This window comes from Microbacterium sp. NPDC057944, assembly GCF_042887445.1.
Lineage (GTDB): Bacteria > Actinomycetota > Actinomycetes > Actinomycetales > Microbacteriaceae > Microbacterium > Microbacterium natoriense.
On record NZ_JBHVPJ010000001.1, the window covers coordinates 1,948,287 to 2,048,137 of the forward strand.

The window sequence follows — 99,851 nt, forward strand, 5'->3', positions numbered from 1 at the left end:
CACGCTCTTCACCGTGCGATTCTGTTGGGGCATACGCTTGATCGTAGGGGAGTTCCCTGAATACCGCCTTTGACGCGATACGGCACGGATGCCGTCAGAACGAGGAGTGCCATGACCACGTGGGAGTACCTGACCACGCCGCTGCTGATCCACAACACGGCGGCGATCCTGAACAACTGGGGCAAGCAGGGCTGGGAGCTCGTGCAGGTCGTGCAGGGCCCAGAGGGAGGGCTCGTCGCCTACCTCAAGCGTCCTGTGACGGCGGACGCCTCGGCGAACGCCGGTCTGGCCGCCGCGGCCGAGGCCGCCCGCCAGTTCGAGGGAGGCACGGCATGACCGTCTCCGCCCGTCTCGCCGAGCTCGGCATCGAGCTCCCCGCCGTCGCGGCGCCCGTCGCGTCGTACGTCCCCGCCGTGGTGCACGCGGGCCTCGTCTACACCTCGGGTCAGCTGCCCTTCTCGGGCGGGGCGCTGCCGACGACCGGAAAGGTCGGCGCGGAGGTCACCGCCGAAGACGCGAACCTCTATGCGCGCACGTGCGCGCTGAACGCGCTCGCGGCCGCCGCGGATGCCGCGGGCGGCGTCGACCGCATCGCCGGCGTGCTGAAGCTCGGCGGCTTCGTCGCCTCCACTCCGGAGTTCACCGGCCAGCCCGGCGTCATCAACGGCGCGAGCGAGGTGCTGGGCGAGATCTTCGGCGAGGCCGGCCGCCACGCGCGTGCAGCGGTGGGCGTCCCGGTGCTGCCCCTGGACAGCCCCGTCGAGGTCGAGGTCGTCTTCATCCTCGCCTGACGGCATCCGGCATCCTGACAGAAAGAGAACGCCCCTCCTGAGCTTTCAGGAGGGGCGTTCTCTTTCCGTTCGGTTACTTCACCTGCGCGGAGATGATGCTCATGACGGCGGTGTCGGCCAGCGTCGTGGTGTCTCCGACCTCGCGACCCTCCGCGACGTCGCGCAGCAGGCGGCGCATGATCTTTCCGGAGCGGGTCTTGGGCAGCTCGCCGACGATGTAGACGTCGCGCGGACGGGCGATCGCGCCGATCTGCTCACCCACCCACAGCCGCAGCTGCTGCGCGAGCCCCGCCGCATCGTGCGCGGCGAGGTAGCTCTCCTTGATGATCACGAAGGCGACGACAGCCTGACCAGTGGTCTCGTCGGACGCTCCGACCACCGCAGCCTCGGCCGTGGCCTCATGGGCCACCAGCGACGACTCGATCTCGGCGGTGGAGAGGCGGTGACCCGACACGTTCATCACGTCGTCCACCCGGCCGAGCAGCCACAGGTCTCCGTCGTCGTCGAGGCGGGCGCCGTCGCCGGCGAAGTAGTACCCCTCGTCCTCGAACTTCTCCCAGTACGTCTCGCGGTAGCGCTCGGGGTCGCCCCAGATGCCGCGCAGCATGCTGGGCCACGGTTCGGTGATGACCAGCAGGCCGCCGTTGCCGTTGCCGACTTCGACGCCCGACTCGTCGACCACGTCGATCGTGATGCCGGGCAGGGGAACCTGGGCGGAACCGGGCTTGGTCGCGGTCACCCCGGGCAGGGCGGACACCATGATCGCGCCGGTCTCGGTCTGCCACCAGGTGTCGACGATGGGGGTCGTTCCGGCGCCGATCACCTCGCGGTACCACATCCACGCCTCGGGGTTGATGGGCTCGCCCACCGAGCCGAGCAGACGCAGCGACGACAGGTCGAACTTCGCGGGGATCGCGCGGCCGATCTTCATGAAGGAGCGGATGGCGGTCGGCGCCGTGTAGAAGATCGAGACCTTGTGCTTCTCGATGATCTCCCACCAGCGACCCGGGTGCGGAGCATCCGGCGTGCCCTCGTACAGCACCTGGGTTGCGCCGTTGGCGAGGGGACCGTAGGCCACGTAGCTGTGCCCGGTGATCCAGCCGATGTCGGCGGTGCACCAGAAGACGTCTGTCTCGGGGTGCAGGTCGAACACGTACTTGTGCGAGTAGGCGACCTGGGTCAGGTAGCCGCCCGAGGTGTGCAGGATGCCCTTCGGCTTGCCGGTGGTCCCCGACGTGTAGAGGATGAACAGCGGGTTCTCCGCGGGGAAGGCCTGGGCCTCGTGCTCTGCGGATGCCGCAGGCACGACGTCGTGCCACCAGATGTCGCGGTCGTCGTTCCAGTCGACGTCGTTGCCGCCGCGCTTGACGACGAGCACGTGCTCGACCGTCTGCTGCTCCCCGTCGCCGCGGTCGGCGAGCGCCTGGTCGACGGCGGGCTTCAGCGCGGAGACCTTGCCCTTGCGGTAGCCGCCGTCCGCGGTGATGACGAGCTTGGCTCCGGCGTCGTCGATGCGGGAGCGGAGGCTGTCGGCGCTGAAGCCGCCGAAGACGACGGAGTGGATCGCGCCGAGTCGGGCGACCGCGAGCATCGCCGCGATCGCCTCGGGGATCATCGGGAGGTAGATGGCGACGCGGTCGCCGTGGACGATGCCGAGCCCTTCCAGGACGTTCGCCACGCGCTTGACCTCGTCGGTCAGCTCCGCGTACGTGATCGACCGGGAGTCGCCGGGCTCGCCCTCCCAGTGCAGGGCGACGCGGTCTCCGTTGCCCGCCTCCACGTGGCGGTCGAGGCAGTTGTAAGCGACGTTGAGCTCGCCGTCGTCGAACCACTTCGCGAACGGCGGCGTCGACCAGTCCAGGACCTGCGTGAACGGCGTGTGCCAGTGCAGCAGCTCGCGCGACTGTCCTGCCCAGAACGCCTCGCGATCGGCCGCTGCGCTCTCGTACAGAGCGGGGGAGGAGATGGACTGCGCCACGAACTCCTCGGACGGCGGGAACTGGCGGGTCTCATCGAGAAGATGGTCGATCTGGCTGCTCATCGGCAGGCGCTCCTTTGCGGCAAAGCTGTCGTGCACGGCACGGCGGTGGGCGGCACGTTCAGGTCAACGAGAATCTAGTCTCGCGCATCTGCACCGCATACTGCCGAAAGTCGGTACTCGCCCTGGTTTTGTCAGGACGGTCGCCTTGCGTACACTCGACCACAGCCGAATTCTCATTCCGGCCTTGGCGTGCCAGATTCCCCCGATCGAGTGCCGCCGTGGGCGGCATCTCGTTCCCCCCGCGAGGTGCCGCCCTTCTTCGTTTGGGAGCGCTCCCTCGTCAAGGTGGTCTTCTCTGCACCGATGCGTGTTCGGAGCAGTTGTGCACAGCTGCCGGGGATGCGACCTCTCGGGCGATCTGCGGGTGCGACCACAGCCCTAGCGTCGGGGCATGAGCGATCCCTTCATCATCCGTCCACGCGGCGTCGAGCGGCACGGTGCGGTCGCAGCGTCCACGCCTGCCGGTCCGCTGGTCGTCGATCCGCGGTTCGGTCCGCTCGTCGAGTACTGCGTCGACGAGGAGGTCACCGACATCTTCGTCAACGGCGCATCCGGCCTCTTCGTCGATCGCGGACGGGGAGCGGAGGCCGCACCAGGATGGGCGGCATCCGAACGCGAGGTCCGCGATCTCGCCGTCGGGCTCGTGGGGCTCGGAGGCAGGCACCTCGACGACCAAGCGCCCTGCGTCGACGTGCGCCTCGACTCCGGCATCCGCGTCCATGCGGTGCTCGCCCCCGTCTCGACGTCGGGCACGGCGCTGTCGATCCGCATCCCTCGTGTGCGTGCGGCCGATCTCGACGCCCTCGCGGCGCTCGGCGCCTTCGACGCCCGGCTGCAGGCGTGGCTGCTGCGGCTCGTCCACGAACGAGCCAACATCCTCATCACCGGAGGCACCGGCACCGGAAAGACCACGCTGCTGTCCGCGCTGCTCGCCGCCGTACCGGAGACGGAGCGGATCGTCACGATCGAAGACGTCGCGGAGCTCCGCCCTCGGCATCCTCACCACGTCGCCCTCGAGGCGCGACAGGCCAATCTCGAGGGGGCGGGCGGTATCAGCCTCGCCAGGCTCGTGCGGGAGTCGCTGCGGATGCGCCCCGACCGACTCGTGGTCGGCGAGTGCCGCGGCGAAGAGGTGCGCGAGCTCCTCACCGCCCTGAACACCGGGCACGACGGCGGGGCGGGAACCCTGCACGCCAGCGGGTTGAGCGATGTGCCCGCGCGGCTGGAGGCGCTGGGCGCTCTCGCCGGGATGGACGCCACCGCCCTGGCGAGGCAGACGGTCAGCGCGTTCACGGTCGTCCTGCATCTGGCGAGGGCGCCGGGCGGTGCCAGGCGCATCGCGCAGACGGGGAGATTCCTCATGAAAGATGATCGTCTCGACATCGAAGAGGTCATCCCGTGGTGAGGCTGCGGCGCAGGCGCCCCGTCGACACAGGGGCGGATGCCGCGACCTCCGTGCAGACCCTCGCGGTGCTGCTCCAGGCCGGAGCGGTTCCGCTCGTCGCCTGGAGGCACCTTGCGGAGACGGGCGACGCGCATGCGGCCGCCGTGGTGGCGAGGACGGACGAGGGCACTCCGCTCGTCGCGGCGATCGAGGCGGAGGGAGGGGCGTGGCTCGATCTCGCCGCCGCCTGGGAGATCGCGACCACCGTAGGGGCGCCGCTGGCCGAGGTGCTGCGGATGATCGCGGAGACGCTGCGCGATGCGGCATCGGCCGCCGACGATGTGCGGATCGCGCTCGCCGAGCCCGCCGGCACCGCGAGGCTCCTGCTCCTCATGCCGCTGGCCGGACTCCTGCTCGGATTCGCCCTCGGCTTCGACACCGTGGGCGTGATCGTCGGCACTCCGATCGGCGCGGCGTGCGTCGCGGCGGGTCTGCTGCTGATGCTCGCCGCGCGCACGTGGACGAAACGGCTCCTCGAGCGGGCGAAGCCGGCACCCGGGACGCCGGGCATGGAGGCTGAGCTCGTCGCAGTGGCGCTGGCAGGCGGGGCCTCGGTAGAGCGCGCACTGAAGCTGGTGTCCGAGAGTCCCGCCTCGCGCCACGGCGGTCGCGACCGCATCGACACGGTGCTCGCGCTGTCGCGCGCCGCCGGTGTCCCGGCCGGCGAGCTGCTGCGGGCGTCGGCCGCCCAGGATCGTCACCAGGCGCGGATCGCCGGTCGGCTGCGCGCTGCGGCTCTGTCCACCAGGCTGCTGATCCCGCTGGGCGTGTGCTCTCTGCCCGCCTTCATGCTCCTCGGCGTGGCGCCGCTGCTGCTGAGCGTGCTCACGACGACGTCGCTCTCCCTGTGAACGACAGGGACCACACAGAAAGAAAGGAACACCATGACCACCATCCCTCCTCTCACCCGTCGCCGCGCTGCGCAGCTGTTCGGCGACGACACCGGAGCCGCGACCGCCGAGTACGTCATCACGACGATGGCCGCCGTCGCATTCGCGGGCGCACTCATCTTCGTCCTGCGCTCCGACGAGGTGCGCGGCATCCTCACCGACATGGTGCGCCGGTCGTTGACGGTGTCGTGATGTCTCGTCGCCTCGGCGCCGGCTGCGATCGCGGATCCGTCGCCGCCGAACTCGCCCTCGCTCTGCCCGCGGTCGTCCTCACGATCCTGCTCGGTGCGGGAGCCCTGAGCGCCGCTGCGCGCCAGGTGTCGCTGCAGGATGCCGCAGCCGACGCCGCACGAATCCTCGGCCGCGGAGAGGGGGCCGGAGCCGCGGCCGGAGCGGTGACCGCTGCTGTTCCCGGTGCGGGGGTCGCCAGCCGCGACGACGGCGGACTGGTCTGCGTCACCGCGAGCGTCGACGTCGCGATCGGCGGCGTCCTCACACTGCCGATGCGCGCGTCGAGCTGTGCCCTGAGTGGCGGCCTCTGATGGCGGGTTCGGCGCTGGCCGCCGGCGTCCTCGTCGTCACGGCCGGGCTGTCTCTCGGACTCGCCGCCGTCGGCGGGGCGGCCGTGACGGCGCAGCGCGCGGCCGGTGCAGCCGACGCGGCGGCGCTCGCGGCGGCGGATGCAGCCTCCGGCGCCGTCGCGGCGTCGGAGGAGCCCTGCGCCCTCGCCGCGCGCGTCGCGGCGGCCTCCGATGCTGTGCTCACCGCGTGCGTCCTGGAGGGGCTCGTGGCGACCGTCCAGGTCGAGGCGGCGTACGCTGGACTCGCTGCCGTCTCCCGAGCCCGAGCAGGGCCACCCGAGGGGAGTTGACGGCGGAACGTACACGAACCACTGCGACGAACCCATCGCGGTGGTGTGTATGGTGTGCTTCGAAGAAAGGACGCACCCTTGGCTGAAGGCAAGAAGCTCGTCATCGTCGAGTCCCCGACGAAGATGCGGTCGATTCAGGGATACCTCGGCGACGGCTACGAGGTGCTCAGCTCCGTCGGCCACATCCGCGATCTCGCGGACAAGAAGGACATCCCTGCCGCTGACAAGCAGGCGTACGGGAAGTACTCGATCGACGTCGACAACGACTTCGACCCCTATTACGTGGTGTCCGACCGCAAGACCAAGACGGTCGCCGAACTCAAGCGAGCTCTGAAGACGGCGGACGAGCTCCTGCTCGCCACCGATGAAGACCGCGAAGGCGAGGCGATCGCCTGGCACCTGCTCGAGACGCTGAAGCCGAAGGTGCCCGTCAAGCGCATGGTGTTCCATGAGATCACCAAGGACGCGATCCAGGCGGCCGTCGGCAACACCCGTGAGCTCGACATCGACCTCGTCGACGCGCAGGAGACCCGCCGCATCCTCGACCGCCTCTACGGGTGGGACGTCTCGCCCGTGCTCTGGTACAAGGTGAAGACCGGCCTCTCCGCCGGACGCGTGCAGTCCGCCGCGACCCGCATGATCGTCGACCGGGAGCGCGAGCGCATGGCGTTCGTGTCGGCGGACTACTGGGACGTCGAGGCTCTCGCGTCCTCGGCATCCGCCTTCAAGGTGCGGCTGGTGCGCGTCGACGGCGGCCAGCTCGCCCGCGGCACCGACTTCGACGACCTCGGAAAGCTGAAGAAGGCCGTCGTCGTCCTCGACGAGAAGAAGGCTGCGGCTCTCGCGCTCGCCGTGGACGCCGCCGGCGCCGGCACGGTGACCAAGGTCGAGGCGAAGCCCGGAACGCGCAGCCCGTACGCCCCGTTCACCACCTCCACGATGCAGCAGGAAGCCGGACGCAAGCTCTCCATGAGCGCGAAGCAGGCGATGAGCGTCGCCCAGCGCCTCTACGAGAAGGGCTTCATCACCTATATGCGCACCGACTCCACGGCGCTGAGCACCCAGGCGGTGCAGGCGGCGCGGAACCAGGCGGTCTCGCTCTACGGCGACGCGGCCGTGCCGCTCAAGCCGCGCGTCTACAAGTCCAAGAGCAAGAACGCCCAGGAGGCGCACGAGGCGATCCGCCCCTCGGGCGAGACCTTCCGCACTCCGGCCTCGGTCTCCTCGCAGCTCGACCGTGAAGAGCAGCGCCTCTACGACCTCATCTGGAAGCGCACCGTCGCCAGCCAGATGTCCGACGCGAAGTACGAGACCACGACCGTCACGATCGCCGTCGACGCCGCAGGGCAGAAGGCCGAGTTCACGGCATCCGGCACTGTCTACACCTTCAAGGGCTTCCTGGAGGCGTACGAGGAGGGACGCGACGAGAAGCGCAGCGACAGCGACGCGGCCGACGACCAGTCCCTGCCGGCGGTCGCCGTCGGCGATGAGCTGCGGATGACGGACGCCGAGGCCAAGGGTCACCGCACCACCCCGAAGCCGCGCTACACCGAGGCGTCGCTGGTCAAGGCGCTGGAGGAGCACGGCATCGGCCGTCCGTCCACGTTCGCTAGCATCATCGGCACCGTGATCGATCGCGGCTACGCGACCAAGCGCGGACAGGCCCTCGTGCCGACGTGGCTCGCGTTCAGCGTCGTGCGTCTGCTCGAGGAGCACTTCGCCGACCTCATCGACTACGACTTCACCGCGGCTCTGGAAGACGACCTCGACGCGATCGCCAGGGGCGAGCAGAAGCGCGTCGAGTGGCTGAAGTCCTTCTACTTCGGTACGGAGTCGCAGGTGGGTCTGCGTCAGGTCGTCGACAACCTCGGCGAGATCGATGCGCGCGCGCTCAACTCCACGCGCATCACGGACACGGCGACGCTGCGCTTCGGGAAGTACGGCCCCTACCTCGAGGTCGCGAACCCGGAGGCGCCCGACGAGAAGCCGCGAATCGTGAACGTCCCGGAGGATCTGGCGCCGGACGAGCTCACCGCGGCCAAGGCCCAGGAGCTCATCGAGGCCCCCGTCGCCGGCGACCGCGTGCTCGGCGAGAACCCGGAGAACGGCAAGATCATCGTCGTCAAGGACGGACGATTCGGCCCCTACGTGCAGGAGAACGACCCGGTGTCCGACGATGCCGGTGTCGACGCGTCGACCGGGGAGGTCGTCGAGGCGCCGAAGCCCAAGCGGGGCGCCAAGAAGGAGACGGCTCCCAAGCCGCGCACCGGTTCGCTGTTCCGCTCGATGTCCGTGGACACGATCGACCTCGACACCGCACTCCAGCTGCTGAGCCTGCCGCGCGTCGTCGGCGTGGACCCCGAGTCCGGCGACGAGATCACGGCGCAGAACGGCCGGTACGGTCCCTACCTCAAGAAGGGCGCCGATTCGCGGTCCCTCGAGAGCGAATCGCAGATCTTCGACGTCACACTGGACCAGGCGCTCGCGATCTACGCGCAGCCGAAGTACGGCGCCGGCGCGCGTCGTGCATCGAGCGCGCTCGCAGAGTTCGACGCCGACCCCGTCAGCGGCAAGCCGATCCGCATCCGTGACGGACGCTTCGGCGCCTACGTCACCGACGGGGAGACGAACGTCACGATCCCGCGTGGGCAGAAGACCGAGGACATCACGTTCGAGATCGCCGTCCAGATGCTCGCCGACAAGCGCGCGAAGGGTCCGGCCCCGAAGCGCGGCGCTGCGGCGAAGAAGGCCCCTGCCAAGAAGGCCCCCGCCAAGAAGGCGCCAGCGAAGAAGGCGGCGGCCAAGAAGGCGCCGACGGATGCCGAGAAGGCGGCCGCTCGCTCGGCTGCGGCGAAGAAGGCCGCGGCGACGCGCGCCGCCAACGCCGCGAAGAAGGCGGGCTCGTGACCGCAGGTCGCGGGGTCTGGATCACTCTCGAAGGCGGAGACGGCTCGGGCAAGACCACGCAGGCGAACCTGCTCGCGGGCTGGCTGACGGATGCCGGGCATGCGGTGCTGCGCACCAGGGAGCCCGGCGGCTCCGAGGTGGGCGAGCTGATCCGCAACATCGTGCTGCACCACCGCGGAGACATCGCCCCTCGGGCCGAAGCGCTGCTGTACGCCGCGGATCGGGCACATCATGTCGCGACGGTCGTGCGCCCGGCGCTCGACCGCGGAGAGGTCGTCCTGCAGGACCGCTACCTCGACTCGTCCGTCGCGTATCAAGGTGCAGGGCGCGTGCTGGACGGCGACGAGATCCGCGAGCTGTCCCTGTGGGCCACCGAGGGGGCGCTTCCCGATCTGACCGTGCTGCTCGACCTCGATCCGGAGGCCGCGCGAGAGCGGCTCGACTCGGACGACAAGCCGTTCGACCGGCTCGAGGCGGAGAAGACCGAGTTCCACTCCCGAGTGCGCGACGCGTACCTCCGCCTGGCCGACGCCGAGCCCGAGCGGTTCCTGGTGCTCGACGCCGCGGCATCCGCTGATGAGATCGCCGCGGCGATCCGCGTCCGCGTGGAGTCGCTCCTCGGCTGAGCCCTGCCTCCAGGGAGTCGGTGTCGGCGCCGCAGGTTACGCTGAGTACATGCCCCAGACCGTCGCCGCCGAGTTCCCGTGGGGCGATGTGTGGGGGCAGGATGCCGCCGTCGAGACGCTCCGTGGCGCCGCATCCGACCCTGCTGCGCTGTCGCACGCGTGGCTGATCACGGGCCCCCCGGGGTCGGGGAGGTCTACCCTCGCCCACGCGTTCGCCGCGGCGCTCGTGGCCGACACCCCCGAAGACGAGTCGTCCATGCGGCAGGTGCTGGCGGGCACCCATCCCGACGTGACCGCCCTGCGCACCGACAAGGTCATCATCACCATCGCCGAAGCGCGCGCACTCGTCGAGCGCTCCTACTTTGCGCCCTCGGCCGGGCGGTACCGCGTCATCGTCGTCGAGGATGCCGATCGCATGGTCGAGCGCACCTCGAACGTGCTGCTGAAGGCCCTCGAGGAGCCGCCGGAGCAGACCGTGTGGATCCTGTGCGCTCCGAGCGAGGCCGATCTGCTGCCGACGATCCGATCGCGGGTCCGCTCGCTGCGGCTGCGCGAACCCGACGTCGCCGACGTCGCGCGGCTGATCAGCCTGCGCACGGGCGCCGACGCGGCCGTCGCCGAGCAGTCCGCCCGTCACGCGCAGCGTCACATCGGCATGGCTCAGCGCCTCGCCACGGACGACGCCGCTCGACGTCGTCGCGACGAGACGCTGCGTTCTGTGCTCGGCGTCCGAGGGGTCGGCGACGCCGTGGAGGTCGCCGGGCGCATCATCCAGGCGGCCACGGAAGACGCGAAGACCCTCACGGCCGAGCGCGACGCCGCGGAGCGCGCCTCATTGCTGCGTACCGTGGGCATCGCCGAGGGGCAGGCCGTGCCGCCGGCGCTGCGCTCGCAGCTGTCCGCGCTCGAAGACGATCAGAAGAAGAGGGCGACGCGCAGCCTGCGCGACGGCATCGACCGCGTGCTCACCGATCTGCAGTCGATGTTCCGCGATGTCGTGATGCTGCAGTTCGGTCGCGGCGACGACCTCATCAACCGCGAACTGCGCGCCGAGCTGAGCGCGCTCGCGGATGCCTGGCCGGAGACACGTACTCTGGTCGTACTTGACCACCTTGCCGAGACACGCCAGTCGCTGGAGCGCAACGTCGCACCGCTGCTCGCCCTGGAGAGCTTGCTCGTGACCGTCACGAGCGGGAGGACACCGTGAACAACAGACCGACTTCCCGTTTCCGACGCGCCGCGATGGTGGTCGCTGGGCTCGCCGCGGCATCTGTCATGCTGTCCGGCTGCCTGTACTCGATGATCCCCGAGCAGTCGTCGTCGAAGCCGTCGGCGACCAACGCTCCCGACACCGAGGGCGTGGCCGAGAACCTGCTGCGCTTCTACGGGCAGACCCTCACCTGGACCGAATGCGGCACGGGCTTCGACTGCACCGACGTCACGGCGCCGCTCGACTGGGAGAACCCCGGCGACGGGGAGATCACCCTGTCGGTGATCCGCCACCAGGCGTCCGGCACGGCGAAGGGCTCGCTGCTCACGAACCCCGGCGGTCCCGGCGCGAGCGGTGTCGACCTCATCCAGAACAGCCTCGACTACGCCGTCGGCGCCGACCTGATCGCGAACTACGACGTGATCGGCTTCGATCCGCGCGGCGTCGGCCGGTCGACCGCAGTGACCTGCTTCGACGCGGCGGGCATGGACGACTACCTGTACTCCATCCCCGCGGCTCCCCGCGGAACCGCCGAGTGGGAGACCGAGCTCCTCGCCGCCCACAAGAAGTTCGCCGAGGCGTGCGAGGCGAACAGCAACGGCATCCTGCCGTTCATCACGACCATCAATGCGGCGCGCGACATGGACCTGATCCGCGGCGTCCTCGGCGACAAGAAGCTGAACTACCTCGGCTACTCCTACGGGACGTTCCTCGGCGCGACCTACGCAGAGCTGTACCCGGAGCGCGCCGGCCGACTCGTCCTCGACGGGGCGATCGACCCCGCCGTCTCCGGACTCGAGGTGAGCGCGACGCAGGCCATCGGCTTCGAGTCCGCGCTGCGTGCGTACATGAAGAGCTGCCTCGACTCGGGGAAATGCCCCTTCAACGGCTCGGTCGATGAGGCCATGACCGATCTCGGAGCGCTGCTCGCGAGCGTCGACGCCTCTCCGCTGAAGAACGGCGACGGTCGGCGGATGGGTGCGGATGCACTGATGACAGGGATCATCGCTGCGCTGTACTCGGAGGACAGCTGGAGCTACCTCACCGATGCGCTGAGCGGAGCGCTGCAGGGCGACCCGTCGATCGCGTTCCAGCTCGCGGACTTCTACAACGGCCGTGAGAACGGCACATACGCCGACAACTCCAGCGAGGCGTTCCGCGCGTACAACTGCATGGACTATCCGGTGGAGGATGACCCCGCGGCCGAGGCCGCGTCGACGGCGAAGATCGCCGAGGGCGCGCCGACCATCGCCAAGTACTGGGACGGCCCGGACTCCTGTTCGGTCTGGCCGTACCCGCCGACCGGCACGCGCGGGGAGATCCACGCCAAGGGTGCGGGGCCGATCCTCGTCGTCGGCACCACCAACGACCCGGCGACGCCGTACGAGTGGTCGGAGTCGCTCGCCAAGCAGCTCGACGAGGGCGTGCTGATCACCCGGGTCGGGGAGGGCCACACCGGCTACAACAAGGGCAACACGTGCGTGGACAAGGCCGTCGAGGCCTTCTTCCTGGACGACACGGTGCCCGAGAACGGCCTGCGCTGCGAGTGATGCCGGCTCGATTCGCGAGCGCGCTCCGAAACAGGTAATATCGGAGACCGCGCCGCTTTAGCTCAGTCGGCAGAGCATTTCACTCGTAATGAAAAGGTCGTCAGTTCGATTCTGACAAGCGGCTCCAGCAGGCCCCGTGATGAAGATCACGGGGCCTTTTGGTTTCCCGAGCGCGTACCCTCGGAATCATGAGCAGAGCGCTTCTCATCGTCGATGTGCAGAACGACTTCACCGAGGGCGGTGCGCTGGCCGTGGAGGGCGGGGATGCCGTGGCATCCGCGATCTCCACGTTCCTGACCGAGCACGCCGCCGACTACCGTGTCATCATCGCGTCGCGCGACTGGCACGACGCCGACGGCGACAACGGCGGGCACTTCTCCGAACAGCCCGACTTCGTCGACACGTGGCCCGTGCACTGCGTCGCCGACACCGACGGTGCGGCCTACGACCCGCTGCTGGCGACGGATGCCGTCACGCATCACGTCCGGAAGGGGCAGGGGCGGCCCGCGTACTCGATGTTCGAGGGGACGACGGATGCCGGAGAGACCGTGTCCGCGGTGCTGACGGAGTTCGGCGTGCTGAGTGCGGACGTCGTGGGCATCGCCACGGACCACTGCGTGCGCGCGTCGGCCCTGGACGCGATCGCACACGGCGTCCAGGTGCGGATACTCACCGACCTCGTCGCAGGGGTCGCTCCGGAGCCCAGCGCCGCGGCTCTCGCCGAGCTCGCGCACGCCGGCGCCGTGCTCATCGAGAGCGCGGAGGCGTGACCGCGGAGCGCTGCGCACTGCTCCTGCGCGCGGTGAACGTCAGCGGACGCAACAGGGTGCCCATGGCCGAGCTGCGTGAGCTGCTGGGCGCGCGAACGGCTCTGACGACCGTCTCCACGTACATCGCGAGCGGCAACATCCTGTGCGACGCGCCCGCCGACCTCGGTGCGGCGTGTGCGGAGGTGCGGGCGCTGATCGCGGAGGCGTTCGGGGTCGACACTCCGGTGATCGCCCGGAGTCACGCCGAGCTCGAGGTCGCGCTCGCAGAGAACCCGTTTCCGGATGCGGCGCAGGACAAGATGCTGCACGCGATGTTCCTGGAGTCGGAGCCGGCCGAGGATGCCGTCGACGCTCTGACGGAGCGGCTCGTCGCGGGGGAGCGGATCGCGCTGATCGGCCGGGACCTCTGGATCGACTACGACGAGGGCGGCGTGCAGAACACCAAGCTCACCAAGGCCGTCCTCGATCGCGCGCTCGGGGTGGCCGGCACGGCGCGGAACCTCCGCACCGTGCGCACGCTCGCCGAGCTCACGGCCTGAGAGCGCGGCTCAGCGCGACCGGCGGCGTCTGCGGATGCGCCTGCACGTCGACTCGACGGACGCCGCACCCGTCGCAGCGGACGTAGAGCACGAGGCCCTCGCTGGTCGGATGCCGCGAGTCGACGAGCCAGGCGTGCTCGTGAACGGGGGCGGTCTGGCGGGGGATCGGAAGTGTGTGCAGGGAGGCCATGCATCCAGCGTGATGTAATGGCCTTATGCATCTCAACCCTTACGGTGAGTACGCGGTCCTGTTGGCGGCATCCCTCGCCAACGACTGGCCGGCCGACCGCGCCGGAATCGAGGCGCGCACGCGGGAGTTCGGGATGACGATGGACTTCCCCGACGAACCCGACGACCACGATCTGACCCGCGGGGTGATCGACGAGTGGCTGCGCGTCGTGGACGCCGAGCCCGGCCGGCCACGAGCCGAGCTGCTGAACGCGCAGATGGCGACGGCGGCCGCCTATCCGCGGCTCACTGATCATCACGACGAGGGCTGGCACCTGCACTACCGAGACGACGGCCAGCGGCTCGCGTTCGTCCTGAGGGCGGTGATCTCCGTGGGCACGGCCCTGCACCTGTCCACCCGGGGAATGACGCGTCTGCTCCGCTGCGAGGCCGAGCCCTGCACGAACGTCGTGGTCGACGTGACCCGCAACGGGCGCCAGCGATTCTGCTCGGTGCGATGCGCGAACCGCGCCGCCGTGCGCCGCCATCGCGCCCGCGGAGGAGACTAGTCGCCCGTCGCTGCGCGCTCAGGTTCACGGTGGGCCCCGTGGGGCTCGAACCCACGACCCGCGGATTAAAAGTCCGATGCTCTGCCAACTGAGCTAGAGGCCCGTGTCCTCTCAGTCTAGTGTGCGCGAAAAGGGCCGCCGGCGACTCCCCGCACCGGCGGCCCTTCTTTCCTCTCGTCGTCCTCCCCCGAGGGACGAGAGGCGCCGAGAACCCCCGCTCGGCGTCCCGCGCCTTACTGGGCCGGGGGCATCAGCACGGAGTCGATCAGGTACACCGTGGCGTTCGCGGTCTGCACGCCGCCGCAGATGACCTTCGCGTCGTTGACCATGAGGTCGTCTCCGCTGCCGGTCACGGTGAGGTCGGCGCCCTGGACGGTCTTGTGCGTGCCGTCGATGTCGGACGGCTCGATCTGACCGGGGACCACGTGGTAGGTGAGGATCGACGACAGCGTCGCGCTGTCGGTCTTGAGTCCGTCGATCGTCGCCGCGTCGATCTTCGCGAACGCGTCATCCACCGGGGCGAAGACGGTGAACTCGCTGCCGTTGAGGGTGTCGACGAGGTTCACGTCCGGGTTGAGCTGACCGCTCACCGCCGCGACGAGCGTCTTCAGCATCGGGTTGTTCGATGCGGCGACCGCCACCGGGTCCTGAGACATCCCCTGGATGGATCCGGCTCCTGACGGAACCGCGTCGGCGTATGCCGCGCATCCGGGGCCGACGAGGTTCGCCGCCGGGTCCATCGTCTCGGGCGCCGACGACTCAGACGACTCCGGCGCCGACGGCTTCGTCGTCTCCTCGGCCGGGGTGCTGCCCATGGTGCAGGCGGAGAGCAGGAATGCGCTCGCCAGCGTGAGGGTGACTGCTGCGGTGACCTTCTTCTTGGTGCTGAACATCTCGAGCTCCTTCAGAACTGGGCCACGGTCCGTCCGTGGCGTCGACATCTGTTCGGAGCCCCTCGCCGATCGGATGGGAGAAAGTTCCGTCCAATCCGAAACGGGGGTCGAGAGCGAACAGAGGGCGACAGAAGCGAGGACCTCATGGACCTGATCATCATCGGCCTGCTCGGCGGGCTCATCACCGGAATCTCACCGTGCATCCTGCCCGTGCTCCCGGTCATCTTCCTCACGGGGGGAGCGCAGTCGGCGAAGTTCGACGGTGAGGTCGTGCCGGCGAAGCGCAGCCGGCCGTACCTGGTGATCGCGGGCCTGGTGCTGAGCTTCACGCTCGTCACCCTCGGCGGATCGCTCCTGCTCGGGCTGCTGAATCTCCCGCAGGACATCATCCGCTGGGTCGGCATCGCCGTGCTGGTCATCATCGGCGTCGGCCTCCTCGTGCCGAGGTTCGAGCGGATCCTCGAGCGCCCCTTCCAGCGCTTCGGCCAGCGGGAGGTCAAGAACCGGGGCAGCGGGTTCGGCGTCGGCCTCGCCCTCGGCGCCGTGTTCGTGCCGTGCGCGGGCCCCGTGCTCGCCGCCATCATCGTGGCCGGCTCCACGGGCCGCATCGGAATCGGGACGATCCTGCTCACCGTGTCCTTCGCGATCGGCGTCGCGGTGCCGCTCCTGGTGTTCGCCCTGGCCGGAAGGGGCGTCATCGAGCGCATCCGCGCCTTCCGCACCCGCGAGCGCGGCCTGCGCATCGCCGCGGGGATCGCGATGATCGCGCTCGCCGTGGGGCTGGTCTTCAACGTCCCGCAGGCGCTGCAGCGCCTTCTGCCCGACTACACGTCATCTCTGCAGCAGGGGCTGGCCGATTCCGATCAGGTGTCGGATGCTCTCGATCTCGGCGGCCTCGTGAACGACGAGAACAAGGATCTCGACAAGTGCACGAACGGCGCCGCCGAACTCGAATCCTGCGGCACGGCGCCCTCGATCAAGGGGATCCAGCAGTGGCTCAACACCCCTGGGGGTGAGGCCGTGGATCTGAAGAGCCTCCGCGGCAAGGTCGTGCTGATCGACTTCTGGGCGTACTCCTGCATCAACTGCCAGCGCTCGCTCCCGCATGTCGTCGCCTGGGATGCCGCGTACCGCGACCTGGGGCTCGAGGTCATCGGCATCCACTCCCCGGAGTACGCGTTCGAGAAGGATCCGGGCAACGTCGCCGCGGGAGTCGCCGACTTCGGCATCGACTACCCGGTCGCCCTGGACAACAACCTCGCGACGTGGACGAACTACCGCAACCGGTACTGGCCGGCGCACTACCTCATCGATGCGCAGGGGACCGTCCGCCACATCTCCTTCGGCGAGGGCAACTACGCCGCGACCGAGAAGCTCATCCGAGAGCTGCTGAAGGACGCCGACCCCGATGTCCAGCTGCCCGCGGCGACGGATGTGGTCGATGAGACACCGGACGTCGGCTCGACGACGCGGGAGACGTTCCTCGGCTCCTCGAAGGACGTGAACTACGGCGGCGGCACGGAGTACCGCTCCGGCACCCGCGACTTCGCGCTCCCCGACAAGCAGCCGGACGACAGCTTCGCTCTCGGCGGAGGCTGGACGGTCGAGACGCAGTACGCGACGCCGTCCGGCGGTTCCGGCAGCATCCGCCTGAACTATCACGCCGCCGAGGTGCGCATGGTCGTCGCCGGCTCTGGCGAGGTCGTCGTGCGCGATGACAAGGGCAACGAGCAGCGCATCCGCGTCGACGGCACTCCGCGCTCGTACGCCCTGGAGAAGGCGGATGCCGTCGCCCAGGGGTCGTTCACCCTCGAGGTGCCCACCGGAGTGCAGGTCTATTCCTTCACCTTCGGGTGAGGTCTGCACGGGATCGAGAGGAGATGCGGCATGCTGGTGGAGATGGTCATCGACGGGGTGGACGTACCCGAGGACGGAACGGCGCGGGATGCCGTCGCCGATCTCCTCGGGCGCATCGCCGACGGCGACCAGGCGGCCTTCGCCGCACTCTACGACACGCTGTCGCCCCGCGTGTTCGGTCTCATCCTCCGTGTGCTCGTCAACCGCTCGCAGAGCGAGGAGGTGCTCCAGGAGGTGTTCCTGGAGATCTGGCAATCCGCCGACCGCTTCGCTCCGAACAAGGGTCAGGGACGGACCTGGGTGATGACGATCGCCCATCGTCGAGCGGTGGACAGGGTGCGTGCATCCCAGTCCAGTGCCGATCGCGATGTGCGGGCGGGACTCAGGGACATCGGGGTGGCGCACGACAGCGTCGCCGAGCAGGTCGAAATGGGCATCGAGGGAGAGAAGGTCGTCGATGCGCTTTCGGGGCTACCCGAGGCGCAGCGGGAGGCTCTCGTCCTCGCCTACTACGGCGGATACAGTCAGAACGAGATCGCGGTGCTCGTGGGAGCACCGCTGGGGACGATCAAGACACGGATGCGAGACGGGCTCATGCGTCTCCGCAGCGCGATGGGGGTGACGGCATGAACGAGCAGGAGTTCGCAGAGCTCTCCGCGGCGGCGGCGCTGCACGCGCTGTCTCCCGATGACGAGCGACGGTTCCGCACCGCCCTGGCCGTGCACCCTGAATGGCGGCGGATCGCCCGAGCGGATGCCGAGGCCGCTGCCGCGCTCGCGCTGCCCGTCCTTCCGATGACGCCTCCGATGGACATCCGCTCGGCTCTCCTCTCCGCCATCGCGGACGCGCCGCAGGGCGACCGGGAGACGGCGTCGGCTCCTCCTGCTCCGACCCCGGCCGCCGAGACCCGTGACAGGACCGATGACGGCGGCCGCGATGCCGCGAGCCGCCCGCACTCTTCTGCGGCTCTCCCGCAGGACACGCCCGCGGGGGACCCCCAGCCGGCTCCCCGTGAACGTCGTCGCGGACTGCGGATCCTCTTCGCGCTCGCCGCATGCCTCGTGCTGCTGGTCGGCATCGGCATGGGCGCGACCGCCCTGAGCTCCTATCTGAACCGGCCGGCGGCCGTCGTCGCCCTGGAGCAGATCGAGGCATCAGGCGATGCGCAGCAGGCGGAGGTGCCCGTGGCGGCAGGCGGCAGCGCCACGGCGCACTGGTCGGCATCCCTGGGCAGGGCCGTGCTCGTCACGGAGGGCATCGCCGCTCCGGCCGACGGGCAGACGTACGAGCTGTGGTTCGTGCGCGGGGACACGGCGGTGTCGGCGGGCACCTTCTCCGTGGACGACGGGAAGGCCACCGCGGAGCTGCGCGGCGAGATGAAAGCGGGCGACGCGATCGCCGTGACGGTCGAGCAGTCCGGAGGATCACCCACCGGCGTCCCGACCTCAGACCCGGTCATCGTCATCCCCACCGCCTGAACGCTGCTCGACGCGCGTACCCTGGAGGGATGCCCGAGCAGCACCATCGCCCTGTGCGCCGCCCCACCAGCGCCTTCGACAACATCGTCGGTTCCCACGACCCCGCCGAGGAGACGCGGGTCGCGCACGCGACGGCATCCGCCCTGCTCACCAGGGTGCGTGCCGACGAGAGCGGCGTCAGCGCCGAGCGTCTCGTCGCGTTCACTGCCGAGCACGGCATCGACGAGATCGCGGAGCTGTGGTCGAAAGCCCCCTCCCGCACGCTCCCGGGTGCGCTGTGGCGGCTCTACGTGCTGCAGCTGGCGATCCACGGCGACCCGCAGACGGCGGCGCTGCTCTACGAGCGCGGACGCGTCGAGCTCGCGTCGGCCGACGCGGTCATCGCCGGAGCGCCGGTCCCGGCGAACCCCGACGAGCTCGTCGCCTTGATCGACACCATCCTGCGCGGCGCCTTCCGGGGCGACTTCGCGGTCGCGCTCGACAGGGCGGCTGCGTTCTGCCGCGTGCAGGCGTCGGGCGCGACGCACCTGGCCGACGACTACGAGGCGACGGAACCGGCGAGGGCGAGTGAGCTCACCACGAGGGCGCTGAGATTGAGCGCCTACGGACAGGACCTGTCCGCGGCCGCGGTGCTGTGGCGGATGGACGCGCTGGCCTGACCGGAGGCGGCTGGCGACGAGGCCGCGGACGACGGTGAGGCGGGCGGTGTGAGCCGGTCGGCGCGAGCCCGGAATCGGCTCGGGCGAGCCCGTGTCGGGCTCCTGTGGTCCCGTGCCGGGTTTCGATGGGCCCGGATATGAGAAGACCGGGCCGCAAGAACGCCTCTCGGCGGAAGGCCGCTCGCAGCGGCAAAAATTGGAGCCCGGGGTTATGCGGCCCGGCCGATCAAGTGTAACGCGATCTCGCCTCTGCTATTCCCGACCTCTAGGCTCGGATCATGACCCGGCGCTTCGCACTCATGATCGATCCCGTCGCCGCATCCGAGGAGCGCGCCGACTTCGCAGACACCTTCACGATGGTGGACGCCGCGGCCCCCGCGCTCAGCGTGGGCGAGCTCAGCACCCAGCGCGGAGACGGCGTGTTCGAATCGATCGGCGTGGTCGACGGGCACGCGCAGGAGGTCGTGCCGCACCTGGAGCGCCTCGCGCACTCCGCGCGGCTGTGCGACCTCCCGGCGCCTCATCAGGAGCAGTGGCGGCAGGCGGTCGCGGTCGCCGCGGCGGAGTGCGGCGAGGGCGAGGCCGTGATCAAGCTCATCCTCAGTCGCGGCGTCGAGCACGGCCCCACGCCGACGGCCTGGGTGACGGCGGCGCCCGCGGCGGACTTCTCGGCCGCGCGCGTGCACGGCATCCGCGTCGTGACGCTCGACCGCGGGTACGACCTGCACGTCGCCGAGCGTGCGCCGTGGCTGCTGCTGGGCGCCAAGACCCTCTCGTACGCGGTCAACATGGCGGCGCTGCGCGAGGCGCACCGTCGGGGAGCGGATGACGCGGTCTTCCTCTCCAGCGACGGATTCATCCTGGAAGCGCCGACCGCCTCGCTCATCCTCCGCTTCGGGGACCGCTTCGTCACGCCGGCGCCGAACGGTGGCATCCTGCACGGGACGACGCAGCTCAGCGTCTACGACCACCTCACCGCCCGCGGCTTCGAGGCCGGGTACGCCGAGATCCCGGCATCCGACCTCGCCACGGCGGATGCCGCCTGGCTCGTCTCGAGCGTTCGTCTCGCCGCTCCGATCACCGCTGTCGACGGGGTGGAGCTGCCCGTCGACTCCGCCCTCACGGCCGAGCTGAACGCATACCTCCTGTCTCCCCGCGACTGACCCGGGGGGAGCCGCGCGGGCGGTCTCCCGGGCACAGTTTCGGAGTAGCCCCTGGGCACAGTTTCGGAATAGCCCCCGGGCACAGTTTCGGAGCGGCGGTGCGACATGCCGTCGCAAGGATGTCTCCAGCGGCGTGTCGTCTTGTCTCGTCCGAAGTTGTGCTCGGGCGCCTCTAGTCTGGTCCGAAGCCGTGCCCGCGGCGCTTCGGGAAGACGGGATCGGATCAGGGGCGGAGCGTCATGGTGGACACGATCGACTGCTCGACGAGGTCCCAGTCGTGCAGCACCATCGCGTAGTCGAAGCGCAAGGAGACGTGCCCCCAGAGAGCAGAGGAGGCGTCGCGCATGAGATCCTGGTGCCGATGCGACGTCGAGTCATGGTTGGCTCTTCCGTCCGTCTCGATGATCAGCCATCCGTCGATCAGAAGATCCACGCGGCCCGTTCCGACGACGTAGGCCTGCGTGCGGACGCTCCACCCGTACTTGCGGATACGCAGCCTGACGAGCGATTCGAGCCCGCTGTCGGCGTCCGCTCGGGAGAAGTCGATGAGATCCTTGCCCGCGCGATCGATCACTCGTCGCAGCCAGCGCAATCCCTCGTTCGTCATCAGACCGAGTCGCCGTGCCGATTCGAGCGACACGAAGAAGGCCTCCGCACCCCTGCAGCGGTAGATCTGAAGAAGTACGCGGGGAATAGCGGGTAGGGCGAAGGTCTCGGGGGACGGACCGCGATCCCAGTGGCGGATGCAGGTGCACCTCCGCGAGGAGATGCCGTGGTGGTGTCTGTCAGGACGCATCCATACATGTATGTCCACGTCATCGAGCACCCAGATTCCCAGGTGTCGCGCCGCGGTCTCGCATCCGAGCGATCCGCCATGCTCTGCGGCTTCCGCTGCCGGGGCACATGCCGTGGGCGCCGCATACACTCCGCGTCGGAGTCGACGGAGCTCCCCAACGCGCACGCGTCGCTCGATCTCTCGGCGGGACTGCGACCTTCGGAGTTCGCTCCAGGTCCAGATGTCAATCGATGTCGTACTGCACACCCGTAAAGGATGGGATCGGCGGGTGGTTGGTCCGAACCGCCAACCCACGATCGGTGGACGAAATCCGAGACTCTCGATCCTGTGGAGGAGATGTGGATCCCTGGCCAAGACGCACGCTTCGGAGTCCACGAACGAGCACAGCTTCGGAACTCACGAACGAGCACAGCTTCGGAGCTCAGGCGCGAGCACAGCTTCGGAGCGGAGGTGCGAGCACAGCTTCGGAGCGGAACGAAGAAACGCCGTGCAGATCTCACGATCGCACGGCGTTTCTCATCCGAACTCCGAAGCTGTGCCCCCCGAGACGGAGAACGCAGCCAGAGCAGCCGGGGCTTATCCGAAGCGGCCGGAGACGTAGTCCTCCGTGGCCTGGACGGACGGGGTCGTGAAGATGCTCGTGGTGTTGTCGTACTCGATGAGCTTGCCGGGCTTGCCGGTGCCGGCGATGTTGAAGAAGGCCGTCTTGTCGGAGACGCGGGATGCCTGCTGCATGTTGTGCGTCACGATGACGATCGTGTACTCGGTCTTGAGTTCGCCGATCAGCTCCTCGATCGCGTAGGTCGAGATCGGGTCGAGGGCCGAGCAGGGCTCGTCCATCAGCAGCACGTCGGGGGAGACCGCGATGGCCCGCGCGATGCACAGACGCTGCTGCTGGCCGCCCGAGAGGCCGGAGCCCGGCTTGTCGAGACGGTCCTTGACCTCGTTCCACAGGTTCGCGCCCTGCAGCGACTTCTCCACCAGCGCGTCGGCGTCGGACTTCGAGATGCGCTTGTTGTTGAGCTTGACGCCGGCCAGCACGTTCTCGCGGATCGACATGGTGGGGAACGGGTTCGGGCGCTGGAAGACCATGCCCACCTGGCGGCGGACGGTCACCGGGTCGACGGTCGCGCCGTACAGGTCGTCTCCGTCGAGGAGCACCTGGCCCTCGACGCGGGCGCCGGGGATGACCTCGTGCATGCGGTTCAGCGTGCGGAGGAAGGTCGACTTGCCGCAGCCCGACGGGCCGATGAACGCGGTGACGCTGCGCGGCTCGATGTCGAGAGAGACGCCCTCGACGGCGAGGAAGTCGCCGTAGTAGACGTTGAGGTCGTTGACTTCGATGCTCTTGGACACGTGAGGTTCCTTCGGGTTGTGGCTCAGCGGCCGGTCTTCGGGGCGAACACCTTCGCGACGATGCGCGCGACCAGGTTCAGCACCATGACGATGACGATCAGTGTGAGGGCGGCGGCCCAGGCGCGGTCCACGTAGGCCTCGGCGGGGATGCCCTGGTACGCGTACTGCGAGTAGATGAACACCGGCAGCGTCTGCATTCGTCCGCCGAAGAGGTTGTAGTTCATCGCGTCGGTGAAGCCGGCGGTGAGCAGCAGCGGAGCGGTCTCGCCGATGACACGCGAGATGGCAAGCATGACGCCCGTCGTGATGCCGGCGATCGAGGTGGGCAGCACGACCTTGACGATCGTGAGCCACTTCGGTACGCCCAGCGCGTACGACGCCTCGCGCAGGTCGTTCGGCACCAGACGCAGCATCTCCTCGGTGGAGCGCACGACGACCGGGATCATCAGCACCGACAGCGCCACGGAGCCCATGATGCCCATGCGCACACCGGGGCCGAAGATCAGCGCGAACACGGCGTAGGCGAACAGACCGGCGACGATCGACGGGATTCCGGTCATCACGTCGACGAGGAAGGTGATGATCTTCGACATCCGCGTGCCCCGGCCGTACTCGACCAGGTAGACGGCCGTCATGAGCCCGATCGGCACGGAGATGATCGTGGCGGCGAGCGTGACGAGCAGCGTGCCCATGATGGCGTGCAGCGCTCCGCCGCCCTCGCCGAGCACTCCGCGCATCGAGGAGTTGAAGAACAGCGGATCGATGCGCGCGATGCCGTTGGAGATCACGGTCCAGCCGACCGAGACCAGCGGCACCATCGCGATGAGGAACGCGGAGGTGACAACGCCCGTGACGAAGCGGTCCAGCGCCTTGCGCGGCCCCTCGACGATGCGCGAGGTCACGTAGACGATGATCAGGTAGAGGATGGCGCCGACGACGAGGCTTCCGGCGATGTTGAAGGCGGATCCGGATGCCGCGGCCATCACGCCGAACGGTGCGGCGGCGACGACGAGCGCGATGCCGAGGAGGGCCCAGGGGGTCCAGCGGGGCAGGTGGCCGGAGGAGAGCGATGCGCGCGAGGTCTGGATCGCGCGAGGCGTCTGGGGGGCGATCACGGTCATGTCAGTTCGCTCCCGAGAATTCCTTGCGGCGGTTCACGAACCAGCGCGCGACCGCGTTCACCGCGAAGGTCACGATGAACAGGATCAGACCGGTCGCGATGAGGACGTTGATGTTCGTCTTGTAGGCCTCGGCGAAGGTGAGCGCGATGTTCGCGGCGATCGTCGAGGGGTTCGTCGAGGTGAGCATCTCGATCGTGACGGCCTTGCTCACGGAGAGGACCATGGCCACGGCCATCGTCTCGCCGAGGGCGCGCCCAAGGCCGAGCATCGAGCCCGACACGATGCCGGAGCGGCCGAAGGGCAGCACGGCCATGCGGATCATCTCCCAGCGCGTGGCGCCGAGGGCGAGCGCCGCCTCCTCGTGGAGGCGGGGAGTCTGCAGGAAGATCTCGCGGCAGATGGCCGTGATGATCGGCACCACCATGACCGCGAGCACGATCGCCGCGGTGAGGATGGTGCGACCTGTCGGCGAGACGACTCCGCCGAAGAAGGGGATCCAGCCGAGGTTGGTGTTGAGCCAGGCGTAGACCGGCTGCACCGCGGGGGCGAGCACGAAGATGCCCCACAGGCCGAAGACGACGGAGGGCACTGCGGCCAGCAGGTCGACCACGTAGCCGATGGTCTGCGCGAGGCGGCGCGGCGCGTAGTGGGTGATGAAGAGCGCCACGCCGAGCGACAGCGGCACGGCGATGAGCAGCGCGAGGAAGGCGGCCCAGAGGGTTCCGAACAGCAGCGGGCCGACGTAGTCCCAGAAGCCGGTCGTCAGCAGTGATGCGGTCTCGTGGTCGGCGGTGAAGGCGGGAATGGACTGCACGATGAGGAAGATCGCGACCGCGGCGAGCGTGATCATGATCATGGAGCCGGCGGCGACCGCCGTGCCGGAGAACCAGATGTCGCCGGCGCGCTTCTTCGCGACGATGCGGGCTGGAGCCTCCGCTGTCGTGGCTGTCATGGGAGCTGCTTCCTGCTCGGTGATGTTCGGGTATCGGGTGCGGACAGACGGTGTCCGGGATGCCGTGGCACCCCGGACACCGTCTACTGGGTCACTTGATGAGGTCGATCGCGGCCTGCGCCTTGGTGCGCAGGTCGTCGGAGATCGGGGCGCTGCCGGCGTTCTTCGCGGCGGCGTCCTGGCCCTCGGCGCTGATGGCGGTCGTGAAGAACGCCTTGGTCAGGGCGGCAACGTTCTCGTCCTCGTACTCGGCGCAGGCGATCAGGTAGCTGACGAGGAGCACCGGGTAGGCGCCCTTCTCGGTCGTGGTGCGGTCGATCGCGAACGCGAGGTCGCCCTCGGTGCGGCCGTCCTCGACCTTGGAGGCGTCGAGGGTGATCGCGGCGCCCTCGGCGGAGTGCGCGACGAACTCGTCGCCGACCTTGACGCTGACCGACGCGAAGTCGGCGGCCTGCGAGGAGTCGATGTAGCCGATGAGGCCCTGGCCGCCCTTGACGGCGTTGGCGACGCCCGAGGTCTTCTCCGCGGACTCGCCGCCGAGCTCGGTCGGCCACTCCTCGACGCTGCCGAAGGTCCAGGCGTCGGGAGCGGTCTGGGCGAGGTAGTCGGTGAAGTTGCCCGTGGTGCCCGACTTGTCGGAGCGGTGCACCGGCGAGATCGCCAGGTCGGGGAGGTCGACGTCCTTGTTGGTCGCGGCGATCGCCGGGTCGTTCCACTTGGTGATCTTTCCGGCGAAGATGCCGGCGATGGTCTCGGGGTCGAGGTCGAGCGAGTCGATGCCGTCGAGCGTGAAGACGATGGCGATGGGGGAGACGTACGCGGGGACCTCGATGAGGTCGGAGCCGTCGACGCAGGCGCCGAAGCCGCCGGCCTTGACCTCGTCGGTCTTGAACGCCCGGTCGGAGCCGGCGAAGTTCACTGCGCCCTGCTGGAAGGACTCGCGGCCTGCGCCGGAGCCGGCCGGGTCGTACTCGACCACGGCGTCGGGGTTGGTCTTCTGGAACTCAGCGGTCCACGACTGGATGGCGACCTGCTGGGCCGAGGAGCCCGAGCCGACCAGCGAGCCCGAGAGAGCGGGGGCGTCGGACGTGGGAGCGTCGGTGGAGCCGCCGGTGCCGCCTTCGTTCGCGGCACAGCCGGCGAGAGCGAGGGCAGCGACGGCGCCGATGGCGCCGATTCGGGCGATGCGGGAGATCTTCACTGTGGATCCGTTCGATCGGGAATGGGAATGGGCCCGGTGCAGGGCACACAGTGACGCTAAGCGCGGCGGTTAACGAGATTCTCCCGCCCAGGTGAACGGAAGGTGAACGGCGGGCGACTCTCTGGATTCCCCTCCAGACGGGTCGCGGCATCCGAACGGGGTTCAGACCTTGGGGATGTGCGTCTCGATCGCGATGATCCCGGAGCCGGGATTGGATGCCGAGAGGTGCACGACCGAGAACGCGGCCGGTTCGAGAGCGGCGGCGCTGCTCACGTAGGAGCCGCGGATGGTGCCGGTCGCCAGGGCGATCTCGGTCAGGAGTCCTGGCAGGACGGGACCGTGGCTGCACAGGACGGCGGGCTTGCCCGAGCGCACGCGCTTGCCGATCACGCTGCGGAGATCGTCGGAGCCGTCCTCCCAGGCGTCCTGGCTGATCTTCGCGGTGAGGATGGGCTTGCGTCCGAGCGCCTTCGCGAGAGGGGCGACGGTGGCGACGCAGCGGACCGCGTCGCTCGTGACGATGCGTCGGACGCCGAAGGCCCGCAGGGGGCCGACGATCGACGCGGCCTGCCGGCGCCCGCGCTCGGTGAGCGGCCGAGCGGCATCCGCCTCGTCCCACTCGGAACGCGAGAGGGCCTTCGCGTGCCGCAGCGCGATCACGGGGAAGGTGCGCAGCACGCCGTCGTCGACGAGTGTGGAGAAGAAGTCGAGGATCTCGTGATCCACCGGGTAGCTCAGACGCGCCCGCGCCTTCTTCACGCTCACCCACTCGATCGCGGCGATCTCGCGGTTCGGAACGAACGTCGAGGCGCGGATCGCGTCCTCCGTCGCCTCGGCCGCCCAGTAGTGCACGACCTTCTGCTTGTTCGAGGGGAGGTGATAGCGGCTGACCCCGACGGGCACCCCGAGCGAGACGCGGATGCCGGTCTCCTCGTGCACTTCGCGCACGGCCGTCTCCGCGAGCATCTCGCCGGGATCGACCTTGCCCTTGGGGAGCGTCACGTCACGGTACTTGCCGCGGTGGATCAGCAGGATGCGGAGCTTGCCGTCGACGATGCGCCAGACCACGGCCCCGGCCGCGTACACGGCCTTGTCCGTCCACTTCGCCCGCGTGGGCGACGACTTCGTCTGCGGAGACGTCATCGAACCGCCCGTGCGCGGCGGCGCCGCTGGATCAACCCCATGGTCATATCCTGCAGGTCGACGAGCGGGTTGCCGTCGGCGTCTTCGGCGTGGCGCTGCCACACTCCCTCGGCCCCGAGGTGCCACGAGCTCGTGCCGGGGTCCATGGCGAGGTCGAAGAACGCCAGCAGCTCCTGCAGATGCTGCGGATCGGTGACGCGCACCAGGGCCTCGACGCGACGATCGAGGTTGCGGTGCATCATGTCGGCGCTGCCGATGTACACCTGGGGGTCGCCGTCGTTCTCGAAGGCGAAGATCCGGGAGTGCTCGAGATAGCGGCCCAGGATGCTGCGCACCGTGATGTTGTCGCTGATGCCCTCCAGATCGGTGCGGAGGCTGCAGATGCCGCGCACCCAGACCTCGACCTTCACGCCGGCCGCGCTCGCACGGTACAGGGCGTCGATGACCTCTTCGTCGACCATCGAGTTGACCTTGATGCGGATGCGCGCCGGCTTCCCCGCCTCGGCGTTCTTGCGCTCGCCGTCGATCTGGCGGAGCAGCCCCTTGCGCAGGTGGAGAGGAGCGACCAGCAGACGCTTGAACTTCTTCTCGATCGCGTAGCCGCTCAGCTCGTTGAACAGGCGCGTGAGGTCCTTGCCGACCTGCGGATCCGTCGTGAACAGTCCGAAGTCCTCGTAGATGCGGCTGGTCTTCGGGTTGTAGTTGCCCGTGCCGATGTGCGAGTAGTGACGCAGGACGCCGTCCTCTTCGCGGATGACGAGAGCGAGCTTGCAGTGCGTCTTCAGCCCGACGAGGCCGTAGACGACGTGCACGCCGGCCTTCTCCAGCTTGCGCGCCCACACGATGTTGTTCGCCTCGTCGAAGCGGGCCTTCACCTCGACGAGGGCGAGCACCTGCTTGCCGGCCTCGGCCGCGTCGATCAGGGCCTGCACGATCGGGCTGTCGCCGGAGGTCCGGTACAGCGTCTGCTTGATGGCGAGCACATGCGGGTCGCGGGCCGCCTGCTCCAGGAAGGCGACGACGCTGGTCGTGAACGACTCGTACGGGTGGTGCACGAGCACGTCGGACTTGCGGATCGCCTTGAAGATGTCGGCGCGCGTGTTGCTTCCGGTGGGCTGGAACGGGACGGCCGTGGTCGGCAGGTGGGGCGCGTAGCGCAGATCCGGTCGGTCGACGCGCGAGAGGCCGAACAGGCCGCGCAGGTCCAGCGAACCGGGAAGGCGGTACACCTCCTGGTCGGTGATGTCGAGCTCGCGGACCAGCAGCTCGAGCGTGACGTCATCCATGTCATCCGTGATCTCGAGCCTGATCGGCGGACCGAACCGGCGCCGCATGAGCTCGGCCTCGAGGGCCTGGATGAGGTTCTCGCTCTCATCCTCCTCGATCACCATGTCCTCGTTGCGGGTGAGGCGGAACGCGTGGTGGTCGAGGACCTCCATGCCGGGGAACAGGTCGCCCAGGTGGTTCGCGATGAGCTCTTCGAGGCGGATGAACCGTGTGATCTCGCTCGTCCCCGGCACCTCGACGAAGCGGGGGAGCATCGGCGGCACCTTGAGGCGCGCGAACTCCTGACGGCCGGTCCGGGCGTTGCGGATGCGGATCGCGAGGTTGAGCGACAACCCGGAGATGTAAGGGAAGGGGTGCGCGGGGTCGACGGCCAGCGGCATGAGCACGGGGAAGACCTGCGCCTGGAAGTACTCCGACAGGGCGGCGCGCTCGTCGGCGGTGAGCTCGTCCCAGTCGGCGATCTCGATGCCGGCATCGGCGAGAGCAGGACGGACCAGGCTCGTCCAGGCCTCGGCGTGCCGCAGCTGCAGGGCGTGCGCCTCGCGCGAGATGTCCGCGAGCGCGTCGACGGGCGAGCGGCCGATGTTGGTGGGCACGGCGAGACCCGTCATGATGCGGCGCTTGAGTCCGGCGATGCGCACCATGAAGAACTCGTCGAGGTTGCTCGCGAAGATCGCCAGGAAGTTCGCCCGCTCGAGCTCCGGAAGGCTCGGGTCCTCTGCCAGCTCCAGCACCCGCTGGTTGAACGCGAGCCAGCTCAGCTCGCGGTCGAGGTAGCGGTGGTCAGGGAGGAGCGAGTCGGGGGACTCGATGGCATCGAAGTCGTCGTCTTCGGAGTCACCGAGACCTGCGTCGGCGAGTGCGGGATCGATCATGGGGTACATCTAAGCACCGAGAGGTGACGCGCGTGTGAACGGAACGGTTCCGTTACCGCGCGGCCACCACGCTGTCGTCGTCGTACACGTTGAACCGGTAGCCGACGTTGCGCACGGTGCCGATGATCTGCTCCTGGTCGCCGAGCTTGGCCCGCAGTCGCCTGACGTGCACGTCGACCGTCCTGGTGCCGCCGAAGTAGTCGTAGCCCCACACCTCGCTGAGCAGCTGCTCGCGGGTGAACACGCGGGAGGGGTGCGTGGCGAGGAAGTGCAGGAGCTGGAATTCCTTGTAGGTGAGGTCGAGTGGCTTGCCGCGCAGCTTGGCGGAGTACGACTGCTCGTCGATCGTGACGCCGGACGCCTGCACGCGCGAGGGCTCGGCGACCTCGTCGTGGCGAGCGAGCGCTAGCCGCACCCTGGCGTCGGTCTCGGCCGGGCCCGCTGTCGACAGCAGCACGTCGTCGACGCCCCACTCCCCGGACACCGCGCTCATGCCGCCCTCCGTGACGACCAGGAGCAGCGGGGAGTCCTGACCCGCGGCGCGCAGCAGGCGGCACAGGGACTTCGCTCCGACCAGGTCGGCGCGGGCGTCGACGATGACGATGTCGTACTCGGGCGCGTTCACGAGATGGGCCGGCTCGGCGGGGATCTGGCGAACGCGGTGGCTCAGCAGCTCCAGTGCGGGCAGGACGTGTTCCGAGTCGGGGGCGCTGGTCAGCACCAGGATCTGGGCCACGCGCTCTCCTCTCGGACGACGGACTTCGCCGTGCCGCCATGATACCGGGCGTCGAAGGTGACGACGTCTTCGAGACGGATGGGTGACAATAGAGCTATGGACGGATGGGTGACAATAGAGCCATGACGGAACCCGCACTCGCGCCGCGCAACGCCTTCGTCGGCGTGTTCGTCGTCTGGGGGGCTGCGCTTCTCGCGTCGGTCGCCGTCGGCGTGTTCGTCCCGGAGGAGTGGCGGGTCTCCTGGCTCCTCGTCGCGTTCGGCGGACTCATCCTGCTCTCCTTCGCCGTGCAGCTCTGGTACGGCAGCACGCAGGGGTTCATCTTCCGCGTCGCGTGCAGCATCACCGGGGCGCTCCTGCTCACGGGGCTGATCTCGGTCGGATTCGGTCTGGCCGCCCTCGTCCCCGCCTGACCGGGGTGCGGTGGGGGTAGGCTGGACGCATGGATCTCGTCGCGCTCGAATTCTTCTTCATCGGCCTCCTGGGTCTCGCGAGCCTCGCCATCGCCTTCGTCTCGGTCGTGGTGCTGCGCAACCTCTTCCGCGGCCAGCGCTGAGCGCATGCTCGAGCTGCCCACCGACCTTCCCGCAGACCTCGCGCCCCTCGCCTGGCTGATCGGCGTCTGGGAGGGCACCGGCGTCATCGACTATCCGGTCGGAGACGAGCGCCTTCAGGGCGAGTTCGCGCACCGCGTGAGCTTCAGCCATGACGGCGGCCCCTTCCTCAACTACGCGGCGACGGCGACCTTCACCGGTCTCGACGAGGTCGCATCGATCCCGCTGACCGCCGAGAGCGGCTTCTGGCGGCTGTCGCGACCGGCGACGGATGCGGATGCCGGACCCGCGCTGCTCCCGCCGACGGCGGAGCCCGTCGCCCGCGGCGTCGACGACGTCGAGTTGCTGCGATCGGCATCCGGAGGCTTCCCTCTCGAAGTGTCTCTCGCGCACTCCGACGGAACGCTCGAGCTGTACCTGGGCGAGATCAACGGCCCGCGCGTCGACATCGCCTCCGATGCGATCGTCCGCGGCGCCGGAGCCAAGGAGTACGGAGCGGCGTCGCGCATGTACGGACTGGTTGACGGCCACCTGCTGTGGGCATGGGATGTCGCCGCGCTCGGCACCCCGCTGCGCTCGCACGCCTCCGCGCGCCTGGCGAGGGTCTGAGATGACCGGCTTCGCGGCGATCGCCGGAGCGGTATCGGGAGAGCACGGGATCGAGCACTTCGGGGACGCGTTCCGCGAGCAGCGGCGCCTCGCCTCGGGAGACGCGCTCGCCCCCCTGGGCGACCGCACCGTCATCGAGGTCTCCGGCCCCGAGCGGCTCGGCTGGCTCGACTCGATCACCTCGCAGGCCGTCGGTCGGCTCGCACCCGGCGACAGCACCGAGCTCCTGGTGCTCGATCCGCAGGGCCGAGTGGAGCACGCGGCCGGTGTGTTCGACGACGGATCGTCGACCTGGCTCATCGCCGACACGGCCGATGCCCAGCCCCTGGCGACCTGGCTCATCCGCATGAAGTTCCGCACCCAGGCAGAGGTGACCGTCCGCGACGATCTCGAGCTGGTCGGCTTCGTCGACGGCGGTTCGGCGGTGCAGACCGCGGTAGCGGCGGCGGCAGCTCCGAACGACCTGCCCCTCGTCTGGGCCGACCCCTGGCAGCGCGTCAGCGCCGGAGGGCACCAGTACTCCGAGGTCGCGGAGCACCCGGGAGCGGAGCTCGCCTGGCGCGTCGCGATCGTGACGGCAGAGGGCGCAGCGGCGCTCGCCGCGTCCGTCGGACCGGATGCCGTCGCCGGCCTGCTCGCGACCGAGGCGCTCCGCGTCGCCGCCTGGCGTCCGCGCTGGGCCGCCGAGGTCGACGAGCGCTCGCTGCCGCACGAGTCCGACTGGATCCGCACGGCCGTGCATCTGAACAAGGGGTGCTACCGCGGGCAGGAGACGGTCGCGAAGGTGCACAACCTGGGCCACCCGCCGCGGCGCCTGGCCGCGCTGCACCTCGACGGCAGCGATGCCGTGCTCCCGGCCGTCGGAGACCCCGTGTTCGCGGGCGACGACGAGGTCGGGCGGATCACCTCGGTCGCTCGGCACCACGAGGACGGTCCCATCGCTCTGGCCATCCTGTCGCGCAGAGCTCCGGTCGGCGATCTCGTCGTGCGGACGGACGGCGCCGATATCGCGGCATCCCAGCAGGTGATCGTCCCCGCGGACGCCGGCGCCACCGCCGACATCCCGCGGCTCACACGACTGTCGCGCCGCCCCAGCGCACCGGATCCGCGCGACGCCTGAGCCGCGTCGTTGCGGGCGCTCGACGTGGCACCGTTCGGGGCCGTATCGCCCCGGGTCGTTGAGCGAGCGGAGCGAGACGAGACGCGTCGGATGAGGGCTTTCGTCTCGGTCGCTGCGCTCCCTCGCTCAATGACCGAGGGGCGCTCGACGGCAGCGGCCGCTCAACGGGCGAGGAGCGGGGCCACGGCCTCCCAGGGCAGCGTGAGTTCGCCGAGACGCCAGCGGGTCTTACCGCCGAGAACGGGCCAACCCTGATCCTTCAGTGCCGACACCGCGGCGAGGAAGCGCTGCGTCGCGCCGAACGTCGACAGGGGAGCCGCACGGTCCCATTCGCGGTCCAGGTCGACGAGAAGAGCGTGCACGCGCTCGCCGGGGACGTTCCGGTGGATGAGAGCCTTCGGCAGCCGCTCGGCGACGATGCTCGGGCGTTCCAGCTCCGCCAGCCGCAGTGAGATCGTAAAGCGCACAGGCGCCCCGTCCTGCGTCACGTCGACCCAGCTCGCGATGCGGCCGATCTCATCGCATGTGCCCTCCACGAGCAGGCCGCCGGGGGAGAGCCGCGACGCCATCGTGCGCCAGGCGTCCGGCACGTCGGACTCGTCGTACTGGCGCAGCACGTTCATCGCCCTGATCACGGCGGCGCGGCGTCCTGACGGCAGCGGCACCTCGAAGCCTCCGCGCCCGAACGACACGGCGAGGTCGTGGGGGAATGATGTGCGCCCCGCACGCACGTCATCGAGCTGCTCGGTCGCGAGGGTCACACGGGCAGGATCGATCTCGAGCCCTCTGACCTCGGCATCCGCCCTCACCCGCTGGAGACGAGCGGCGAGCTCGAAGGCGGTGACGCCGCTCGCGCCGTAGCCGAGATCGACGACGAGGGGGTCGCCAGCGCGGCGGAAGGCGTCGCTCGCGGCGATCCAGCGGTCGTTGCGCCGGAGTCGATTGGTCCCCGTGGTGCCGCGCGTTGGCCGGCCGAGAGGAGATGACGCCATGAGTCAATCCTTCCAGCCCCGCCGATAAACTGGCTGCATGACTGCGACGCGCACCCTGATCCTGCTCCGCCACGGCCGGAGCGAGTGGAACGAACTGAACCTCTTCACCGGCTGGGTGGACGTCCGCCTGAACGAGCAGGGCAAGGCCGAGGCCCAGCGCGGCGGCGAGCTGCTCGCCGAGGCCGGCATCCTCCCCGACGTGCTCCACACCTCGCTGCTGAGCCGCGCGATCCAGACCGCGAACATCGCGCTCGACGCGGCCGACCGCCTGTGGATCCCCGTGACCCGCTCGTGGCGTCTCAACGAGCGCCACTACGGCGCCCTGCAGGGCAAGGACAAGGCGCAGACGCTCGAGGAGTTCGGCCCCGAGCAGTTCCAGCTGTGGCGTCGCTCCTTCGACGTGCCGCCGCCCGTGCTCGACGACGACAGCGAGTTCAGCCAGGTGAACGACCCGCGCTACGCGGGCATCGACGGCGAGGTCCCGCGCACCGAGTCGCTCAAGCTCGTGATCGACCGTCTGCTGCCGTACTGGGAGAGCGCGATCGTCCCCGACCTCGAGGCGGGCAAGACCGTGCTCGTCACCGCGCACGGCAACTCGCTGCGCGGCCTCGTGAAGCACCTCGAGGGCATCAGCGACGAGGACATCGCCGAGCTCAACATCCCCACCGGCATCCCGCTGGTCTACGAGCTCGACGAGAACAACGTGCCGACGGGCCCCGGCCGCTACCTCGACCCCGAGGCCGCAGCCGCGGGCGCGGCCGCGGTCGCCGCCCAGGGCAAGAAGTAGCAGCAGCGGAGCTCGACGCCCCACCTGAACGACGACGCCCCACCTGAGTTGATCACTCAGGTGGGGCGTCGTGAACGGGGTCAGGCGTGGCCGAGGTCGGCCTGCTCCGCCTCCTGCTGCTCGACGGCGAGGGCGATGTCCTCTTCGTCGATCTGCCAGTCGCCGGTCGCGAGGTAGACGACCTTCTTCGCGACGGCCACCGCGTGGTCGGCGAAGCGCTCGTGGTAGCGGCTGGCCAGGGTGGCGTCCACGGTCGCGGTCGCCTCGCCCTTCCAGTTGTCGCTGAGCACCTTGTCGAAGACGTTCACGTGAAGCTCGTCGACATCGTCATCGGAGTTGCGGATGGCGTCCGCGAGGCGCAGATCCTGGGTGCGCAGCAGCTCGCTGAGCGTGCGCGCGATCTCGACGTCCAGCTCGCCCATGCGCTTGAAGGTGCCCTTGAGGCCCTTCGGGATGGCGCGCTCGGGGAAGCGCAGACGTGCGAGCTGGGCGATGTGCTCGGACATGTCGCCCATGCGCTCGAGCGATGCGCTCACGCGCAGGGCGCTGACGACGATGCGCAGGTCGCGGGCGACGGGCTGCTGACGGGCGAGGATCTCGATGGCCTGCTCGTCCAGCTCGACGGCAAGCTCGTCGATCTTCGCGTCGTCGGCGATGACCTCCTCGGCCAGCGCGACGTCGCTCGTGGCGAACGCGCGGGTCGCCTTGTCGATCGAGACCGTGACGAGGTCCGCGATCTCCACGAGGCGGTTCTGCAGGTCCTCGAGGGACTGGTGGAAGACTTCGCGCATGTTGGGCGCAACCTTTCATTCGGATCTCGACGGCGAGAGCCGCGCGAGAGGGGAGGGCCGCACTCCCGCACAGGCCCGAAGCGATTGTGTGCCCCGAAGGTTAACGAACGGTGCCCAGCACGTGAATAGTACTTCTCCGGATGCCGTGGGCGCCCGGAAACCCGCCGAGCGGCCGGTGAACGCACTCTACGCTGGACTCATGACCCTGCCGCAGATCGCGCTGTTCTCGCTCGCCATCGGGCTGGCGATCGGCGTCGCGCTCTCGCTGCTCGTGGTCTGGGCCTACCGCGCTCGCGCCCGCGTCGTCGAGGAGACGTCGACCATCGTGCCCGACGGCGTCACCGATGTGCTGGGCAGCATGGACGACGCCGCGTGCGTGGTCGACACGTCGGGGCTCGTGCTCGCGGCATCCCACGCGGCGGCGCGCTTCGGCATCGAGGTCGGCGCCACCCTCGACAACGCCGAGCTGCGACAGCTCGTGCGCGGCGTGCGCAGCACCGGGGGCACGGCCACCGAGTCGCTCCGCATCACCCGGGGAGGGCTCAGCCTCGACCCCCGCCTCGTCTCCGCGCGGGCCAGCGTGATCAGCCCGCGGATGTCGCTGCTCATCATCCGCGACGTCACGGAGCAGGAGCGGCTCGATCAGATGCGTCGCGACTTCGTGGCCAACACCAGCCACGAGCTGAAGACGCCGGTCGGCGCGGTGACCCTCCTGGCCGAGGCGATCGAGTCGGCGGCGGACGACCCCGCTCAGGTGCGCATCTTCGCCGCTCGCATCTCCGCAGAGGCGTACCGGCTCGGACAGCTGACGGGGCGCATCATGAGCCTGTCGAGGCTGCAGGCCGACGACGGCCTCGGCGACGTCCGCCCCGTCTCGATCGACGAGGTGATCGCGGCATCCATCGAGGCGCATGCGGTCCAGGCGGACTCCGCCGGCGTCGACCTCGCCCGCGGCGGCGACCGCGGGGTGTGGGTGCGCGGCGACGCGCAGATCCTCATCGAGGCGGTCGGCAACCTCATCGCGAACGCCATCGTCTACTCGCCCAAGGGGTCGCGCGTCGGCGTCGGCGTGCGAGCCGACGGAGGCGTCGTGGAGATCGCGGTCTCCGATCAGGGCATCGGCATCGCCGAGGCCGACAGGGAGCGCATCTTCGAGCGCTTCTACCGCGCCGACGAGGCGCGCTCCCGGCGCACCGGCGGCACCGGCCTCGGGCTCTCGATCGTCAAGCACGCGACGCAGCGTCACGGCGGCGAGGTGCTGCTGTGGTCGCGCCCCGGCCGCGGATCAACTTTCACCGTCCGACTTCCCCGTATCGATTCGCCAGCTGCGGATGCGGGGAAGAAGGAGAAGAAGCGCAAGAAGAAGCGCGAGCGCAAGGCGGCCAAGGCCGCCGACGCGGTCCGCGTTCGAAACGGAGAGACAGTATGACCCGCATCCTCCTCGTCGAAGACGAGCCCGACCTCGCCGACCCCCTGGCCTATCTGCTGCGCCGGGAGGGGTACGAGGTCGAGATCGCCGAAGACGGACCCGGTGCGCTCACGGCGTTCCGCGAGCGCGGAGCGGACATCGTGCTGCTCGACCTCATGCTGCCGGGCATGCCGGGCACCGAGGTGTGCCGACAGATCCGCTCGACGTCCGCCGTGCCGATCATCATGCTCACCGCGAAGGACTCCGAGGTGGACATCGTGGTGGGGCTGGAGCTCGGCGCCGACGACTACATCACCAAGCCCTACTCCTCGCGCGAGCTCCTCGCACGCATGCGGGCGGTGCTGCGACGGGTCGTGCAGGCCGACAGCGAGCTCGACGAGCGCGTCCTCGACGGCGGCCGGGTGTCTCTCGACATCGACCGGCACACGGTCTCCGTCGACGGAGAGCAGATCAACATGCCGCTGAAGGAGTTCGAGCTCCTCGAGGTGCTCATGCGCAACTCCGGTCGCGTGCTCACCCGGGGCCAGCTCATCGACCGGGTCTGGGGCAGCGACTACTTCGGCGACACGAAGACCCTGGACGTGCACATCAAGCGGATCCGCTCCCGCATCGAGCAGAACCCCGGCGAGCCGGTGATGCTCGTGACCGTGCGCGGACTCGGCTATCGGTTCGAGGGCTGAGCTCCGCGGACACGGGAGAGGCCGGCACCCGATGGGTGCCGGCCTCTTCTGCGTGCGCGGTGCTGCGTCAGTTCGACGGCGCGGGAGCCGCGGTGTCGGTGGGGACGGGCGTCGGCGACGACTGGGGCTTGTCGGCGGAGGGCACCAGGTCGGAATAGTAGGGGAGCGAGCCGTCGAGGACGGGGATCTGCGCCTTGGTGCCGGTGCTGTCGCCGGACTGGAAGTGCACCTCGACCGTGCTGCCGGGCATGGCGCCGAGGTCGGAGATGCGCAGCGCGTCGTCGGCCTTCGTGCCGAGGCTCACGGTGCTGCCGCCGGGGACCGTCACGGCGAACGGATCGTTGCCGTCGAGCGTGATCGTCATGGTGGCCTTCTCCGTGGTCGGGTTGACGATCGCGGCGACCAGGTTGCCGAGCGAGCCGTCTTCGTTCGCGACGATGAAGGCGTTGCGGACGACCAGCGGGCCGGAGGCGTCGGAGACGTTCACGCCGTCGGACGCCGCATACTCGATCTTGGTCGACTGCGGGGTGATGAACGTGCACCCGGTCGCGCCGAGCAGAACGAGGGCGCTGATGGCGGCAGACGCGACGATGCGCGATTTCACGGGTCCTCCTGAGGTCCGGCGGGATATCCGCCTCCCATTCTATGGGTAAGTCGAGAGCGCCCGTGGATGAGGGGGCGCGAACCTTAGCGCATAATCCCTGTGGTATCCTTGAGGTTGCCGAAAGGACACGTTTTTATGCTTTTTGAGGTTGGCGAGACCGTCGTCTATCCGCACCATGGCGCTGCGACCATCATCGAGGTCAAGGAGCGCATCATCAAGGGTGAGGCGAAGAAGTATCTGAAGCTCAACGTCACCCAGGGTGATCTGATCATCGAGGTTCCTGCAGAGAACGTCGACCTGGTCGGCGTCCGCGACGTGATCGGCAAGGAGGGCCTCGACCACGTGTTCGAGGTGCTGCGTGCTCCGTTCACCGAGGAGCCCACCAACTGGTCTCGCCGTTACAAGGCGAACCTGGAGAAGCTCGCATCGGGTGACGTGATCAAGGTCAGCGAGGTCGTTCGCGACCTGTGGCGCCGTGACCAGGACCGCGGTCTCTCCGCTGGTGAGAAGCGGATGCTGGCGAAGGCTCGCCAGATCCTCATCTCGGAGCTGGCTCTGGCCGAGAAGATCGACGAGGACAAGGCGGGCGCGCTGCTCGACGAGGTCCTCGCCTCCTGAGACTCTTCGTGAAGGGCGGATGCTTCGGCATCCGCCCTTTTCTCATGCCCGGTAGCGTGTGAGCATGCTTCCCGTTCCGCACACCGCGATCATCGTCGTCGCCGCAGGCTCCGGCACCCGCCTGGCAGGGGGAGCGCCGAAGGCCTTCGTCGGCATCGACGCCCACTCGATCCTGCGCCACGCCCTCGACGGCGTGTTCGCGGCGGCTCCTGCGCAGGTCGTCGTGGTCGCGCCCGCCGGATTCGAAGGGGATGCCGAGAGCGAACTGCTCGCCGCCGCCGGCGAGCGGGCCGACCTCGGCCGTATCGTCACGGGCGGCGCGACGAGACAGGAGTCGGTGGCCGCCGGCCTCGCGGCCCTGTGGGGCGATGTGGAGACCGTGCTCGTGCACGACGCTGCCCGAGCGCTCACACCCGCTGCGGTGATCGACGCGGTCGCCGCGGCCGTCGACGACGCCTCGGGCGTGATCCCGGTCCTGCCGGTGGTCGACACCCTGAAGCGGGTCGACGAGCACGGGGTCACCGGAGCCGTCGACCGCTCCGAGCTCGCGGCCGCGCAGACGCCGCAGGGCTTCCCCCGTGCACTCCTGGAGTCGGCTTACGCCGAGGCGCGGACGGCGGGGGTCGAGTACACCGACGACGCCGCCCTCTTCGCGGCCGCCGGGCACGCGGTGCGCCACATCCCCGGGGCGGAGCGCGGCTTCAAGATCACCACACCGGCAGACCTCGAGCGGGCGCGGCATCTGCTCTCGGCACCGATCCGGTCCGCAGGCGCGGTCCGCGTCGGCATCGGCACCGATGTGCACGCCTTCGGAGGGGAGGGCGATCTGTGGCTGGCCGGGCTTGTCTGGCCGGGGGAGCAGCCGCTCTCCGGACACTCGGACGGGGACGCCGTCGCCCACGCGATCGTGGACGCCCTGCTCGGGGCCGCCGGCCTCGGTGACATCGGCGAGCACTTCGGCACGGCGCATCCGGAGTACGCCGGAGCGCATGCGCCGGTGTTCCTCGCCCGCACCAGGGAGATCCTCGAGGCGGCGGGCTTCGCGATCGGCAACGTGTCCGTCCAGTTCCAGGGCAACAGGCCGCGCTTCAGCGGACGCAGATCAGAAGCGGAGGCCGTGCTCTCTGCCGCCCTCGGGGGCGCCCCGGTGTCGGTGACGGCGACGACGACCGACGGCCTGGGCTTCCCCGGACGCGGGGAGGGCATCGCGGTCACGGCGATCGCGATGGTCCACGCCTCCTGATCCACGGGCGCCGCGCCGTGCGGGAATGCCGGACGGCGTCCCCTCGTTGCCCGTTAGCGTGACCACGGCAGAAGGAGTCGAGTTGAAGATCCTCATCATCGGAGCATCAGGGCATGTCGGGCGTGCGGCGCAGGCCGCACTGGAGGGGCACGAGATCATCGCCGCCTCCCGGAGCGGGAACCCCGCCGTCGACGTGACCGACCCGGCATCCATCGCGCGCCTGTTCGACGAGGTCGGCACCGTCGACGCCGTCATCGCGGCGGTCGGGAGCGTGCCGTTCGCTCCGCTGTCCGAGCTCGGACGCGACGCGTACGAATCGGCCTTCCGGGGCAAGGTGCTCTCGCAGCTCGACATCGTGCGGATCGGGACGCCCTTCGTGCGCGACGGCGGGTCCTTCACCCTCACCTCCGGCATCCTCGCCAGGGAGCCGATCGCGACCGGGGCTGCGGCATCCCTCGCCAACGGGGCGCTCGAGTCGTTCGTCCTCGGGGCGGCGCCCGAGCTTCCGCGCGGCATCCGCATCAACGCCGTCAGCCCGTCCGTGCTGGAGGACGCGCCGTCGTACCACTCGTCCTTCCCCGGATTCATCCCGGTGTCATCGTTCCGGGTGGGTCAGGCGTACGCGAAGAGCGTCCTGGGCGTGCAGACCGGGCAGGTCCTGCCGGTCGACTGAGGCCGCTCCACGCCGCGTGACGCATTGCGGCGCGCCCAGGCTTCGCGACGGCGCGCCCGGTAGGCTTGTGCGGTGACTCTCCGCCTCTACGACACCCGCGCACAGCTGCTGCGCGACTTCGTGCCTCTCGATCCCGAGAACGTCACGATGTACGTGTGCGGACCCACGGTGCAGTCGGGCCCCCACATCGGGCACGTCCGCGCAGCGCTCAGCTTCGATCTGCTGCGTCGCTGGCTGTCGTACGACGGCACACGTGTCACGTTCGTGAGGAACGTGACCGACATCGACGACAAGGTCCTCGCGAACGCGACGGATGCCGAGCCCTGGTGGGCGCTCGCGTACCGGATGGAGCAGGAGTTCACGAGCGCGTACTCCGCGATCGGCATCCTCCCGCCCACGTACGAGCCGCGGGCGACGGCATCCGTCCCGCAGATGCAGGAGCTGATCTCGACGCTCATCGAGCGCGGACACGCGTATCCGGCGCCCGACGGCTCCGGCGACGTGTACTTCGACGTGCGCTCGTGGGCGGAGTACGGCTCCCTCACGAACCAGTCCGTCGATGCGATGGAGGCGGCGGCCGACGCCGACCCGCGCGGCAAGCGCAACCCGCAGGACTTCGCGCTCTGGAAGGGCGCCAAGCCGGGCGAGCCGGCGGACGCCACCTGGGCTTCGCCGTGGGGACCCGGTCGCCCCGGCTGGCACATCGAGTGCTCGGCCATGTCGCGCCGTTACCTCGGCGACGCGTTCGACATCCACGGCGGCGGACTCGATCTGCGCTTCCCCCACCACGAGAACGAGCTGGCGCAGTCGACGGCCGCGGGCCTCGGGTTCGCGCAGTACTGGGTGCACAACGGTCTCGTGACCGTCGGCGGGCAGAAGATGTCGAAGTCCCTCGGCAACTTCACCCTGGCGTCCGACGTGCTGAAGACGCACGAGCCGCTCGTGGTCCGTTACGCGCTCGCCGCCGCGCACTACCGGTCGAGCCTCGATCTCACCGACGCGTCATGGGCCGAGGCCGAGGCGGCGCTCGGACGGATCCGAACCTTTCTCGAGCGCGCCGCGCGCGTTGTGGACCCAAGCGTGAGGCCCACACTGCCGCCACCCTTCGTCGCGGCAATGGATGACGATCTGAACGTGCCAAAGGCGCTTGCCGTCCTTCACGCGACCGTGACCGCCGGAAACACGGCTTACGGCTTCGCGGGAGATCCGGGTGTTGAGATCGAGAGCACATTCCAAGACGTTGTGGGCATGACCGATGTACTCGGTATCAACCCGCTTTCGTCCGAGTGGGGCTCGAAAGGCGAGGGTGCCACGGCATCCGCTCTCGACGCGCTCGTGCAGACGATGATCACCCAGCGAGCCCAGGCGCGTGCTGACAAGGACTGGGCGGCGGCGGATCGCATCCGTGACGCGATCGCCGCCGCAGGAATCACGCTGGAGGACTCTCCGGCCGGAACTCATTGGAGTATCGATGGCTAAGCCAGGCAACCCCTCAGCGGGCAAGGGCAAGAAGAAGGGCCCGAGCAAGGGCACGGGCGGACTCGGACGGAAGGCCCTCGAAGGCCGCGGACCGACCCCGAAGGCGGAGGACCGCGCCTGGCACCCGGCGGGCAAGCGCAAGGCCGCCGCCGAGCGCTACGCCGCGTCCGGAGGCAAGGGACGGCCCGGCCAGCGCCAGGCCGCTGGTGGGAACCCGAACCGCTCGGCGAGGGCGAAGGACAACACCACCGAGACCGAGTTCGTCACCGGCCGCAACTCGGTGCTCGAGGCGCTGCGCGCGAAGATCCCCGCGACGTCGTTCTACATCGCCCAGCGCGTGGAGATGGACGACCGCGTCAAGGAGATGCTGTCGATCGCCACGCACCGCGGCATTCCGGTCCTCGAGGTGACGCGTCAGGAGCTCGACCGCATGGCCGGGTTCGACGGCGTGCACCAGGGCGTGGCCATCAAGGTTCCGCCGTACGAGTACGCGCACCCGCAGGATCTGCTGGAGAAGGTCATCAGCCGGGGGCAGGTTCCGCTGTTCGTCGCTCTCGACGGCATCACCGACCCGCGCAACCTCGGCGCGATCATCCGCTCGACGGCGGCCTTCGGCGGACACGGCGTGATCCTTCCGCAGCGTCGCTCGGCCGGGGTCAACTCGGCGGCGTGGAAGACGAGCGCAGGAGCAGCGGCGCGCATCCCGGTCGCTCTCGCCACGAACCTCACGACCATGCTCAAGGAGTTCAAGAAGCAGGGCGTGTTCGTGCTGGGGCTCGACGGAGACGGCGACGTGATGCTGCCCGACCTGCAGCTGGCAGACCGCCCCGTCGTGATCGTCACCGGGTCGGAGGGCAAGGGGATCTCCCGCCTGGTCGCAGAGACCTGCGACCAGATCGTGTCGATCCCGATCTCGACCGCCGCCGAGTCGCTGAACGCCGGCATCGCGACCTCCGTCGCGCTGTACCAGGTCTCCACCACCCGCAACGCGAAGAAGTAGGAAGGCACCCCATGGCTCGCATCGTCGTCCTCGGAGGCACCGGCTACGCCGGTCGTCACATCGTTTCGGAGGCGGTGAGCCGCGGGCACGATGTGGTCGCCGTCTCGCGCTCCGTCCCGTCCGACCGGGTGGAGGGGGCCGACTACGTGCAGGGCTCCGCTCTCGACCTCGCGTCGATCGCCGACGCCTTCGCCGGTGCCGACGCGGTCGTCTCGGCGCTGTCGCCCCGCGGCGACATGGCCGACAGGGCGCTGGAGGCTCTCGCCAACGTCGTCGCGCAGGTCAGCGGAACGTCCACCCGTCTCGGCGTCGTGGGCGGCGCCGGCGGCAGCCTGGTGGCTCCGGGAGGCCCGCGTCTGTTCGACCTCGACTTCCCCGAGGAGTACAAGCACGAGGCGCAGGTCGGCATCGACTCCCTCGCGCTGCTGGAGGCGACGGATGCCGGAGTCGACTGGTTCTTCATCCACCCGGCCGAGGTCTTCGGCCCCTGGGCGGAGGGCGAGCGCACCGGCGGCTACCGCGATGGCGGCGACGTGATCGTGCGCGACGCGGAGGGCAAGTCGTACATCTCCGGTGCCGACTTCGCGGTCGCCGTGGTCGACGAGATCGAGCAGGGCAACCATCACCGCGAGCGGTTCACCGTCGGTTACTGACGCGTCGCCGCCGGGTCAGCGGGCGGCGCCCATTACGTGATCTGCGTCCTTTGACCCCCAGAGGGGGTCAGGAATCCTTCGTCCGTTGCTGTACCCTGTGCGCCGCTCCCAGACTGATCGCGAGGACTCAGTCAACGGGGGAGTCCTCTATTCAGGGGAGAGTGCGCACTCGTGCGCCCACGTGACAAGGATGCTGACCTATCGTGAAGACGACCGCTTCGACTCGTAAGACGAGAGCGGGGAGGGGCGCTGCGGCGCTTCTGCTCGCACTCACCGCTCTCATACCCGCCGCGTTCGCCGCACCGGCGGTCGCGGCGACCGACATCGCGCCGGGAGACCCGGTCTGGGTGGGGACGGCTTCGCAGGGCTACTCGGGCACTGCCATCCGCCCCGTGTACGTTCCCGTGCCGACCGACACGGCCAACCCGGGGACGGCCGACTACTGGGCGTACTGCATCGAGCACGATGTCAGCCGACGCACCGGCACCAGCGCGGTCGTCGGCGACTTCTCGTCCTACCTGGGGGCGAATCTCTTCACCACCCCCGCTGTTCAGGCGAAGGTCCACTGGGTCCTGACGCACTCCTATCCGGCGATCGACCTGGTCGCTCTGCAGACCGCCGCCGGAGTCACGAACCTCAGCGTCAGCGACGCCGTCGAGGCGACGCAGTATGCGATCTGGCGATACACCGACCTGGGTTGGGATGCTGCCTGGGCCTGGGAGACCCCCAACTCCGAGGCGGTGTACTGGTACCTGGTGAACGGGGCCAACGCCGACCAGAATCAGACGCCCCCGACCACGGCGGACATCGACGTCTCCGTCGCCGGCCCTGCGGGCTCCGGAGCGGCGGGATCGCTCTTCGGACCGTTCACGGTCTCGACGAACCAGGCCACCGCGGCCGTGACCTCGAGCCCCGCGCACGCGTTCACCGACGCGGCGGGGAGCCCGATCAATGCGAACGCCGTCGTCGACGGTCAGCAGGTCTTCCTCGATCTGCGCGGCTCGACGGTCGCCGGTTCCGCCACGGTCACCGCGACGGTGGCAGGGGCCGACGGCACCGGTCTCGTCGTCTCGACCCCCGTCGTCGGCAGCACCACGCCCACGGCGGCGGCGCACCGTCAGTCGCAGATCCTCGTCGCGGCCTCGACCGCGACGACCTCGGCGTCGGCGCAGGGCGCCTGGGCCGCGGCCGCTGTTCCGGCCATCGGCACGACGCTGACGGATGCTGCGGACGAAGACCACGTCCTCGCCTGGAACGGCGGCAGCCTGATCGACACGATCGCCTACACCGGACTGACCGTGGGCCAGCAGTACACCGTCTCCGGTGAGCTCATGGTGAAGGCGGACGCCTCCGCGACGGGCATCACGGGGGCGACGACCTTCACGCCGACCGCCGCAGACGGCACGGTCGAGGTCTCCTTCACGGTTCCGAGCGGTTACGCAGGGGAGTCCCTGGTCGCCTTCGAGGCGCTGTACGAGGGGGCGACGGCGACGGGCACTCCGGTCGCGGTCCACGAGGACATCGAGGACGTGGACCAGACGGTCGCGGTGCTGCCGGAGCCGTCGATCGGCACGCTGGCGACGACCGACAACCCGGCCGACGACAAGGTGCTGCTCCTCACCGGGGGCACTGTCACCGACACCGTCAGCTACCGGGATCTCGAGCCGAACACCCTCGTCGACGGCGAGTTCATCAACGACTACGTGGTCGGCGGCGAGCTCATGCTCGTCGAAGGCGGCGTGGCGACGCCCACCGGGATCACCGCGGAATCCGACTACTTCACCGTGGATGCGGGGGCGACGAGCGGCGATGTCGACGTCGTGTTCACGCTGACCGCCGCGCAGGCGGAGCAGTACGCGGGCAAGACGCTCGTCGTCTACGAGACGCTCTACCGGTGGCGCTACGACCTCGGAGTCCCCGTTCGCGACGTCTACGCCGTGCACCATGACGCCGAGGATGCCGGCCAGACCTTCGTCGTCGAGTCCCTGGTGCCCGCGATCGGAACGACCCTGGTCGACGCCGCGGACGAGGACCACGCCCTCGCGTGGAACGGCGGGTCGCTGATCGACACGATCGCGTACACGGGGCTGACCGTCGGGCAGGAGTACACGGTCGCCGGCGAGCTGATGCTCAAGGCGGACGGCTCCGCCACCGGCATCACCGGTGAGACGACCTTCACGCCGACGTCGACGGACGGCACGGTGGACGTGACCTTCGTCGTTCCCGTGGGATACGCGGGGCAGTCTCTGGTCGCGTTCGAGACGCTGTACTCGGGCGGAGAGGCCACGGGCACCCCGGTGGCCGAGCACAGGGACATCGACGACGTGGATCAGACCGTGGCGGTGGAGGCGCAGCCTCTCGTCCCCGCGATCGGCACGACGCTCCTCGACGGCGCCGACCAGGACCACACCCTGGCCTGGGGCGGAGGAACGGTGATCGACACGATCGCGTACACCGGACTGACCCCGGGCGTGGAGTACACGGTCGCCGGTGAGCTGATGCGCAAGTCCGACGGCTCAGCGACGGGCATCACGGCGACGGCGACGTTCACGCCGACCGCATCGACGGGAAGCATCGCCGTGAGCTTCACGGTGCCCACCGGCTACGCGGGATCGACGCTCGTGGCGTTCGAGACCCTCTACGTCGGGGCGACGGCATCGGGAACCCCGGTCGCCGCGCACACCGACATCGAGGATGCCGCGCAGACCGTGGTCGTCGAGAAGCAGCCGGCGGCTCCTGCCGGTCCCTCGACCGGCTCGAACGGATCGACGGGAGGGCTCGCCGCGACCGGCGGAGCGCTGCCCGTGGTGCTGACGGCGGCGGGAGTCGTCGCGATCCTGCTCGGGACGATCGCTCTGATCCGCCAGCGCCGGACGCGCGACCAGGTCTGAGCACCTCCTGAGACGAGAAGGGCCGGTCGGTGACGAGACGTCACCGACCGGCCCTTCCGGTCTGCGCGGTCAGACGAGGTCGCGCCAGTCGACGTCGTCGTCCTCGTCGTCGGCGATGGGCGTGACCCCGGTGATCACGGGGAGGCTCATGGTCTCGGTCGGCGGCCCCATGATGGTCGCCTCGTCGCGCCGGTGCCTCAGGACCTCGTTGATGTAGCTCGTGAGCACCTCGGCGAGCGGGACCGACCGGCCCTGCGCCTGCGAAAGATACCACCGGTGCTCCAGAACCTGGTGGAAGACCTCCGCCGGCTCGAGCTTGGCACGCAGCTCGTAGGGGATGGCCCGCACGACGGGCTCGAAGACGCGCGTCAGCCACTCGTGCGCGTACATCTCCTCATCCGCCCACTGCTTGGTCGAGCGGGCGCGGAACTCGTCGAGGTCGTTGAGGAGGCGACGTGCCTGGTTCTCCTCGACGTCGAGCCCGGTGAGGCGGATGAGCCGACGCTGGTGGTGACCGGCATCCACGACCTTGGGCTGGATCTCCACGACGGTGCCGTCGGAGGTGGTCGACATCGACATCTCGTCGATGTCGAATCCGAGGGCGTTCAGCCTCTCCACGCGCTCGGTGATGCGCCAGGTCTCGGCGGAGGAGAACGACTCCTGGGCGGTGAGCTCCGCCCACAGCGAGCGGTAGGAGGACACGATGCCGTCGGCGATCGCGATCGCGTCGACGCCCCGCTCCAGGCGCCCTCCGGCGGCGAGGTCCATGATCTCCCCGGCGATGTTCGTGCGGGCGAGGTCGAGGTCGTAGGCGCGCTGCCCGTCGGTGAGGCCCTCCTCGTGCAGTTCGCCGGTCTCGGCATCCACGAGGTAGGCGGCGAAGGCTCCGGCGTCGCGGCGGAAGAGGGTGTTGGAGAGCGACACGTCGCCCCAGTAGAAGCCGACGTTGTGCAGGCGCACGAGCAGCAGGGCGAGGGCGTCGACGAGTCGCGTGGCGGTGTCGGGGCGCAGCACGCGCGTGAACAGCGCGCGGTACGGCATGGAGAAGCGCAGGTGCGACGTCACCAGCGCCGCGGGGAGCGGCTCGCCGTCGGCATCCGTCCGACCGGCGATGACCGCGACCCGGTCGACGCAGGGGACGGCGAGGCGGGCGAGGTTGCCGAGCATGTCGTACTCGCGCCGCGCCATCTCGTCGGTCGTCTCCTTGACCGCGACCACGCGCCCGGACAGATCCGCGAAGCGCACCAGATGGCGGGAGAGGCCCTTCGGGAGGGACACGATGTGCTCGGACGGCCACTTGGCCAGCGTGGTCGACCAGGGCAGCCCGAGCAGTCCTGGGTCGACGGTGCTGGCGGTGATGCGTAGAGCGTCCTGCATGGTTCTCCTGAGGGGGATGGATGCCGGGGGAAACGACGCGGCGCGGGGCGACCAGAAGGTCGACCCGCGCCGCGATGCTGCAGAACTCAGGAAGCCGAGACGACCGGCTTGTCGTTCAGACGCTCACCCGACTCGCTGTCGAACGCGTGCACGTGGCCCGCGTTCGCGGCCAGCGTGACGGTCTCGCCGGCGTTGGGGTGGCTGCGGCCGTCGACGCGAGCGACCAGGTCGGTGCGCTTGCCGTTGATCTCGGTGTGACCGTAGAGGTAGCCGTCTGCGCCGAGCTCCTCGACCAGGTCGACGACGACCGAGAGGCCCTTGCCGTCGGCCGGGCCCACGGTGATGTCCTCGGGACGCACGCCGACGGTGACCTGCGAGCCGTTCGCGCGGCCCACGGTGTCGCGGTCGAGCGGGACGACCTCGGTGCCGAAGCGCACGCCGCCCTCGGCCAGGTCGGCCGTGAAGAGGTTCATGGCCGGGGAGCCGATGAAGCCGGCGACGAACACGTTGTTCGGCTTCTCGTAGAGGTCACGCGGCGAGCCGACCTGCTGGAGCAGACCGTCCTTGAGGACCGCGATGCGGTCGCCCATGGTCAGAGCCTCGGTCTGGTCGTGCGTGACGTAGACGGTGGTGACGCCGAGGCGGCGCTGCAGCGACGCGATCTGCGTGCGGGTCTGGACGCGGAGCTTGGCGTCGAGGTTCGACAGCGGCTCGTCCATGAGGAACACCTGGGGCTGACGCACGATCGCGCGCCCCATGGCGACACGCTGACGCTGGCCGCCCGAGAGCGCCTTCGGCTTGCGGGTCAGGTACTGCTCGAGGTCGAGGAGCTTCGCGGCCTCGAGGACGCGGGAGGCGCGCTCCTCCTTGCCGATGCCGGCGATCTTGAGCGCGAAGCCCATGTTCTCGGCGACGGTCATGTGCGGGTACAGCGCGTAGTTCTGGAAGACCATGGCGATGTCGCGGTCCTTCGGCGGGACGTCGGTGACGTCGCGCTCGCCGATGAGGATGCGGCCGGCGTTGACCTCTTCGAGGCCTGCGAGCATGCGGAGCGACGTGGACTTACCGCAACCGGAAGGGCCGACGAGGACGAGGAACTCGCCGTCTCCGACCTCGAGGTTCAGCTTGTCGACGGCGGGACGCGTGCCGCCGGGGTACAGGCGGGTGGCCTCATCGAAAGTGACAGATGCCATTGCATTTCTCCTTCACCGGCAGGTACGTGCCGGACGATCCGTAGTGATAGAGCGGCGGAGCGACCCGCCGTGACCCGTCGTTGGGTCGGGATCAGTATGACAGACAAACCCGCACCTGGGTATTTCCCAGACTGGCTGGTTAGCATCGAATCCGGCCGCGTCAGCGGCGATCGTCGCGTGAGGCGGCGTTCGGGGCCACCCTGCCCCCGTGAGACTGTCAAGAGGAACGATGTCGAGCGACGAGACGCCGAACGTCCCCACCCCTCGCAATTCGCGTGAGGCCGTGCGGGAGAAGGCACAGCAGGTGCACGCCCAGCAGTCGAGGGCGCGCCTGATGCGACGGATCATCATCGGAGCGGTGGCCATCGTCGCCGTCGGCGCGATCGGCACCGCCGTGACGCTCGCCGTGTCCGCGCAGGTGACCAAGCCGCAGCTGACGCCGAGCGGGCTCGAGGGCGACGGCATCCTCGTCTCCGACGTGACCGCGGCGACCGTGTCCAGCGACACCCTCGCGACGCCGAGCGCCGAACCGTCCGAGGCGGGCACCGAGGCCGCTCCGACTCCGGAGCCGACCACCGCGAACACGGTCGACATCCACATCTACGTCGACTACCTGTCTCCCGACGCCGGGGTCTTCGAGCGCGCGAACGCCCGACAGCTCACCAACTGGATCACCCAGGGCGCGGCGACCGTCACCTACCACCCGGTCGCGCTGCTCACCGCCAGCTCGAACGGCACCAAGTACTCGCTGCGCGCGGCCGGCGCCGCAGCCTGCGTCGCGACGCACTCGCCCGCCCAGTTCTACTCGTTCAACCACGACCTCCTCGAGAACCAGCCCGAGGTCAACAGCGACGGGATCAGCGACTCCAAGCTCGCGGACGCCGCCGCCGCGGTCGGCGTGAGCAGCGCCAAGGCCGTGCGCTCCTGCATCGAGAACCAGGACTACGTGACCTGGGCGAAGGAAGCGACCTCGCGCGCGCTGGAAGGTCCGCTCGTCGGCTCCGACGACCTCGTCCTCACCGCCGCTCCGATGATCGTCGTGAACGGTGAGGCCTACGTCGGCGCTCTCGACGACCCGGCCGAGTTCTCGCAGTTCGTGCTGACCGTCGCCAGCGACGCCTACTACGAGTCGACCGCGACGCCGACGCCCACCCCGACCGCCACCCCCGCGCAGTAGTTCGGCGCCCGTCGCCGCCATCGCTAAGCTGGTGGCATCCGCCGACTTGGCGCAATTGGTAGCGCACCGTACTTGTAATACGGGGGTTACGGGTTCGAGTCCCGTAGTCGGCTCAGTTCACGGGGATCGCAACACGGCGTCACAGCGGAAATAACCGCCGCCCATCGCCGGTTGTGCCGAGCATGACCCGCATCGGAAACAGTGACCTCGACGTCTTCCCCCTCTCGCTCGGTGGCAACGTGTTCGGCTGGACCGCCGACCGCGACGCCTCCTTCGCCGTCCTCGACGCCTTCGCGGAGGGCGGCGGCGACTTCATCGACACCGCTGACGCGTACAGCGCCTGGGTGCCGGGCAACAGCGGCGGCGAGAGCGAGACGATCATCGGCGAGTGGCTCGCCTCCCGCAAGCCGGAGGGTGTCGTCGTCGCCACGAAGGTGAGTCAGCACCCCGACTTCCGCGGGCTCTCGGCCGCGAACGTCCGCAACGCGGCCGAAGCCTCGCTGGGCCGCCTGGGCGTCGACGCGATCGACCTGTACTACGCGCACTTCGACGACGAGACCGTTCCGCTCGAGGAGACGGTGGGCGCTTTCGGGCAGCTCGTCGCCGACGGGCTCGTGCGTCACATCGCCGTGTCGAACTACTCGGCCGAGCGCATCCGCGAGTGGGTGGAGATCGCGCAGCGCACCGGCGTGGCCCTTCCCGTCGCGGTGCAGCCGCACTACAACCTCGTGCACCGCAACGACGTCGAGGAGAGCATCATCCCGGTGGCGGAGGAGTTCGGTCTCGGACTCGTCCCGTACTACTCCCTGGCGAGCGGATTCCTCACGGGCAAGTACCGCTCGACGGATGCCGACGGCCAGGGGTCGCCGCGTGCCTCGGGCGCCGCGAAGTACGCGACCGAGGCCGGTCTGCGCATCATCGACGCGCTGGAGGAGATCGGGAACGCGCACGGCGCCTCGATCGCGGCGACGTCCCTCGCGTGGCTGCGGGCGCAGCCCACGGTCGCGGCCCCGATCGCGAGCGCGAGCAGGGTGGAGCAGGTCGCCGATCTGCTCGCCGGCGCGCGGCTCGAGCTCGCCGCCGACGAGGTGGCGCTCCTGAACCGCGTCTCGGAGTGGACGCCCGCGCGCGCCTAGCTGCTCGGCGCCTCGGCATCGCCTCCGATGCCGAGGCGGTGGGCGAGGATCACCGCGTGGATCCGATCGCGTGCCCCGAGCTTCGACAGCACGCGGCTGACATGCGTCTTCACGGTGGACTCGCTCACGAAGAGCGCATCGGCGATCTCGGCGTTGCTGAGCCCCCGGGCGATCGCGAGGAAGACGTCGTTCTCACGATCGGTGAGGGAGCGGAGCAGCTCGGCATCCTCCGCATGCGGTTCCCCGCTCTTGGACGCGCCCAGTTGCGGGGAGACGTGGTCGAGCAGCATCCGCGTGATCCGGGGCGACAGCGCCGCGTCTCCGCGGTGCACCGCGCGGACGGCGGCGATCATCTCGTGGCGCTGGGCGTCCTTCAGCAGGAAACCGCTGGCCCCGGCGCGGATCGCCCCGAAGGCGTACTCGTCGAGGTCGAACGTGGTGAGCACGAGCACGCGGGTGCCGGGATGATCGCGCACGATGGCCTCGGTCGCCGCGATGCCGTCGAGGCCCGGCATCCGGATGTCCATGAGGACGACGTCGGGCCGCAGCGCGGCGGTCTGGGCGATCGCCGTGCGGCCGTCGCCGGCCTCTCCGATCACGACGAGGTCGCTCTCCGCCTCGATCACCATGCGGAATCCGAGCCGGATCAGCTCCTGGTCATCGACGAGGAGCACGCTGATCTGCTCTGTCATCACTTCCTCTTCTCCGAATCGTCCGCTGTCCTGGTGTCGAGGGGGATCGTCGCGCGCAGCCGCCACCGGGAACCCTCCGCGCGACCGTAGTCGATGCGGCCGTGCACGTGCGCGACCCGCTCGGCCAGCCCCCTGAGCCCGAACCCCGACGGCGCGGTGGAGGGCACGGCTCCGTCGTTGACGATCTCGATCGTCACGTCGTCGGCGGAGTTCTCGACCCGCACGGCGATCGTCTTGGCCGTAGGCGCGTGCCTCATCGCGTTCGTCACGCCCTCCTGCACGATGCGGGAGACCGCGTGCTCGATCGCGGGGCTCAGCTCCGCGCTCCCGGAGGTGGAGAGGGTGACGGGGAAGCCCGCCCGTTGCGCGTTCACCACCGTGTCGTGCGGAGCAGGCGCCGTGATGGGCGCCAGCGGCAGGGGAGCGTCATCGTCTCGCAGCACGCCGAGCATCGAGCGCATCTCGCCCAGGGCGGAGCGGGCGGTGTCGGCGGCGGCGGTCGCCGCGGCCCGGGCGCGGGCGGCATCCGGCGTGGCCGCGGCTCCCTCCGAGAGGGCGACGATCACGGTGAGCGAGTGCGAGACGATGTCGTGCATCTCCCGGGCGATCCGTGCCCGCTCGGCGGCCGCAGCAAGCTGGGCCTGCTGGTCTCGTTCGACGAGCAGCTGCCGTGAGCGGTCGATGATCGCAGCGACGTAGCGTTTGCGGCCGCCCACGTTGATGCCGATGAGCGTGCCGATGAGGGCGACCACCAAGTTGCCGATCAGCGCGTTCAGGGCGGTCTGGAGCGAGATCGCTCCGACCCCCGCCAGCCCTCCGGCGACGACGGCCAGACCGGCCAGCCCGTACCCGAGTCCCGCCCAGGCGGCGCGAGTCGACACGTACACGGCGAGGGAGTACGCCGCCACCGTGACCATGGGCGTCCCCCCGGGAACACCGAGGAAGAGGAAGAGCACCTCGGCGGCGAACGCCGCGGCGAACGCGACGATCGGATGCCGGCGCCGGAAGAGCAGCGTGACGCAGGCGACGAGGACCGAGAGCGGGATCAGCACCGCGATGACGATCCCGAACGGCTCGGGGAGATCGGGGGAGGAGTCTCGGCTGGGAACGATCGAGACGAGCAGACAGAACAGGGCGATCAGCACATCCGCGAAGAGCGGGTGCCGTGCCCAGAAGCGGCGGAACAGCCCGGGAGGACGCGGCAGCCGCAGCCCGTCGTCCTCGCGGACGTCGGCGCTGCGGCTGCGCGTCTTCTTCACGGAGCGACTCTACGCGTCGCGAGTGCGCAGCACCGCCCAGGCGCCGAGCATGCCCGCGACGACCCAGCCGGCCAGCGTCAGGTAGGGCACAGGTCCCTCGAGCGTGGCGCCGTCGGGGAGGATCGCGCTCTGCGCGGCGGCGACGGGGAGGTAGGTCGCGGCATCCAGCACCCACTTCCACGTCTCGCCGGCGAAGGCGAAGAAGTTCGCCACGATCGGCAGCACGAACAGCAGACCGACCGTCGCCGCGATGGCGCCGGCGCCGGAGCGCAGGATGAAGCCGAACGCCACGCCGATCAGGGCGAACACGGCCATGGCGAGCGACGAGACCAGGATCGGCAGGAGCGAGGCGGACGCGTCGGACCAGTCGATGCTCTGCTCTCGACCGGAGACCACGACCGACACCGCGAGCGCAGCGGCGCCGAAGATGATGAGCGACGACACGAACAGGAACGCGGCGAGCACGGTGGCCTTCGCGGCGAGGACGGAGCCGCGCACGGGGTTGGCGGTGAGCGTCGAGCGGATCATGCCGGTGGAGTACTCGCCGGTGACCGAGATCGCGCCGAGGATGCCCGCGAGGAGCATCGTGAACTGGATCGGCATGACCACGGCGTTGATGGGGTCGAAGCCCGGAACGTCGATGGCCTGGGCGATGAGCATCGCGATGCCGATCGTGAGGACGGCGGTGATCGCGATCGACCACCAGGTCGAACGCACGGTCGCGAGCTTGATCCACTCGCCCTTCAATGCGCGGAGGAACGTCAGGCGCTGGCCGGAGCTCGTGCGGACGGGAGCCGCAGGAGCGGCCTGGACGGCGGTCATGAGATCTCCTTGGTGCGGTACTCGACGGAGTCGCCGGTGAGTGCCAGGTAGGCGTCCTCCAGCGAACCGGTGGTCGGGGTGAGCTCGTGTAGCGGGATGCCGCGATCGGCGGCGAGGTCGCCGATACGGGATGCCGGGAGCCCGACGATGTCGAGGAGACCGGGCTCGGTGGTCACGATCTCGACCGCAGGGCCGGCGACGGCCGCGGCGAGGTCGGCGGCGCGGGGGGTGCGCACGCGCACGGTGTTGGTCGTCCATGCGCGCACCAGCTCGGCGAGCGGGGCGTCGGCGAGGACCTGTCCTCGTCCCATGACGATGACGTGGTCGGCGGTCTGCGCCATCTCACTCATGAGGTGGCTCGACAGCAGCACGGTGCGCCCCTCGGACGCGGCATGGCGGACGAACTGACGCACCCAGCGCACGCCTTCGGGGTCGAGGCCGTTGACGGGCTCGTCGAGGATGAGGGTGTGCGGGTCGCCGAGCAGAGCCGAGGCGATGCCGAGCCGCTGCCCCATGCCGAGCGAGAACCCGCCCGCACGCTTGCGGGCGACGGGGCCGATGCCGGCGAGATCGATGACCTCGTCGACCCGGGAGGAGGGGATGCCGTGCGTCGCGGCCATCGCCCGCAGGTGGTTCCGCGCCGTGCGTCCGGTGTGGACGGCCTTCGCGTCGAGGAGCACGCCGACCTCGGTCAGCGGCGCCTTCAGCTTGCGGTACTCGCGCCCGGCGATCGTCGCGCGGCCCGACGTCGGCTGGTCGAGACCGACGATCATGCGCATGGTGGTGGACTTGCCCGCGCCGTTCGGCCCGAGGAAGCCGGTGACGCTTCCCGGCTTGACCGTGAACGACACGTCCTGGACGGCGGTCTTGTCTCCGAACCTCTTCGTGAGGCCTTCAGCTGTGATCATGCCTCCACGCTAGGCGGCGGCATCTCGACCCCGCGTCCTCCTCAGGTACCGTTCTCGGCGGCGGGGTCCCCCATGTGACGGACTACGGATCGACGATGTCGAAGGTCATGTCCTCGGGGCTGGGACCCCACGGGCCGAAGATCACGTCAGGATCGTAGACATCGGCGGCATGCTCCTCCGGGGGACCCCAGAAGCCGTCGGCGTCGAGTGCACGGAAGGTGAACCAGTACCAGCCGACCGCATTCACGCGCAGCCGCTTCACGGCGTGCCCTGTCGCGTCGAGTGCGAAGACCGCCGAGTACCCCTCCATCGTCGAGACGTAGATCCGTCCGTTCGCGGGACCCGTGGCCGAGATCACGATCCCGGTGGTGCTGGCCTCCTCGACCAGCATGTCCTCCATGCCCGTGAGCTCTTCGAACCCGGCCACGACGATGGGCAGCACGGTGAAGCTGCCCATCGTGGCGGCCGACTGGTTCTGGGCGTCGAAGGACCAGGCGCGGTAGTCGTGGGTCCCGGCGGCGAGCTGCAGGGTGCGGGGGTCGAACGCCCAGGCGCCGTCCGCGGCGACGTCAGGTGTGTACCGCCGACCGTCGATCTCGACGGCGACGGCGGACCCGGGCGTCGCCGTGCCGGCCAGCGTCGGCGGAAGGTAGCCCGAGTACCCGGACGGAGTGGTGACACCGGGCGTCAGTGCGGAAGTCGGCTCCTCCGATGGTCCGGGGGTTGTGCCGGGCGCGGTCTGCGGGCGATCGGGAGCCGTCGGCAGATCGGCGTCCGGATCGTTGACGAGATCGACGGAATCGATGGAGGGGTCAGCGTTGCGGCGTCCGAGGGTCGGTGCGTGGGGTCCCGTCGTCGGAGCCGACGACGGGAGTGCCTCCGTCCCCCCGGACCGCGGCCCTGTGGTCTGCGGGGCGGTGACCACCGGACGCGAAGAGGTCGCGTCGATCGCCGAGGGCGCCGCCTCCACGGGGGCGCCCACCAGGATCGTCGCGAGGAGCAGTCCGCCGATCGAGAACGCGCCCACTCCGCCGGCGAGGAGGCTGGCCACCCCGAATCCCGTCGACGCCGTGATGAGCGCTGCCGCTGCAGCCGTGCCGGGGGCCAGCGCGGAGCCCGACGGGATCGCGACGCCGAGAGCGCCGAAGCCGACGGCGGAGAGCGTGACGCCCTGCAGACGGCGGGCATCGCTGCGCAGGCTGAGCAGCAGCTCGCCGCATCGGATGCACGAGTCCACGTGGGCGGAGATCTCGGCCGTGAGGTCGGCATCGTCGGGCTCGGTGAGATGGCGGGGGAGGAGCCGGGCGACGTGATCGGGATCATCGCGCAGCAGCGCGGGGACCTGCTTCGTGAGCCACTGGAACCTCAGTCCCGATCGCGCCCTGCGATGGAGCGCAGACACGGCGTTCGGTTTGATCCCGAGCTCCTTGGCGATCTCGGGGCGTGCGACGTCGGCGACCTCCGCCAGCCACAGCACGCGCTGCCAGCGCTCCGGCAGCTCCTGGAAAGCGCCGAGGAGCTCGTTGGCGTCGGCTTCGCGCTCGACCAGGCTCAGGGCGTCGCGGAAGTCGATGCGATCGGCGTCGGCCGTATCGTCGACGCGGTACGCCTCCGTGCGCCATCGGATCGCGATGTTGCGGATGACCGCCTTCAGATACGACCGGAACGCGAACTCCGGACCCTTGTCGGTGGTCGTGACCTGCTGATAGATCGCGAGGAACGCCTCCGACACGAGGTCCTCGGCACGAGAGGGGAGCAGCCGCGACGCCTGCCGCAGGGCGGCGCCGATGTGCCGCTCCCACAGCACGACGTACGCATCGCGATCACCGTCGCGCAGGGCGCGGAGCAGTTCGGCGTCGCCACGAGAATCTTCCACGCTTTCCCTCCCAGAAAACGCACGCTCATTCCCCCGACGAGCAGACGATCGATCGCTCGCGCCGGGTGGGCGACGCGCGGTCGATTGGACTTGTCCTCATGATAGGTGTCGCGCGCGTCGGTGCAGCCCCTCCGGACGCCCCACGCGCCCGCCGAACGGCGTCGGCCGGAGGAGGGGGCTGCACCCTGGGGATCGCGGGGGGAGGGCTCCCGTGATCGATTCCCATAGGGAAGGAGCGGAGGAGGGCGGAAAGGTGACGCGACGGTCCGCCGCTATCCGGCGGCGGCGGCCGCCTGACTCGATCGCGCGGCGCGGTCGGACTCGGCGACGAGGTAGCCCTCGGCCCAGGCGATGCGCGCGAGCTCCAGCTTGGATCGAGCAGGCCGGCCGATGACCGTGTACTTGTCCCGCACGCGCTTCAGGTACTTCCTGGCGGTGTCGTGCCGCACGCCGATGCGCTCCGCCACCTCCGCGATCGTGAGGCCCGAGGCGTACAGCGCCAGCGCCCGCTCCTCCTGCCTGCTCAGTCGAAGCGTCTGATCCGCGCCGTGGATCGTCGCCTGGGCACGTGCGGTGATCATCGTCCCCCCGCCCAGCGCGGCGTCGGCGGCGAGCAGGAACTCGTCCTCCCCGTCCGAGGTCGACACCACGGCGTCGATGCCGAGTTCGACCAGCCTGCGCGCGGCGCTGCGGTTGCGCAGAGCAGAGAGCACGAGCACGCGCATGCCGGCCTCGCGCAGCGCGGCGATGAGGTCGAGATCGCGCGGCGGATCGACGTCGGTCGGCAGATCCAGCACGAGCAGATGCGGCCACCGCGTCCGATCCGTGCGCTTGAGCCAGGCCATGAACATCGGGAGCGTCGCGCCCGTATGCACCACCTCGAGCTTCAGATCGTTCGCCAGCAGCTGCGCCGCGCGCGTGCGCTGCAGCACCGACTCCTCCACCACCGCGGCGCGGCGCACTCGCCGCGCGTCGACACGGTCGTTCCGCATCGATACCTCCCCTGGTAGCGGGAGCATCCGTTCGGCAGGCCTCGGGTGACCTGCTGGGGACCGGATCCGGATGCTCCCTTACAGGGAAGGTGCACGTTCGGCGGGAAAAGTGACGCGGGGGTCACGCGTGACCCCCGAAAGGGGTCACGGACACTGTCAGGCGGGCGGTCGACCGAAGATCGCGGGGTCGACCGGACGCTGCGATCGCGGCAGCTTCTCGACCACGAGGAGGTACGACTCCGTCACCAGCTCGGGGATGAGATCCGCCTCCAGCGATGGCCCGGGCAGCAGCGTGATCCAGTGCTTCTTGTTCATGTGGTAGCCCGGGACGATGTCGGCGAACGTCTCCCGCAGGGCCACCGCATCATCGGGGTGGGATTTCAGCGTCACCCGACCCGTGCCGTCGAGAGGGGTCAGCAGGAACACCCTGCCGCGGACCTTGAACACGTCCCACTCGGGGCCGAACGGGTTCTCCCGCTCGGACCCGGGGAGCTCATCGGCGCGCGCGGACGCCAGGGCGATCAGTTCTGCGGCATCCATGTCAGAAGAGCCGGTCCGTGCCCTTGTCGTCGGCACGGGGCACCGCGACCACCCGCTCATCGAGGGATGCCGCCGCCAGCAGCGCCTCGTCGATGAGCTCGCGGTCGCCCTGCGCGCGCAGCCAGTCTTGAGCGAACGCGGTGGGGATGAGCACGGGCATCCGATCGTGGATGCCGACCAGGTGCGCGGGTGCAGGTCGCATGACGATCGAGTAGCACGTGTACCACTCGCCGTCGTCTGTGCGACCGCGCTGTGTGACGGCGGCCATGCCGAAGAGCCCGCCGCCGTCGAGCCCGAATTCGTGCCAGACGCGTTCGGGCTTCTTGAGCTCGTACCATCCCGTCGCCGGAACGAGCGCGCGCGAGCGCAGGCTGCCGGGGCGCTCCTGGAGCCGTTCCGACCGCGTGTTGATGGACGGGAACCTCGCGGGCTGGCCGTCGACCAGGAAGCCCCACCACGCCGGTTCGACGGACGTCGAACCGGCGTCGTCGAGGAGGATCGGATTGAGGTTGCGGAGGTTCCTCCCGGTGGGGCGCACGGTCTCGCCGCCGTTGCGGTCGGCCCAGGTGCGCAGAGCGTCGAGCACTGCCTGCTCGGCGGAGTCGAGCAAATCGTCGCTGTCGGTGAACCGGGGGTCAAGGCCGTAGCTCGCGCACATGCTGCCAGAGTAGACCCGGCCCCCGACACGGGCTCGGGTAGGGTCGACAGGTGATCGAGAAGCGCTCCCTGCCCGCCCCGCTGGCACTCGGCGGAGCGGTCGCGATCGGCGTGATGACGGCCGTCCAGGCGCGCGTCAACGGCGTGCTCGGCGTCGAGGTGGGCAACGGGATCGTCGCCGGATTCATCTCGTTCTCCGTCGGACTCCTCGTGCTCGTCGTCGTCATCCCGTGCATCCCGTCGGCCCGCCGTGGCGCGGTGCGGCTGTGGACGGGGGTCCGCGGAGGCACGATCCCGTTCTGGATGCTGCTCGGCGGCGCCTGCGGCGCGCTCACCGTCTCCACCCAGGGCATCACCGCCGGAGTCCTGGGCGTCTCGCTCTTCACCGTGGGCGTCGTCGCGGGGCAGACGCTGCACGGCCTGGTGCTCGACCGCATCGGATTCGGCCCGGCCGGCGTCGTGGCGGTGACCCCCGGGCGGGTCCTCGGAGGGGCGCTGGCCCTCGTCGCCGTCGGCATCTCGCTCTCCGGCGACGTGCTCTCCACCGCGCCGCTGTGGATGCTCCTCCTGCCGTTCGCGACAGGGGTCGGCATCGCCTGGCAGGCCGCGACCAACGGCAGGCTCGCGCAGCGCGTGCAGTCGCCGATCACGGCGACGCTGATGAGCTTCATCGCCGGGACCGTCGCCCTCGCGCTCGCCGCGGGCGTCAGCATCGCCGTCAGGGGGATGCCGCAGCCGCCGCCCGCCGAGCCGTGGCTGTACCTCGGCGGATTCCTCGGCTTCGCCTACATCCTGCTCGGGGCCTTCATCGTCGCGCACACCGGGGTGCTCCTGATGGGGCTCGGCTCCGTGCTCGGTCAGCTCACGGCATCCGTCGTCATCGATCTGATCTGGCCGGTCGAGGCGGGTCCCGCTCTCTGGCAGCTCGCGGCGATGGTCGCCGTCGCCGTCGGATCGGTCGTCGTGGCCGTGCCGCGTCGGCGCGCGCGCTGACTACTTCTTCTTGTCCTTCTTCTTCGGCATCCGCGTCACGAGCTTGCGCGCGTCGACGGGCTTGCGGCGACCGGGACGCTTGCCCGCCGGCTTGCCGCCGACGTAGAGCCAGCCGAGCAGCTCCTCGTCCTTGCCGAGACCGTGCGCCTTGGCGACGGCCTTGGAGCGCGTGTAGTGGCCGGTGCGCCACAGGACGCCCCACCCCGCCTCGTCCAGCAGCAGGCTCAGCGTGTGGGCCACACCGGACGCCACGGCCTCCTGCTCCCACCGCGGCACCTTGTCGCTCTTGCGGTAGCTGGCGACCACGGCGATCAGCAGCGGCGCGCGCAGCGGCTTGGACGACGGCGACTTGTCGCCCTCGGCCTTCGCGATCGCCGCACCCAGCACCTCGCGGTCGGCGCCGCGGAGCTCGATCAGACGCCACGGGCGCAACGACGAGTGGTCGGCGACGCGCCCGGCGGCCGCCACGAGCTGCAGCAGCTCCTCGCGGTTGGGCGCGAGCTCGGTGACCTTGGACCAGGACTGACGGGAGCGGACCGCCTCCAGCGCGCTCACTCGGCGTCCGGGGTGAAGTTCAGGGCGATCGAGTTCATGCAGTAGCGGTCGCCGGTGGGCGTTCCGAACCCGTCGGGGAAGACATGCCCGAGGTGCGAGCCGCAGTGGGCGCAGCGCACCTCCGTGCGGACCATGCCGAGCGTCGTGTCCTCGATGAGCTCGACGGCCTCCGGACGGATGGACTCGTAGAAGCTCGGCCACCCGCATCCGGAGTCGAACTTCGTGCCGCTCTTGAACAGCTCCGCACCGCACGCACCGCACGTGTAGAGGCCAGCGCGCTTCTCGTCCAGCAGCTCGCCGGTCCAGGCGCGCTCGGTCGCCGCCTCACGCAGCACGGCGTACTGATCCGCGCCGAGCTCGTCGCGCCACTCTTCTTCTGTCTTGTCCACGCTGTACGCCATGCCTCCATTCTCGCGCGTCCGGCTGTGAACGGGGTCCGTCGCGACAGAATGGACGGATGACGGATGCCGTGCAGGAGCGCTACGCCCGATTCGCCGAGCAGGAGGCGCCCGGTCGGAGCGATCTCTACGCCGAGTGGGCGCTCGGGGTCGCCGACGACCCGGCGGTGCGTGACGTGCTGTCGCGCATACCCAAGAACCGTCGCCAGCCGCCGCTGGTCTTCGCCGTCACGCGGATGCTCGGCGCGGATCTGACCGCGTACGGCGCATGGCGGGGGTTCGTGCTCGCGCATGCCGAGGAGATCGTCGCGGAGTGCACGGCGAGACGGCTCCAGACCAACGAGCCCCTCCGCCTCGCACCGCTGCTCCCCGTGCTCAGCGAGATCGAGGGCCCCATCGCGCTGCTCGAGATCGGCGCCTCGGCAGGGCTCTGCCTGTATCCCGACCGGTACTCCTACCGGTTCGTCGACGGAGAGGGGATGCCGCGGCGATCGCTCGACCCGGTGGACGGCCCGTCGGCCGTCGTGCTGGAGAGCGTGGTCGACGGTGCGATCCCACCCCTGCGGCTGCCGGAGGTCGTGTGGCGCGCCGGCATCGACCTCGCGCCCCTCGACGCGTCCGACGAACGCGATCGCCGCTGGCTGCAGGGCCTCGTCTGGCCGGGGGAGGAGGGGCGCGAGCAGCGCGTCACGGCGGCGCTCGACATCGCCGCATCCGACCCTTCGCACCTCATCGCCGGCGACGCCCTTGAGCGGATCGCCGCGCTCGCCGCGGAGGCGCCGGACGGCGCGACGCTCGTCATCACCACCCCCGGCGTGCTGGTGCACATCCCCCGGGAGCAGAGGCTCGCGCTCGTCGAGGCCATCCGCGCGCTCCCCGCCAGATGGATCACCATCGATCCGCCGGCTCTGCTCGATGTCTGGGAGCCCCCCGTCGACGATGGATCCTGGAGCGGTTTCGTCGTCGCGCTGGACGGCAGGGTGCGGGCCGCGGCTGATCCGCTCGGACGATGGTGGGAGTGGCGCGGCGGCGACGGCGTCGCGGGGATCTAACCTGTTCTCATGCTGGGAGAGATGACCGAGCGCGATCGTGCGATCCTCGCGTTGGAGACCGTGTGGCCACGGCACAGCGGCGCGAAGGAGGAAGTGATCCGCGCGCAGCTCGGCATGAGCTCGGCGCGCTACTACCAGCTGCTCGGTCGGCTGATCGACTCCGACGCCGCGCTGGCGTACGACCCGATGCTCGTCGGCAGGCTCCGTCGGATCAGGGAGTCCCGTGCGCTGCAGCGCTCGGCCAGGACTCCCGGCTTCGTCGGCTGAGTCCGCGGTTTCGGGCACCGCCCCCGTCGTGATGCGGACGCACAGGCGGGTGCCGCTAGCATCGAGTGGTGTCCAAGCCCACTCGTGACCGATTCGACGACGTCCCCCACTCCGCAGGACGTGTAGGAGCGCATCGCGCCGAAGCCCCCGGCATGAACGGCTGGGTCGTGCTGCTCTGGTCGTTCGTGGCCGCGCTGGTGCTGATCATCGCGGGCATCTTCGGCTCGCTCGTGGTCATGGGCCGCATCACGCTCTTCCCCGAGGCCGTGCCGTCGTCGACGCCGACGCCGGTCGAGACCGGCGTCGTCGACACCGCCTACTCGGTGATGATCCTGAACGCGACTCCGGAGGAGGGCCTCGAGGCTCAGATCCGGGCGAAGCTCATCGACAGCGGATGGACCGCCGACAAGGTCTCCGCCACCGAGAGCGCCAGCAAGGACTTCGCCACGACGACCGTGTACTACGTCGACGACGCGGACGAGCTCGCGGCCATCGGGCTCGCCAACCTCATCGGCGGAGCGGACGTGCAGAAGAGCGACTTCTACGCCTCCATGAACGAGACCGGGGGCAAGCAGCTGACCGTCGTCATCGGCCTCGACCGCTCGTCCTCCGCCCCGGCCACCACGGAGGAGACTCCGGCCCCCTGATCGGTCGGCGGCGCACCCTCCTCGCGGCTTGCACTCGAAGGTGTCGAGTGCCAGAATGGCGTTAGCACTCTCTCACTCTGAGTGCTAAACCCAACGTCTACGTCCAGGAGGGACGACAAAACTCATGGCAAAGATCATCGCTTTCGATGAGGAGGCCCGCCGCGGCCTCGAGCGCGGCCTCAACATCCTCGCCGACGCGGTCAAGGTGACCCTCGGCCCGCGTGGCCGCAACGTCGTGCTCGAGAAGAAGTGGGGCGCTCCCACCATCACGAACGACGGCGTGTCCATCGCCAAGGAGATCGAGCTGGACGACCCGTACGAGAAGATCGGTGCGGAGCTCGTCAAGGAGGTCGCCAAGAAGACCGATGACGTCGCCGGCGACGGCACCACCACCGCCACGGTCCTCGCACAGGCCCTCGTCCGCGAAGGCCTGCGCAACGTCGCGGCCGGCGCCGACCCGATCTCGCTCAAGCGCGGCATCGAGAAGGCCGTCGCGGCGATCACCGAAGAGCTGCTGAGCAGCGCCAAGGAGATCGAGTCCAAGGAGCAGATCGCCGCCACGGCGTCCATCTCCGCAGCCGACCCCGCGATCGGCGAGCTCATCGCCGAGGCGATCGACAAGGTCGGCAAGGAGGGTGTCGTCACCGTCGAGGAGTCGCAGACCTTCGGCACCGAGCTCGAGCTCACCGAGGGCATGCGCTTCGACAAGGGCTACCTGAACCCCTACTTCGTGACGGACCCGGAGCGCCAGGAGGCTGTCTTCGAGGACCCGTACATCCTCATCGCGAACCAGAAGGTCTCCAACATCAAGGACCTCCTGCCCATCGTCGACAAGGTGATCCAGGACGGCAAGGAGCTCGTCATCATCGCCGAGGACGTCGAGGGCGAGGCTCTCGCGACGCTCGTGCTGAACAAGCTCAAGGGCATCTTCAAGTCGGTCGCCGTCAAGGCCCCCGGCTTCGGCGACCGCCGCAAGGCGCAGCTGCAGGACATCGCGATCCTCACCGGCGGACAGGTCATCACCGAAGAGGTGGGCCTCAAGCTCGAGAACGCCACGCTCGACCTGCTCGGCCGCGCGCGCAAGGTCATCGTCACCAAGGACGAGACCACGATCGTCGAGGGTGCGGGCGAGGCGGAGCAGATCGAGGGTCGCGTGACCCAGATCCGTCGCGAGATCGAGAACACCGACAGCGACTACGACCGCGAGAAGCTGCAGGAGCGCCTCGCCAAGCTCGCCGGCGGCGTCGCCGTCATCAAGGCGGGCGCGGCCACCGAGGTCGAGCTCAAGGAGCGCAAGCACCGCATCGAGGACGCCGTCCGCAACGCGAAGGCAGCCGTCGAGGAGGGCATCGTCCCCGGTGGTGGCGTCGCGCTCATCCAGTCGGGCACCAAGGCTCTCGACGCTCTCACCCTCACGGGTGACGAGGCGACCGGTGCGAACATCGTTCGCGTCGCGATCGAGGCTCCGCTGAAGCAGATCGCTCTCAACGCCGGTCTCGAGCCGGGTGTCGTCGCGAACAAGGTCGCCGGGCTGGCCTCGGGTCACGGCCTGAACGCTGCGACCGGCGAGTACGTCGACATGTTCGCAGCGGGCATCATCGACCCGGCCAAGGTCACGCGTTCGGCTCTGCAGAACGCGGCGTCGATCGCCGGCCTCTTCCTCACCACCGAGGTCGTCGTCGCCGACAAGCCCGAGAAGGCCGCCGCTCCCATGGGCGACCCGTCCGGTGGCATGGACTTCTGATCCACACCAGCCGCACTGACAGAAACGCCCCGGCCTCGGCCGGGGCGTTTCTGCATTCCAGGGGGTGTCGGATCGGGCGCGCCTGAACCGGCATGTCTGAACCGATGTGTCTGAACAGACGTGTCGGAACTGGCGTGTCAGAACCGATGTGTCGGAACAGGCGTGACTGAACAGGCGCGTCTGAACCGGCGTGACTGAACCTCCACCCGGGAACAGCAGGGAGGCAGGTCGCCTCAGCGGAACAGGCCGGCCGAGTACTGGTCGGCATCCGCATACTGCGTCGCGGCGCCGCCCAGCCGGCTGCCGATCGCATCGAGGGTCTCTTCGACGTGACGGGCGGCGCCGTGCCACTCCTCCGCGCAGCCCTGGAAGGCGTTGGACGCGGTGCCGATCCAGGACGACTGCAGTTGAGCGAGCTGCGCCATCAGGGTCGCTGACTCGCTCCGCAGGCGCTCCATGGTGGCTCGTGCGGCAGCCTCTGCCGCGCGGACGGCCTCGGTGTCGACGGTGAAGACGGACATGGGTTCTCCTCTCGTTGGAGTCTCCGACGCTACGAGAGGCGGGGCGAGGGCAGTCGTGCTGGTCCCGCCCTTCCACGGGGCCTGTGCGCAACCCCCAAGGTCACACCTTTGTGCAGGAGCACTGCTCAGAGGTCGAGCGGCTCCAGAGGCTGCGTGTCCTCCAGCAGGTGCTCAGGTGTCGCACGCGAGGGGGCGAGGGGGAACGTGACGGTGAAGGTGGCGCCGCCACCCGGCGTCTCGGACACCGCGACGCTGCCGTGCAGTGCCTTCACGATCGAGGCGACGATGGCCAGGCCCAGACCGGAGCCGCCCGTCTCCCGCGCTCGCGAAGTGTCGGCACGCCAGAAGCGCTCGAAGATCTGCTCACGGATCTGCGGAGGGATGCCCTCGCCGTGATCGACGATGGCGATGGAGCCCGTTCCGAGCATCCGATCGGCATCCACGACGATCTCGATCGGGCTGTCCTCGGAGGAGAACCGGCGGGCGTTGCCGAGGAGGTTCGCCACGACCTGGCGGACCTTGTTCTCCTCTCCCAGGATGATCGGGGGCGTGCGCACGGGCACATCAGCCACCTCGGTGAAGTCGATCGCCGGCATCTGCTCGGTCGGGGTGCGGGGGCGACGGCGCAGCCGCGCGAGAGTGGCGCGCGAGAGACCACGGGGTGCGGGCTGCTGCGCGGCGGGTGTCACGGGGATGCTCCGGGTCGGCGTGCTCAGCCGCGCCTTCAGGGTCTCGTCGACGACGGTGATCGTGCGACCGGGGGCCGCCGCCCGCACATCGAGAGCGGCGTCACGGGCGATCGGGCGGAGGTCGAGGGGCACGATCTCGAGCTCGCGCTCGTCGTCGAGTCGGGCGAGAGCGAGGAGGTCCTCGACGAGCACGCCCATCCGGATCGCCTCCTTCTCGATGCGCCCCATGGCTCGCGCCGTGTCCTCCTCGCCCTTGATCGCGCCCATCCGGTAGAGCTCCGCGTAACCGCGCACGCTCACCAGCGGGGTGCGCAGCTCATGGCTGGCGTCTCCGATGAAGCGACGCATGTGCTGCACCGTGCGGTCGCGCTGAGCGAGGGAATGATCTGCCCTGTCGAGCATCGCGTTGATGGCGGCGTTGAGCCGGCCGACCTCGGTCGTGGGCTCGAGGTCGGTGAGGCGCTGGCTGAAGTTGCCGGCCGCGATCGACATCGCTGTGGACTCGACCTGGCTGAGGCGCCGGAACGTCAGGGTCACGAGTCCGCGGATGAGGAGGGCGGCGATCACGATGGTGATCAGGGCGACGGTGATGTAGATGCCGAAGAACTGGCTGATGATGCGGTCGGCGGCCGACAGCGGCATCGCCACGAGCTGGATGCGGACGGCACCGCCCGAGACGGGCACGTTCGCGACGGCGGCATGGAAGCTCGTCCCCTTCGTCCCGTCCAACGGGAAGGTGACATCGCCCTTCGCGAGCGCCTCCTGCAGCGAGTAGCTCGACGGGAAGATCGGCGAACCGCTGGACGTCGTCGTGTTGCCGGTCGTGCCCCGGAGGACTCCCTCGCCGTCGTACACGGCGAGGAAGAAGTCCCGCGGCGTCTCCTGCGACTGGGTGTACGTCGTCACCCCGTCGTCGGTGGTCGTCACCTCGAAGTAGCGTGAGACGAGATCCGACGAGGCGAGCGACGGAAGCTGGGAGTCGATGTTGCCGATCAGCGTGCCCCGCAGGATCGGCACCGTCCCGAGCCCTGCGACGAGCAGGCCGAGGGCGAGGACGGCCACCGTGACGCCGGTGACCTTGGCGCGCAGGCTGATCGCCCGCCACCAGCGGGTCACCGCGTCAGGCTTCCTCGCCATGCGGTCCTCCACGGGTGGCGTCATCGAGCGGTCGGCTGCTTACTTGCCGACCTTGAGCATGTAGCCGAAGCCGCGCTTGGTCTGGATGAGCGACTCCTCGGTGTGCGGGTCGATCTTGCGGCGGAGGTACGAGATGTAGCTCTCCACGATGCCGGCGTCGCCGTTGAAGTCGTACTCCCAGACATGGTCCAGGATCTGCGCCTTCGACAGCACGCGGTTGGGGTTGAGCATGAGGTAGCGCAGCAGCTTGAACTCGGTCGGGCTCAGCTCGATCGACTCCTTGCCCACCTGCACGTCGTGCGTGTCCTGGTCCATCGAGAGCTCGCCGGCGCGGATGATCGACTCCTCATCGGCCTGCATGGTGCGGCGGAGGATGGCCTGCGCGCGGGCGACGATCTCGTCGAGGCTGAACGGCTTGGTGACGTAGTCGTCGCCGCCGGCGTTGAGGCCCTCGATCTTGTCCTCGGTGCCGTCCTTCGCCGTGAGGAAGAGGATCGGCGCGGTGAAACCCGCGCCGCGCAGCCTCTTGGTGACGCTGAACCCGTTCATGTCGGGCAGCATCACGTCGAGGATGATGAGGTCGGGCTCCTCTTCCAGCACCGCCGAGATGGTGGCGGCGCCGTTGGCGACCGTCTTCACCAGGAACCCGGCGAAGCTGAGGCCGGTGGAGAGGAGGTCGCGGATGTTCGGCTCGTCGTCGACGACCAGGATGCGCGGTGCTGTCATGTCCCCATTATGGTGACTCGGGCGATGCTCTGCCTGATTATCCGCCGGAGCGGCGGGTCAGGGGTGCGGCGAGGGGCCGATCAGGCGGCGATGGCGTCCGCATCCATGATCGTGTAGCTGTACCCCTGCTCGGCGAGGAATCGCTGCCTGTTCTGGGCGTAGTCCTGATCGATCGTGTCTCGGGCGACGAGCGTGTAGAAGCTCGCCGTGTGGCCGGACTGCTTGGGACGCAGCAGGCGCCCGAGTCGCTGGGCCTCCTCCTGGCGGGAGCCGAACGAGCCGGACACCTGGATCGCGACCGACGCCTCGGGCAGATCGATCGAGAAGTTCGCGACCTTCGACACGACGAGCAGCTGGATCTCGCCGACGCGGAACCGCCGGTACAGCTCCTCGCGCTCGTCGATCGGCGTCGCGCCGGTGATCTGCGGGGCGTTCAGCGCCTCCGACAGCGTGTCGAGCTGGTCGAGGTATTGGCCGATCACGAGGATCTGCTCGCCGGGGTGCTTGGCGATCAGCTCGCGCACCGCCTCGATCTTCGCCGGGGCGGATGCCGCCAGCCGGTACCGCTCGTCGTCGGTGGCCGCGGCGTACTCCAGCCGGTCGCTCGGCGGCAGGTCCACGCGCACCTCGTAGCAGACGGCCGGAGAGATGAAGCCCTGCGCCTCGATCTGCTTCCAGGGCGCGTCGAAGCGCTTGGGGCCGATCAGGCTGAAGACGTCACCCTCCCGCCCGTCCTCCCGGACCAGCGTGGCGGTGAGGCCGATGCGGCGGCGAGCCTGGAGGTCGGCGGTGAGCTTGAAGACCGGGGCGGGCAGGAGGTGCACCTCGTCGTAGACGATGAGGCCCCAGTCGAGAGCGTCCAGCAGCGCGAGGTGCGCGTACTGCCCCTTCCTCTTGGCCGTGAGGATCTGGTAGGTCGCGATGGTGACGGGCTTGACCTCCTTGGCCTGGCCCGAGTACTCGCCGATCTCCTCCGGTGTGAGGCTCGTGCGCTTGAGGAGCTCGTCGCGCCACTGGCGGGCGGACACCGTGTTGGTCACCAGGATCAGCGTGGTCGTCTTGGTCGCGGCCATCGCCCCGGCGCCGACGATCGTCTTCCCCGCGCCGCAGGGGAGGACCACGACGCCGGAGCCGTCCTTGGAGAAGGCGTCGACGGCATCCTGCTGGTAGGGGCGGATCTGCCATCCGTCCTCGGCGAGGTCGATCTCGTGCGGGGTGCCGGGGGTGTAGCCGGCGAGGTCCTCGGCCGGCCAGCCGATCTTCAGCAGCTCCTGCTTGATCTGCCCGCGTGCCCAGGCGTCGACGACGAAGGTGTCTGGTGCCGGGTGGCCGATCAGCAGCGGCTGGATGCGCTTGTTGCCCGCCACCTGGGTGAGCACGGCGGGGTCGGAGGAGCGCAGGATGAGCGTGCCCTCCTCGTCGCGCTCGATGACGAGACGGCCGTAGCGGTTCACGGTCTCGCGCAGATCGACGGCGACCGACGGCGGCACGGGGAAGCGCGACCAGCGATCGAGCGTCTCGAGCATGTCCTCGGCGGTGTGCCCGGCGGCTCGGGCGTTCCAGAGGCCGAGCCTGGTGATCCGGTAGGTGTGGATGTGCTCCGGGGCGCGCTCCAGCTCGGCGAAGATCGCCAGCTCGTGTCGGGCGCTCTCGGCATCCGCGTGGGCGACCTCGAGCAGGACGGTGCGATCGCTCTGGACGATCAGGGGGCCATCAGACATAGCTGACCAGTTTACCGCCCGTCACCGTTCAGGGGGCCACGACGGTCGCGGAGCGGATGCTGGACACGGGGAGCGTGCGCTCCACGTCGGCAGCCCGATCGCGTCCCCGAAGCCGGCCGCCTCCGAGGCCCGTGGCCTCCAGGAGGAGATCCCTTGTCGATCCGTCCGGCATGCCGACGGTCACCTGCAGCACCGCTCTGGCCCGCACGGCGGCCTCGAGCTCACGATCCAGCCATGCGGCATCCGCGTTCGGGCCCTGTCGGGTCCGCAGCGCGGCGATGAGGGGCGAATGGTCCGGCTGCTCCGGCGTCGAGGCCTCGACGAGCGGATAGCGGTCGCCGGTGAGCACGGTCCCGTGCTCGTCGACCGGGGTCGCGGGGTAGCGGGCATCGGTGAGCGCCCAGTAGACGGTGTCTCGCCCGACGCGCGTGGTGAGCGAGTCGACGTGCTTCGCGAGGGCGAGCGGTCGCAGGCCCTGATCGATCGCCATCGCCTGGATGAGGGTCTGGTCGTCGCTCTCGATCCGGGTGCGGCCCGTCTCGGGATCCGTCGACACCCTGACCAGACCGTGGCGTTGCGCCGTCTGTGCCACGAGGTAGCGCAGCGGCTGCGGGATGCCGGTGAGCGAGAGGTCGTCGAGGAAGCCGATGATCGACTCCTCCGTCTCGCCGCTGACGAGGGCCCGAGCGATGGACTCGCCGGTGAACCGGTAGGAGGAGGCCTGCGCGGCGGACTCGCGGGCCGCGATGGCACGCAGCCTCACGTCGAGCGCGGGGGCGAGCGGGCCGGGTGAGATGGCCGTGAGGTCGTTCTGCAGGAAGATGCGGTCGACCTCGGCCGGAAGCAGCTCGGCGAGTGCGGTCGCGTCGGGGGCGAGGCCGGCGCGCACGGGCTCGGCCCACACCGGCTCGGTGCCGTCATCGGCGATCAGCCCGAGCAGCCGGGCGCGCTCGCCCAATGCGGCGCTGCGCTCGGGCCAGCCGGCGTCCCAGGGGTGCGCGAACGTCCACGATGCCGGTGTCAGGTACCCGCCTGCGGGGGTGTGGATGCCGCGGGGCAGCGTGCTCAGGAAGCCCGAGACCAGGTCGCTCCATCTGGCGGCCGCCGACGAGCGCAGCCACTCCTCTGCGGTCGTGGTGGTGCGAAGTCGCCTGTCGTCCGCCAGAGCCAGCCGCGCATCGACCGCCAGGGCGACCAGGGGGTCGACGGCGTCGGCGGGGATGCCGTTCTCCGCCAGCTGCTTCCTCTCACCCGCGCTGATGCCGCCGCCCGAGAGGAGCCCGAGGGGGTTCTCTCTCGCCAGGAGCAGCAGATCGGCGACAGCTGCGACGGTCGTGAAGGCGCGCTCGGCGGCATGCGCGGACGCGGCCTGATCGGATGGTGAGAGTGCTGTCTCGGGTACCGGAGCGGGAGCGGGGCGGTCCAGTACAGCGGAGGCGACCGGGGCGAACGGCGTGCCGTCAGGGCGAAGCAGCGCGAGGGCGGTCAGGGTCTCGCGCTCGACGCCCGCGTCTCCGCCGTGCGCCGCGTGCGCAAGGGCGGAGGCCTCCGCGGTGGTCAGCTGCGGCAGGATGCGCGAGAGCGATCCCGCGTCGAGCAGCGCCTCGGCGGCGTCGAAGAAGTCCTGCCAGCCGGCATCGGTCCGCACGCCGCGCGCACGGAACAGCGTCTCCAGCTCGTCGTCGCTCGCCGCGGCCAGCCATTCGGCCAGTGGTCGGGCGTGCGCGCTCATGTCCGCCTCAGGGCCGCGATGCCGCGCGACCCTTCCGGATGAAGCTCATCACCAGCAGGACGATGATCAGCACGAACGCGACCGGGAGACCCCAGTAGGGGATCGCGGCGATGAACGGCCAGGCGCCGCCGCCGAAGTCGTCCTGCTTCATGCCGACCGCCGTGCCGATGATGATGGCGAAGAAGCAGATCACGGATGCCGCGGCGAGACCCAGCGCGGTGAACGCCAGGAGGCGATCGACCGGGCGGACCTCGGGTTCGGGATTCTGCGCGCTCATCCTTCTCAGCCTACTGCGTCGCCGACCGGTAGGCTTGAGGGGGCCGCCCGAGGGCGTGCCTTCTTTCCGTACGATTCAGCGAGGTTTCCCCATGCCCACCGGCAAGGTCAGGTTCTACGACGAAGACAAGGGTTTCGGCTTCATCGCCTCCGATGACGGCCAGGACGTCTTCCTGCACGCATCATCCATGCCCGCGGGCACGGTCGTGAAGGCGGGTGCTCGCGTGGAGTTCGGGGTCGCCGACGGCAAGCGCGGACTCCAGGCTCTCTCCGTGCGCGTGCTCGAGGCTCCGCCGAGTCTCGCCAAGGCGAAGCGCAAGCCCGCCGACGACATGGCGATCATCATCGAGGACCTCGTGAAGCTTCTCGACGGCATGGGCGGAGACCTCCGCCGTGGCCGTTACCCCTCCTCCTCGCACGGGCGCAAGATCGCCGCCGTGCTCCGCAAGGTCGCCGATGACCTCGAAGCCTGACGCCGACCAGCGTCTCCTCGACGCCCACGATCTCGCGCTGAACGCTCTGCGCGAGATCACTCCGGCGTCGTCCATCGGGCCCGCAGCGGGCTACCTTCCTGAAGAGGACGGCTCGGTGTCGCTGCGGTTCGAGAACCGTCTTCCCGGATACCCCGGCTGGTACTGGACCGTCACGGTCGACCGGGTCGACGACGAAGAGCCCACCGTGCTCGAGGTGGAGCTGCTGCCCGGTGACGGCGCGCTGCTCGCGCCGGAATGGGTGCCGTGGGCCGAGCGCCTCGCCGAGTACCGCGCGCACCAGGTCGAGCTCGCCGAGCAGGCCGCCGCTGCGGCGGTCGACGCGGATGGCGACATCGTCGACGCCGAGGAGCTCGAGGACGCCGACGACGAGGATGCTGACGACGACATCGACGACATCGACGAGGACGAGCTGATCGAGGATACGCGTGTCCTGCACGCGGGCGACCTCGACGGCGTCGACATCGACGAGCTCGACGACTCCGTCGATGACGAGTCCGACGACGACGAGTCCGACGACGATGACGACGACGATGAGTCGGACGACGACGACGACGATGATGACGACGACGATGAGTCGGATGACGACGACGACGATGACGACGTCGAGTCCGACGACGATGACGAAGATGACGATGACGAAGATGACGATGACGAAGACGAGTCCGACGATGATGTGACCGACTCCGAGGGCCGAGGCTCCGACGAAGAGGAGTGATCTCCGTCAGGAGCATGAAGAAGGGGGCCGCGTGAACACGCGGCCCCCTTCTTCTTTCGTCTCAGGCGGCGCTCAGGCGCTCTGGTGCTCCAGCACGTAGTCCAGTGCGCGGGTCAGCTGACGCACGTCGTCGGGCTCGATGGACACGAAGGTGGCCACGCGGAGCTGGTTGCGCCCCAGCTTGCGGTACGGCTCGGTGTCGACGATGCCGTTCGCCCGCAGGGTCTTCGCGATCGCCGCGGCGTCGATGCTCTCGTCGAAGTCGATCGTGACGACGACGGGGGAGCGGTGCGCGGGGTCGGTCACGAACGGGGTCGCCACCGACGTCGCCTCGGCCCAGTCGTAGAGCACACCGGACGACTCCGCCGTGCGGGCGGCGGCCCAGGACAGCCCGCCGTTCGCGAGGATCCAGCGGAGCTGGCTGTCGAGCAGGTGCAGAGTCGTGAGCGCGGGAGTGTTCAGCGTCTGGTTGAGGCGGGAGTTGTCCACCGCGTTCTTCAGGCTGAGGAACTCGGGGATGTAGCGGTCGGATGCCGCGATCCGCTCGATCCGCTCGATCGCGGCGGGAGAGACCGCGGCAAACCAGAGACCGCCGTCGGAGCCGAGGTTCTTCTGCGGCGCGAAGTAGTAGACGTCGGCCTGCGCGGCGTCGAAGTCGATGCCGCCGGCCGCGCTGGTCGCATCGATCACGGTGAGAGCGCCCTCTGCGGCGACGCGCTCGATCGGGGCGGCGACGCCCGTGGAGGTCTCGTTGTGGGGCCAGGCGTAGACGTCGACCCCGTCGACGACCTCGGCGGCCGAGCGGGAGCCGGGCGCCGACGTGCGCACGTCGGGAGCCTCCAGCCAGGGGGCCGCAGCGGCCGCGGCGAACTTGCCGCCGAACTCGCCGAACACCAGGTTCTGGCTGCGACGCTCGATCAGGCCGAAGGCCGCGGCATCCCAGAACGCCGTGGATCCGCCGTTGCCGACGATGATCTCGTAGCCCTCGGGAAGGCGGAACAGCGCGGCCAGCTGCTCGCGCACGCTGCCGACGAGGTTCTTCACCGGCGCCTGGCGGTGCGAGGTGCCCAGCAGTCCTGCTCCGGCGGCGAGCAGCGCGTCGAGCTGCTCGGGGCGCACCTTTGAGGGGCCGCATCCGAAGCGGCCGTCAGCGGGCAGGAGGTCTCGGGGAATCTCGATCGCCATGGGTCGATTCTAGGGTGCGCGCTCTCCGGGGTTTCGCCGCATGACGCCTCGATGTCCCCGCGGGAATGTAGGCTTGCCTAAGAAGACCCGGAGGGCCAGATGACGGACTTGATCGACACCACGGAGATGTATCTCCGCACCATCCTCGAACTCGAGGAGGAGAACATCGTGCCGCTGCGCGCTCGCATCTCCGAGCGTCTGGGGCACTCGGGCCCCACGGTCTCGCAGACGGTCGGGCGCATGGAGCGCGACGGTCTCGTCGTCGTCTCCGAGGACCGCACCCTCGAGCTCACCGAATCCGGACGCCGCAAGGCGGTCGACGTGATGCGCAAGCACCGTCTCGCCGAGCGCCTGCTCTCCGACGTGATCGGCCTCGACTGGGCCTACGTGCACGAAGAAGCCTGCCGCTGGGAGCACGTGATGAGCGAGCAGGTCGAGCGCCGCCTGGTCGAGCTGCTCGGCCACCCGACGGAGTCGCCGTACGGCAACCCGATCCCGGGACTGGACCAGCTCGGAGACGTCCCCGCCCGCACGTTCGACGAGGGCGTGATCGGTCTCGTGCAGAAGCTCAACGCGGCAGGGGAGCCCATCAAGGGCACGGTGCGTCGTCTTGCCGAGCCCGCTCAGGTCGACCCCGAGCTCCTCGAACAGCTCAGGGATGCGGGCGTCGTGCCCGGCGCCGAGGGCGACTACCGCTTCAACGAGGGCTACGTGCTGATCCAGATGGACGGCAAGGACGAGGGGCTCGAGCTCCCCGTCGAGCTCGCGTCGCATATCTTCCTCGTCGGCGAGCCCAGCTGACCCCGCCGACGGATCACCGCTGACCCCGCCCGGAGGATTAACAGGTTCTCGGGGTGACACGACCGTTATCTTCCGGTAACCTCGGACAGGTCGTCAGCGAAGAAGCCCGTTGACGGTTACCCGCGAGGATCGCCTTCCAGGCTCGTCGTCTTCACGGTAGGAACGCACAAAGTACCCCGAGCTACATTCGTGCCACGAGAACAGAGTGCCGACGAGCCAGCGCTACCCGAAGCGTGCAGGCGCAGGAGGATTACGTTTTGGCCGCAGACATCGAACCGCCCCTGAAGACAATCGAAGACCGCGCAGTCGCCCGTCGCGGCGACGCTCGCGGCCCGGCCCGCAAGGTCGTCAAGCCGCTCCGTTCGGTCGTGATCTTCGGAGCGGTCGGCGCTCTGGTGGCGGCTGTCGCCCTTCCTGCGTACGCATCGTCGAAGCCCGCCGACACCGCGGCCACCCTGCAGCAGCTCGCGGCGGAGGATGCGCAGTCGCTCGTCGTCGCGTCCGTGGCCACGGCGGCTCCTCTCGAGCACGGCAGCTTCACCGCCACCACGCCGGAAGAGATCGCGAAGAAGAAGGCCGAGGAAGAGGCTGCTGCCCGTGCGGCGGCAGCGGCGAAGACCGCCTCGGTCGCCACAGGCGTCGATCTCAGCAAGTACGCACTGGTCTCCCCGGGATCGGGTGAGGTGCGCTATCCGCTTCCGCAGGGCTCCTACACGGTGAGCCGCACCCTCGGCGGCGCGCACAACGGGGCCGACATGTGCGCCCCCGCGATGACGCCGATCTACGCGGCGGCCGCCGGCGTCGTGCGCGTGTCCTCCGAGAACTACTACGGCTACGGCGTGGGCATCGTCATCGACAGCGTCGTGGGCGGTCAGCGTCTCGAGACCACCTACGGGCACATGACCTACGGCACTCGCCAGGTCGAGGTCGGCGCGACGGTCGCAGCCGGGCAGCTCATCGGGTTCGTCGGCAGCACGGGGCGATCGACCGCGAACCACCTGCACTTCGAGGTCAAGGTGAGCGGAACCCTGCAGGAGCCGATCGGCTGGCTCGCCGCCAACGCCGGCTGATCCACGGCATCCATCGCTGACACGCCTTCGGGCGTTCACCCTCTGTTTCGCCCTGCACCCCGTGGAATGGGTTAGCCTGAACCCGTTGTCGCACTGACGGGAGAGGCTGATGGAACGAATACCGAGCATCCGCACCATGGATGCCCTCGGTCGTCACGTCCTTCAGCATCGGCCGCAGGGATGCCACGGTGTTGCCGTGCGCGAAAGGCGCTGTCTGTAGACAGCGCCTTTTTTCATCCCCGCGTCCACTCGATCATCGTGCGGCTCGTGTGAGTCGAGAGTGCCGGGAAGCCGTCCCGGCGGATCGAGAGGATGATGATGCGCACACTTGTCTTGAACGCCGGATATGAGCCTCTGGCCATCGTGTCCTTCAAGAGAGCCCTGGTCCTTGTCATGAACGACAAGGCCACGGTGATCGAGAGGGTGGACGACGATCCCGTCTGGGGGAGCCACGGCGTCTACGATCGACCGGCGGTCATCATCCTGTCGCGCTATGTGCGCGTCCCGCTCAGCAGGCGCGCGCCGGTGACGAGACGGGGCGTGCTGCGCCGGGACAACCACCGGTGCGGTTACTGCGGCAAGGCTGCATCCACGATCGACCATGTCCTCCCTCGATCCCGTGGCGGTGCGGACTCCTGGGAGAACCTCGTCGCCTGCTGCCTGCGCTGCAACAACGTGAAGAGCAACCGCACGCCGCAGGAGATGCACTGGGAGCTGCGGTTCACGCCGCGCCCTCCGCACGGCACGTCGTGGACGGTCCGGGGCTCCGAGCGCAGCGACCCGCGCTGGGAGCCGTACCTCGCCCTCGCCGCGTAAAGGGTGCTCGGCGGTTCCCGTAGAATCGTCGTAGGCCCTCGTAGCTCAGCAGGATAGAGCAGCCCTCTCCTAAAGGGCAGGTCGCAGGTTCGAATCCTGTCGAGGGCACGACGACGAAGAGGGGGTCGCCGGAGGCGGCCCCGTCTTCGTCATCTAGACCCCGCTACAGCGGGGCCCCGTCGCCCAGGAGGCTCCGCGCGCCGCCCGCGTCGCTGGCCGTCCTCTGCCCACTGACGTGCGGCGCGTGGAGGGGGCGATGGGGACGCGAGGGCACCACGACGACGCAACAAGACGGTGCCGCGCGTCAGCCGACCGCCGCCCGCAGGACCGCCGCGAAGGTGGCGTCGAGCACGGACCTGGCGCGGCCGGCGGCCCATCCGCTCTCCGTTCCGATGCGGTACTCGATCAGGGTGAGCGCATCGCTGTCGGTTCCGTGTCCGATGCTGGTCTGGTGCAGCGAGAGCACGTCCACCTGGATGCCGCCGCTCGCCAGCGCGGCGACGAGGCTCTCCACGGGGCCCACCCGATCCGTGCGGTGCACGATGTCGATGCCGTCGATGCGCAGCGTGATCTCGGTCTGCCCGTCGTCGACGCGGTAGTGCGCGAGCTCCGGCGTCTCCGCCGCGCCGGGGTCGACGTAGCTCTCCGTGAACAGGGCCCAGAGCTCTTCCGGGGAGAACTCGGCTCCTGCGGCATCCGCCTGTGCCTGCACCCGGCGGGCGAAGTCGATCTGCAGTCGCCGGGGGAGCTCGACTCCGTACCCGGTCTCCAGCAGGTAGGCGATCCCGCCCTTGCCCGACTGCGAGTTCACGCGGATCACGGCGTCGTAGCCGCGTCCGAGATCGGCCGGGTCGATCGGCAGGTAGGGCACGCGCCAGGCGAGATCCTTCTCGGCCACGCCCTCGTGCGCCGCACGGGCACGGTGCTCGGCGAGGCCCTTCCTGATCGCGTCCTGATGCGTGCCGCTGAACGCCGTGTGCACGAGATCGCCGACGTAGGGATGCCGCGCGTGCACCTCGATGCCGTTGGAGTGCTCGACCGTGCGGCGGATCTCGTCGATGTCGGAGAAGTCGATCATCGGATCGACGCCCTGCGCGTGCAGGTTGAGCGCGAGAGTGGCGATGTCGACGTTGCCCGTGCGCTCACCGTTGCCGAAGATGCATCCTTCGACCCGCTGGGCGCCGGCGAGCACGGCGAGCTCCGCACAGGCGATTCCGGTGCCGCGGTCGTTGTGCGGGTGCACCGAGAGGATGACGCCGTCGCGCCTCGCGAGGTTGCGGTGCATGTACTCGATCTGGTCGGCGTAGACGTTCGGCGAGGCGATCTCGACGGTCGCGGGCAGGTTCAGGATGACGGGCCGCTCCGGCGTCGCGTCCCACAGCGTGGTCACGGCGTCGCAGATGTCGAGCACGTAGTCGGGCTCGGTCAGGTTGAAGACCTCCAGCGAGAACTCGAAGCGCACGTTCGAGTGGTCTCCGGCGAGTGACAGCACGTCGCGGCCGGCATCGAGGATCAGCTCCGTGAGCTCGTCACGGGATCGGCCGAGCACGACGTCGCGCCAGGTGGGCGCGGTCGCGGTGTAGACGTGGATGACGACAGGGTTGCGGATGCCGTCGACCGAGGCCACGGTGCGCTCGATGAGGTCGGTCCTGGCGGCGGTGAACACGACGATCGTGACGTCCTCAGGGGCGAGGTCGGTCTCGGCGAGGAGCCGGACGAAGTCGAAATCGGTCTGCGAGGCGGAGGGGTAGCCGACCTCGATCTCCTTGTAGCCCATCGCGACCATGAGCTCGAAGAAGCGACGCTTGCGGGCCGGGTCCATCGGCTCGGCGAGAGCCTGATTCCCGTCGCGCAGGTCGACGGGCACCCATAGCGGGGCGGCGGTGAGCCGGCGCGTCGGCCAGCTCCGCTCGGCGAGGGGGAGCGGGACGCGGTCGTGGACGGGGAGGTAGCGGTGCGACGGCATCTGCGAGCCGCGCTGGCGGTTCCAGTGCGGTGCGTCGGCGGGCACCGGCCCTGATGGCGTGGACAGAGTGGGGAACGTGCGGGAGGTCATGCCTGAAGAACGTAGCAACTCCTCAGACAAGTTGACAAGTTATACTCGGGGCATGGCACAGATCCAGCGCACTCCGCTCGCCGATCAGGCGGCGGATCTCCTCCTCGACCGCATCCGCTCCGGCGAATGGCAGCTCGGGCAGAAGCTCCCGGGAGAGACGACGCTCGCACCCCAGCTGGGCGTGGGGCGGTCCACGGTCCGCGAGGCCATCCGTCAGCTCGCTGGGCGAGGAGTGCTCGCGACCCGTCAGGGCGCCGGCGTCTTCGTCACAGCGCTCGATGCGCCGGAGGACTGGGATGCCGTGCTGCGCCGGGCGGACATCGTCAGCGTGATCGAGGCGAGGATCGCGATCGAGTCCGAGGCGGCGTCGCTCGCGGCCTCCCGCCGCACCGCGGCGGATGTGCGTGCGATCCGGAGGGCTCTCGACCACCGCGGCGCCGCGGTCTCCAGCATCGAGGAGCACGTCGACGCCGACACGGCCTTCCACCGCACGATCATGGCGGCGGCGCACAACCCGATCCTGCTCGACCTGTTCGACGGCCTGACTCCGCGACTGCGTCAGACGATGGTCGAGATGCTGCGGATCCGTGTGGACTTCGGGGGAGCGGAGGACCACGAGCGACACGTCCGTCTCGCCGCCACCGTGATCGATCGCGACGCGGACGCCGCCGCCGCGGAGAGCCGCAGCCACCTGATCGCGCTGAAGGCGGCGCTCGCGTGACCGTCGAGGTGCTGCGGCTCGACGGGGTGACCTTCCGACGCAACGGGAAGGAGATCCTGCACGGCATCGACCTCCGGGTCGGGGCCGGGGAGCACTGGGCGCTGCTCGGCCCGAACGGTGCGGGAAAGAGCACGATCCTCGGGTTCTGCGGGGCGCAGACCCACCCCACCTCGGGAACGGTCGACGTTCTCGGCCGACGACTGGGGCGCGTCGACATGCAGGAGCTGCGCCGTCACATCGGCCACGTGAACCCGCGGCATCCGATCCGCTCCGACCTGACCGTCGTCGACGTCGTGCTCACCGGGTTCACCGGCACGATCGAGAAGATGATGCGCTGGGCGCCGAGCGACGCCGAGCGCGCGCGGGCATACGAGCTCATCGCGCTGGTCGGCCTCGACGACCGTGCGGACGCCGAGTGGCCCACGATGTCGCAGGGCGAACGCGGACGGTCGCTCATCGCGCGCGCCCTCGCGGCGTCACCCGCCCTGCTCCTGCTCGACGAGCCCACCACGGGGCTCGACGTCGCGGCGCGGGAGCAGCTGCTGGAGACGGTCGACGACCTCTCCCGCAGCGAGCCGGAGGTCGCATCGGTCCTGGTCACCCATCACCTCGAGGAGCTCCCGGAGAGCACGACGCACGCCATGGTGATCGCCGACGGCCGTGTACTGGCCGCCGGCGCCACCGCCGACGTCGTCACCTCCGAGACGATCAGCGAGGCGTTCCGGCATCCGATCGACGTCGCTCACGACGAAGGGCGCTGGAGCGCCAGGGCACGCAAGCGCCTCGTCGTCTGATTCAGTCCTGTCCTTTGCGCCACAGGGCCGACGGCCACCAGATGCGTCGGCCGATGTCGTAGGCCAGGGCGGGGACCAGCAGGGAGCGGACGACGAAGGTGTCGAGCAGGACGCCGAAGGCGACGATGAACGCCAGCTGCACGAGGAACAGGATCGGGATCACGGAGAGCGCGGCGAAGGTCGCCGCCAGCACGAGTCCCGCCGAGGTGATCACGCCTCCCGTGATCGAGAGTCCTCGGAGGATGCCGTCGCGGGTGCCGTGCCGTCGGGACTCCTCGCGGACCCTCGTCATCAGGAAGATGTTGTAGTCGATGCCGAGGGCGACGAGGAAGACGAATCCGAAGAGCGGCACGGCGGGGTCGGCACCGGGGAAGCGGAAGATCCCGTCGAAGACCAGCGCGGAGACGCCGAGGGCGGTGCCGAACGAGAGCACGGTGGTGAGGATGAGCAGCACGGGAGCGAGTATCGACCGCAGCAGCAGCATGAGGATCAGCATGATCACCACGAGCACCACCGGGATGATCAGGTTGCGATCGTGGATCGAGGCGTCGTTCGTGTCGACCGACGTCGCAGTGACGCCTCCGACGAGGGCGCCGAGCGGATCGAGCTCGGTGCGCAGATCGCGCACCGTGGATGCGGCGGCATCCGAATCGGCCGCGTCGGTGAGCGTCGCCTGAAGGAGGACGTCCCCGTCGACCAGCGTCGGAGAGGGGACCGGCGTCCCCGGCGCGCCGACGGCTCCGATGCCGTCTGCGGTGACCGGCGCCGTCCCGCTCGGCGAGTCGGCCGCGGTCACCGAGACACCGTCGATGCCGTCGCTCGCGAGCAGTACCTCGGCGGCATCCTGCAGGCGATCCTCCGGCACGACCACGTAGACGGGGCTGCCGGAGCCACCGGGGAAGTGCTCGCCGAGGGCGGACTGGCCGTCCCGCGCCTCGGACGACCCCAGCACCAGGTCGGACTGCGGCACACCGGTGGCGTTCAACTGCGTGAGGCCTGCGGCGCCGATGAGCAGCAGCGCGGTCGTCGCGATCCAGATCGTGCGGGGGCGCCGACTGATCATCCGTGCGACGCCGGCCCAGAGGCCGGTCGTGGGGCGGCCGTCCTCGGCGGCGACGGCCTCAGGGTCGAACACGGGGCGGCGCGGCCAGAAGACTGCGCGACCGCACAGCATGAGCAGGGCGGGCAGGAGGGTCAGAGCGGCGAGCATGGCGAACACGATGCCGATGGCGGCGACCGGTCCGAGCGTGCTGTTGGACTTCAGGTCGCTGAGCAGCAGGCACAGGAGTCCGGCGATCACGGTGCCGCCGGAGGCGACGATCGGCTCGAACGACCCCTTCCACGCCGCGGCGAGGGCGGCGCCCTTGTCATGGGTGCCCCGAAGCTCCTCGCGGAACCGGGAGACCAGGAGCAGGGCGTAGTCGGTCGCCGCGCCGATGACGAGGATGAACAGGATGCCCTGGGTCTGACCGCTCAGCAGCAGCACGCCGGTCTTCGCCAGCCACCACACCACGAGGAGTGCCACGCAGAGGGCGAACAGGCTGGTCGACAGCACGACCACGGGCAGAAGCAGCGAGCGGTACACGAGCACGAGGATGACCAGCACCGCCAGCAGAGCGACGCCGAGGAGGAGGCCGTCGATCCCGGCGAAGCCCGCGACGAGATCGGCGCTGAAGCCCGCGGGGCCGGTGATGTAGACGGTCACTCTCTCCGGAGCCGCCGAGCGGAGGTGATCGGCGAGCGCGGACACGGCGTCGCCGAGTTCCGCGTCGCTGCTGATCGGGATGAAGGCCTGAGCCGCCTTCCCGTCGTCCGAGGTCAGTGCGGGTGACACCTCATCGGCGACGCCCTCCACCTCGGTCGCCGAGCTCACCGCATCCGAGATGGCCGTCAGATCCCCGTCGGACAGCGTGCCGTCGGCGACGAACACGGCGATCGCCGGGATCGAGTCGCTGTCGGTGAACTCGCCGAGCAGCTTCTGCACCTGGGTGGCATCGGCGGATTCGGGGAGATACGCGGTGCGGTCGTTCGACGAGACCTCGTCGATCTTTCCGAACAGCGGGCCGCCGAGTCCCGCGCCCGCGAGCCACACGAGGATCAGCGCTGCGGGGAGGAGGGCACGCAGCCAGGCGCGGTGCCGAGGGCGCGCGCGGCGCGCGGTGTCGGGGGCGCGGTCTGGTCGGGACATCGGGTTCCTCTCGGGACGGGCGGTCAGGAGTTCCAGGCGAGGATGAGGATCATCGTCGCGAGGAATCCGGCTATGTAGTTCATGACGATGAATCGACGCCACGCCGTGTTGGTGCGTGCGGAGGTCTCATCCGTCACGCTCCACCAGGGCAGGGCGTTGACGATGTAGGGGAGGGCGAGCACGGCGCCGAGGGGCGCCGGCCAGTGAGTGAAGAGCATGGCGATGCCCGCGACGAACCACAGGATGACCGCCATCCGCACGGTGGCGCGGGCGCCGATCACGGTCGCGATCGACGAGATGCCGGCCGAGCGATCGGGGCCGACGTCCTGCACGGCGCCGAAGGCGTGGGCGGCGGCGCCCCAGAGGAAGAACGCGAGCAGCACGAGCACCGTGTCGAGGGTGATGTCGGCGCTCGCGAGGGTGAGCCCGACCACGGCGGGCGAGACGAAGTGGATGCTGGAGGTCGCCGAGTCGAGGAAGGGGCGCTCCTTGAACCGCAGACCCGGAGCGGAGTAGGCGATGACGGCGAACACGCTCACACCCAGAGCGATCCACGACACGGGCGATCCGACGACAGCGAGCCAGACCAGGAACGGGAGGTTCGTGACGACAGCGGCCCAGAGCGTCCATCGGTGCAGCCGAGGCGGCAGCAGCGCCCCCTCGATTCCCCCCTTGCGAGGGTTCGCGAGATCGGAGGCGTAGTCGAAGACGTCGTTGATGCCGTACATGGCGAGGTTGTACGGGATGAGGAAGTACACGAAGCCCACGATCGCCGTCGCGTCGAGCTCTCTCGTCGTGAGCAGGTACGCGGCGCCGAAGGGGAAGGCGGTGTTGATCCAGCTCACCGGCCGCGATGACAGCAGCACCAGAGCGGCGTCGCGCACCGCGGAACGGGGGGATGCCGGGGCGGTCATGCGCTCTCCTCCTCGGCTTGTGCTCGACGGCCCCGCAGGAACTCCCACAGCGCGGGGAGCAGGAGCGCGCCGGCGAGCGGATACGCGAAGTCCTCGACGGGTGCGAGACCCACGCTCACGCCGAGGAGCTGCGCCGCGTCGTAGTGGAAGAGCCCCGCCCCGATCATGAGGTTGTCGAAGGCGGCCGTGAGGACGAAGAGGACGAGCGCCGTCAGGGCCATCGCGCCGATGCGGGCGCGGCGACGCCTCCCGGAGAGGAGGGTGAGCAGCGAGGCCAGCGCGGCGGCGATGCCGACGAACCAGAGCGCGAGCGACAGGTAGGCGGTCATGACGCCTCCTCTCCTCGCGTGCTGCGCGCCCGGCGGGAGAGGATCCGTGCGGCGCCCGTGTACGCGATCATGATGCACTGCACGAGGAAGAGGAGGAACACCGGCTCCTCGATCGGCATCTCCGGGGCGAGCACCAGGCCGGTCGCGATCGTCGCGTCGCCGCGCAAGAAGAGGCCCGTCGCGATCCCGGCCGCGTCCCACGCGAGGAAGAACGCCGCGCCGACGACCGTCACGACGAGCGCGGACAGCGGATCACGCCAGAAGAACAGCCGATAGCGCCGGTCCACCAGGACCAGGCATCCCGCCGACACGAGGAGTGCGCCGAGGTAGATCAGGCCCGTCATCGACCGGCCTCCCTGGAGGACGCGGCGACCGGGTCCGTCGTCAGCGGCCCGCTGGATCGGTCGCCCCTGACCCGCTTGAGGACGATCTCCGCGCTGATCAGGCACATCGGCACTCCGACGCCGGGTGACGTCGTGGCGCCGGCGTAGAAGAGGCCGCGGACGCGACGCGACGCGTTCCCCGCACGGAACATCGCACTCTGCGAGAGCGTGTGCGCGGGCCCGAGCATCCCTCCGCGCCATGAGTGGAAGTCGTCGCGGAAGTCGGCGGGTCCCGTCGTCTCGCGCACCACGATGCGCTCGCGCAGGTCATCGATTCCCGCCCAGGCGGCGACCAGGTCGATGGCGGCATCCGCGGCCCGTTCGACCGCGGCGGAACCGGTGCGGTCCGGTCCGCCGTGCCCGATCTCGACGTCTGCGGGGACGGGCACCAGGATGAAGAGGTTCTCGTGCCCCTCCGGCGCGACCTCGACGTCCGTCGCACTCGGGCGGCAGACGTACACGGATGCCGGAGAGGGGATCGAGGGGTGCGGGCCGAAGATCGCATCGAAGTTGGCATCCCAGTCGTCCGTGAAGAAGAGCGAGTGATGGGGGAGCTGAGGCAGTGCGCCGCGGACGCCCAGCATCACGAGCACCGCACCGGGGCCGCTCGTGCGGCGCTGCCACCATCGCTCGGGATAGGAGCGCAGCGCCGGGGGCAGCAGACGGGTCTCGGTGTGGTGCAGATCGGCGGTCGAGACGACGACATCAGCGCGCTCGACGTGCCGTGCGCCGTGCTCGTCGACCCACTGCACGCCGGTGGCTCTGGCGCCCCGGCGCTCGCCGGAGGTGAGGATCGCCGTGACCTCCGCGCCCGTGCGCGTCTCCGCACCCGCGTCGGACGCCAGCGCGGCGATCCTCTCGGTGACACGGTGGAACCCACCCTGCGGGTACAGCACGCCATCGTCGAGATCGAGGGCGCTCATCAGGTGGTACATCGCCGGCGCGGTTCGGGGGTCGGTTCCGAGGAACACCGCCGGATACCCGAGGATCTGCCGCAGCACCGGATGCCGGAAGCGACGCGCCGCGAACGACTGGAGCCGGGTCAGCAGGAGGGGGACCAGGCGCGGCGCCGCGCGGAGCACCTCGGGGTGCGTCATCCAGGAGGCGCCCGTGAAGGGGTTGTAGAGGAAGTGCTTCTCCGCCATCGCCCCCGCGTGCACGGCGGAGTCGAGGTAGGAGCTCAGGGTCGCACCCGCGCCGGGCTCCATGGTCTCGAACAGGTGCATGGTCGCGGCGCGGCCCGCGGTGACGGTCACCGCGCCCTCCGGGTGCGTCGCCGGGTCCGTGAACACGCGATAGGCGGGGTCCAGGGCGACGAGGTCGAGCTGCTCCGCGCTGCTCGTCCCCATCATCCGGAAGAAGTGCTCGAACACCTGCGGCATGAGATACCACGACGGGCCGGTGTCGAAGCGGAAGCCCTCGCGTTCCAGCGATCCGGCGCGGCCGCCGAGAGCGCCGTTCTTCTCGAGGATCAGAACCTCATGCCCGTCCTTGGCGAGCAGCGCCGCGGTGGCGAGCCCGGCGACACCCGCGCCGATGACGACGATGCGGCTCACGAGGCGCGCTCCAGACGGGTCCGCAGCGTCGCACGGACCGCGAGCCAGATCTTGAGCGCATCCGGGACCCGCACGCGGCGCCGGTACAGCTCGGCCGTCGGCGTCGTCGCCACCCGGTCCGCGAGCGCGGCGAACAGGTCGTGGGCGCTGCGGACGGCGGAGCGGCAGTCTCGGGGCAGCAGCGGCATCACCGCGCGGGCGTCGGCGAGTTGCGCGCGCACCGTGGCGACCCACCTGTCGCGGTCCGTGTCCGTCAGTCGGTGCTCTCCTGCGAGGTAGCCGCGATGAAGACGAGTGGTGTCGTCGGCGAGGTCCCGCAGGAAGTTGACGTTCTGGAACGCGGCGCCGAGCTGCCGTGCGCCGTGCTCGAGTGCCGCGAGCTCCTGCTCCGTCCGGGACTCCGCCCGGAGGAAGATCCGCAGGCACATCAGCCCCACGACCTCCGCGGAGCCGTACACGTAGCGTTCGTGAGCCCCCGCGTCGTAGGCGACGAGGGAGTCGGAGTCGGCGTCGGCGGCGATGTCGGCGGCCATCGACTCGAAGAACGGCCGGGTGAGATCCTCGCCGATGCCGGACGCCCGCGCGGTGCGGGCGAAGGCATGGAGTACGAGGTTGGTGCTGTAGCCGTCGCGCAGGGCGCGGTGGGTCTCGTCGACGTAGGACGACAGTGCGGCGCGCTGCCCCTCGGCATCGAGCCCCGCCTCCGCGGCGACCCCGTCGACGATCTCGTCCGCCACGCGCACCATGGCGTACACGTTGCGCACATGCCGACGGTGGCGCGTGCCGAGGAGCCGCGTCGCCAGGCCGAACGACGAGGAGTACGCCGTGATGACGTCGGCGGACGTCGCCTCCGCCGCTCGGGTGAACCTGTCGAGGGAGCTCACCTCGACGGCGCCGCCGCGGGTCATGATCGTCTCCCCTCGACGCGGTCGACGAGGCGTGCGACGCGATCGACCGCGGTCGGCGGCAGCGTCCCCGATCGCTCCGCGGTCGACAGGAGCGCGCGAGCCGTCGCGATCTCCTCGTCCACCAGCCGCTGCACGAACGCCTCGGCGCCGCAGGCGCGGAGGAGGTCGCGCACGTCCGCCTCCTCACCCGGCTGGAGACCGGGGGAGCCGAAGAGCGGAGCGATGCGCGGCCACGTGCTCGTCGTGCGCGCGAAGGCGATGATCGCGGTCACCTTGCCCTCGCGGAGGTCGGAGCGCGGGTCCTTGCCGTGCTCGGCCTCCTCTCCGAAGACCGAGAGCAGATCGTCCTGCAGCTGATACGCCAGACCGAGGGGGCGACCGATGCCGACGAGTGCGGCCTCGGCATCCTCCGATGCGCCGGCCAGGACGGCGCCGCAGCGCAGAGGGAGCTCGAAGGAGTACGCCGCCGTCTTGTCGGCCGTCATCGCGAGGATGGTCTCGAGGTCGGGCGGGATGATCCCGTCGGCGAGGCCGACGTCGCGGTGCTCGCCCGCGACGGTCTCGGTGACGGTGCGGTCGATCACGTCCAGCAGGCGGTCCCGCACGCGGGAGGCGAGGTCGGCTCTGGCCGCGCCGAGGAGAGCGGATGCGAGGAGCAGGTCTCCCATCAGGAGGGCGCTGCTCCGGGCCCAGTGCAGTCGTGCCTCTTCGTCGATCCGCGGGTGCGCCTCGGTGCTGAGCGCGCCGATGAGGTTGGTCGTTCCCCGCCGGAGGACGTCGCCGTCGATGATGTCGTCGTGCAGGAGGAACGCGAAGTGGATCTGCTCGACCAGCGCGGCGATCTCCAGCACGGTCGCCGGCAGCGGGTCGGACTCGGCGTCATCGGAGAGCGCGTGATGGATCTCGACGAGGAGCCGTGGGCGCAGCAGTTTTCCGCCCACCGCCTTCTCGGCGGCGAGCTCCCACAGGCGGGAGAACTCCGGTCCGTACCGTCGGGCGTCGGGCATGCGCTGGTCGAGCTGGCGGCGCAGTGCGTCTTCGATGGGGACCCGGAGGTCGGCCCCCAGGGCGAGGGCGTTCATGAGGCGCCGATCGGCCGGAGCAGCGGAAGGCGGCCGAGCTGCGGCAGCTGCTCCCGCAGCCACGGGCTGAAGGCGAACGGCGCCGACGCGACGGCACTCGTGAGAGCAGCGGGATCCACCCATGCCCATTCCATGACCTCGGTCGGATCCGGGGACACAGCGCCGTCGATCGTCGCGACATGCACGGGGCAGATCTCGTTCTCGACGATGCCGCTCGCGTCGACCGCACGGTAGCGGTACCCGGGCAGAGCGAGCTCGACGGCGGAGAGTCCGATTCCGAGCTCTGCGAGAGCGTGTCGGTGCACGGCATCCGACATGTCCTCCTGCGGTTGGGGGTGACCGCAGAAGCTGTTGGTCCACACGCCGGGCCACGTGCGCTTCGTGAGGGCGCGCCGGGTGACGAGGAGCTGGCCCGCATCGTCGAAGACGTAGCAGGAGAAGGCCAGGTGGAGAGGAGTGTCGGTGCTGTGCACGCTCTCCTTCGGCATCGTGCCGATGGGGGAGCCGTCTTCAGCGAGAAGCGTGACCTCGACCATCGTCCTCCTCATTTCGCTAGCTTGGCTAATAGTCAACTTAGCATGAAGTAATTGGTGTGTAACATGATCGCATGGACACCGGACCTGATGCCAGCCCGTTGACCGGGGGCACGACGGAGCCCGGTTCCTCCGCCGAGCGGACGTCGCCCGACGGTCTGACGCACGCCGCCATCTACGACGTGGAGGCCAGCGATCCGCGCAGCGCGCTGATCGATCGCACCGGCGTGTCTCCGGAGGGTCTCCGGCAGATCGCCGTGCTCATGGGTGCGCTGGGTGACCTCCGCGATGCGGAGCAGAAGCTCTCCCTCGCGTCTCGGCGCTTCATGCGACTCAATGAGACTGACATGCGCGCGCTGCATTACCTCATCGTGTGCGCGAACAGGGGAGTCATCGCGACCCCCTCAGGCATCGCCGGGCACCTCGGCATCTCGACCGCGTCGACGACGAAGCTGCTCGACAGGCTGGAGAAGAGCGGACACATCGTTCGCGCGCCGCATCCGACGGATCGGCGGGCGCTGGCGATATCGATCACGGCGGAGACCCGCCATGCGGCCATGGAGACCGTGGGGCGGCAGCAGTCCAAGCGGTTCTATGCGGCCGCGCGGTTATCGGCCGCGGAGCGTGACGTCGTGATCCGCTTCCTCGTCGACATGACCGACGAGATCACCCTCAGGGATGAGCCCTGGGCGCAGAAAGGCGCCGAGGAGCCCTCCCGAGATCGGGGAGACTCCTCGGCGCCGGTGTGACTCAGTGAGCCGCGTTGTAGGCCTCGATGACAGGAGCGGGGATGCGACCGCGCTCGGAGAGGGTGTAGCCGTTGTCGTTCGCCCAGGCGCGGATGGCCGCGACCTCGGGGTTGCGCGCGGGGCGCTTGCGGGGAGCGGCAGCGCGAGACGGCGCTCCCGATGAACCCGCACGGCGCCCGGCGGAGATGTACGGAGCGAATGCCTTGCGCAATTCTTCTGCGTGCTCGGCATTCACGTCGATCTCGTATGCGGCTCCATTCAGGGAGAAGTGGATTGTCTCGCCTTCTCCGACTTCCAGGACGCTTCCGTCGATGTCATCGACCAGCTGATGCACAATTCTTTTCGCCATGGAATTGACACTACAACCTGACGGCTAATTGCACCAAGGATTATTCGTGGCCGGGGTCGATCAGTTTCAGACCGACAATGCAGCCGACGAGACCCAGGAGAAGGAGAATGCGGATCCAGGAGATCTCGCTGTCTCCGGTGATCATCGCCCAGACCACGGTCAGCGTCGCGCCGATTCCCACCCATACCGCATAGGCGGTGCCGGTGGCGATCTCCCGCATGGCGAATGCGAGACCGAACATCGACAATGCGAGCCCGCCGAGGAAGATCACGCTCGGCCAGAGTTTTGTCAATCCTTCTGATTTACCCAGGGCGGTCGCCCATACGGCTTCGAGGATGCCGGAGGCGACAAGAATGATCCACGACATGATGGTCCTTTCGGACCAGTCTTTTCGCTCACCGGGTACTGGTCTGCCTCGTCCGGGGCCGAGGTTCATCGGCCAGGACCCACCGTAGCAACAGGCGCTGGGCAGGGCCTGTGCAGTCAGGGCAGCAGGCCCGCACGCCGCGCTCTCGCCACGGCGGCGTGGCGGGTGGAGGCGTCGAGCTTCGACATCGCGGAGCCGAGATAGGCCTTCACGGTGCTTTCGCGCAGTCCCAGCTGCGTCGCGATCTCCGCATTGGTGGCCCCGAGCGCTGCGCAGGCGAGGACGTCCGTCTCGCGCCGGGAGAGGTGGATGGTCGGAACGGGGCCGGTCGTGGTCGGGAGCGCATCTCCCGCGAGGGCGACGAGGCGGCTCTCCACCCCGGCGATCCGCGCCCGCAGGTCGGCGTCGTCGATCGATGCGGCGATGCTGCGCAGCTCGGCGAAGCTCTCGCGGAGCTCCTCGCGCTGCGACGGTGCGACGGCATCCGATCCCTGTGCCGCGCGCAGGCGTCGATCGACCTCGTCGCGGATCCTCAGCTCGTCTGCGACGGACTGGGCCACCTGCATCGCGGGGGCCGTGGTGACGCCGCCCACCGGGGTCTCGTCCCAGGCGCCGGCGTAGAGCACGCCGCGCGGGCGACCGCTGACCACGATCGGCAGGGCGAGCAGCGTGCGGATGCCCTCGCCGAGCACGAAACCGTCGTAGTCGTGCGTGATCTGCTGCGAGGAGCCGTAGTCGCTGGTCATGCGCGGACGCTGCTCCATCATCGCCCGCCCGCCGAGCCCTCGCTCCGGGCGGACCCGGAGGCCGTCCAGGCTGTGGGTCCGGTTGCCGACGATGCTCGTGACACGGACGACGCCTTCTTCGACCAGGCCTCCGAAGGCGACGGGGAAGCGCGTGCGCGTGGCGAGCTCTCTCACCGCGCGGGCGACGAGCTCGGCCTCGGATTCCATTCCGGACGGAGTGCTCACGACCACCTGCTTCCGGGGTGACGGCGTCGTGCCCCATTTCGTAGCGACGACGTTACCACCGGGCCGTCGTGGGCACGCGGGCCCGGCGGCCTACTCGCCGGACCCGCGTCGTCTTTTCCGCTATCCCCTCCGGGCTTCGAGATCGAGCAGATAGCGCTTCCGCTCGGGGTGCGCCCCGTAGTGACCGGGGGTCCCGTCGGAGCGCACCACCCGGTGCACGGGGACGATGATCGAGAACGGAGTGAGCCGGCACGCCGTTCCCACGGCGCGTGCCGCACCCGGATGCCCGGCCAGCGCGGCGACCTCGCCGTAGCTGAGGGTCTCGCCCCACTCGATCGTGCAGATCGTCTGGAGGGCTTTCAGGGCGAAGCCGTCTGCGAGGCGCCAGTCGAGTCGGAGGTGCTCGTCGAACCGGACGGGTTCGCCGTCGAAGTAGTCCTCCAGCAGATGGGCGAGCTCGTCGGCGGCACCGGGGTCGGGCTCCGGCACGGAGCAGAGCCTGCGGGCGACGCCCTCGAGGAGCCAGGGGACCGTCGGGTCGTCGGACTCGGACAGGTCGAACTGGACGATCCCCTCGTCGGAGAACACCGCGAGTGCATCACCGAACGGTGTGGGAGCGAAGTCGTAGCGGTACGTCATGAGCCCATACTGACGGGCGACGCCGACCCCGCGCGGCACGAGACCCGGGATCGGGGGAGAACCCGTCTATGCCTGGCATGCGTGGACGAGGAGTGGAATGGGGAGCGGCACGGCCGTTCAGCGGCGGAAATCCGGTGAAACCCGCCCGGGATACCGGCGCCGTGGCGTGTCGCGCTTAGGGTGTGAGGTGTGTGGCGACGTGATGGCAAGGCTGCGGAAGAAGCGGCAACGGATGCCGCAGTGACCCTCGGAGAGCTGGGCGACGGCGCCACGGGCGTCGGTGTGGCCCATGCGGCCGAGGCTGAGCGCACCCGGCTCCGCGCGGAGGCCGCCGATCTCGGCGGGCCCTCGCCCCTGGTGTCCTTCCGCGACACCGTCGAATCGGGCATCGACATCTCCAAGGCGCACCCCGGCAGCCTTCCCCAGTTCATCACCGGCAAGTCGACGCTTCTCTCCAACCTCTTCCGCGACGAGGTCGGCCTGCGCACGGCTCGCCTCGCCGCCGAGCGGATCACCGCCAAGAACACCGAGCTGCGCACCGTCCGCGGCATCGAGGCCGTGCACCTGGCGGTCGGCGTCGCGGGATGGCGCATCGGCGGCGTCGACTTCGCGGCGCCCGTGCTGCTGCGCCCGCTCGCCATCCGCCGACACCACTCGGACTTCGAGCTCAAGCTCCAGGGCGCGTTCGAGGTGAACCCCGAGCTCATCCGCATCGCGCGCGAGCACTTCGGCATCACGATCGACGCGGCGGCGCTCGCGGCGCTCGCCTACGACGGCGGCATCTTCAAACCGCAGCCGGTGATCGACAGCCTCAGGGCGACGACGCGCTCGATCGACACCTTCTCCGTGCAGCCCCGTCTGCTGGTCTCGACCTTCGCGGACGTGAGTGGGGCCATGACGCGCGATGGCCGCTCCCTCGATCACGTCGTGCTCAACGCTCTCGCGGGTCATGTCGCAGACCGTGAGCAGGTCATGGCACGGCGCCCCGATCCGCGGTACACCGGACCGGACGACCGCGCCCCGGCATCCGACAATCTGCTCCTCGATGCGGACGCAGAGCAGGAGGCCGTGCTCGCGCGGATCGCGGCGGGGCACTCGCTGACCGTCGCCACGCTCCCCGGCACAGGGGGCACGCAGACCGTGATCAACGCGCTCGGAGAGCTGGTGCGTGCGGGCAAACGCGTCCTCGTGGTGTCTGCTCGACGCTCGACTCTCGACGGCGTGCGTCATCGGCTCGCCGGGATCGGGCTCGACAGCCTCGCCGTGTCGACGGCGGGAGTCCGCCGGGATCTCGTGCGGGCGATCGGCAGGAACGAGAAGGCCGCGGCGCCGAAGGTCAGCGACGTCGACGACGCCCTGGTGCGCCTGCGGACGGTCCTGCGCGACTATCGCAGGGCGCTGACCTCCGAGGTCCACGGCACGGGGGCATCCGTCCTCGATGCGACCCGGCACCTCACGGCGCTCGCCTCGCTCCCGCAGCCGCCGTCCACCACCGCTCGGCTGAGCGCGGAGACGCTGCGCCGCCTGGCCGGAGACCGCACGGCGGCGGCGGAGTCCCTCGCGCAGGCCGCGCGGCTCGGCGAGTTCCGTTTCGGACCCGACGACTCGCCCTGGTACGGCGTCACGTTCACGAGCACGGATGCCGCGCGATCCGCTCACGAGCTCGCCGCACGGCTGCACTCGACGAGCGTTCCCGCCCTGCTCGAGCGCGGCTACGCGCTGATCGCGCAGACCCATATGAGGCCCTTCTCGACGATCGACGAGCTGGGGGAGTACCTGCGGCTGCTCCAGGGCATCCGCGACTCGCTCGATCGCTTCAGCCCCACCGTCTTCGAACGTCCGCTGGGTGAGCTGATCCAGGCTCACGGTTCCCGACGCGATGCGCCGGGTATGTCCGGCGCCAACCGTCGACGGCTCCGCAAGCTCGCCAAGGAGTACGTGCGCCCTGGTGTGCACGTGACCGAGATGCACGAGGCTCTCCTGCGGATCCAGACGCAGCGGACGCAGTGGCAGCGCTGCGTCGAGGCGGGCGTGGCTCCGGAGATCCCCCTCGGTCTCGCCGACGTCTACGTCTCGTGGCAGCGGGTGCAGGCAGAGCTCGCAGAGCTCGACGCCGCCCTCGGTCGCCGCGAGCCTCTCGCCTCGATCCCGGTGGCGCGACTGGTGCGCACGCTCGCCGGACTCGCCGCGAAGTCCGACGTCTTCGATAACCTCGTCGAGCGGGCGCAGTTGCGCGACAGCCTGGCCGAGCTCGGCCTCGGCCCCCTGCTCGCCGAGCTGTCCGTCCGTCATGTGTCCGAGGCGCGCGTGGGTGACGAGCTCGAGTTCGCCTGGTGGCAGTCCCTTCTCGAGCGGGCGCTGCAGGACGACCGCGCGCTCCTCGGGGCCAACACGGCGGTCGTCGACAGGCTGGAGCGGGACTTCCGACTGGTCGACGAGGCACACGCGGCGGCCGCGGGTCCTCTGCTGGCGTGGCAGCTGGCGAACCAGTGGAAGATCGCCATCGTCGACGAGCCGCAGGAGTCGCAGCATCTTCGCCGCGCCCTGAAGCAGCCGGGAACGACGACCGCGGAGATCGTGAGCTCCGCTCCGAGCCTCGTGAACGTGCTCGCCCCCGTGTGGATCTCGTCGCCGTATCTCGTGCCCGAGATCCCGGACTCCGTCGAGTTCGACACCGTGCTGCTGGTGGATGCCGCCGCCGTGAACCTCGCGGAGGCGACCCCGGCGATCCGCCGTGCACGCCAGGTCGTGGCGTTCGGCGACCCGGTGACGCAGAAGCCCAAGCCGTTCCACGTCGCCGTCGATCCCGCCTCCGACTGGGAGGCCGAGGTGCCGTTCGACGAGGTCTCGGTGTTCGAGCGCCTCTCCGAGGTGCTGCCGGTGATGACGCTGACCCGCAGCTATCGCGCGGGCGGCGAGGATCTGGTCGAGCTCATCAACGACGCCTTCTACGGCGGCGAGATCGTGTCGCTGCCCTGGGCGGGTTCGTACCTCGGTCGTGGCAGCCTCACCGTCGACTACGTCGAGGGTGGCACCGGCGCCCCCGATCCGATCTCCGGAGCCGTCGAGAGCCCCGAGGCCGAGGTCGCCCGGGTCGTCACCCTGGTCGTCGAGCACGCCGTGCACCGGCCGGAGGAATCGCTCATGGTCGTCACCGCGAGCGCCCGCCACGCCGAGCGCGTGCGCGCCGCCGTGACGTCGGCGTTCGCCGGGCGTTCCGACGTGGCCGACTTCGTGGGTCGCGACACGGCAGAGCCCTTCGCCGTCCTCACGCTCGAGGAGTCCGTGGCCGAGAGCCGCGACCGGGTGATCTTCTCGCTCGGATTCGGCCTGACCAAGCACGGCCGCGTCCTCAGCGACTTCGGCGACCTGTCGACCCCCGACGGAGAGAGGCTGCTCACGGTCGGGATGACGAGAGCCCGCCGCTCGATGGTGATCGTCTCATCCATCCGTCCGTCCGCCTTCGACGACGGGCGACTGGAGCACGGCGCGGCCACGCTCATGTCGACGCTCGGCAATCTCGCCGCGCGCGGCAGGGAGGCCCGCCTCGAGGATCTCGCCGACCCGCTCACGCTGGCTCTCGCCAGGGAGCTGCGCCGCCTCGGCGCCTCCGTCGACGTCGACTACCGCGGTCTGCTGCCGCTCGTCGCGCAGCACAACGGCAAGGCCGTGGTCATCGAGTCCGACCCCGAATCGCGGGGGGAGTCGCTGCGGGAGACGCTGCGGCTGCGTCCGCACGTGCTTCGGCGGCTCGGCTGGCACTACGTGCGGGTGCACGCCTTCGATCTGTACAGCGACCCGGTGACGGCGGCGACCCGCATCGCCGGAGTGCTCGGCATCTCGGCATCCGCGCCCCGTGCCGACAACGACACGCAGCCGCTCGAGGTCGACGACGCGCGAGATGACTGACGATCGCCCCCAGCGCGTCGTGCGGGTCCCCGGCTCGCGCCGCGCTCGGCTGACCCCGGTGCCCGGCACCGACCCGTCTCCGGAGACGGGGGCCGCCGACGAGGAGCGCCCGCCGCCGCCGGCATCCGCGGGGAAGGGCCCCAACGATCAGCAGCTGCTGCGCGACGTTCCGCCGCATTACTGAATCGCGAACGTGCCTTAGCCCCGTTGAATCGCAGGAGTGCCTCAACCCTGCAAGGGCGGATGCAGCAGAACGCCCGGCTCCTTCTGGGAGGAGCCGGGCGTTCTCGCGTAGACGGGTCAGGCCCCGCGCTGCTGCTTCAGCAGGTCGCGGATCTCGGCGAGGAGCTCGCCTTCGGTGGCCTGGGCGGCCTCTTCGGCGATGGGGTTCTTCGCGGCCTTGCGCGCCTTGTACGCGTTCATCGGCAGCACGAACGCGAAGTACACGACCAGCGCGACGGCGAAGAAGCTGATGACCGCGGTGATGAGGTCGCCCAGAGGGAAGGTGACCTCCTGGCCGTAGATGCCCGTGATCTTCGGACCGAAGTTGCCGGCGGCGTCGGCCATGAAGAACAGCGAGACCAGCGGGTTGATGACGCTGGCGACGACGGCGTTGACGATCGCGGTGAACGCGCCACCGATGACGACAGCGACGGCCAGGTCGATGACATTGCCTTTGAGAATGAACTCTTTGAATCCCTGGATCACAGAAACTCCCCCAAACGGATCGAGGACCTCAGGATGAGGCCGGAGTCGACGCAGGGGCCTTTTTGGCTCCCGTCGAGGATTCCGTCTTCGATGATGCCGAAGCATCCCCAGAACTGACGGATTTGCTGCGCGAGTCCGTGCGATAGAAGCCGGAGCCGTTGAACGTCACGCCGATCGAGCCGTACTGCTTGCGCAGGGCGCCGCCGCACTCGGGACAGATGGTGAGGGCGTCCTCGGCGAAGCTCTGGACGGCGTCGAAGCGGTGTCCGCACGATGTGCAGGCGTAAGCGTAGGTGGGCATGTCGTTCCTCTGAGGTCAGCGTCGCGTCTGCGACAGGATCAGGGTCTGCGTCGGCGTCACGACGCCGGTCACCGGCTGGTCGTGGATCTCGCGAGGCAGCGAGTCGAGTATCTCGGAATCATAGATGACCGCGTAGACGGGCGGGCACTTCTCCATGGAGCCGATGGTCTTGTCGAAGTACCCGCGCCCCCATCCCATCCGCATGCCACTGCGGTCGACGGCGGCTGCGGGGATGATCATCAAGTCCACGTCGTTCACGGCCATGGGGCTCAGCACCTCGCCGGTCGGCTCCGGAAGGCCGAACAGGCCCTCGGCGACCTCGTCGTCGTCGTCGGCGATCGCCCAGTCGAGCAGACCGTCGGTTCGGGTGATGGGGAGCAGGACGCGGATGCCGCGCCGCACCGCCCGCGTGACGAAGTCCCGCGTGCCCGGTTCGGTCGTGGTCGAGAGGAAGCAGGAGATGGATCGCGCGCCGAGGGAGTCCACGAGGTCGTCGAGCCTCTGGCCGATGGCGGATGCCGCGCTCTCGCGCTGTGCGGCGCTCAGGAGCTGGCGGCGTTTGCGGAGCTCGGCGCGCAGAGCCCGCTTGGCATGCTCGACGTCATTCGACATGGCTCAGAGTCTACGGGGATGCCCACCGCTAGGCTGGGGAGATGGGTGAGCACAAGATCAAGGCCGTCATTCCCGCAGCAGGACTGGGGACGCGATTCCTGCCTGCGACCAAGGCGATGCCGAAGGAGATGCTCCCCGTCGTCGACAAGCCGGCGATCCAGTACGTCGTCGAAGAGGCGGCGGATGCCGGCATCGACGACATCCTCGTCATCATCGGGCGCAACAAGAACGCGATCTCGAACCACTTCGACTCCGTGCCGGAGCTCGAGGTGAAGCTGATGGAGAAGGGCGACACCGGCCGCCTCGAGCGGGTGATGAAGTCGAGCGACCTCGCCGACATCCACTTCGTCCGCCAGGGAGAGCCGAAGGGACTCGGACATGCCGTGCTGCGGGCCAAGACCCACGTCGGCGACAGCTCCTTCGCCGTCCTCCTCGGCGACGATCTCATCGACGAGCGCGATCCGCTGCTCACCGAGATGATCGCCGAGCACGAGCGCTCCGGCGCCGCGGTCATCGCCCTCATGGAGGTCGACCCCGCCAGCATCCACATGTACGGCGCGGCAGCGGTGGAGGAGATCGAAGGGCAGGGCGCCGTGCGCGTCACCGGCCTCGTCGAGAAGCCGGCGCAGGAGGACGCGCCGTCCAACCTCGCCGTGATCGGCCGCTACGTGCTGCCCGCGTCGATCTTCGAGATCCTCGAGCACACCGAACCGGGCAAGGGCGGGGAGATCCAGCTCACCGATGCGCTGCAGGTGCTCGCGACCGACCCGAGCGGCCCCGGAGTCGTCGGCGTGATCTTCCGCGGTCGCCGCTACGACACGGGCGACCGCGTCGACTACATCAAGGCGATCGTGCAGCTGGCATCCGACCGCGATGACCTCGGGCCCGAGCTGCGACCGTGGCTGAAGGAGTTCGCGGAGCGCCTGTAGGCGACGCGGACGTCGGGAGTGCGCGGATGGATCTGTCGACGGGGATGCGGCACGGGCCGATCGAGCTGAGGCTGGTCCGCACGCGCGACGCGCGCGCCCTGCAGCATGAGCTGCTGGCCAACCGCTCCTGGCTTCAGCCGTGGGAGGCCACCGTCCCGTACGGATCCGTCTCGTTCGACATGCGGCTGAGCATCCGGCGTCTTCTCCAGCAATATCGGGACGGGGCGGGATATCCCTTCGTCATGGAGTACGACGGCGAGATCGCCGGACAGCTCAACGTGTGGGGCGTCGCGCGCGGCTCGCTGTGCTCGGCGACCATCGGTTACTGGGTGAGCGAGAGGTTCGCGGGCAGGAACATCACGCCGACGGCCGTGGCGCTCGCGACCGACGCGTGCTTCGTCGAGTACGGCCTGCACCGCATGGAGATCTGCATCCGTCCCGAAAACGCGGCGAGCCTGAGGGTCGTGCAGAAGCTCGGGTTCCGATACGAGGGGCTGCGGCGGCGCTTCATCCACATCGACGGGGACTGGCGCGACCATCATGCGTTCGCGCTGACCAAGGAGGACGTCCCCCAGGGGGTGCTGGCTCGCTGGATCAACGGCCAGGTGCCGCCGGATGCCGCAACCATCCCTCCCGCCGACCGCTTCGCCGTCTGAATAGGCGATCCGATCGCGACACGCGCCCGCGCGGTGCGAGGCGCGCCGCCCTGTTCCCCGTACCGTTGTGGCTATGGATGGGCCGGTGCTGAGCGGGGGAGTGATCGTCCTCGTCGCCGTGCTCCTGTGGATGCTCTATCTGTTGCCTTCGTGGCGCGGTCGCTTCCAGTACAACGCGGCTGAGCGCAACGCCGTCCGCCTCAATCAGGCCCTGCGCGTCCTCGCCGAGACGAGTGAGACTCCGGGTGAGGTTCATCTCGAGCTGACGGCTCGAACCGCGCTCGCTCAGCAGAAGCTCGCCAAGAGGGTGCAGTCGGAGAAGGAGTCCGCCGAACTCGTACTCCTGCGCGAGCAGCTCGCGGCGACGAAAGCCGACCCGGTGGTCCGGCAGGCGCGCGCCCGCCGCAGGCTGCGCCTCATCGCGACCTCGGCTCTGCTCGTCGGTCTCACCGCAGCGGCGTTCGGTGTGTGGCAGCTCATCGCCGCGCAGGCGTCGGGGCTCCTGTGGGCCGGCGGAGCTCTCGTCGTTGTGGCGAGCGTGATGCTCCAGCGCATGTCTTCCGTGGCCGCTCGCGCGTCGCGACGGTCGGCGGCGCCGATCGCTGTGCCGGCAGCACCGCGCACGGCACCTCCGCTCCACGATCAGGGTCCGGCCACGTGGACTCCGCGTCCGCTTCCCGAGCCTCTCGTCTCGAGGGCGGGCTCGCGCGCGCAGGTCGCTCTGGCGCAGATCGATGCGCAGGAGGAACTGCGCAAGGCCGCGCGCATGGCCGAGCTCCGTGATCGCGCAGAGCAGATGGCTGCGTCCACGGCGCCGGTGCAGATGCCGGCGGCCTCCTCGCCGTACACGAGGATGGGCTTCGTGGATGATGCGGAGATCGAAGCGCACGTCCGTGACCTGCTCGCCCGCCGTGCGGCCGGGTGACCCGGTGGGCGCAGACGTCTCCTTCAGCGTGATAACGTAGATGACGTCAAGGGCCTATGGCGCAGTTGGTAGCGCGCCTCGTTCGCATCGAGGAGGTCAGGGGTTCGAATCCCCTTAGGTCCACAGACGAAGGAAGCCCCCTCCGAGCACAGCCCGGAGGGGGCTTCCTTCGTCTATACGGCTGAGTGATTCGAGGAGGAGCCGGAACGCAGCACCGGCGACGGAGTCCCCTTAGGTCCACCGGCTACGCGGAGTCTCCCTTGGTGCATCAGGCGCCGAGCCTCTCAAGTTCACCGACGAGGGAGCCCTCTACGCACGGCCCGCAGAGTGACGTATCGATCGCGCCGGAACCCGTCGGTCCCGCACGGCACCCCGCGAGGAGCACGCCACTCCGGCGGCCTCCCCGACAGATGCGGCATCCCACGTCATAGGCCACGCCCGGCCCGAAGGTAGCGCCGGCGCTGCCGCACTCCGGTGCGCGACTGCGCGCGGTCCGCCTCGAGGGGGAGTGCTCATCTGACGACTCTCTCGTGCGATGAGGCTTACGGTGCCTCGGTGCCTCGGTGCCTCGGTGCCTCGGTGCCTCGGTGCCTCGGTGCCTCGGTGCCCTGCGCGCAGGCAGAGCGCCCTCACCGCGGAGGACCACTTCCGCCGCAAAAGGAGTGCCGGACGTGCGACACGCCCGGCGGACCGTCCTGATTTGCCGGAGGCCCGGGATCCACGTAAGTTATTACTTGTTCGCCCCACAGGGAAGCGGAGAGGCCGAGAGCCTTACCCCCCTCAAGCGGAGAACCACCCCCACACGATCAGCTCCTCGGAGAAGATCGCAGACATACTTCTGTCTGATGTGGGGCTCCGGATTCCGGATCGCGTCGGTTTGACAGCGAAACGGAATCGGGTAAGCTAGTCGAGTTGCCTCGGCGCGGTAAGCGCCTGGCAATAACATCAGCTCCCGAGCTTCCGGCGCGTCGATTTGACAGCCTGAATTGCTCCGGTAAGATTGAGAAGTTGCCCTTCGGGCCTGGTTGTGATGACTGGGTCGGGGGAGCGTCCGATCCTTGAGAACTCAACAGCGTGCACTTGTCAAA

Annotated in this window: 102 protein-coding genes, 5 tRNA genes and 1 riboswitch (1 of these 108 only partly in view); of the genes, 56 read left to right on the forward strand and 51 right to left on the reverse strand. The window is 69.5% G+C overall.

From position 1 onward, the window contains the following. On the reverse strand, positions 1 to 33 hold the 5' end (the start) of the coding sequence (locus tag ACFVRO_RS08865) for a transglycosylase domain-containing protein (RefSeq protein WP_386951428.1). It extends 2,550 nt beyond the left edge of the window; 33 of the gene's 2,583 nt are visible here — the first part of the coding sequence; its start codon is at positions 31 to 33; its stop codon lies off the left edge, out of view. A gap of 78 nt (positions 34 to 111) precedes the next feature. Here ACFVRO_RS08865 and ACFVRO_RS08870 point away from each other — a divergent pair, with 78 nt between their 5' ends. Together ACFVRO_RS08870 and ACFVRO_RS08875 are read left to right on the forward strand one after the other, a co-directional pair. Then, positions 112 to 336 carry a hypothetical protein gene (locus ACFVRO_RS08870; RefSeq protein ID WP_386951431.1) on the forward strand — a complete coding sequence of 75 codons (225 nt, stop codon included), beginning with the start codon at positions 112 to 114 and terminating at the stop codon, positions 334 to 336. Then, entirely contained in the window at positions 333 to 791 is a 459-nt protein-coding gene (locus ACFVRO_RS08875; RefSeq protein WP_341941515.1) for a RidA family protein, read from the forward strand. Before ACFVRO_RS08870 ends, ACFVRO_RS08875 begins: the two co-directional genes overlap by 4 nt. A gap of 73 nt (positions 792 to 864) precedes the next feature. Here the strand turns inward: ACFVRO_RS08875 and acs are convergent, their stop codons facing one another. After that, entirely contained in the window at positions 865 to 2,832 is a 1,968-nt protein-coding gene (gene acs, locus ACFVRO_RS08880; RefSeq protein WP_386951434.1) for an acetate--CoA ligase, read from the reverse strand. 391 nt (positions 2,833 to 3,223) lie between these two features. On the opposite strand from acs, the gene ACFVRO_RS08885 reads away from it, so the two are divergent. From ACFVRO_RS08885 to ACFVRO_RS08940, 12 genes are all read left to right on the forward strand, one after another. Further along, the gene (locus tag ACFVRO_RS08885; RefSeq protein WP_386951437.1) at positions 3,224 to 4,237 is read left to right on the forward strand and encodes a TadA family conjugal transfer-associated ATPase; all 1,014 of its coding nucleotides are present in this window, start codon (positions 3,224 to 3,226) and stop codon (positions 4,235 to 4,237) included. Continuing rightward, a complete protein-coding gene (locus ACFVRO_RS08890; RefSeq protein WP_105674081.1) occupies positions 4,231 to 5,127 on the forward strand; it encodes a type II secretion system F family protein in 897 nt (298 codons plus the stop codon). Before ACFVRO_RS08885 ends, ACFVRO_RS08890 begins: the two co-directional genes overlap by 7 nt. A 33-nt stretch (positions 5,128 to 5,160) precedes the next feature. Further along, on the forward strand, positions 5,161 to 5,358 hold the full coding sequence (locus ACFVRO_RS08895) for a DUF4244 domain-containing protein (protein WP_105674079.1): 198 nt from the start codon (positions 5,161 to 5,163) through the stop codon (positions 5,356 to 5,358). Continuing rightward, positions 5,358 to 5,708: a TadE family type IV pilus minor pilin gene (locus ACFVRO_RS08900; protein ID WP_386951439.1), complete on the forward strand. Its 351-nt coding sequence runs from the start codon at positions 5,358 to 5,360 to the stop codon at positions 5,706 to 5,708. Before ACFVRO_RS08895 ends, ACFVRO_RS08900 begins: the two co-directional genes overlap by 1 nt. Further along, complete coding sequence (locus ACFVRO_RS08905) at positions 5,708 to 6,037, forward strand: helicase (protein WP_386951441.1); 330 nt, start codon at positions 5,708 to 5,710, stop codon at positions 6,035 to 6,037. Before ACFVRO_RS08900 ends, ACFVRO_RS08905 begins: the two co-directional genes overlap by 1 nt. A 78-nt stretch (positions 6,038 to 6,115) precedes the next feature. Then, complete coding sequence (gene topA / locus ACFVRO_RS08910; RefSeq protein WP_386951444.1) at positions 6,116 to 8,944, forward strand: type I DNA topoisomerase; 2,829 nt, start codon at positions 6,116 to 6,118, stop codon at positions 8,942 to 8,944. Beyond that, on the forward strand, positions 8,941 to 9,570 hold the full coding sequence (gene tmk / locus ACFVRO_RS08915) for a dTMP kinase (RefSeq protein WP_105674071.1): 630 nt from the start codon (positions 8,941 to 8,943) through the stop codon (positions 9,568 to 9,570). The genes topA and tmk overlap by 4 nt, the downstream gene beginning before the upstream one ends. Positions 9,571 to 9,619: 49 nt before the next feature. Next, on the forward strand, positions 9,620 to 10,777 hold the full coding sequence (locus ACFVRO_RS08920) for a DNA polymerase III subunit delta' (protein WP_341941523.1): 1,158 nt from the start codon (positions 9,620 to 9,622) through the stop codon (positions 10,775 to 10,777). A 35-nt stretch (positions 10,778 to 10,812) separates the two neighbouring features. Further along, the gene (locus tag ACFVRO_RS08925; protein ID WP_105674067.1) at positions 10,813 to 12,330 is read left to right on the forward strand and encodes an alpha/beta hydrolase; all 1,518 of its coding nucleotides are present in this window, start codon (positions 10,813 to 10,815) and stop codon (positions 12,328 to 12,330) included. Between the two features lie 51 nt (positions 12,331 to 12,381). Next, a tRNA-Thr gene (locus tag ACFVRO_RS08930) sits at positions 12,382 to 12,457 on the forward strand. A 61-nt stretch (positions 12,458 to 12,518) separates the two neighbouring features. Then, positions 12,519 to 13,100, forward strand: coding sequence for an isochorismatase family protein (locus ACFVRO_RS08935; protein WP_386951446.1), 582 nt, complete (start codon positions 12,519 to 12,521; stop codon positions 13,098 to 13,100). Beyond that, a complete protein-coding gene (locus tag ACFVRO_RS08940; RefSeq protein ID WP_386951449.1) occupies positions 13,097 to 13,639 on the forward strand; it encodes a DUF1697 domain-containing protein in 543 nt (180 codons plus the stop codon). Before ACFVRO_RS08935 ends, ACFVRO_RS08940 begins: the two co-directional genes overlap by 4 nt. Here ACFVRO_RS08940 and ACFVRO_RS08945 read toward each other — a convergent pair. Beyond that, positions 13,629 to 13,829, reverse strand: a complete 201-nt coding sequence (locus tag ACFVRO_RS08945) for a hypothetical protein (RefSeq protein WP_386951452.1) — start codon at positions 13,827 to 13,829, stop codon at positions 13,629 to 13,631. The genes ACFVRO_RS08940 and ACFVRO_RS08945 overlap by 11 nt on opposite strands. A gap of 25 nt (positions 13,830 to 13,854) precedes the next feature. On the opposite strand from ACFVRO_RS08945, the gene ACFVRO_RS08950 reads away from it, so the two are divergent. Then, complete coding sequence (locus tag ACFVRO_RS08950) at positions 13,855 to 14,376, forward strand: CGNR zinc finger domain-containing protein (protein WP_386951455.1); 522 nt, start codon at positions 13,855 to 13,857, stop codon at positions 14,374 to 14,376. Positions 14,377 to 14,406: 30 nt separating this feature from the next. On the opposite strand, the gene ACFVRO_RS08955 is transcribed toward ACFVRO_RS08950, so the two are convergent. Further along, positions 14,407 to 14,479 (reverse strand) — tRNA-Lys (locus tag ACFVRO_RS08955). 130 nt (positions 14,480 to 14,609) lie between these two features. Next, entirely contained in the window at positions 14,610 to 15,269 is a 660-nt protein-coding gene (locus ACFVRO_RS08960; protein ID WP_105674057.1) for a fasciclin domain-containing protein, read from the reverse strand. A gap of 144 nt (positions 15,270 to 15,413) precedes the next feature. Here ACFVRO_RS08960 and ACFVRO_RS08965 point away from each other — a divergent pair, with 144 nt between their 5' ends. From ACFVRO_RS08965 to ACFVRO_RS08985, 5 genes are all read left to right on the forward strand, one after another. Then, a complete protein-coding gene (locus tag ACFVRO_RS08965; protein ID WP_386951458.1) occupies positions 15,414 to 17,126 on the forward strand; it encodes a cytochrome c biogenesis protein DipZ in 1,713 nt (570 codons plus the stop codon). A 30-nt stretch (positions 17,127 to 17,156) separates the two neighbouring features. Then, the gene (gene sigK / locus ACFVRO_RS08970; RefSeq protein ID WP_223586041.1) at positions 17,157 to 17,756 is read left to right on the forward strand and encodes an ECF RNA polymerase sigma factor SigK; all 600 of its coding nucleotides are present in this window, start codon (positions 17,157 to 17,159) and stop codon (positions 17,754 to 17,756) included. After that, on the forward strand, positions 17,753 to 18,604 hold the full coding sequence (locus ACFVRO_RS08975; protein ID WP_386951461.1) for an anti-sigma factor domain-containing protein: 852 nt from the start codon (positions 17,753 to 17,755) through the stop codon (positions 18,602 to 18,604). The genes sigK and ACFVRO_RS08975 overlap by 4 nt, the downstream gene beginning before the upstream one ends. A gap of 29 nt (positions 18,605 to 18,633) precedes the next feature. Beyond that, positions 18,634 to 19,263: a DNA-directed RNA polymerase subunit beta gene (locus ACFVRO_RS08980; RefSeq protein WP_341941529.1), complete on the forward strand. Its 630-nt coding sequence runs from the start codon at positions 18,634 to 18,636 to the stop codon at positions 19,261 to 19,263. Positions 19,264 to 19,541: 278 nt separating this feature from the next. After that, entirely contained in the window at positions 19,542 to 20,426 is an 885-nt protein-coding gene (locus ACFVRO_RS08985) for an aminodeoxychorismate lyase (RefSeq protein WP_386951464.1), read from the forward strand. Positions 20,427 to 20,649: 223 nt separating this feature from the next. Here the strand turns inward: ACFVRO_RS08985 and ACFVRO_RS08990 are convergent, their stop codons facing one another. From ACFVRO_RS08990 to ACFVRO_RS09025, 8 genes are all read right to left on the reverse strand, one after another. Continuing rightward, the gene (locus ACFVRO_RS08990; protein WP_386951467.1) at positions 20,650 to 21,033 is read right to left on the reverse strand and encodes an endonuclease domain-containing protein; all 384 of its coding nucleotides are present in this window, start codon (positions 21,031 to 21,033) and stop codon (positions 20,650 to 20,652) included. Positions 21,034 to 21,798: 765 nt separating this feature from the next. After that, a complete protein-coding gene (gene pstB, locus ACFVRO_RS08995) occupies positions 21,799 to 22,578 on the reverse strand; it encodes a phosphate ABC transporter ATP-binding protein PstB (RefSeq protein WP_105674047.1) in 780 nt (259 codons plus the stop codon). A gap of 23 nt (positions 22,579 to 22,601) precedes the next feature. Continuing rightward, positions 22,602 to 23,699, reverse strand: coding sequence for a phosphate ABC transporter permease PstA (pstA, locus tag ACFVRO_RS09000; RefSeq protein WP_105674045.1), 1,098 nt, complete (start codon positions 23,697 to 23,699; stop codon positions 22,602 to 22,604). A gap of 1 nt (position 23,700) precedes the next feature. Further along, positions 23,701 to 24,651, reverse strand: a complete 951-nt coding sequence (pstC, locus tag ACFVRO_RS09005; protein ID WP_386951470.1) for a phosphate ABC transporter permease subunit PstC — start codon at positions 24,649 to 24,651, stop codon at positions 23,701 to 23,703. A gap of 91 nt (positions 24,652 to 24,742) precedes the next feature. Then, positions 24,743 to 25,852, reverse strand: a complete 1,110-nt coding sequence (gene pstS / locus ACFVRO_RS09010; protein ID WP_386951472.1) for a phosphate ABC transporter substrate-binding protein PstS — start codon at positions 25,850 to 25,852, stop codon at positions 24,743 to 24,745. Between the two features lie 162 nt (positions 25,853 to 26,014). Then, positions 26,015 to 26,995 carry an NUDIX hydrolase gene (locus tag ACFVRO_RS09015; protein WP_105674041.1) on the reverse strand — a complete coding sequence of 327 codons (981 nt, stop codon included), beginning with the start codon at positions 26,993 to 26,995 and terminating at the stop codon, positions 26,015 to 26,017. Then, a complete protein-coding gene (locus ACFVRO_RS09020) occupies positions 26,992 to 29,157 on the reverse strand; it encodes an RNA degradosome polyphosphate kinase (protein WP_105674039.1) in 2,166 nt (721 codons plus the stop codon). The genes ACFVRO_RS09015 and ACFVRO_RS09020 overlap by 4 nt, the downstream gene beginning before the upstream one ends. Positions 29,158 to 29,209: 52 nt before the next feature. Then, positions 29,210 to 29,893, reverse strand: coding sequence for a response regulator transcription factor (locus tag ACFVRO_RS09025; protein WP_223586046.1), 684 nt, complete (start codon positions 29,891 to 29,893; stop codon positions 29,210 to 29,212). Positions 29,894 to 30,015: 122 nt separating this feature from the next. Here ACFVRO_RS09025 and ACFVRO_RS09030 point away from each other — a divergent pair, with 122 nt between their 5' ends. From ACFVRO_RS09030 to ACFVRO_RS09040, 3 genes are all read left to right on the forward strand, one after another. Next, positions 30,016 to 30,306, forward strand: a complete 291-nt coding sequence (locus ACFVRO_RS09030; RefSeq protein ID WP_105674035.1) for a hypothetical protein — start codon at positions 30,016 to 30,018, stop codon at positions 30,304 to 30,306. Between the two features lie 147 nt (positions 30,307 to 30,453). Continuing rightward, entirely contained in the window at positions 30,454 to 31,056 is a 603-nt protein-coding gene (locus ACFVRO_RS09035; protein WP_105674033.1) for an FABP family protein, read from the forward strand. Between the two features lies 1 nt (position 31,057). Further along, positions 31,058 to 32,176 carry a YgfZ/GcvT domain-containing protein gene (locus ACFVRO_RS09040; RefSeq protein WP_386951475.1) on the forward strand — a complete coding sequence of 373 codons (1,119 nt, stop codon included), beginning with the start codon at positions 31,058 to 31,060 and terminating at the stop codon, positions 32,174 to 32,176. 161 nt (positions 32,177 to 32,337) lie between these two features. On the opposite strand, the gene ACFVRO_RS09045 is transcribed toward ACFVRO_RS09040, so the two are convergent. Beyond that, positions 32,338 to 33,168, reverse strand: coding sequence for a class I SAM-dependent methyltransferase (locus ACFVRO_RS09045; RefSeq protein ID WP_386951477.1), 831 nt, complete (start codon positions 33,166 to 33,168; stop codon positions 32,338 to 32,340). 37 nt (positions 33,169 to 33,205) lie between these two features. Between ACFVRO_RS09045 and ACFVRO_RS09050 the strand changes: the two genes are divergently transcribed. Next, positions 33,206 to 33,955, forward strand: coding sequence for a phosphoglyceromutase (locus ACFVRO_RS09050; protein WP_105674027.1), 750 nt, complete (start codon positions 33,206 to 33,208; stop codon positions 33,953 to 33,955). An 80-nt stretch (positions 33,956 to 34,035) separates the two neighbouring features. Here ACFVRO_RS09050 and phoU read toward each other — a convergent pair whose 3' ends face one another. Further along, positions 34,036 to 34,746 carry a phosphate signaling complex protein PhoU gene (gene phoU, locus ACFVRO_RS09055; RefSeq protein WP_105674025.1) on the reverse strand — a complete coding sequence of 237 codons (711 nt, stop codon included), beginning with the start codon at positions 34,744 to 34,746 and terminating at the stop codon, positions 34,036 to 34,038. A 199-nt stretch (positions 34,747 to 34,945) separates the two neighbouring features. Here phoU and ACFVRO_RS09060 point away from each other — a divergent pair, with 199 nt between their 5' ends. Next, positions 34,946 to 36,175: a cell wall metabolism sensor histidine kinase WalK gene (locus ACFVRO_RS09060; RefSeq protein WP_105674163.1), complete on the forward strand. Its 1,230-nt coding sequence runs from the start codon at positions 34,946 to 34,948 to the stop codon at positions 36,173 to 36,175. After that, on the forward strand, positions 36,172 to 36,855 hold the full coding sequence (locus ACFVRO_RS09065; protein WP_105674023.1) for a response regulator transcription factor: 684 nt from the start codon (positions 36,172 to 36,174) through the stop codon (positions 36,853 to 36,855). Before ACFVRO_RS09060 ends, ACFVRO_RS09065 begins: the two co-directional genes overlap by 4 nt. Positions 36,856 to 36,922: 67 nt before the next feature. Here ACFVRO_RS09065 and ACFVRO_RS09070 read toward each other — a convergent pair whose 3' ends face one another. Next, positions 36,923 to 37,459: a DNA modification methylase gene (locus ACFVRO_RS09070; RefSeq protein WP_105674021.1), complete on the reverse strand. Its 537-nt coding sequence runs from the start codon at positions 37,457 to 37,459 to the stop codon at positions 36,923 to 36,925. A 135-nt stretch (positions 37,460 to 37,594) separates the two neighbouring features. Between ACFVRO_RS09070 and ACFVRO_RS09075 the strand changes: the two genes are divergently transcribed. From ACFVRO_RS09075 to ACFVRO_RS09105, 7 genes are all read left to right on the forward strand, one after another. Next, positions 37,595 to 38,077, forward strand: a complete 483-nt coding sequence (locus tag ACFVRO_RS09075) for a CarD family transcriptional regulator (RefSeq protein ID WP_045255828.1) — start codon at positions 37,595 to 37,597, stop codon at positions 38,075 to 38,077. Positions 38,078 to 38,141: 64 nt separating this feature from the next. Beyond that, the gene (gene ispD / locus ACFVRO_RS09080) at positions 38,142 to 39,320 is read left to right on the forward strand and encodes a 2-C-methyl-D-erythritol 4-phosphate cytidylyltransferase (RefSeq protein ID WP_386951480.1); all 1,179 of its coding nucleotides are present in this window, start codon (positions 38,142 to 38,144) and stop codon (positions 39,318 to 39,320) included. 82 nt (positions 39,321 to 39,402) lie between these two features. Beyond that, positions 39,403 to 39,993 (forward strand): short chain dehydrogenase, encoded by a 591-nt coding sequence (locus tag ACFVRO_RS09085; RefSeq protein WP_105674017.1) that lies wholly within the window; start codon positions 39,403 to 39,405, stop codon positions 39,991 to 39,993. A gap of 72 nt (positions 39,994 to 40,065) precedes the next feature. Next, the gene (gene cysS, locus ACFVRO_RS09090) at positions 40,066 to 41,472 is read left to right on the forward strand and encodes a cysteine--tRNA ligase (protein ID WP_105674015.1); all 1,407 of its coding nucleotides are present in this window, start codon (positions 40,066 to 40,068) and stop codon (positions 41,470 to 41,472) included. Further along, the gene (gene rlmB, locus ACFVRO_RS09095) at positions 41,465 to 42,472 is read left to right on the forward strand and encodes a 23S rRNA (guanosine(2251)-2'-O)-methyltransferase RlmB (RefSeq protein WP_105674013.1); all 1,008 of its coding nucleotides are present in this window, start codon (positions 41,465 to 41,467) and stop codon (positions 42,470 to 42,472) included. The genes cysS and rlmB overlap by 8 nt, the downstream gene beginning before the upstream one ends. Before the next feature lie 11 nt (positions 42,473 to 42,483). After that, positions 42,484 to 43,125, forward strand: a complete 642-nt coding sequence (locus ACFVRO_RS09100; RefSeq protein ID WP_386951483.1) for an NAD(P)-dependent oxidoreductase — start codon at positions 42,484 to 42,486, stop codon at positions 43,123 to 43,125. 203 nt (positions 43,126 to 43,328) lie between these two features. Next, positions 43,329 to 46,016, forward strand: a complete 2,688-nt coding sequence (locus ACFVRO_RS09105; RefSeq protein WP_386951485.1) for a VaFE repeat-containing surface-anchored protein — start codon at positions 43,329 to 43,331, stop codon at positions 46,014 to 46,016. Between the two features lie 69 nt (positions 46,017 to 46,085). On the opposite strand, the gene ACFVRO_RS09110 is transcribed toward ACFVRO_RS09105, so the two are convergent. Beyond that, positions 46,086 to 47,393 (reverse strand): DUF4032 domain-containing protein, encoded by a 1,308-nt coding sequence (locus ACFVRO_RS09110; RefSeq protein WP_105674007.1) that lies wholly within the window; start codon positions 47,391 to 47,393, stop codon positions 46,086 to 46,088. A gap of 86 nt (positions 47,394 to 47,479) precedes the next feature. Continuing rightward, complete coding sequence (locus ACFVRO_RS09115; protein WP_105674005.1) at positions 47,480 to 48,586, reverse strand: ABC transporter ATP-binding protein; 1,107 nt, start codon at positions 48,584 to 48,586, stop codon at positions 47,480 to 47,482. Between the two features lie 229 nt (positions 48,587 to 48,815). On the opposite strand from ACFVRO_RS09115, the gene ACFVRO_RS09120 reads away from it, so the two are divergent. The 3 genes from ACFVRO_RS09120 (at position 48,816) to ACFVRO_RS09130 (ending at position 50,899) form a co-directional block, all read left to right on the forward strand. Further along, positions 48,816 to 49,763 carry a DsbA family protein gene (locus ACFVRO_RS09120; protein WP_386951619.1) on the forward strand — a complete coding sequence of 316 codons (948 nt, stop codon included), beginning with the start codon at positions 48,816 to 48,818 and terminating at the stop codon, positions 49,761 to 49,763. Positions 49,764 to 49,803: 40 nt separating this feature from the next. Then, a tRNA-Thr gene (locus ACFVRO_RS09125) sits at positions 49,804 to 49,876 on the forward strand. Positions 49,877 to 49,945: 69 nt separating this feature from the next. After that, complete coding sequence (locus tag ACFVRO_RS09130; protein ID WP_386951487.1) at positions 49,946 to 50,899, forward strand: aldo/keto reductase; 954 nt, start codon at positions 49,946 to 49,948, stop codon at positions 50,897 to 50,899. Here the strand turns inward: ACFVRO_RS09130 and ACFVRO_RS09135 are convergent. The 8 genes from ACFVRO_RS09135 to ACFVRO_RS09170 all read right to left on the reverse strand — a co-directional run bounded on the left by ACFVRO_RS09135 (position 50,896) and on the right by ACFVRO_RS09170 (position 58,646). Further along, positions 50,896 to 51,591, reverse strand: a complete 696-nt coding sequence (locus ACFVRO_RS09135) for a response regulator (RefSeq protein ID WP_386951489.1) — start codon at positions 51,589 to 51,591, stop codon at positions 50,896 to 50,898. The two genes, ACFVRO_RS09130 and ACFVRO_RS09135, sit on opposite strands and share 4 nt — an antisense overlap. Beyond that, complete coding sequence (locus tag ACFVRO_RS09140) at positions 51,591 to 52,850, reverse strand: sensor histidine kinase (protein ID WP_386951490.1); 1,260 nt, start codon at positions 52,848 to 52,850, stop codon at positions 51,591 to 51,593. The genes ACFVRO_RS09135 and ACFVRO_RS09140 overlap by 1 nt, the downstream gene beginning before the upstream one ends. Positions 52,851 to 52,859: 9 nt before the next feature. Beyond that, positions 52,860 to 53,672 carry an ABC transporter permease gene (locus ACFVRO_RS09145; protein ID WP_341941545.1) on the reverse strand — a complete coding sequence of 271 codons (813 nt, stop codon included), beginning with the start codon at positions 53,670 to 53,672 and terminating at the stop codon, positions 52,860 to 52,862. Next, the gene (locus tag ACFVRO_RS09150) at positions 53,669 to 54,580 is read right to left on the reverse strand and encodes an ABC transporter ATP-binding protein (protein ID WP_105675701.1); all 912 of its coding nucleotides are present in this window, start codon (positions 54,578 to 54,580) and stop codon (positions 53,669 to 53,671) included. The genes ACFVRO_RS09145 and ACFVRO_RS09150 overlap by 4 nt, the downstream gene beginning before the upstream one ends. A gap of 82 nt (positions 54,581 to 54,662) precedes the next feature. Further along, positions 54,663 to 56,456 carry a sigma-70 family RNA polymerase sigma factor gene (locus ACFVRO_RS09155; protein WP_386951493.1) on the reverse strand — a complete coding sequence of 598 codons (1,794 nt, stop codon included), beginning with the start codon at positions 56,454 to 56,456 and terminating at the stop codon, positions 54,663 to 54,665. 272 nt (positions 56,457 to 56,728) lie between these two features. Next, a complete protein-coding gene (locus tag ACFVRO_RS09160; protein ID WP_386951496.1) occupies positions 56,729 to 57,448 on the reverse strand; it encodes a hypothetical protein in 720 nt (239 codons plus the stop codon). Between the two features lie 156 nt (positions 57,449 to 57,604). Continuing rightward, positions 57,605 to 57,988, reverse strand: a complete 384-nt coding sequence (locus tag ACFVRO_RS09165; RefSeq protein ID WP_386951498.1) for an MmcQ/YjbR family DNA-binding protein — start codon at positions 57,986 to 57,988, stop codon at positions 57,605 to 57,607. Between the two features lies 1 nt (position 57,989). After that, positions 57,990 to 58,646, reverse strand: a complete 657-nt coding sequence (locus tag ACFVRO_RS09170) for an SOS response-associated peptidase family protein (protein WP_386951500.1) — start codon at positions 58,644 to 58,646, stop codon at positions 57,990 to 57,992. Between the two features lie 80 nt (positions 58,647 to 58,726). On the opposite strand from ACFVRO_RS09170, the gene ACFVRO_RS09175 reads away from it, so the two are divergent. Next, on the forward strand, positions 58,727 to 59,638 hold the full coding sequence (locus ACFVRO_RS09175) for a DMT family transporter (protein WP_386951620.1): 912 nt from the start codon (positions 58,727 to 58,729) through the stop codon (positions 59,636 to 59,638). Here the strand turns inward: ACFVRO_RS09175 and ACFVRO_RS09180 are convergent, their stop codons facing one another. After that, entirely contained in the window at positions 59,639 to 60,193 is a 555-nt protein-coding gene (locus ACFVRO_RS09180; protein ID WP_223586058.1) for a nitroreductase family protein, read from the reverse strand. After that, the gene (gene msrB, locus ACFVRO_RS09185; RefSeq protein WP_223586059.1) at positions 60,190 to 60,594 is read right to left on the reverse strand and encodes a peptide-methionine (R)-S-oxide reductase MsrB; all 405 of its coding nucleotides are present in this window, start codon (positions 60,592 to 60,594) and stop codon (positions 60,190 to 60,192) included. The genes ACFVRO_RS09180 and msrB overlap by 4 nt, the downstream gene beginning before the upstream one ends. A 56-nt stretch (positions 60,595 to 60,650) precedes the next feature. On the opposite strand from msrB, the gene ACFVRO_RS09190 reads away from it, so the two are divergent. The 4 genes from ACFVRO_RS09190 to groL all read left to right on the forward strand — a co-directional run bounded on the left by ACFVRO_RS09190 (position 60,651) and on the right by groL (position 64,301). Continuing rightward, a complete protein-coding gene (locus tag ACFVRO_RS09190; protein ID WP_386951502.1) occupies positions 60,651 to 61,643 on the forward strand; it encodes a DUF2332 domain-containing protein in 993 nt (330 codons plus the stop codon). A 21-nt stretch (positions 61,644 to 61,664) separates the two neighbouring features. Then, a complete protein-coding gene (locus tag ACFVRO_RS09195; protein ID WP_386951504.1) occupies positions 61,665 to 61,910 on the forward strand; it encodes a DUF3263 domain-containing protein in 246 nt (81 codons plus the stop codon). A gap of 68 nt (positions 61,911 to 61,978) precedes the next feature. Continuing rightward, complete coding sequence (locus ACFVRO_RS09200; RefSeq protein ID WP_308116175.1) at positions 61,979 to 62,557, forward strand: LytR C-terminal domain-containing protein; 579 nt, start codon at positions 61,979 to 61,981, stop codon at positions 62,555 to 62,557. Positions 62,558 to 62,681: 124 nt separating this feature from the next. Then, positions 62,682 to 64,301: a chaperonin GroEL gene (groL, locus tag ACFVRO_RS09205; protein WP_386951507.1), complete on the forward strand. Its 1,620-nt coding sequence runs from the start codon at positions 62,682 to 62,684 to the stop codon at positions 64,299 to 64,301. A 233-nt stretch (positions 64,302 to 64,534) separates the two neighbouring features. Here the strand turns inward: groL and ACFVRO_RS09210 are convergent, their stop codons facing one another. The 6 genes from ACFVRO_RS09210 to ACFVRO_RS09235 form a co-directional block, all read right to left on the reverse strand. Further along, positions 64,535 to 64,822, reverse strand: a complete 288-nt coding sequence (locus ACFVRO_RS09210; RefSeq protein ID WP_105675631.1) for a WXG100 family type VII secretion target — start codon at positions 64,820 to 64,822, stop codon at positions 64,535 to 64,537. 125 nt (positions 64,823 to 64,947) lie between these two features. Beyond that, positions 64,948 to 66,648 carry a sensor histidine kinase gene (locus tag ACFVRO_RS09215; protein WP_386951510.1) on the reverse strand — a complete coding sequence of 567 codons (1,701 nt, stop codon included), beginning with the start codon at positions 66,646 to 66,648 and terminating at the stop codon, positions 64,948 to 64,950. Positions 66,649 to 66,687: 39 nt separating this feature from the next. Continuing rightward, entirely contained in the window at positions 66,688 to 67,374 is a 687-nt protein-coding gene (locus ACFVRO_RS09220) for a response regulator transcription factor (RefSeq protein ID WP_105675635.1), read from the reverse strand. A gap of 80 nt (positions 67,375 to 67,454) precedes the next feature. Then, on the reverse strand, positions 67,455 to 69,095 hold the full coding sequence (locus tag ACFVRO_RS09225) for a DNA repair helicase XPB (RefSeq protein ID WP_386951512.1): 1,641 nt from the start codon (positions 69,093 to 69,095) through the stop codon (positions 67,455 to 67,457). Between the two features lie 28 nt (positions 69,096 to 69,123). Beyond that, entirely contained in the window at positions 69,124 to 70,827 is a 1,704-nt protein-coding gene (locus ACFVRO_RS09230) for a helicase-associated domain-containing protein (protein WP_386951513.1), read from the reverse strand. Positions 70,828 to 70,834: 7 nt separating this feature from the next. Continuing rightward, positions 70,835 to 71,104: a multidrug ABC transporter ATPase gene (locus ACFVRO_RS09235; protein WP_341941553.1), complete on the reverse strand. Its 270-nt coding sequence runs from the start codon at positions 71,102 to 71,104 to the stop codon at positions 70,835 to 70,837. Between the two features lie 91 nt (positions 71,105 to 71,195). Between ACFVRO_RS09235 and ACFVRO_RS09240 the strand changes: the two genes are divergently transcribed. Together ACFVRO_RS09240 and ACFVRO_RS09245 are read left to right on the forward strand one after the other, a co-directional pair. After that, positions 71,196 to 71,576 (forward strand): cold-shock protein, encoded by a 381-nt coding sequence (locus ACFVRO_RS09240; protein WP_105675642.1) that lies wholly within the window; start codon positions 71,196 to 71,198, stop codon positions 71,574 to 71,576. Further along, positions 71,560 to 72,312, forward strand: coding sequence for a DUF3027 domain-containing protein (locus ACFVRO_RS09245; RefSeq protein WP_386951516.1), 753 nt, complete (start codon positions 71,560 to 71,562; stop codon positions 72,310 to 72,312). The genes ACFVRO_RS09240 and ACFVRO_RS09245 overlap by 17 nt, the downstream gene beginning before the upstream one ends. 72 nt (positions 72,313 to 72,384) lie before the next feature. Here ACFVRO_RS09245 and serC read toward each other — a convergent pair whose 3' ends face one another. Next, complete coding sequence (gene serC, locus ACFVRO_RS09250) at positions 72,385 to 73,497, reverse strand: phosphoserine transaminase (RefSeq protein WP_386951519.1); 1,113 nt, start codon at positions 73,495 to 73,497, stop codon at positions 72,385 to 72,387. Positions 73,498 to 73,596: 99 nt separating this feature from the next. Between serC and ACFVRO_RS09255 the strand changes: the two genes are divergently transcribed. From ACFVRO_RS09255 to ACFVRO_RS09270, 4 genes are all read left to right on the forward strand, one after another. Next, positions 73,597 to 74,298, forward strand: coding sequence for a metal-dependent transcriptional regulator (locus tag ACFVRO_RS09255; protein ID WP_105675648.1), 702 nt, complete (start codon positions 73,597 to 73,599; stop codon positions 74,296 to 74,298). 257 nt (positions 74,299 to 74,555) lie between these two features. Beyond that, positions 74,556 to 75,368: a M23 family metallopeptidase gene (locus tag ACFVRO_RS09260; protein WP_386951522.1), complete on the forward strand. Its 813-nt coding sequence runs from the start codon at positions 74,556 to 74,558 to the stop codon at positions 75,366 to 75,368. 318 nt (positions 75,369 to 75,686) lie between these two features. Further along, positions 75,687 to 76,184 (forward strand): HNH endonuclease, encoded by a 498-nt coding sequence (locus ACFVRO_RS09265; protein WP_105675652.1) that lies wholly within the window; start codon positions 75,687 to 75,689, stop codon positions 76,182 to 76,184. A gap of 34 nt (positions 76,185 to 76,218) precedes the next feature. After that, positions 76,219 to 76,292: transfer RNA gene (locus ACFVRO_RS09270), tRNA-Arg, on the forward strand. Between the two features lie 196 nt (positions 76,293 to 76,488). Here the strand turns inward: ACFVRO_RS09270 and ACFVRO_RS09275 are convergent. Beyond that, complete coding sequence (locus ACFVRO_RS09275) at positions 76,489 to 78,240, reverse strand: 2-isopropylmalate synthase (RefSeq protein WP_386951525.1); 1,752 nt, start codon at positions 78,238 to 78,240, stop codon at positions 76,489 to 76,491. Positions 78,241 to 78,292: 52 nt separating this feature from the next. Between ACFVRO_RS09275 and ACFVRO_RS09280 the strand changes: the two genes are divergently transcribed. Continuing rightward, positions 78,293 to 78,961, forward strand: coding sequence for a FadR/GntR family transcriptional regulator (locus tag ACFVRO_RS09280; RefSeq protein ID WP_105675656.1), 669 nt, complete (start codon positions 78,293 to 78,295; stop codon positions 78,959 to 78,961). Further along, positions 78,958 to 79,755 (forward strand): ABC transporter ATP-binding protein, encoded by a 798-nt coding sequence (locus tag ACFVRO_RS09285; protein ID WP_386951528.1) that lies wholly within the window; start codon positions 78,958 to 78,960, stop codon positions 79,753 to 79,755. The genes ACFVRO_RS09280 and ACFVRO_RS09285 overlap by 4 nt, the downstream gene beginning before the upstream one ends. Before the next feature lies 1 nt (position 79,756). On the opposite strand, the gene ACFVRO_RS09290 is transcribed toward ACFVRO_RS09285, so the two are convergent. Genes ACFVRO_RS09290 through idi form a run of 8 tightly spaced genes read right to left on the reverse strand, consistent with a single transcriptional unit; the run spans position 79,757 to position 87,651 of the window. Beyond that, positions 79,757 to 81,943: an MMPL family transporter gene (locus ACFVRO_RS09290; RefSeq protein WP_386951531.1), complete on the reverse strand. Its 2,187-nt coding sequence runs from the start codon at positions 81,941 to 81,943 to the stop codon at positions 79,757 to 79,759. Positions 81,944 to 81,966: 23 nt separating this feature from the next. Next, positions 81,967 to 82,857: a prenyltransferase gene (locus ACFVRO_RS09295; protein WP_386951534.1), complete on the reverse strand. Its 891-nt coding sequence runs from the start codon at positions 82,855 to 82,857 to the stop codon at positions 81,967 to 81,969. Then, on the reverse strand, positions 82,854 to 83,186 hold the full coding sequence (locus ACFVRO_RS09300; RefSeq protein WP_386951537.1) for a lycopene cyclase domain-containing protein: 333 nt from the start codon (positions 83,184 to 83,186) through the stop codon (positions 82,854 to 82,856). The genes ACFVRO_RS09295 and ACFVRO_RS09300 overlap by 4 nt, the downstream gene beginning before the upstream one ends. After that, a complete protein-coding gene (locus ACFVRO_RS09305; protein WP_386951539.1) occupies positions 83,183 to 83,530 on the reverse strand; it encodes a lycopene cyclase domain-containing protein in 348 nt (115 codons plus the stop codon). The genes ACFVRO_RS09300 and ACFVRO_RS09305 overlap by 4 nt, the downstream gene beginning before the upstream one ends. After that, entirely contained in the window at positions 83,527 to 85,125 is a 1,599-nt protein-coding gene (crtI, locus tag ACFVRO_RS09310; protein WP_386951542.1) for a phytoene desaturase family protein, read from the reverse strand. Before crtI ends, ACFVRO_RS09305 begins: the two co-directional genes overlap by 4 nt. Beyond that, positions 85,122 to 86,033: a phytoene/squalene synthase family protein gene (locus ACFVRO_RS09315; RefSeq protein ID WP_386951545.1), complete on the reverse strand. Its 912-nt coding sequence runs from the start codon at positions 86,031 to 86,033 to the stop codon at positions 85,122 to 85,124. Before ACFVRO_RS09315 ends, crtI begins: the two co-directional genes overlap by 4 nt. Continuing rightward, a complete protein-coding gene (locus tag ACFVRO_RS09320; RefSeq protein WP_386951548.1) occupies positions 86,030 to 87,115 on the reverse strand; it encodes a polyprenyl synthetase family protein in 1,086 nt (361 codons plus the stop codon). Before ACFVRO_RS09320 ends, ACFVRO_RS09315 begins: the two co-directional genes overlap by 4 nt. Then, a complete protein-coding gene (gene idi / locus ACFVRO_RS09325) occupies positions 87,112 to 87,651 on the reverse strand; it encodes an isopentenyl-diphosphate Delta-isomerase (RefSeq protein ID WP_386951551.1) in 540 nt (179 codons plus the stop codon). Before idi ends, ACFVRO_RS09320 begins: the two co-directional genes overlap by 4 nt. Positions 87,652 to 87,722: 71 nt before the next feature. Between idi and ACFVRO_RS09330 the strand changes: the two genes are divergently transcribed. Continuing rightward, entirely contained in the window at positions 87,723 to 88,397 is a 675-nt protein-coding gene (locus ACFVRO_RS09330) for a MarR family winged helix-turn-helix transcriptional regulator (RefSeq protein ID WP_386951553.1), read from the forward strand. Position 88,398: 1 nt separating this feature from the next. On the opposite strand, the gene ACFVRO_RS09335 is transcribed toward ACFVRO_RS09330, so the two are convergent. The 4 genes from ACFVRO_RS09335 to ACFVRO_RS09350 all read right to left on the reverse strand — a co-directional run bounded on the left by ACFVRO_RS09335 (position 88,399) and on the right by ACFVRO_RS09350 (position 90,723). Next, on the reverse strand, positions 88,399 to 88,746 hold the full coding sequence (locus ACFVRO_RS09335) for an Lsr2 family protein (protein ID WP_105675677.1): 348 nt from the start codon (positions 88,744 to 88,746) through the stop codon (positions 88,399 to 88,401). A 40-nt stretch (positions 88,747 to 88,786) separates the two neighbouring features. After that, the gene (locus tag ACFVRO_RS09340) at positions 88,787 to 89,113 is read right to left on the reverse strand and encodes a multidrug efflux SMR transporter (RefSeq protein ID WP_105675679.1); all 327 of its coding nucleotides are present in this window, start codon (positions 89,111 to 89,113) and stop codon (positions 88,787 to 88,789) included. A gap of 10 nt (positions 89,114 to 89,123) precedes the next feature. Beyond that, positions 89,124 to 89,191: riboswitch (guanidine-III (ykkC-III) riboswitch) on the reverse strand. Between the two features lie 38 nt (positions 89,192 to 89,229). After that, positions 89,230 to 90,066, reverse strand: a complete 837-nt coding sequence (locus ACFVRO_RS09345) for a LuxR C-terminal-related transcriptional regulator (RefSeq protein ID WP_105675681.1) — start codon at positions 90,064 to 90,066, stop codon at positions 89,230 to 89,232. Positions 90,067 to 90,204: 138 nt separating this feature from the next. Then, positions 90,205 to 90,723 carry a methylated-DNA--[protein]-cysteine S-methyltransferase gene (locus tag ACFVRO_RS09350; RefSeq protein ID WP_386951556.1) on the reverse strand — a complete coding sequence of 173 codons (519 nt, stop codon included), beginning with the start codon at positions 90,721 to 90,723 and terminating at the stop codon, positions 90,205 to 90,207. Between the two features lie 240 nt (positions 90,724 to 90,963). Between ACFVRO_RS09350 and ACFVRO_RS09355 the strand changes: the two genes are divergently transcribed. Together ACFVRO_RS09355 and ACFVRO_RS09360 are read left to right on the forward strand one after the other, a co-directional pair. After that, positions 90,964 to 94,632 carry an AAA family ATPase gene (locus ACFVRO_RS09355; RefSeq protein WP_386951559.1) on the forward strand — a complete coding sequence of 1,223 codons (3,669 nt, stop codon included), beginning with the start codon at positions 90,964 to 90,966 and terminating at the stop codon, positions 94,630 to 94,632. Then, positions 94,625 to 94,816 carry a hypothetical protein gene (locus tag ACFVRO_RS09360; RefSeq protein WP_341941571.1) on the forward strand — a complete coding sequence of 64 codons (192 nt, stop codon included), beginning with the start codon at positions 94,625 to 94,627 and terminating at the stop codon, positions 94,814 to 94,816. The genes ACFVRO_RS09355 and ACFVRO_RS09360 overlap by 8 nt, the downstream gene beginning before the upstream one ends. 116 nt (positions 94,817 to 94,932) lie before the next feature. On the opposite strand, the gene mscL is transcribed toward ACFVRO_RS09360, so the two are convergent. The 3 genes from mscL to ACFVRO_RS09375 are packed head-to-tail and all read right to left on the reverse strand — an operon-like array spanning position 94,933 to position 96,253. Continuing rightward, a complete protein-coding gene (gene mscL / locus ACFVRO_RS09365; RefSeq protein ID WP_223586078.1) occupies positions 94,933 to 95,340 on the reverse strand; it encodes a large conductance mechanosensitive channel protein MscL in 408 nt (135 codons plus the stop codon). A gap of 28 nt (positions 95,341 to 95,368) precedes the next feature. Beyond that, positions 95,369 to 95,641, reverse strand: coding sequence for an FmdB family zinc ribbon protein (locus tag ACFVRO_RS09370; RefSeq protein WP_105675689.1), 273 nt, complete (start codon positions 95,639 to 95,641; stop codon positions 95,369 to 95,371). Between the two features lie 15 nt (positions 95,642 to 95,656). Further along, positions 95,657 to 96,253: a 5-formyltetrahydrofolate cyclo-ligase gene (locus tag ACFVRO_RS09375; RefSeq protein WP_386951561.1), complete on the reverse strand. Its 597-nt coding sequence runs from the start codon at positions 96,251 to 96,253 to the stop codon at positions 95,657 to 95,659. Positions 96,254 to 96,294: 41 nt separating this feature from the next. Here ACFVRO_RS09375 and galU point away from each other — a divergent pair, with 41 nt between their 5' ends. The 4 genes from galU to ACFVRO_RS09395 all read left to right on the forward strand — a co-directional run bounded on the left by galU (position 96,295) and on the right by ACFVRO_RS09395 (position 98,886). Continuing rightward, positions 96,295 to 97,182: a UTP--glucose-1-phosphate uridylyltransferase GalU gene (gene galU, locus ACFVRO_RS09380; RefSeq protein ID WP_223586080.1), complete on the forward strand. Its 888-nt coding sequence runs from the start codon at positions 96,295 to 96,297 to the stop codon at positions 97,180 to 97,182. Between the two features lie 26 nt (positions 97,183 to 97,208). After that, positions 97,209 to 97,838, forward strand: coding sequence for a GNAT family N-acetyltransferase (locus ACFVRO_RS09385; protein ID WP_386951563.1), 630 nt, complete (start codon positions 97,209 to 97,211; stop codon positions 97,836 to 97,838). Positions 97,839 to 97,911: 73 nt separating this feature from the next. After that, complete coding sequence (locus ACFVRO_RS09390) at positions 97,912 to 98,763, forward strand: hypothetical protein (protein ID WP_386951566.1); 852 nt, start codon at positions 97,912 to 97,914, stop codon at positions 98,761 to 98,763. Between the two features lie 50 nt (positions 98,764 to 98,813). Further along, positions 98,814 to 98,886, forward strand: a tRNA-Ala gene (locus ACFVRO_RS09395). The last annotated feature ends 965 nt before the right edge of the window (positions 98,887 to 99,851 follow it).

Coding starts and splice junctions, on each gene's coding strand:
- ACFVRO_RS08870 (WP_386951431.1), top strand. CDS start 112: ATGACCACGTGGGAGTACCTGACCACGCCGCTGCTGATCCACAACACG.
- ACFVRO_RS08875 (WP_341941515.1), top strand. CDS start 333: ATGACCGTCTCCGCCCGTCTCGCCGAGCTCGGCATCGAGCTCCCCGCC.
- acs (WP_386951434.1), bottom strand. CDS start 2,832: ATGAGCAGCCAGATCGACCATCTTCTCGATGAGACCCGCCAGTTCCCG.
- ACFVRO_RS08885 (WP_386951437.1), top strand. CDS start 3,224: ATGAGCGATCCCTTCATCATCCGTCCACGCGGCGTCGAGCGGCACGGT.
- ACFVRO_RS08895 (WP_105674079.1), top strand. CDS start 5,161: ATGACCACCATCCCTCCTCTCACCCGTCGCCGCGCTGCGCAGCTGTTC.
- ACFVRO_RS08900 (WP_386951439.1), top strand. CDS start 5,358: ATGTCTCGTCGCCTCGGCGCCGGCTGCGATCGCGGATCCGTCGCCGCC.
- ACFVRO_RS08905 (WP_386951441.1), top strand. CDS start 5,708: ATGGCGGGTTCGGCGCTGGCCGCCGGCGTCCTCGTCGTCACGGCCGGG.
- ACFVRO_RS08920 (WP_341941523.1), top strand. CDS start 9,620: ATGCCCCAGACCGTCGCCGCCGAGTTCCCGTGGGGCGATGTGTGGGGG.
- ACFVRO_RS08925 (WP_105674067.1), top strand. CDS start 10,813: ATGGTGGTCGCTGGGCTCGCCGCGGCATCTGTCATGCTGTCCGGCTGC.
- ACFVRO_RS08935 (WP_386951446.1), top strand. CDS start 12,519: ATGAGCAGAGCGCTTCTCATCGTCGATGTGCAGAACGACTTCACCGAG.
- ACFVRO_RS08945 (WP_386951452.1), bottom strand. CDS start 13,829: ATGGCCTCCCTGCACACACTTCCGATCCCCCGCCAGACCGCCCCCGTT.
- ACFVRO_RS08950 (WP_386951455.1), top strand. CDS start 13,855: ATGCATCTCAACCCTTACGGTGAGTACGCGGTCCTGTTGGCGGCATCC.
- ACFVRO_RS08960 (WP_105674057.1), bottom strand. CDS start 15,269: ATGTTCAGCACCAAGAAGAAGGTCACCGCAGCAGTCACCCTCACGCTG.
- ACFVRO_RS08965 (WP_386951458.1), top strand. CDS start 15,414: ATGGACCTGATCATCATCGGCCTGCTCGGCGGGCTCATCACCGGAATC.
- sigK (WP_223586041.1), top strand. CDS start 17,157: ATGCTGGTGGAGATGGTCATCGACGGGGTGGACGTACCCGAGGACGGA.
- ACFVRO_RS08975 (WP_386951461.1), top strand. CDS start 17,753: ATGAACGAGCAGGAGTTCGCAGAGCTCTCCGCGGCGGCGGCGCTGCAC.
- ACFVRO_RS08980 (WP_341941529.1), top strand. CDS start 18,634: ATGCCCGAGCAGCACCATCGCCCTGTGCGCCGCCCCACCAGCGCCTTC.
- ACFVRO_RS08985 (WP_386951464.1), top strand. CDS start 19,542: ATGACCCGGCGCTTCGCACTCATGATCGATCCCGTCGCCGCATCCGAG.
- ACFVRO_RS08990 (WP_386951467.1), bottom strand. CDS start 21,033: ATGACGAACGAGGGATTGCGCTGGCTGCGACGAGTGATCGATCGCGCG.
- pstA (WP_105674045.1), bottom strand. CDS start 23,699: ATGACCGTGATCGCCCCCCAGACGCCTCGCGCGATCCAGACCTCGCGC.
- pstC (WP_386951470.1), bottom strand. CDS start 24,651: ATGACAGCCACGACAGCGGAGGCTCCAGCCCGCATCGTCGCGAAGAAG.
- ACFVRO_RS09015 (WP_105674041.1), bottom strand. CDS start 26,995: ATGACGTCTCCGCAGACGAAGTCGTCGCCCACGCGGGCGAAGTGGACG.
- ACFVRO_RS09020 (WP_105674039.1), bottom strand. CDS start 29,157: ATGATCGATCCCGCACTCGCCGACGCAGGTCTCGGTGACTCCGAAGAC.
- ACFVRO_RS09030 (WP_105674035.1), top strand. CDS start 30,016: ATGACGGAACCCGCACTCGCGCCGCGCAACGCCTTCGTCGGCGTGTTC.
- ACFVRO_RS09035 (WP_105674033.1), top strand. CDS start 30,454: ATGCTCGAGCTGCCCACCGACCTTCCCGCAGACCTCGCGCCCCTCGCC.
- ACFVRO_RS09040 (WP_386951475.1), top strand. CDS start 31,058: ATGACCGGCTTCGCGGCGATCGCCGGAGCGGTATCGGGAGAGCACGGG.
- ACFVRO_RS09045 (WP_386951477.1), bottom strand. CDS start 33,168: ATGGCGTCATCTCCTCTCGGCCGGCCAACGCGCGGCACCACGGGGACC.
- ACFVRO_RS09050 (WP_105674027.1), top strand. CDS start 33,206: ATGACTGCGACGCGCACCCTGATCCTGCTCCGCCACGGCCGGAGCGAG.
- phoU (WP_105674025.1), bottom strand. CDS start 34,746: ATGCGCGAAGTCTTCCACCAGTCCCTCGAGGACCTGCAGAACCGCCTC.
- ACFVRO_RS09060 (WP_105674163.1), top strand. CDS start 34,946: ATGACCCTGCCGCAGATCGCGCTGTTCTCGCTCGCCATCGGGCTGGCG.
- ACFVRO_RS09065 (WP_105674023.1), top strand. CDS start 36,172: ATGACCCGCATCCTCCTCGTCGAAGACGAGCCCGACCTCGCCGACCCC.
- ACFVRO_RS09075 (WP_045255828.1), top strand. CDS start 37,595: ATGCTTTTTGAGGTTGGCGAGACCGTCGTCTATCCGCACCATGGCGCT.
- ispD (WP_386951480.1), top strand. CDS start 38,142: ATGCTTCCCGTTCCGCACACCGCGATCATCGTCGTCGCCGCAGGCTCC.
- rlmB (WP_105674013.1), top strand. CDS start 41,465: ATGGCTAAGCCAGGCAACCCCTCAGCGGGCAAGGGCAAGAAGAAGGGC.
- ACFVRO_RS09100 (WP_386951483.1), top strand. CDS start 42,484: ATGGCTCGCATCGTCGTCCTCGGAGGCACCGGCTACGCCGGTCGTCAC.
- ACFVRO_RS09110 (WP_105674007.1), bottom strand. CDS start 47,393: ATGCAGGACGCTCTACGCATCACCGCCAGCACCGTCGACCCAGGACTG.
- ACFVRO_RS09115 (WP_105674005.1), bottom strand. CDS start 48,586: ATGGCATCTGTCACTTTCGATGAGGCCACCCGCCTGTACCCCGGCGGC.
- ACFVRO_RS09120 (WP_386951619.1), top strand. CDS start 48,816: ATGTCGAGCGACGAGACGCCGAACGTCCCCACCCCTCGCAATTCGCGT.
- ACFVRO_RS09130 (WP_386951487.1), top strand. CDS start 49,946: ATGACCCGCATCGGAAACAGTGACCTCGACGTCTTCCCCCTCTCGCTC.
- ACFVRO_RS09135 (WP_386951489.1), bottom strand. CDS start 51,591: ATGACAGAGCAGATCAGCGTGCTCCTCGTCGATGACCAGGAGCTGATC.
- ACFVRO_RS09145 (WP_341941545.1), bottom strand. CDS start 53,672: ATGACCGCCGTCCAGGCCGCTCCTGCGGCTCCCGTCCGCACGAGCTCC.
- ACFVRO_RS09150 (WP_105675701.1), bottom strand. CDS start 54,580: ATGATCACAGCTGAAGGCCTCACGAAGAGGTTCGGAGACAAGACCGCC.
- ACFVRO_RS09160 (WP_386951496.1), bottom strand. CDS start 57,448: ATGCGGAACGACCGTGTCGACGCGCGGCGAGTGCGCCGCGCCGCGGTG.
- ACFVRO_RS09165 (WP_386951498.1), bottom strand. CDS start 57,988: ATGGATGCCGCAGAACTGATCGCCCTGGCGTCCGCGCGCGCCGATGAG.
- ACFVRO_RS09170 (WP_386951500.1), bottom strand. CDS start 58,646: ATGTGCGCGAGCTACGGCCTTGACCCCCGGTTCACCGACAGCGACGAT.
- msrB (WP_223586059.1), bottom strand. CDS start 60,594: ATGGCGTACAGCGTGGACAAGACAGAAGAAGAGTGGCGCGACGAGCTC.
- ACFVRO_RS09190 (WP_386951502.1), top strand. CDS start 60,651: ATGACGGATGCCGTGCAGGAGCGCTACGCCCGATTCGCCGAGCAGGAG.
- ACFVRO_RS09195 (WP_386951504.1), top strand. CDS start 61,665: ATGACCGAGCGCGATCGTGCGATCCTCGCGTTGGAGACCGTGTGGCCA.
- groL (WP_386951507.1), top strand. CDS start 62,682: ATGGCAAAGATCATCGCTTTCGATGAGGAGGCCCGCCGCGGCCTCGAG.
- ACFVRO_RS09210 (WP_105675631.1), bottom strand. CDS start 64,822: ATGTCCGTCTTCACCGTCGACACCGAGGCCGTCCGCGCGGCAGAGGCT.
- ACFVRO_RS09215 (WP_386951510.1), bottom strand. CDS start 66,648: ATGGCGAGGAAGCCTGACGCGGTGACCCGCTGGTGGCGGGCGATCAGC.
- ACFVRO_RS09220 (WP_105675635.1), bottom strand. CDS start 67,374: ATGACAGCACCGCGCATCCTGGTCGTCGACGACGAGCCGAACATCCGC.
- ACFVRO_RS09225 (WP_386951512.1), bottom strand. CDS start 69,095: ATGTCTGATGGCCCCCTGATCGTCCAGAGCGATCGCACCGTCCTGCTC.
- ACFVRO_RS09230 (WP_386951513.1), bottom strand. CDS start 70,827: ATGAGCGCGCACGCCCGACCACTGGCCGAATGGCTGGCCGCGGCGAGC.
- ACFVRO_RS09235 (WP_341941553.1), bottom strand. CDS start 71,104: ATGAGCGCGCAGAATCCCGAACCCGAGGTCCGCCCGGTCGATCGCCTC.
- ACFVRO_RS09240 (WP_105675642.1), top strand. CDS start 71,196: ATGCCCACCGGCAAGGTCAGGTTCTACGACGAAGACAAGGGTTTCGGC.
- ACFVRO_RS09245 (WP_386951516.1), top strand. CDS start 71,560: ATGACCTCGAAGCCTGACGCCGACCAGCGTCTCCTCGACGCCCACGAT.
- serC (WP_386951519.1), bottom strand. CDS start 73,497: ATGGCGATCGAGATTCCCCGAGACCTCCTGCCCGCTGACGGCCGCTTC.
- ACFVRO_RS09255 (WP_105675648.1), top strand. CDS start 73,597: ATGACGGACTTGATCGACACCACGGAGATGTATCTCCGCACCATCCTC.
- ACFVRO_RS09265 (WP_105675652.1), top strand. CDS start 75,687: ATGCGCACACTTGTCTTGAACGCCGGATATGAGCCTCTGGCCATCGTG.
- ACFVRO_RS09275 (WP_386951525.1), bottom strand. CDS start 78,240: ATGACCTCCCGCACGTTCCCCACTCTGTCCACGCCATCAGGGCCGGTG.
- ACFVRO_RS09280 (WP_105675656.1), top strand. CDS start 78,293: ATGGCACAGATCCAGCGCACTCCGCTCGCCGATCAGGCGGCGGATCTC.
- ACFVRO_RS09290 (WP_386951531.1), bottom strand. CDS start 81,943: ATGTCCCGACCAGACCGCGCCCCCGACACCGCGCGCCGCGCGCGCCCT.
- ACFVRO_RS09295 (WP_386951534.1), bottom strand. CDS start 82,857: ATGACCGCCCCGGCATCCCCCCGTTCCGCGGTGCGCGACGCCGCTCTG.
- ACFVRO_RS09300 (WP_386951537.1), bottom strand. CDS start 83,186: ATGACCGCCTACCTGTCGCTCGCGCTCTGGTTCGTCGGCATCGCCGCC.
- ACFVRO_RS09305 (WP_386951539.1), bottom strand. CDS start 83,530: ATGACGGGCCTGATCTACCTCGGCGCACTCCTCGTGTCGGCGGGATGC.
- ACFVRO_RS09315 (WP_386951545.1), bottom strand. CDS start 86,033: ATGACCCGCGGCGGCGCCGTCGAGGTGAGCTCCCTCGACAGGTTCACC.
- ACFVRO_RS09320 (WP_386951548.1), bottom strand. CDS start 87,115: ATGAACGCCCTCGCCCTGGGGGCCGACCTCCGGGTCCCCATCGAAGAC.
- idi (WP_386951551.1), bottom strand. CDS start 87,651: ATGGTCGAGGTCACGCTTCTCGCTGAAGACGGCTCCCCCATCGGCACG.
- ACFVRO_RS09330 (WP_386951553.1), top strand. CDS start 87,723: ATGGACACCGGACCTGATGCCAGCCCGTTGACCGGGGGCACGACGGAG.
- ACFVRO_RS09335 (WP_105675677.1), bottom strand. CDS start 88,746: ATGGCGAAAAGAATTGTGCATCAGCTGGTCGATGACATCGACGGAAGC.
- ACFVRO_RS09340 (WP_105675679.1), bottom strand. CDS start 89,113: ATGTCGTGGATCATTCTTGTCGCCTCCGGCATCCTCGAAGCCGTATGG.
- ACFVRO_RS09345 (WP_105675681.1), bottom strand. CDS start 90,066: ATGGAATCCGAGGCCGAGCTCGTCGCCCGCGCGGTGAGAGAGCTCGCC.
- ACFVRO_RS09350 (WP_386951556.1), bottom strand. CDS start 90,723: ATGACGTACCGCTACGACTTCGCTCCCACACCGTTCGGTGATGCACTC.
- ACFVRO_RS09360 (WP_341941571.1), top strand. CDS start 94,625: ATGACTGACGATCGCCCCCAGCGCGTCGTGCGGGTCCCCGGCTCGCGC.
- ACFVRO_RS09370 (WP_105675689.1), bottom strand. CDS start 95,641: ATGCCCACCTACGCTTACGCCTGCACATCGTGCGGACACCGCTTCGAC.
- ACFVRO_RS09375 (WP_386951561.1), bottom strand. CDS start 96,253: ATGTCGAATGACGTCGAGCATGCCAAGCGGGCTCTGCGCGCCGAGCTC.
- galU (WP_223586080.1), top strand. CDS start 96,295: ATGGGTGAGCACAAGATCAAGGCCGTCATTCCCGCAGCAGGACTGGGG.
- ACFVRO_RS09385 (WP_386951563.1), top strand. CDS start 97,209: ATGGATCTGTCGACGGGGATGCGGCACGGGCCGATCGAGCTGAGGCTG.
- ACFVRO_RS09390 (WP_386951566.1), top strand. CDS start 97,912: ATGGATGGGCCGGTGCTGAGCGGGGGAGTGATCGTCCTCGTCGCCGTG.